The sequence below is a fragment of the Curtobacterium sp. RM9 genome (assembly GCF_054956955.1).
Map to the genome: position 1 here is coordinate 1,418,331 of NZ_CM143271.1, position 108,851 is coordinate 1,527,181.

At 72.7% G+C, this 108,851-nt stretch carries 118 protein-coding genes and 3 tRNA genes (2 of these 121 cut by a window edge); 76 read left to right on the top strand and 45 right to left on the bottom strand.

Going from position 1 to position 108,851, the window contains the following annotated elements; genetic code table 11:
• Together recO and ACY3FI_RS06655 are read left to right on the top strand one after the other, a co-directional pair.
• On the top strand, window positions 1–459 hold the 3' portion of the coding sequence (gene recO / locus ACY3FI_RS06650; RefSeq protein ID WP_462549997.1) for a DNA repair protein RecO. It extends 435 nt beyond the left edge of the window; only the last 459 of its 894 coding nucleotides appear in the window; the start codon falls outside the window, past its left edge; it ends in the stop codon at window positions 457–459.
• The gene (locus ACY3FI_RS06655; protein ID WP_462549998.1) at window positions 456–1,253 is read left to right on the top strand and encodes an isoprenyl transferase; all 798 of its coding nucleotides are present in this window, start codon (window positions 456–458) and stop codon (window positions 1,251–1,253) included. Before recO ends, ACY3FI_RS06655 begins: the two co-directional genes overlap by 4 nt.
• A gap of 96 nt (window positions 1,254–1,349) precedes the next feature.
• Here the strand turns inward: ACY3FI_RS06655 and ACY3FI_RS06660 are convergent, their stop codons facing one another.
• On the bottom strand, window positions 1,350–2,276 hold the full coding sequence (locus tag ACY3FI_RS06660) for a LysR family transcriptional regulator (protein ID WP_462549999.1): 927 nt from the start codon (window positions 2,274–2,276) through the stop codon (window positions 1,350–1,352).
• Window positions 2,277–2,346: 70 nt separating this feature from the next.
• On the opposite strand from ACY3FI_RS06660, the gene ACY3FI_RS06665 reads away from it, so the two are divergent.
• Window positions 2,347–3,396, top strand: coding sequence for an aminotransferase class V-fold PLP-dependent enzyme (locus ACY3FI_RS06665; protein ID WP_462550000.1), 1,050 nt, complete (start codon window positions 2,347–2,349; stop codon window positions 3,394–3,396).
• A gap of 20 nt (window positions 3,397–3,416) precedes the next feature.
• On the opposite strand, the gene ACY3FI_RS06670 is transcribed toward ACY3FI_RS06665, so the two are convergent.
• Genes ACY3FI_RS06670 through ACY3FI_RS06680 form a run of 3 tightly spaced genes read right to left on the bottom strand, consistent with a single transcriptional unit; the run spans window position 3,417 to window position 6,578 of the window.
• Complete coding sequence (locus ACY3FI_RS06670; RefSeq protein WP_462550002.1) at window positions 3,417–4,103, bottom strand: ABC transporter ATP-binding protein; 687 nt, start codon at window positions 4,101–4,103, stop codon at window positions 3,417–3,419.
• Window positions 4,100–6,139, bottom strand: a complete 2,040-nt coding sequence (locus ACY3FI_RS06675) for a bacteriocin-associated integral membrane family protein (protein ID WP_462550003.1) — start codon at window positions 6,137–6,139, stop codon at window positions 4,100–4,102. Before ACY3FI_RS06675 ends, ACY3FI_RS06670 begins: the two co-directional genes overlap by 4 nt.
• Window positions 6,140–6,197: 58 nt before the next feature.
• A complete protein-coding gene (locus ACY3FI_RS06680) occupies window positions 6,198–6,578 on the bottom strand; it encodes a lactococcin 972 family bacteriocin (RefSeq protein WP_462550004.1) in 381 nt (126 codons plus the stop codon).
• Between the two features lie 166 nt (window positions 6,579–6,744).
• On the opposite strand from ACY3FI_RS06680, the gene ACY3FI_RS06685 reads away from it, so the two are divergent.
• The 3 genes from ACY3FI_RS06685 to ACY3FI_RS06695 all read left to right on the top strand — a co-directional run bounded on the left by ACY3FI_RS06685 (window position 6,745) and on the right by ACY3FI_RS06695 (window position 9,108).
• Window positions 6,745–8,130, top strand: coding sequence for a glycine--tRNA ligase (locus ACY3FI_RS06685; RefSeq protein ID WP_462550005.1), 1,386 nt, complete (start codon window positions 6,745–6,747; stop codon window positions 8,128–8,130).
• Between the two features lie 73 nt (window positions 8,131–8,203).
• Window positions 8,204–8,938, top strand: a complete 735-nt coding sequence (locus tag ACY3FI_RS06690; protein ID WP_462550006.1) for a DsbA family oxidoreductase — start codon at window positions 8,204–8,206, stop codon at window positions 8,936–8,938.
• Window positions 8,935–9,108, top strand: coding sequence for a hypothetical protein (locus ACY3FI_RS06695; protein WP_462550007.1), 174 nt, complete (start codon window positions 8,935–8,937; stop codon window positions 9,106–9,108). The genes ACY3FI_RS06690 and ACY3FI_RS06695 overlap by 4 nt, the downstream gene beginning before the upstream one ends.
• A gap of 8 nt (window positions 9,109–9,116) precedes the next feature.
• Here the strand turns inward: ACY3FI_RS06695 and ACY3FI_RS06700 are convergent, their stop codons facing one another.
• On the bottom strand, window positions 9,117–9,599 hold the full coding sequence (locus tag ACY3FI_RS06700; protein ID WP_462550008.1) for an aminoacyl-tRNA deacylase: 483 nt from the start codon (window positions 9,597–9,599) through the stop codon (window positions 9,117–9,119).
• 47 nt (window positions 9,600–9,646) lie between these two features.
• Here ACY3FI_RS06700 and dusB point away from each other — a divergent pair, with 47 nt between their 5' ends.
• The 13 genes from dusB to ACY3FI_RS06765 all read left to right on the top strand — a co-directional run bounded on the left by dusB (window position 9,647) and on the right by ACY3FI_RS06765 (window position 23,579).
• The gene (dusB, locus tag ACY3FI_RS06705) at window positions 9,647–10,819 is read left to right on the top strand and encodes a tRNA dihydrouridine synthase DusB (protein ID WP_462550009.1); all 1,173 of its coding nucleotides are present in this window, start codon (window positions 9,647–9,649) and stop codon (window positions 10,817–10,819) included.
• Window positions 10,816–12,096, top strand: a complete 1,281-nt coding sequence (locus ACY3FI_RS06710) for a deoxyguanosinetriphosphate triphosphohydrolase (protein WP_462550010.1) — start codon at window positions 10,816–10,818, stop codon at window positions 12,094–12,096. Before dusB ends, ACY3FI_RS06710 begins: the two co-directional genes overlap by 4 nt.
• 40 nt (window positions 12,097–12,136) lie before the next feature.
• The gene (gene dnaG, locus ACY3FI_RS06715; RefSeq protein ID WP_462550011.1) at window positions 12,137–14,074 is read left to right on the top strand and encodes a DNA primase; all 1,938 of its coding nucleotides are present in this window, start codon (window positions 12,137–12,139) and stop codon (window positions 14,072–14,074) included.
• Window positions 14,075–14,554: 480 nt separating this feature from the next.
• Entirely contained in the window at window positions 14,555–16,171 is a 1,617-nt protein-coding gene (locus tag ACY3FI_RS06720) for an ABC transporter substrate-binding protein (protein WP_462550012.1), read from the top strand.
• A 71-nt stretch (window positions 16,172–16,242) separates the two neighbouring features.
• Complete coding sequence (locus ACY3FI_RS06725) at window positions 16,243–17,340, top strand: ABC transporter permease (RefSeq protein WP_462550013.1); 1,098 nt, start codon at window positions 16,243–16,245, stop codon at window positions 17,338–17,340.
• A gap of 2 nt (window positions 17,341–17,342) precedes the next feature.
• Complete coding sequence (locus ACY3FI_RS06730) at window positions 17,343–18,338, top strand: ABC transporter permease (RefSeq protein ID WP_462550014.1); 996 nt, start codon at window positions 17,343–17,345, stop codon at window positions 18,336–18,338.
• Window positions 18,335–20,005 (top strand): ABC transporter ATP-binding protein, encoded by a 1,671-nt coding sequence (locus ACY3FI_RS06735; RefSeq protein ID WP_462550015.1) that lies wholly within the window; start codon window positions 18,335–18,337, stop codon window positions 20,003–20,005. The genes ACY3FI_RS06730 and ACY3FI_RS06735 overlap by 4 nt, the downstream gene beginning before the upstream one ends.
• 146 nt (window positions 20,006–20,151) lie before the next feature.
• Window positions 20,152–21,123 (top strand): ATP-binding cassette domain-containing protein, encoded by a 972-nt coding sequence (locus ACY3FI_RS06740; protein ID WP_462550017.1) that lies wholly within the window; start codon window positions 20,152–20,154, stop codon window positions 21,121–21,123.
• The gene (locus ACY3FI_RS06745) at window positions 21,120–22,136 is read left to right on the top strand and encodes a D-isomer specific 2-hydroxyacid dehydrogenase family protein (RefSeq protein WP_462550018.1); all 1,017 of its coding nucleotides are present in this window, start codon (window positions 21,120–21,122) and stop codon (window positions 22,134–22,136) included. The genes ACY3FI_RS06740 and ACY3FI_RS06745 overlap by 4 nt, the downstream gene beginning before the upstream one ends.
• A gap of 102 nt (window positions 22,137–22,238) precedes the next feature.
• Window positions 22,239–22,311 (top strand) — tRNA-Asn (locus ACY3FI_RS06750).
• A 132-nt stretch (window positions 22,312–22,443) separates the two neighbouring features.
• The gene (locus tag ACY3FI_RS06755; protein WP_462550019.1) at window positions 22,444–22,608 is read left to right on the top strand and encodes a hypothetical protein; all 165 of its coding nucleotides are present in this window, start codon (window positions 22,444–22,446) and stop codon (window positions 22,606–22,608) included.
• A gap of 67 nt (window positions 22,609–22,675) precedes the next feature.
• A complete protein-coding gene (locus ACY3FI_RS06760; RefSeq protein ID WP_462550020.1) occupies window positions 22,676–23,032 on the top strand; it encodes a hypothetical protein in 357 nt (118 codons plus the stop codon).
• 58 nt (window positions 23,033–23,090) lie between these two features.
• Entirely contained in the window at window positions 23,091–23,579 is a 489-nt protein-coding gene (locus tag ACY3FI_RS06765) for a hypothetical protein (RefSeq protein WP_462550021.1), read from the top strand.
• 77 nt (window positions 23,580–23,656) lie between these two features.
• On the opposite strand, the gene def is transcribed toward ACY3FI_RS06765, so the two are convergent.
• Complete coding sequence (gene def / locus ACY3FI_RS06770) at window positions 23,657–24,232, bottom strand: peptide deformylase (protein WP_462550022.1); 576 nt, start codon at window positions 24,230–24,232, stop codon at window positions 23,657–23,659.
• Between the two features lie 39 nt (window positions 24,233–24,271).
• Between def and ACY3FI_RS06775 the strand changes: the two genes are divergently transcribed.
• From ACY3FI_RS06775 to ACY3FI_RS06800, 6 genes are all read left to right on the top strand, one after another.
• On the top strand, window positions 24,272–25,183 hold the full coding sequence (locus tag ACY3FI_RS06775) for a DMT family transporter (RefSeq protein ID WP_462550023.1): 912 nt from the start codon (window positions 24,272–24,274) through the stop codon (window positions 25,181–25,183).
• A gap of 208 nt (window positions 25,184–25,391) precedes the next feature.
• Window positions 25,392–26,603 (top strand): glycosyltransferase, encoded by a 1,212-nt coding sequence (locus ACY3FI_RS06780; protein WP_462550024.1) that lies wholly within the window; start codon window positions 25,392–25,394, stop codon window positions 26,601–26,603.
• A 13-nt stretch (window positions 26,604–26,616) separates the two neighbouring features.
• Window positions 26,617–26,691: transfer RNA gene (locus tag ACY3FI_RS06785), tRNA-Ile, on the top strand.
• Between the two features lie 97 nt (window positions 26,692–26,788).
• Window positions 26,789–27,823 carry an AI-2E family transporter gene (locus ACY3FI_RS06790; protein WP_462550025.1) on the top strand — a complete coding sequence of 345 codons (1,035 nt, stop codon included), beginning with the start codon at window positions 26,789–26,791 and terminating at the stop codon, window positions 27,821–27,823.
• Window positions 27,820–28,635, top strand: coding sequence for a DUF1684 domain-containing protein (locus ACY3FI_RS06795; protein ID WP_462550026.1), 816 nt, complete (start codon window positions 27,820–27,822; stop codon window positions 28,633–28,635). Before ACY3FI_RS06790 ends, ACY3FI_RS06795 begins: the two co-directional genes overlap by 4 nt.
• A gap of 141 nt (window positions 28,636–28,776) precedes the next feature.
• Window positions 28,777–29,280 (top strand): DUF3145 domain-containing protein, encoded by a 504-nt coding sequence (locus ACY3FI_RS06800; RefSeq protein WP_462550322.1) that lies wholly within the window; start codon window positions 28,777–28,779, stop codon window positions 29,278–29,280.
• A 444-nt stretch (window positions 29,281–29,724) separates the two neighbouring features.
• Here ACY3FI_RS06800 and ACY3FI_RS06805 read toward each other — a convergent pair whose 3' ends face one another.
• The 6 genes from ACY3FI_RS06805 to aceE all read right to left on the bottom strand — a co-directional run bounded on the left by ACY3FI_RS06805 (window position 29,725) and on the right by aceE (window position 37,520).
• Window positions 29,725–30,969, bottom strand: a complete 1,245-nt coding sequence (locus ACY3FI_RS06805) for a beta-ketoacyl-[acyl-carrier-protein] synthase family protein (RefSeq protein WP_462550027.1) — start codon at window positions 30,967–30,969, stop codon at window positions 29,725–29,727.
• Window positions 30,970–31,082: 113 nt separating this feature from the next.
• Window positions 31,083–31,331 carry an acyl carrier protein gene (locus ACY3FI_RS06810; protein ID WP_022903951.1) on the bottom strand — a complete coding sequence of 83 codons (249 nt, stop codon included), beginning with the start codon at window positions 31,329–31,331 and terminating at the stop codon, window positions 31,083–31,085.
• Between the two features lie 83 nt (window positions 31,332–31,414).
• Complete coding sequence (locus ACY3FI_RS06815; protein ID WP_462550028.1) at window positions 31,415–32,470, bottom strand: beta-ketoacyl-ACP synthase III; 1,056 nt, start codon at window positions 32,468–32,470, stop codon at window positions 31,415–31,417.
• On the bottom strand, window positions 32,467–33,420 hold the full coding sequence (locus ACY3FI_RS06820) for an ACP S-malonyltransferase (RefSeq protein WP_462550029.1): 954 nt from the start codon (window positions 33,418–33,420) through the stop codon (window positions 32,467–32,469). The genes ACY3FI_RS06815 and ACY3FI_RS06820 overlap by 4 nt, the downstream gene beginning before the upstream one ends.
• A gap of 121 nt (window positions 33,421–33,541) precedes the next feature.
• On the bottom strand, window positions 33,542–34,768 hold the full coding sequence (locus ACY3FI_RS06825) for a PucR family transcriptional regulator (RefSeq protein ID WP_462550030.1): 1,227 nt from the start codon (window positions 34,766–34,768) through the stop codon (window positions 33,542–33,544).
• A 7-nt stretch (window positions 34,769–34,775) separates the two neighbouring features.
• A complete protein-coding gene (aceE, locus tag ACY3FI_RS06830; RefSeq protein WP_462550031.1) occupies window positions 34,776–37,520 on the bottom strand; it encodes a pyruvate dehydrogenase (acetyl-transferring), homodimeric type in 2,745 nt (914 codons plus the stop codon).
• 245 nt (window positions 37,521–37,765) lie between these two features.
• On the opposite strand from aceE, the gene ACY3FI_RS06835 reads away from it, so the two are divergent.
• Both ACY3FI_RS06835 and ACY3FI_RS06840 read left to right on the top strand, forming a co-directional pair.
• Complete coding sequence (locus ACY3FI_RS06835) at window positions 37,766–38,254, top strand: peroxiredoxin (protein WP_462550032.1); 489 nt, start codon at window positions 37,766–37,768, stop codon at window positions 38,252–38,254.
• Between the two features lie 60 nt (window positions 38,255–38,314).
• A complete protein-coding gene (locus tag ACY3FI_RS06840; protein ID WP_462550033.1) occupies window positions 38,315–39,244 on the top strand; it encodes an alpha/beta fold hydrolase in 930 nt (309 codons plus the stop codon).
• 13 nt (window positions 39,245–39,257) lie between these two features.
• Here ACY3FI_RS06840 and ACY3FI_RS06845 read toward each other — a convergent pair whose 3' ends face one another.
• On the bottom strand, window positions 39,258–39,923 hold the full coding sequence (locus ACY3FI_RS06845) for a hypothetical protein (RefSeq protein WP_462550034.1): 666 nt from the start codon (window positions 39,921–39,923) through the stop codon (window positions 39,258–39,260).
• Window positions 39,924–40,120: 197 nt separating this feature from the next.
• On the opposite strand from ACY3FI_RS06845, the gene ACY3FI_RS06850 reads away from it, so the two are divergent.
• Genes ACY3FI_RS06850 through ACY3FI_RS06860 form a run of 3 tightly spaced genes read left to right on the top strand, consistent with a single transcriptional unit; the run spans window position 40,121 to window position 42,575 of the window.
• The gene (locus ACY3FI_RS06850; RefSeq protein WP_462550035.1) at window positions 40,121–40,618 is read left to right on the top strand and encodes a hypothetical protein; all 498 of its coding nucleotides are present in this window, start codon (window positions 40,121–40,123) and stop codon (window positions 40,616–40,618) included.
• Window positions 40,615–41,325: a response regulator transcription factor gene (locus ACY3FI_RS06855; RefSeq protein ID WP_462550036.1), complete on the top strand. Its 711-nt coding sequence runs from the start codon at window positions 40,615–40,617 to the stop codon at window positions 41,323–41,325. The genes ACY3FI_RS06850 and ACY3FI_RS06855 overlap by 4 nt, the downstream gene beginning before the upstream one ends.
• Window positions 41,322–42,575, top strand: a complete 1,254-nt coding sequence (locus tag ACY3FI_RS06860) for a sensor histidine kinase (protein WP_462550037.1) — start codon at window positions 41,322–41,324, stop codon at window positions 42,573–42,575. Before ACY3FI_RS06855 ends, ACY3FI_RS06860 begins: the two co-directional genes overlap by 4 nt.
• A gap of 45 nt (window positions 42,576–42,620) precedes the next feature.
• Here the strand turns inward: ACY3FI_RS06860 and ACY3FI_RS06865 are convergent, their stop codons facing one another.
• The 4 genes from ACY3FI_RS06865 to ACY3FI_RS06880 all read right to left on the bottom strand — a co-directional run bounded on the left by ACY3FI_RS06865 (window position 42,621) and on the right by ACY3FI_RS06880 (window position 45,207).
• Entirely contained in the window at window positions 42,621–42,761 is a 141-nt protein-coding gene (locus tag ACY3FI_RS06865; protein WP_462550038.1) for a hypothetical protein, read from the bottom strand.
• 142 nt (window positions 42,762–42,903) lie between these two features.
• A complete protein-coding gene (locus ACY3FI_RS06870; protein ID WP_462550039.1) occupies window positions 42,904–43,536 on the bottom strand; it encodes a hypothetical protein in 633 nt (210 codons plus the stop codon).
• A complete protein-coding gene (locus tag ACY3FI_RS06875; protein WP_462550040.1) occupies window positions 43,533–44,513 on the bottom strand; it encodes an aldo/keto reductase in 981 nt (326 codons plus the stop codon). The genes ACY3FI_RS06870 and ACY3FI_RS06875 overlap by 4 nt, the downstream gene beginning before the upstream one ends.
• A gap of 166 nt (window positions 44,514–44,679) precedes the next feature.
• Entirely contained in the window at window positions 44,680–45,207 is a 528-nt protein-coding gene (locus ACY3FI_RS06880) for a hypothetical protein (RefSeq protein ID WP_462550041.1), read from the bottom strand.
• A gap of 41 nt (window positions 45,208–45,248) precedes the next feature.
• On the opposite strand from ACY3FI_RS06880, the gene ACY3FI_RS06885 reads away from it, so the two are divergent.
• From ACY3FI_RS06885 to ACY3FI_RS06905, 5 genes are all read left to right on the top strand, one after another.
• Window positions 45,249–45,324, top strand: a tRNA-Val gene (locus tag ACY3FI_RS06885).
• A gap of 8 nt (window positions 45,325–45,332) precedes the next feature.
• Window positions 45,333–45,470 (top strand): hypothetical protein, encoded by a 138-nt coding sequence (locus ACY3FI_RS06890; RefSeq protein ID WP_462550042.1) that lies wholly within the window; start codon window positions 45,333–45,335, stop codon window positions 45,468–45,470.
• A 95-nt stretch (window positions 45,471–45,565) separates the two neighbouring features.
• Complete coding sequence (locus ACY3FI_RS06895) at window positions 45,566–45,817, top strand: hypothetical protein (RefSeq protein WP_462550043.1); 252 nt, start codon at window positions 45,566–45,568, stop codon at window positions 45,815–45,817.
• A gap of 144 nt (window positions 45,818–45,961) precedes the next feature.
• Entirely contained in the window at window positions 45,962–47,032 is a 1,071-nt protein-coding gene (locus ACY3FI_RS06900) for a VanZ family protein (protein ID WP_462550044.1), read from the top strand.
• A 99-nt stretch (window positions 47,033–47,131) separates the two neighbouring features.
• Window positions 47,132–47,830, top strand: a complete 699-nt coding sequence (locus tag ACY3FI_RS06905) for a DUF1361 domain-containing protein (RefSeq protein WP_462550045.1) — start codon at window positions 47,132–47,134, stop codon at window positions 47,828–47,830.
• A gap of 420 nt (window positions 47,831–48,250) precedes the next feature.
• Here ACY3FI_RS06905 and ACY3FI_RS06910 read toward each other — a convergent pair whose 3' ends face one another.
• Window positions 48,251–48,709 (bottom strand): Lrp/AsnC family transcriptional regulator, encoded by a 459-nt coding sequence (locus tag ACY3FI_RS06910; RefSeq protein WP_462550046.1) that lies wholly within the window; start codon window positions 48,707–48,709, stop codon window positions 48,251–48,253.
• Between the two features lie 94 nt (window positions 48,710–48,803).
• Here ACY3FI_RS06910 and ACY3FI_RS06915 point away from each other — a divergent pair, with 94 nt between their 5' ends.
• Together ACY3FI_RS06915 and ACY3FI_RS06920 are read left to right on the top strand one after the other, a co-directional pair.
• On the top strand, window positions 48,804–49,250 hold the full coding sequence (locus ACY3FI_RS06915) for a rhodanese-like domain-containing protein (RefSeq protein ID WP_462550047.1): 447 nt from the start codon (window positions 48,804–48,806) through the stop codon (window positions 49,248–49,250).
• A 67-nt stretch (window positions 49,251–49,317) separates the two neighbouring features.
• Window positions 49,318–49,686, top strand: a complete 369-nt coding sequence (locus tag ACY3FI_RS06920) for a hypothetical protein (protein ID WP_462550048.1) — start codon at window positions 49,318–49,320, stop codon at window positions 49,684–49,686.
• A 39-nt stretch (window positions 49,687–49,725) separates the two neighbouring features.
• On the opposite strand, the gene arr is transcribed toward ACY3FI_RS06920, so the two are convergent.
• Window positions 49,726–50,148 carry an NAD(+)--rifampin ADP-ribosyltransferase gene (gene arr / locus ACY3FI_RS06925; RefSeq protein WP_462550049.1) on the bottom strand — a complete coding sequence of 141 codons (423 nt, stop codon included), beginning with the start codon at window positions 50,146–50,148 and terminating at the stop codon, window positions 49,726–49,728.
• A gap of 41 nt (window positions 50,149–50,189) precedes the next feature.
• Here arr and ACY3FI_RS06930 point away from each other — a divergent pair, with 41 nt between their 5' ends.
• From ACY3FI_RS06930 to ACY3FI_RS06950, 5 genes are all read left to right on the top strand, one after another.
• Window positions 50,190–51,056 (top strand): hypothetical protein, encoded by an 867-nt coding sequence (locus ACY3FI_RS06930; protein WP_462550050.1) that lies wholly within the window; start codon window positions 50,190–50,192, stop codon window positions 51,054–51,056.
• Between the two features lie 156 nt (window positions 51,057–51,212).
• On the top strand, window positions 51,213–51,425 hold the full coding sequence (locus ACY3FI_RS06935; protein ID WP_462550051.1) for a hypothetical protein: 213 nt from the start codon (window positions 51,213–51,215) through the stop codon (window positions 51,423–51,425).
• Between the two features lie 81 nt (window positions 51,426–51,506).
• Window positions 51,507–51,680, top strand: a complete 174-nt coding sequence (locus ACY3FI_RS06940; protein ID WP_462550052.1) for a hypothetical protein — start codon at window positions 51,507–51,509, stop codon at window positions 51,678–51,680.
• Window positions 51,681–51,867: 187 nt separating this feature from the next.
• Window positions 51,868–52,473 (top strand): TetR/AcrR family transcriptional regulator, encoded by a 606-nt coding sequence (locus tag ACY3FI_RS06945; protein WP_462550053.1) that lies wholly within the window; start codon window positions 51,868–51,870, stop codon window positions 52,471–52,473.
• Between the two features lie 63 nt (window positions 52,474–52,536).
• Window positions 52,537–53,490, top strand: coding sequence for an AraC family transcriptional regulator (locus tag ACY3FI_RS06950; protein ID WP_462550054.1), 954 nt, complete (start codon window positions 52,537–52,539; stop codon window positions 53,488–53,490).
• Window positions 53,491–53,620: 130 nt separating this feature from the next.
• On the opposite strand, the gene ACY3FI_RS06955 is transcribed toward ACY3FI_RS06950, so the two are convergent.
• The 5 genes from ACY3FI_RS06955 to ACY3FI_RS06975 all read right to left on the bottom strand — a co-directional run bounded on the left by ACY3FI_RS06955 (window position 53,621) and on the right by ACY3FI_RS06975 (window position 57,885).
• Window positions 53,621–54,823, bottom strand: coding sequence for an MFS transporter (locus ACY3FI_RS06955; RefSeq protein WP_462550055.1), 1,203 nt, complete (start codon window positions 54,821–54,823; stop codon window positions 53,621–53,623).
• The gene (locus tag ACY3FI_RS06960) at window positions 54,820–55,341 is read right to left on the bottom strand and encodes a DUF2127 domain-containing protein (RefSeq protein ID WP_462550056.1); all 522 of its coding nucleotides are present in this window, start codon (window positions 55,339–55,341) and stop codon (window positions 54,820–54,822) included. The genes ACY3FI_RS06955 and ACY3FI_RS06960 overlap by 4 nt, the downstream gene beginning before the upstream one ends.
• 80 nt (window positions 55,342–55,421) lie before the next feature.
• Complete coding sequence (locus tag ACY3FI_RS06965; RefSeq protein WP_462550057.1) at window positions 55,422–56,087, bottom strand: response regulator transcription factor; 666 nt, start codon at window positions 56,085–56,087, stop codon at window positions 55,422–55,424.
• On the bottom strand, window positions 56,084–57,148 hold the full coding sequence (locus ACY3FI_RS06970; RefSeq protein WP_462550058.1) for a sensor histidine kinase: 1,065 nt from the start codon (window positions 57,146–57,148) through the stop codon (window positions 56,084–56,086). Before ACY3FI_RS06970 ends, ACY3FI_RS06965 begins: the two co-directional genes overlap by 4 nt.
• The gene (locus ACY3FI_RS06975; RefSeq protein ID WP_462550059.1) at window positions 57,148–57,885 is read right to left on the bottom strand and encodes a phosphatase PAP2 family protein; all 738 of its coding nucleotides are present in this window, start codon (window positions 57,883–57,885) and stop codon (window positions 57,148–57,150) included. Before ACY3FI_RS06975 ends, ACY3FI_RS06970 begins: the two co-directional genes overlap by 1 nt.
• A 96-nt stretch (window positions 57,886–57,981) precedes the next feature.
• Between ACY3FI_RS06975 and ACY3FI_RS06980 the strand changes: the two genes are divergently transcribed.
• The 5 genes from ACY3FI_RS06980 to ACY3FI_RS07000 all read left to right on the top strand — a co-directional run bounded on the left by ACY3FI_RS06980 (window position 57,982) and on the right by ACY3FI_RS07000 (window position 60,915).
• Window positions 57,982–58,728 carry an ABC transporter permease gene (locus ACY3FI_RS06980; protein WP_462550060.1) on the top strand — a complete coding sequence of 249 codons (747 nt, stop codon included), beginning with the start codon at window positions 57,982–57,984 and terminating at the stop codon, window positions 58,726–58,728.
• A gap of 125 nt (window positions 58,729–58,853) precedes the next feature.
• A complete protein-coding gene (locus ACY3FI_RS06985; protein ID WP_462550061.1) occupies window positions 58,854–59,144 on the top strand; it encodes a COG4705 family protein in 291 nt (96 codons plus the stop codon).
• 62 nt (window positions 59,145–59,206) lie between these two features.
• Entirely contained in the window at window positions 59,207–59,461 is a 255-nt protein-coding gene (locus ACY3FI_RS06990) for a COG4705 family protein (RefSeq protein ID WP_462550323.1), read from the top strand.
• 39 nt (window positions 59,462–59,500) lie between these two features.
• On the top strand, window positions 59,501–60,169 hold the full coding sequence (locus ACY3FI_RS06995) for a DedA family protein (RefSeq protein WP_462550062.1): 669 nt from the start codon (window positions 59,501–59,503) through the stop codon (window positions 60,167–60,169).
• A gap of 323 nt (window positions 60,170–60,492) precedes the next feature.
• Entirely contained in the window at window positions 60,493–60,915 is a 423-nt protein-coding gene (locus ACY3FI_RS07000; protein ID WP_462550063.1) for a hypothetical protein, read from the top strand.
• Between the two features lie 37 nt (window positions 60,916–60,952).
• Here ACY3FI_RS07000 and ACY3FI_RS07005 read toward each other — a convergent pair whose 3' ends face one another.
• From ACY3FI_RS07005 to ACY3FI_RS07020, 4 genes are all read right to left on the bottom strand, one after another.
• Window positions 60,953–61,444 carry a LuxR C-terminal-related transcriptional regulator gene (locus ACY3FI_RS07005; protein WP_462550064.1) on the bottom strand — a complete coding sequence of 164 codons (492 nt, stop codon included), beginning with the start codon at window positions 61,442–61,444 and terminating at the stop codon, window positions 60,953–60,955.
• Between the two features lie 111 nt (window positions 61,445–61,555).
• The gene (locus tag ACY3FI_RS07010; RefSeq protein WP_462550065.1) at window positions 61,556–62,113 is read right to left on the bottom strand and encodes a sensor histidine kinase; all 558 of its coding nucleotides are present in this window, start codon (window positions 62,111–62,113) and stop codon (window positions 61,556–61,558) included.
• Between the two features lie 85 nt (window positions 62,114–62,198).
• The gene (locus ACY3FI_RS07015; protein WP_462550066.1) at window positions 62,199–63,089 is read right to left on the bottom strand and encodes a family 16 glycosylhydrolase; all 891 of its coding nucleotides are present in this window, start codon (window positions 63,087–63,089) and stop codon (window positions 62,199–62,201) included.
• Between the two features lie 165 nt (window positions 63,090–63,254).
• Window positions 63,255–63,953, bottom strand: coding sequence for a Type 1 glutamine amidotransferase-like domain-containing protein (locus tag ACY3FI_RS07020; RefSeq protein WP_462550067.1), 699 nt, complete (start codon window positions 63,951–63,953; stop codon window positions 63,255–63,257).
• Window positions 63,954–64,150: 197 nt separating this feature from the next.
• Here ACY3FI_RS07020 and ACY3FI_RS07025 point away from each other — a divergent pair, with 197 nt between their 5' ends.
• The 3 genes from ACY3FI_RS07025 (at window position 64,151) to ACY3FI_RS07035 (ending at window position 68,342) form a co-directional block, all read left to right on the top strand.
• Window positions 64,151–66,016 (top strand): pectate lyase-like domain-containing protein, encoded by a 1,866-nt coding sequence (locus tag ACY3FI_RS07025; RefSeq protein ID WP_462550068.1) that lies wholly within the window; start codon window positions 64,151–64,153, stop codon window positions 66,014–66,016.
• A 75-nt stretch (window positions 66,017–66,091) separates the two neighbouring features.
• Window positions 66,092–67,864, top strand: a complete 1,773-nt coding sequence (locus ACY3FI_RS07030) for an endo-1,4-beta-xylanase (RefSeq protein ID WP_462550069.1) — start codon at window positions 66,092–66,094, stop codon at window positions 67,862–67,864.
• Between the two features lie 49 nt (window positions 67,865–67,913).
• The gene (locus ACY3FI_RS07035; protein WP_462550070.1) at window positions 67,914–68,342 is read left to right on the top strand and encodes an RNA polymerase sigma factor; all 429 of its coding nucleotides are present in this window, start codon (window positions 67,914–67,916) and stop codon (window positions 68,340–68,342) included.
• Between the two features lie 107 nt (window positions 68,343–68,449).
• On the opposite strand, the gene ACY3FI_RS07040 is transcribed toward ACY3FI_RS07035, so the two are convergent.
• Window positions 68,450–68,902, bottom strand: coding sequence for a VOC family protein (locus ACY3FI_RS07040; RefSeq protein ID WP_462550071.1), 453 nt, complete (start codon window positions 68,900–68,902; stop codon window positions 68,450–68,452).
• A gap of 109 nt (window positions 68,903–69,011) precedes the next feature.
• On the opposite strand from ACY3FI_RS07040, the gene ACY3FI_RS07045 reads away from it, so the two are divergent.
• Entirely contained in the window at window positions 69,012–69,995 is a 984-nt protein-coding gene (locus tag ACY3FI_RS07045) for a helix-turn-helix transcriptional regulator (RefSeq protein ID WP_462550072.1), read from the top strand.
• Window positions 69,996–70,040: 45 nt separating this feature from the next.
• On the opposite strand, the gene ACY3FI_RS07050 is transcribed toward ACY3FI_RS07045, so the two are convergent.
• A complete protein-coding gene (locus ACY3FI_RS07050; RefSeq protein ID WP_462550073.1) occupies window positions 70,041–70,790 on the bottom strand; it encodes a hypothetical protein in 750 nt (249 codons plus the stop codon).
• 47 nt (window positions 70,791–70,837) lie between these two features.
• Here ACY3FI_RS07050 and ACY3FI_RS07055 point away from each other — a divergent pair, with 47 nt between their 5' ends.
• Together ACY3FI_RS07055 and ACY3FI_RS07060 are read left to right on the top strand one after the other, a co-directional pair.
• The gene (locus ACY3FI_RS07055) at window positions 70,838–71,404 is read left to right on the top strand and encodes a TetR/AcrR family transcriptional regulator (protein WP_462550074.1); all 567 of its coding nucleotides are present in this window, start codon (window positions 70,838–70,840) and stop codon (window positions 71,402–71,404) included.
• Between the two features lie 130 nt (window positions 71,405–71,534).
• Window positions 71,535–71,723 (top strand): hypothetical protein, encoded by a 189-nt coding sequence (locus tag ACY3FI_RS07060; RefSeq protein WP_462550075.1) that lies wholly within the window; start codon window positions 71,535–71,537, stop codon window positions 71,721–71,723.
• A 45-nt stretch (window positions 71,724–71,768) separates the two neighbouring features.
• Here the strand turns inward: ACY3FI_RS07060 and ACY3FI_RS07065 are convergent, their stop codons facing one another.
• Window positions 71,769–72,422: a DUF1345 domain-containing protein gene (locus ACY3FI_RS07065; protein ID WP_462550076.1), complete on the bottom strand. Its 654-nt coding sequence runs from the start codon at window positions 72,420–72,422 to the stop codon at window positions 71,769–71,771.
• Between the two features lie 152 nt (window positions 72,423–72,574).
• Window positions 72,575–76,354, bottom strand: a complete 3,780-nt coding sequence (locus ACY3FI_RS07070) for a TIM-barrel domain-containing protein (protein ID WP_462550077.1) — start codon at window positions 76,352–76,354, stop codon at window positions 72,575–72,577.
• Between the two features lie 240 nt (window positions 76,355–76,594).
• Between ACY3FI_RS07070 and ACY3FI_RS07075 the strand changes: the two genes are divergently transcribed.
• Together ACY3FI_RS07075 and ACY3FI_RS07080 are read left to right on the top strand one after the other, a co-directional pair.
• Complete coding sequence (locus tag ACY3FI_RS07075; RefSeq protein WP_462550078.1) at window positions 76,595–77,143, top strand: MOSC domain-containing protein; 549 nt, start codon at window positions 76,595–76,597, stop codon at window positions 77,141–77,143.
• A gap of 89 nt (window positions 77,144–77,232) precedes the next feature.
• Window positions 77,233–77,649, top strand: coding sequence for a VOC family protein (locus ACY3FI_RS07080; protein WP_462550324.1), 417 nt, complete (start codon window positions 77,233–77,235; stop codon window positions 77,647–77,649).
• On the opposite strand, the gene ACY3FI_RS07085 is transcribed toward ACY3FI_RS07080, so the two are convergent.
• The 4 genes from ACY3FI_RS07085 to ACY3FI_RS07100 form a co-directional block, all read right to left on the bottom strand.
• Complete coding sequence (locus ACY3FI_RS07085) at window positions 77,630–78,592, bottom strand: methyltransferase family protein (protein WP_462550079.1); 963 nt, start codon at window positions 78,590–78,592, stop codon at window positions 77,630–77,632. The two genes, ACY3FI_RS07080 and ACY3FI_RS07085, sit on opposite strands and share 20 nt — an antisense overlap.
• A gap of 114 nt (window positions 78,593–78,706) precedes the next feature.
• Window positions 78,707–78,844 (bottom strand): hypothetical protein, encoded by a 138-nt coding sequence (locus tag ACY3FI_RS07090; RefSeq protein WP_462550080.1) that lies wholly within the window; start codon window positions 78,842–78,844, stop codon window positions 78,707–78,709.
• A 70-nt stretch (window positions 78,845–78,914) separates the two neighbouring features.
• Entirely contained in the window at window positions 78,915–79,823 is a 909-nt protein-coding gene (locus ACY3FI_RS07095; RefSeq protein WP_462550081.1) for an SDR family oxidoreductase, read from the bottom strand.
• Complete coding sequence (locus ACY3FI_RS07100; protein ID WP_462550082.1) at window positions 79,820–81,043, bottom strand: alcohol dehydrogenase catalytic domain-containing protein; 1,224 nt, start codon at window positions 81,041–81,043, stop codon at window positions 79,820–79,822. Before ACY3FI_RS07100 ends, ACY3FI_RS07095 begins: the two co-directional genes overlap by 4 nt.
• 159 nt (window positions 81,044–81,202) lie before the next feature.
• Between ACY3FI_RS07100 and ACY3FI_RS07105 the strand changes: the two genes are divergently transcribed.
• Together ACY3FI_RS07105 and ACY3FI_RS07110 are read left to right on the top strand one after the other, a co-directional pair.
• On the top strand, window positions 81,203–81,547 hold the full coding sequence (locus tag ACY3FI_RS07105) for a DUF3140 domain-containing protein (protein ID WP_462550083.1): 345 nt from the start codon (window positions 81,203–81,205) through the stop codon (window positions 81,545–81,547).
• Between the two features lie 61 nt (window positions 81,548–81,608).
• Entirely contained in the window at window positions 81,609–81,827 is a 219-nt protein-coding gene (locus ACY3FI_RS07110; RefSeq protein ID WP_462550084.1) for a hypothetical protein, read from the top strand.
• An 87-nt stretch (window positions 81,828–81,914) separates the two neighbouring features.
• Here the strand turns inward: ACY3FI_RS07110 and ACY3FI_RS07115 are convergent, their stop codons facing one another.
• The 3 genes from ACY3FI_RS07115 to ACY3FI_RS07125 form a co-directional block, all read right to left on the bottom strand.
• Complete coding sequence (locus tag ACY3FI_RS07115; RefSeq protein WP_462550085.1) at window positions 81,915–82,760, bottom strand: glycoside hydrolase family 16 protein; 846 nt, start codon at window positions 82,758–82,760, stop codon at window positions 81,915–81,917.
• A 100-nt stretch (window positions 82,761–82,860) separates the two neighbouring features.
• Window positions 82,861–84,171: a PP2C family protein-serine/threonine phosphatase gene (locus ACY3FI_RS07120; protein ID WP_462550086.1), complete on the bottom strand. Its 1,311-nt coding sequence runs from the start codon at window positions 84,169–84,171 to the stop codon at window positions 82,861–82,863.
• A gap of 114 nt (window positions 84,172–84,285) precedes the next feature.
• Window positions 84,286–84,549, bottom strand: coding sequence for a hypothetical protein (locus tag ACY3FI_RS07125; RefSeq protein WP_462550087.1), 264 nt, complete (start codon window positions 84,547–84,549; stop codon window positions 84,286–84,288).
• A 101-nt stretch (window positions 84,550–84,650) separates the two neighbouring features.
• On the opposite strand from ACY3FI_RS07125, the gene ACY3FI_RS07130 reads away from it, so the two are divergent.
• The 3 genes from ACY3FI_RS07130 to ACY3FI_RS07140 all read left to right on the top strand — a co-directional run bounded on the left by ACY3FI_RS07130 (window position 84,651) and on the right by ACY3FI_RS07140 (window position 87,692).
• Window positions 84,651–85,613 (top strand): SDR family NAD(P)-dependent oxidoreductase, encoded by a 963-nt coding sequence (locus ACY3FI_RS07130; protein ID WP_462550088.1) that lies wholly within the window; start codon window positions 84,651–84,653, stop codon window positions 85,611–85,613.
• Window positions 85,614–85,839: 226 nt separating this feature from the next.
• Window positions 85,840–86,646: a DUF1684 domain-containing protein gene (locus tag ACY3FI_RS07135; protein ID WP_462550089.1), complete on the top strand. Its 807-nt coding sequence runs from the start codon at window positions 85,840–85,842 to the stop codon at window positions 86,644–86,646.
• Between the two features lie 23 nt (window positions 86,647–86,669).
• Window positions 86,670–87,692, top strand: coding sequence for an SLAC1 family transporter (locus ACY3FI_RS07140; RefSeq protein ID WP_462550090.1), 1,023 nt, complete (start codon window positions 86,670–86,672; stop codon window positions 87,690–87,692).
• A gap of 80 nt (window positions 87,693–87,772) precedes the next feature.
• On the opposite strand, the gene ACY3FI_RS07145 is transcribed toward ACY3FI_RS07140, so the two are convergent.
• The gene (locus ACY3FI_RS07145; protein ID WP_462550091.1) at window positions 87,773–88,333 is read right to left on the bottom strand and encodes a histidine phosphatase family protein; all 561 of its coding nucleotides are present in this window, start codon (window positions 88,331–88,333) and stop codon (window positions 87,773–87,775) included.
• Window positions 88,334–88,438: 105 nt separating this feature from the next.
• On the opposite strand from ACY3FI_RS07145, the gene ACY3FI_RS07150 reads away from it, so the two are divergent.
• The 4 genes from ACY3FI_RS07150 to ACY3FI_RS07165 are packed head-to-tail and all read left to right on the top strand — an operon-like array spanning window position 88,439 to window position 92,682.
• Window positions 88,439–88,957 carry a carboxymuconolactone decarboxylase family protein gene (locus ACY3FI_RS07150; protein WP_462550092.1) on the top strand — a complete coding sequence of 173 codons (519 nt, stop codon included), beginning with the start codon at window positions 88,439–88,441 and terminating at the stop codon, window positions 88,955–88,957.
• A gap of 31 nt (window positions 88,958–88,988) precedes the next feature.
• Entirely contained in the window at window positions 88,989–90,185 is a 1,197-nt protein-coding gene (locus ACY3FI_RS07155) for an LLM class flavin-dependent oxidoreductase (protein ID WP_462550093.1), read from the top strand.
• Window positions 90,182–91,546: an NtaA/DmoA family FMN-dependent monooxygenase gene (locus ACY3FI_RS07160; protein WP_462550094.1), complete on the top strand. Its 1,365-nt coding sequence runs from the start codon at window positions 90,182–90,184 to the stop codon at window positions 91,544–91,546. Before ACY3FI_RS07155 ends, ACY3FI_RS07160 begins: the two co-directional genes overlap by 4 nt.
• Window positions 91,543–92,682 carry an LLM class flavin-dependent oxidoreductase gene (locus ACY3FI_RS07165; protein ID WP_462550095.1) on the top strand — a complete coding sequence of 380 codons (1,140 nt, stop codon included), beginning with the start codon at window positions 91,543–91,545 and terminating at the stop codon, window positions 92,680–92,682. The genes ACY3FI_RS07160 and ACY3FI_RS07165 overlap by 4 nt, the downstream gene beginning before the upstream one ends.
• A 197-nt stretch (window positions 92,683–92,879) precedes the next feature.
• On the opposite strand, the gene ACY3FI_RS07170 is transcribed toward ACY3FI_RS07165, so the two are convergent.
• From ACY3FI_RS07170 to ACY3FI_RS07180, 3 genes are all read right to left on the bottom strand, one after another.
• On the bottom strand, window positions 92,880–93,899 hold the full coding sequence (locus ACY3FI_RS07170) for an ABC transporter substrate-binding protein (protein ID WP_462550096.1): 1,020 nt from the start codon (window positions 93,897–93,899) through the stop codon (window positions 92,880–92,882).
• A 63-nt stretch (window positions 93,900–93,962) separates the two neighbouring features.
• Window positions 93,963–94,736: an amino acid ABC transporter ATP-binding protein gene (locus ACY3FI_RS07175; RefSeq protein ID WP_462550097.1), complete on the bottom strand. Its 774-nt coding sequence runs from the start codon at window positions 94,734–94,736 to the stop codon at window positions 93,963–93,965.
• Window positions 94,736–95,863: an amino acid ABC transporter permease gene (locus ACY3FI_RS07180; protein WP_462550098.1), complete on the bottom strand. Its 1,128-nt coding sequence runs from the start codon at window positions 95,861–95,863 to the stop codon at window positions 94,736–94,738. Before ACY3FI_RS07180 ends, ACY3FI_RS07175 begins: the two co-directional genes overlap by 1 nt.
• A 98-nt stretch (window positions 95,864–95,961) precedes the next feature.
• Between ACY3FI_RS07180 and ACY3FI_RS07185 the strand changes: the two genes are divergently transcribed.
• From ACY3FI_RS07185 to ACY3FI_RS07200, 4 genes are all read left to right on the top strand, one after another.
• Window positions 95,962–96,216, top strand: coding sequence for a DUF4287 domain-containing protein (locus ACY3FI_RS07185; protein ID WP_462550099.1), 255 nt, complete (start codon window positions 95,962–95,964; stop codon window positions 96,214–96,216).
• 62 nt (window positions 96,217–96,278) lie between these two features.
• The gene (locus ACY3FI_RS07190; protein ID WP_462550100.1) at window positions 96,279–96,881 is read left to right on the top strand and encodes a hypothetical protein; all 603 of its coding nucleotides are present in this window, start codon (window positions 96,279–96,281) and stop codon (window positions 96,879–96,881) included.
• Window positions 96,878–97,546 carry an RES family NAD+ phosphorylase gene (locus tag ACY3FI_RS07195; protein ID WP_462550101.1) on the top strand — a complete coding sequence of 223 codons (669 nt, stop codon included), beginning with the start codon at window positions 96,878–96,880 and terminating at the stop codon, window positions 97,544–97,546. Before ACY3FI_RS07190 ends, ACY3FI_RS07195 begins: the two co-directional genes overlap by 4 nt.
• Before the next feature lie 66 nt (window positions 97,547–97,612).
• A complete protein-coding gene (locus ACY3FI_RS07200; RefSeq protein ID WP_462550102.1) occupies window positions 97,613–98,644 on the top strand; it encodes a putative endonuclease domain-containing protein in 1,032 nt (343 codons plus the stop codon).
• Window positions 98,645–98,831: 187 nt separating this feature from the next.
• Here the strand turns inward: ACY3FI_RS07200 and ACY3FI_RS07205 are convergent, their stop codons facing one another.
• Together ACY3FI_RS07205 and ACY3FI_RS07210 are read right to left on the bottom strand one after the other, a co-directional pair.
• On the bottom strand, window positions 98,832–99,401 hold the full coding sequence (locus ACY3FI_RS07205; RefSeq protein WP_462550103.1) for a GIY-YIG nuclease family protein: 570 nt from the start codon (window positions 99,399–99,401) through the stop codon (window positions 98,832–98,834).
• Window positions 99,402–99,506: 105 nt separating this feature from the next.
• Window positions 99,507–100,349, bottom strand: coding sequence for a siderophore-interacting protein (locus ACY3FI_RS07210; protein ID WP_462550104.1), 843 nt, complete (start codon window positions 100,347–100,349; stop codon window positions 99,507–99,509).
• Window positions 100,350–100,416: 67 nt separating this feature from the next.
• On the opposite strand from ACY3FI_RS07210, the gene ACY3FI_RS07215 reads away from it, so the two are divergent.
• From ACY3FI_RS07215 to ACY3FI_RS07250, 8 genes are all read left to right on the top strand, one after another.
• The gene (locus tag ACY3FI_RS07215) at window positions 100,417–101,079 is read left to right on the top strand and encodes a biliverdin-producing heme oxygenase (protein WP_462550105.1); all 663 of its coding nucleotides are present in this window, start codon (window positions 100,417–100,419) and stop codon (window positions 101,077–101,079) included.
• A 117-nt stretch (window positions 101,080–101,196) separates the two neighbouring features.
• Window positions 101,197–103,854 carry a phosphoenolpyruvate carboxylase gene (locus tag ACY3FI_RS07220; protein ID WP_462550106.1) on the top strand — a complete coding sequence of 886 codons (2,658 nt, stop codon included), beginning with the start codon at window positions 101,197–101,199 and terminating at the stop codon, window positions 103,852–103,854.
• A 190-nt stretch (window positions 103,855–104,044) separates the two neighbouring features.
• Window positions 104,045–105,259 carry a multidrug effflux MFS transporter gene (locus tag ACY3FI_RS07225; RefSeq protein ID WP_462550107.1) on the top strand — a complete coding sequence of 405 codons (1,215 nt, stop codon included), beginning with the start codon at window positions 104,045–104,047 and terminating at the stop codon, window positions 105,257–105,259.
• Between the two features lie 70 nt (window positions 105,260–105,329).
• Window positions 105,330–105,668, top strand: a complete 339-nt coding sequence (locus ACY3FI_RS07230) for an STAS domain-containing protein (protein ID WP_462550108.1) — start codon at window positions 105,330–105,332, stop codon at window positions 105,666–105,668.
• Window positions 105,665–106,087, top strand: a complete 423-nt coding sequence (locus tag ACY3FI_RS07235; RefSeq protein ID WP_462550109.1) for an ATP-binding protein — start codon at window positions 105,665–105,667, stop codon at window positions 106,085–106,087. Before ACY3FI_RS07230 ends, ACY3FI_RS07235 begins: the two co-directional genes overlap by 4 nt.
• A 122-nt stretch (window positions 106,088–106,209) precedes the next feature.
• Window positions 106,210–107,169 carry a helix-turn-helix transcriptional regulator gene (locus tag ACY3FI_RS07240; RefSeq protein ID WP_462550110.1) on the top strand — a complete coding sequence of 320 codons (960 nt, stop codon included), beginning with the start codon at window positions 106,210–106,212 and terminating at the stop codon, window positions 107,167–107,169.
• A gap of 50 nt (window positions 107,170–107,219) precedes the next feature.
• Entirely contained in the window at window positions 107,220–107,777 is a 558-nt protein-coding gene (locus ACY3FI_RS07245) for an RBBP9/YdeN family alpha/beta hydrolase (RefSeq protein WP_462550111.1), read from the top strand.
• 104 nt (window positions 107,778–107,881) lie between these two features.
• Window positions 107,882–108,851: the 5' portion of a hypothetical protein gene (locus tag ACY3FI_RS07250; RefSeq protein ID WP_462550112.1), read on the top strand. The gene runs 161 nt beyond the window's last position; the window shows 970 of its 1,131 coding nt (coding positions 1–970); its start codon is at window positions 107,882–107,884; its stop codon lies off the right edge, out of view.

Below are 108,851 nucleotides of genomic sequence, written 5' to 3' on the forward strand. Positions count from 1 at the left end.
GGGTGGGCGCCCTCCTTCCGGGACTGCGCGGTGACCGGGGAGCCGGGGCCGCACTCCGCCTTCGTCGTGCAGCTCGGCGGGGTCGTGGCCGACCATGCAGCGCCTCCCGGGACGCCGCGGCTCGACGTCGACACGCTGCGGCTGCTCGGGTCCCTGCTCGCGGGGGACTGGGCGGTGGTGGACGCCGCGGACGAGCGCACGCGCTCCCGGGCGTCCGGCGTCGTCGCGGCGTACGCGCAGTGGCACCTCGACCGGTCGTTGCGGTCCCTGCCGCACGTCGACCGCACCGAGCAGCCCGCGCCCGTCACGCCAGCACCCGGGGGTGTCCCCGCCGCCGTGGCCGCGACGCCCGCTCCGCCGGTGCCCGACCCCGACGCGCCGAGCACCGCCGGCCCGGCCGAGCCCGGCACCCCGACCACACCGTCCGCCGCTGACGCCCCTGGAGGAACGCCCGCATGAGCCCCCGCCGGTACGCCGAGCCCGAGCCGCTGAAGCCCCTCGACTGGACGGGCGAGCAGCCGCCGGCGATCCCGAAGCAGTTCGTGCCGAAGCACGTCGCGATCGTCATGGACGGCAACGGCCGGTGGGCGAACCAGCGTGGCCTGACGCGGGTCGAAGGGCACAAGGCGGGCGAGGCCTCCCTGCTCGACGTCGTCGCCGGTGCCGTGCAGATCGGGGTCGAGCACGTCTCGGCCTACGCCTTCTCGACCGAGAACTGGAAGCGCTCGCCCGACGAGGTGCGGTTCCTGATGGGCTTCAACCGCGAGGTGCTGCACCGACGACGCGACCAGCTGAACGCCTGGGGTGTGCGGATCCGGTGGGCCGGTCGTCGTCCGCGGCTCTGGCGCAGCGTGATCGACGAGCTCCAGACCGCCGAGCGGATGACCGCCGGCAACGACGTCTGCACGCTGACGATGTGTGTGAACTACGGCGGTCGGAACGAGATCGTCGACGCGGTGCACGGGATCGCCGAGGACGTCGCCGCCGGACGTCTCAAGCCGGGTCAGGTCACGGAGAAGACCCTGGCGAAGCGGCTGTACGTGCCGGAGCTGCCCGACGTCGACCTGTTCCTCCGGAGCTCGGGGGAGCAGCGCACGTCGAACTTCATGCTCTGGCAGTCGGCGTACGCCGAGATGGTGTTCCTCGACCGGCTCTGGCCGGACTTCCGGCGCACCGACCTGTGGGGAGCGATCGAGGAGTACGCGCGCCGCGACCGACGGTACGGCGGAGCGGTGGACGCACCCACGGCCTGATCGAGGCAGCGGGGCGGGAGCGCACCGCGCCTCCAGCCCGGGAGCCCGGAGCGGGAGCCCGGGCTCAGCCGATCGCCTGCCGAGTCGGTCGATCGCTCAGCCGAGCAGGGACGTCACCCCGCGGACCGCGTCGAGTGCGGCCCGGACACTCGGCACCCGGTCCGCGCCGCGTGCGACGACGACCTCGACCCGACGGGCGAGCGCGTCGTCGGCCGGCGTGACCTCGACGTCCGGCGGCACGACGGTCGTGCTGAGTGCGAGCCGGGGGAGCAGCGCGACGCCGAGTCCCGCGGCCACCAGCCCGACGACGGCTGCGGCGTTGTCGGTCTCGAGGACGATCTCCGGCGTGAAGCCCGAGGCGGCGCAGGACGCCAACAGGTGCCCGCGGCAGCGTGGACACCCGCCGATCCAGCGGGCGTCGCGGTGGGCGGCGAGGTCCGCAACCGGATCGTCGGTCGCGGTCGCGGTCGCCGCTCCCGCGGTCGGGGTCACGAGCGCCAGCGGGTCGCGGCCGAGCGCCCGGGTCGTCAGGGTCGGGTCGTCCGCGGTGTCGTCCTGGGTGAAGGCGTGCGAGAACGTCAGCGCGACGTCGACCGCACCGCGTCGGACGAGCTCGATCGCCTCGGGCGGCTCGGCCTCGACGTACGAGGTGACGACGCCCGGGCTGCTGGCGGCCATCGCGGCGAGCACCGGTGGCACGAGGGTGGACGACGCACTCGGGAACCCGGCGAAGCGCACCCGCCCGCGTGCGAGGCCCCCGACGGCCTCGAGGTCCTCCGCTGCCGCGGCGAGGGCGGCCTCGACGTGCAGGGCGTGGTCCGCGAGCACCCGCCCGGACTCGGTGAGCGTCGCGCCGCGGCCGCCACGCAGCACGAGGTCGTGACCGAGCCGCTGTTCCGCCCGGGCGAGCAGCTGGCTGACTGCGGGCTGGCTGTACCCGAGTGCGGTCGCCGCGCGGCTGATCGAGCCGGAGTCCCGCACGGCGAGCAGGACCCGGAGCAGCTGCGGTTCGATCGTGCCCACAACGCCATGTTATGGGACCCCGAAGGAACCTGCCCTGTCGTGATGGAGGTTGCGCCGTGATCCTGGACGCATGGACTCCTTCGTCGACGGCTCCGGTTACCTGGCCGCCTGCACCGCGGGCCTGCCGACGCACGGCGCCCTCGCGGCGCAGCGTGCAGACCTCGACGCGTGGGCGCGCGCCGAGACCTCTCCGACCGGGTACGGCGCGCTGGTGGAGGAGGGACGAACGCTCTTCGCCGGCATCGTCGGCGTCGATCCCGCTCGGGTCGCCACCGGGTCGCAGACCTCGGCCATGGTGGCCGTCGTCGCCGCCTCCCTGCGGGACGGCGCCGAGGTCGTCGTCCCCGACGGCGACTTCAGCTCCGTCGTCTTCCCCTTCCTCGCGCAGGCCCACCGCGGCGTGACCGTGCGGAGCGTCCCGCTCGACCGGCTCGCCGACGCCGTCCGCCCGGACACCGACCTCGTCGCCTGGTCGGCGGTGCAGTCCGCGACGGGCGCCGTCACCGACCCCGCCGACGTCCTCGACGCCGCCCGCGGCGCTGGTGCGACGACCCTGTGCGACCTCACGCAGGCCGCCGGCGTGCTGCCCGTGTCGGCGGCACCCTTCGACGTCACGGTCACCCACGCCTACAAGTGGCTCTGCGCGCCCCGCGGGGTCGCGTTCGCCACCTTCTCGGACACCGCCCTCGAACGGCTCCGCCCCGTGCAGGCCGGCTGGTACGCGGGCGAGGACGTCTGGGCATCCTGTTACGGCCCCGTCATGCAGCTCGCCGCGGACGCCAGGCGGTTCGACGTCTCGCCCGCGTGGCCGGCCTGGCCCGGTGCGGTCGCCGCGCTGCGGCACCTCGCGTCCGTCGACGCGGCTTCGGCCTGGAGGCACGCCACAGGTCTCACGGACCGGCTCGCGGACGCGCTCGGGTCGCCTCGGAGCGGGCAGGCGATCACCACGTTCCCGGACCCCGACGGCGCGGCGCTGCGCGCGCTCGGCGCCGCAGGCGTGACCGCCAGCGGTCGCGCCGGTCGGCTGCGCCTGGCGTTCCACCTCTGGAACGACGAGGGCGACGTGGCTCGGGTCGTCGACGTGCTGCACGAGGTGGACGGCTTCCGTCCGGTGGGGTGACCGACCGAGCGTTCCACATGTCACTTCTCGTGTCCTCGGTCCGCGCCCGTCGCGACAGCGCCGAGCCGGACGACGTGGTCGCACGCTGCACGCACCGTCGGCGAGTGCGTCGCGACCATCACCGTCGAGCCGTCCTCGGCGAGCGCGCGGAGGAGCACGATCACCTGCCGCTCGTGCTCGACGTCGAGCGACGCCGTCGGCTCGTCCGCGAGCACGACCGCCGGACGCTTGACGATCAGGCGGGCGACTGCGAGTCGCTGCCGTTCGCCACCGCTCAGCGCGTGCACCGGTTCGTGCTGGCGCCCGGCGAGACCGACCGAGCCGAGCGCCTCGTCGATCCGGGACCTGCGCGCACGCCGGAGCCGTCGACCCGGTGACACCAGGTCGAGGTTGTCGAGCACGGTGGTGTCCTCGATCAGGCCCCCGTCCTGGAAGAGGTAGCCGATGCGGTCGCGGCGCAGGAGCCGTCGTTCACGAGACCGTGCCTGTGCGGTCGGTCGGCCACAGACCCACAGCTCGCCGGAGTCCGGCCGGTCGAGCTGGCCGATGCACTGCAGCAGCGTCGACTTCCCGGCGCCGCTCGGGCCGGTGACCGCCGTCATCGTTCCCGGCGCAGCGTCGAGATCGAGCTCCGACCAGAGCGGTCGGCCACCGCGTGTGGCCGAGACGCGGCGTAGACGGATGCCGTCAGGAGGGATCGCGGTCACGAGCATTCCTCTCGGGCCCGGGACGGGATGCGGCGGAACGCGACCCACTCCACGAGGATCGGCACCGCCGCGAGTCCGATCACCGCGGCCACGGCTGCCGCGCAGGCCGCATCCGCGCTCGCGACGACGGGGTCGAGATCCAGGTTCAGGCCCGTGACGTCCGGCGCGAGTTGTTGGCGGGCAGACCACGCTGCCCCACAACCGACCAGCGCGAGCAGGGTCTCCGTGCCGATCATCCGTCGACGGGTGTCCCAGAAGGACCAGCCGTGCGCGGCTCGGAGCACCGACCGGCGCCTATGCCTCCGGATCCGCGTGGTCGCGCTGACCCATGCCGCACCGGACGCCACGACCGCCGCGAGCGCCGCACCCCCGAGGCCGACCGTGCGCTCGAGCGCCAGCCGCCGTTCGGCATCCGCGGCCGCCTGGGCCACGAGCTGCACCGACAGCACGGCGTCCGTCAGGTGCGCGGCTTCGAGCGACGCGCGAGCCCAGGAGTCGTCAGCGAGCACGACGTCTCCGGTCGACATCCACGACGCCAGAGCAGTGCGGTTCTGCGGGCGCAGGAGCTCGGCGTCGGCGACGACGACGAGGACCGCACCGTCGAGCCACACCGGGACCGCGCGACCCGGGGTCGCGTAGGTGTACAGCCGTTCCGGCACGGCCCCGCGCCGCACCGACGTCGATCCCGGCGTGAGCCCGAGCTTGAGCGCGAGGCCGTCGGCGACGTCGCGCAGCACCTGGTCGTCCTCGATCGCCAGTCCGCGCGGTACGACGATCGACGCTCCCGATTCCGGTGCGACCACACCCTCGACGGACTGCGCACGCAGGTACCCCTCGTCGACGAGCAGGACCGGGGCGTCGGCGGCCGGAGACCGGCTCAGCTCACGGAGTCCGAACGCCGCGGTGAGGATCATCTCCTGGTCGCGTCGCGCTCCCTGCAGCCACGCGCCGAACCGCTCCCAGACCGAACCGCCGCCATCGCGGAGGTCCGCTTCGCCGAGACTCCCGCTGATCCCGACGGCCACCGCTCGGCCCGCAGCCGCACGAGTCTCGGCAGAGGTCTGGTGCGACGCGTACCGTGCGTCAGAAGCCACCGCCGTTCCGAGAGCGGCCACGACGAGCAACACGGCCGGGACCCGCACGGCACCGACGCACCGCGCGGACCACCCCGACGGACGGCGGCCCCGCACGGCGTCCGCGAGCGGTTCGCCGAAGCCGACCGCCGTCGCCGTGAGCGCCGCGGAACAGAAGACGAGTGCGCCCACGGCCGCGAACGCCGTCGCGAGTTGCACGAAGACTCCCCACTGCGGCCAGCCGCGGAGCGCGAACGCCAGCGCCGCGATCGCCCACGCGATCGGCGCCACCGCGAAGGCCTTCCGTGCGCCTCGCACGTCGCGCACCAGCACGTCGCGCACGCTGAGTCCGTGCAGCCGCGCGACCGCCCGGGCCCGGCCCTGCAGGACCGGTCCCGCGGTGCCCAGTGCCGCCAGGCCGAGCGTGGCGACGAGCATCACCCCGGCCGTCGTGTCCGGGAGGACCTCCGGGAGGAACCTGAGGGGCGCGTGCTGCTCGATCACGATGCCGCTCAGGCCGAGGCGACCGAAGGACCGCTCGAGTGCGAGCGCCGCCTCGGGCGGCCCGAACACGTAGTAGTACCCCCTGGGATCCGCGGTCCGCAGCGCGCTCAGCGGGGCCACCGTGGTCCTGACCTGTCCACTGAAGTCCGGGTACCCGGACGTCGTCCACCGCGCACGTGCGCCGTCCCGGTCGCCGAGGGCCAGGTAGAGGTGTCGGAGCGTCTCCGGCGACCGGACGTCGACCACCTCGCGAGCGACGTCGAAAGCTCCTCGCTCGGCCTCGTCGGCAACGGATCGGAACACCTCGTCCGCGCTCGTCGTGCCCTCGTTCTCGGTGATCTTCACGACCGCGCTGGCGCCCGCGTACGTCTGCGTCTCGAGTGACACCATCGCGAGCGCCGCGAGCACCAGTGGTGCGATCGACACCGCGATGATCCCCGTTGCCATCCACCGCTTCATGTCGCTCCCCTCCCAGCTCCGCGCGGTGCGCTCGTCGAGGGCACCGCACGCTCCCGCGTCAGCAGTTGTGGTAGTACGCCTTGTTCCCGCTGGCGGCCGACGGCACCTCAGCCTTCGCGTACCGGCCGCCCGGGACGCCGGTGACCCGCTTCGTCCCCTTGCCGACGGCCGTCGCGCCGTGGCAGCTGCGCTCGCGGAAGTAGTGCGAGAACGTCTTGCCCCCGATGCCGCCGGAGCCCCAGGTCCAGTACGCCCCGTCCGAGAGGCGCCCGTCACCCGTCAGCTCCATCGACTGCGTCACGCTGGTCGCGACGGCCCCGCCGTGGTCCTGCCAGTGGCCGAGTTCGTCGGACGTCTCAGCGGACGCCACTGCGGCGGTCCCCAACACGGCGGACGCCGCCAGGATCCCCGCCAACACGGTCATCGTCGACTTCTCCATGATGTTCATCCTCGTTCTGCACGCCCCCCGTGGAGCGGTCTCCCGAGCGTTCCAGCACCGACGTGGAATGTCAAATGTGAGTACCACTTGGCGTCGCTCCCGACCGGTAGACTTCCCGGGTCCGTCACCGAACCGAGCACCCAGCTCGGCGATCTAGGAGCACCTCTTGGCACAGCCCTCCCGTCTCGACAGCGTCATCGCCCTGGCCAAGGGCCGCGGCTTCGTGTTCCAGTCGGGCGAGATCTACGGCGGATCCCGCTCCGCGTGGGACTACGGGCCCCTCGGTGTCGAGCTCAAGGAGAACATCAAGCGGCAGTGGTGGCAGCGGTTCGTCCGCGGCCGCGGTGACATGGTCGGGCTCGACTCGGCCGTCATCCTGCCGCGCAAGGTGTGGGAGGCCTCGGGCCACGTCGCGACCTTCACCGACCCGCTCGTCGAGTGCCTGCACTGCCACCACCGCTTCCGCGAGGACCACCTGATCGAGGCGTTCGTCGCCAAGAAGGGCCGCGACCCCGAGGGCGGCATGGCCGAGATCGCGTGCCCGAACTGCGGCACCCGCGGCGAGTGGACCGAGCCGCGCGAGTTCTCCGGCATGCTCAAGACCTACCTCGGCCCGGTCGAGTCGGAGGAGGGCCTGAACTTCCTCCGCCCGGAGACCGCGCAGGGCATCTTCGTCGACTTCGCGCAGGTCGTCACGACGAGCCGCCAGAAGCCGCCGTTCGGCATCGGCCAGGTCGGCAAGGCGTTCCGCAACGAGATCACGCCCGGCAACTTCATCTTCCGCACCCGCGAGTTCGAGCAGATGGAGATCGAGTACTTCGTGCCCCCGGCCGACGCCGAGACCCACTACGAGCAGTGGATCGCCGACTCGGTCGCGTTCTACACCGACCTCGGCATCGACCCGGAGAACCTCCGCCGCTTCGACGTGCCGGACGGCGAGCGGGCGCACTACTCGGACGCCACCGCCGACATCGAGTACCGCTTCGGGTTCCAGGGGTCCGAGTGGGGCGAGCTCATGGGTGTCGCGAACCGCACCGACTTCGACCTGAAGAACCACATCGAGGCGTCCGGCAAGGACCTCCGCTACTTCGACCAGGCCGCCAACGAGAAGTACGTGCCGTACGTCATCGAGCCGTCCTTCGGTCTGACCCGTGCGCTCATGGCGTTCCTCATCGACGCCTACCACGAGGACGAGGCCCCGAACGCGAAGGGCGGCGTCGACAAGCGCACCGTCCTGCGCCTCGACCCGCGGCTCGCCCCGGTCAAGGCCGCCGTGCTGCCGCTGTCCCGGAACGAGCAGCTCTCGCCGGTGGCCCGCGGGCTCGCGGACGACCTGCGCAAGCACTGGAACGTCGACTTCGACGACGCCGGTGCGATCGGCCGTCGCTACCGTCGCCACGACGAGATCGGCACGCCGTTCTGCATCACGGTCGACTTCGACACCCTCGAGGACAAGGCCGTGACGGTGCGTGAGCGCGACACCATGTCGCAGGAGCGTGTTTCGCTCGACCAGCTGCAGGGGTACCTCGCGCAGCGTCTCCTCGGCGCGTAGCCACAGGCGGCAGCCGCCGACACACGCGGCCGTGGTCCGGGAATGCCCGGTCCATGGCCGCGTTGTCGTCAGCGTGAACGACTCCGTGAAGGTCGATGTCTGGTCGGACATCGCATGCCCCTGGTGCTACATCGGCAAGCGCAAGTTCGAGGCGGGGGTGGCTGCCTTCGGCGCCGGTCCGGACGCCCGCCCGGTCGAGGTCGAGTACCACTCCTTCGAGCTCAGCCCCGACACCCCGGTCGACTTCGAGGGCAGCGAGGCCGAGTTCCTCTCGCAGCACAAGGGCCTGCCCGTCGAGCAGGCGCAGCAGATGATCGACCAGGTCGCGGGCATCGCGGCGTCGGTCGACCTGCACTACGACTACGACGCACTCCGCCACACGAACACCGTGAAGGCGCACCAGGTCATCCACCTCGCGAAGCAGCACGGCAAGCAGCTCGAGATGGTCGAACGCCTGTTCACCGCCTACTTCGAGCGCGGCGAGCATGTCGGCCAGGACGGGTCGCTGGCCGACCTCGGTGCGTCGATCGGCTTGGACCGCGACGAGGTCCTCGCGACCCTCCGCGACGACGCTCAGCTCGACGCGGTGCGCGCGGACCAGCAGCAGGCGCAGGCCTACGGCATCAACGGGGTCCCGTTCTTCGTCATCGACGGCAAGTACGGGGTGTCCGGGGCGCAGGACCCGGCGGCGTTCGAGCAGGTGCTCCGCCAGGTGGTCGCGCTGCGCGGCACCACTCCGGACGAGGTCGCGGCGGACGAGCAGCGGGCAGCTGACGACTCGGCAGCGGACGCGGCGGTGACCCGATGACGGACGTCCGCCTCGCCGGGCCGGCCGAGCCGCGCCTCCAGTCCGACACCAGCCTGGAGGCGCGACCCGCCCTGCTGACGCTCGTCCCGTCCGGCGGTGCGCCGGTCTGCGAGGGAGACTCGTGCTTCGTGCCGGGCGCGGAGGGCGACTGGACCGAGGTCCCGGACTGAGCCGCTCGCTAGCGGACGGGCTGCTCGTCGGTGATGTCGGCGACGGTCGCGCCGTAGGCGGCCACCAGGGCGTCGCCGTCGACGAAGGCACTCGCACCGTGGCGTCCGGCGCCGAGGGCGATGCGGCGACCGAGGACGCGCTCGTCGGCGTAGACGGGCAGGTCGCCGGTCGCGCCGATCGGCGTGATGGTGCCGCGCTCGTAGCCGGAGGCCTCGAGTGCGGTGGTGGCGTCGGGCATCGAGAGCTTGTTGACGCCGACCACGGTGCGGAGCTTCTTCCACGCGATGCTGCGACCACCGGGCACGAGCGCGAGCAGGAAGTCGCCGTCGTGGCGCTTCACGACGAGGGTCTTCACGATGTCGCCGGGGTCGATGCCGAGCAGGGCCGCCGCGCCCTCGAGCGAGTCGGCAGCGGGGCGTTCGACCACCTCCACCGCGAGGCCGCGGCGAGCGGCGTCAGCGTCGAACCGGGCGATCGCGGTGTCCGTCATGTGGAGAACGCTACCGGCGCGGACCGACGTGGGAGAATGGACGACGTATGACGATCACTGACGCGCCCCGCACGGCGACCCGCCCGGCGAAGCCCCTGCGCATCGGCCCCATCGAGGTCGACGTGCCGGTCGTGCTCGCCCCGATGGCCGGCATCACGAACATGGCCTACCGCCGGCTCTGCCGCGAGTACGGCGCCGGCCTCTACGTCTGCGAGATGATCACCTCGCGGGCGCTCGTCGAACGCACCCCGGTGTCGATGCAGCTCATCCAGCACCACGAGTCGGAGACCCCGCGGTCGATCCAGCTCTACGGCGTCGAGCCGAACACCGTGGCCGAGGCTGCGACGATCCTGGTGGGCGAGGACCGCGCCGACCACATCGACCTCAACTTTGGGTGCCCGGTGCCCAAGGTCACGCGGAAGGGCGGGGGAGCGGCCCTGCCGTGGAAGCTCGATCTCTTCCGCGACCTCGTGACGAAGACGGTGCGGGCCGCGGGCGACGTCCCGGTGACGGTGAAGATGCGGAAGGGCATCGACGCCGACCACCTCACCTACCTCGACGCCGCGCGCATCGCCCGTGACGCCGGCGTCGCCGCGATCTCGCTGCACGCCCGCACCGCGAACGAGCACTACTCGGGACACGCCGACTGGTCGGCGATCGCCACCCTCAAGGAGACCATCACCGACATCCCGGTGCTCGGCAACGGCGACATCTGGTCGGCGGCGGACGCGCTGCGCATGGTCGACGAGACCGGCTGCGACGGTGTCGTCGTCGGGCGCGGGTGCCTCGGGCGGCCGTGGTTGTTCGGTGACCTCGCGGCGGCGTTCCGCGGCGAGGGCCTGCGCTACATGCCCTCCCTCGGCGAGGTCGCGGACGGCTTCCGTCGGCACGCCGAGCTGCTCGTCGAGTTCTTCGGCTCCGAGGACCAGGGCTGCCGCGACATCCGCAAGCACGTCGCCTGGTACTTCAAGGGGTACCCGATCGGCGGCGACGTCCGGTCCGGGCTCTCGATGGCGTCCACGCTGCAGGAGATCGACGACCTGCTCGGTCAGCTCGACCACGACGCGCCGTACCCGGGCGCCGACGCCGAGGGGCCGCGCGGTCGCGCCGGCCACCCGAAGCGCACGGCGTTGCCGGACCGCTGGCTCGAGTCGCGCGACGTCGACGCCGAGTTCCGCAAGGTCCTCGCGGCCGCCGAACTGCACCACAGCGGCGGATGAGCGCCACGAGTTCGTACGGGCCCGCCGACGCCGAGCGCTGGCTGCCCGAGACCCACGGCAACCGCCGTTCCGACTTCGCCCGCGACCGCGCACGCCTCCTGCACTCGAGTGCGCTGCGGCGGCTGGCGGCCAAGACGCAGGTCCTCAGCCCGACGACCGGCCTCGACTTCGCCCGTAATCGGCTGACGCACTCGCTCGAGGTCGCGCAGGTCGGGCGGGAGCTCGCCGACTCGCTCGGCCTCGACCCGGACGTCGTCGACACCGCGTGCCTGGCGCACGACATCGGCCACCCGCCGTTCGGGCACAACGGCGAGACCGCCGTGAACGCCTGGGCCGAGGGCATCGGCGGGTTCGAGGGCAACGCGCAGACGCTGCGTCTGCTCACCCGGCTCGAGCCGAAGGTCTACGGGTCGGACGACCGGCCGTACGGGCTCAACCTCACGCGGGCCTCGCTCGACGCGTCGTGCAAGTACCCGTGGCCGGCGGCGCAGGGCGTCTCCGAGGCCTCCTCCGGGCGCACCAAGTTCGGCTTCTACGACGACGACCACGACGCGTTCGAGTGGCTCCGTGCGGGTGCACCGCGGCGGCAGCGATGCATCGAGGCGCAGGTCATGGACCTCTCCGACGACATCGCCTACTCCGTGCACGACTTCGAGGACGCCGTCGTCGCGGGCTTCATCGACGTCGCGGCGCTGGGTGACCGCGTCGGCGAGAACGACATCGTCACCGCGATGCACGCGTGGGTCGGCGACGACCTCAGCCGCGACGAACTGCTCGAGGCGTTCGACCGGCTGCGCTCGCTGCCGCTCTGGATGACGTCGTACGACGGCTCGCGGCAGGACCTCGCACGCCTCAAGAACCTGACGTCGCAGCTCATCGGCCGCTTCGCGCGCACGGCGACCGCGGCGACCCGGGCGTCCTACGCCTCGGGTTCCCTCGTGCGGTTCGCGGCGTCGGTCGTCACCCCGCCCGAGATCATCGGGGAGATCGCGGTGCTCAAGGGCATCGTCGCCGCCTTCGTGATGACGCACGGCGACCGGCAGCCCGTGTACGAGGAGCAGCGTCACGTGCTGACCGAACTCCTCGACGTGCTCGCCGAGCGGGGTGCGGACGCGCTCGACCCGGGCTTCGCGGCGGACTGGCGTGCCGGAGCAGACGACGCCGGACGGCTCCGGGCCGTGGTCGACCAGGTCGCGAGCCTGACGGACCAGGGCGCGCTCGCGTGGCACCGTCGGTTGGTCGTGGGGGAGCGGGAGACCGTCCACATCCCGGTCTGATCCGTCAGCCGGGGCCAGCTGCACGAACTAGGATCGAGGGGTGGCTGGCAGGATCGCGCGGAACGACATCGACGAGGTCCGCTCGCGTGTCAACATCGCCGACGTCGTCGGCGACCACGTCACGCTGAAGTCGGCGGGCGTCGGGTCGCTGAAGGGGCTCTGCCCGTTCCACGACGAGCGCTCCCCGTCCTTCCACGTGCGACCACAGGTGGGTCGGTACCACTGCTTCGGCTGCGGCGAGGACGGCGACGTCTTCGAGTTCATCATCAAGATGGACCACACCACGTTCCAGGAAGCCGTCGAGCGGATGGCCGCGAAGATCGGCTTCACGCTCCACTACGAAGAGGGCGACGGCCCCCGCACCGACTACAACCAGCGCGCGCGGTTGATCGCCGCGAACGAGGCCGCGCTGCAGTTCTTCCAGTCGCAGCTCACCACGGCCGCCGCCGAACCCGCACGCCGCTTCCTCGGGGAGCGCGGGTTCGACCCGGCGGCGGCGCAGCACTTCGGCGTCGGCTTCGCCCCGCAGTCGTACGACGCCACCCGGGAGCACCTGCGCAGCCGCGGCTTCTCGGTGGACGAGATCCTGGCGGCCGGCCTCGCCGGACAGGGCGAGCGGTCGCCCTACGACCGCTTCCGCGGCCGGCTGATCTGGCCGATCCGCGACGTCACCGGTGCCACGATCGGGTTCGGTGCGCGCCGTCTGCTCGACGACGACAAGGGCCCGAAGTACCTCAACACCCCCGAGACGCCGATCTACCACAAGAGCCAGGTGCTCTACGGGCTCGACCTCGCCCGCCGGGACATCGCCAAGGGCAAGCAGGTCGTCATCGTCGAGGGCTACACCGACGTCATGGCGTGCCACCTCGCCGGCGTGACGACCGCGGTCGCGACCTGTGGCACGTCGTTCGGCGTCGACCACATCAAGGTGCTGCGCCCGATGCTCGGCGACGTCAGCGGCGCCGACCCCAACGCCAACGGCGAGGTCGTCTTCACCTTCGACCCGGACGAGGCCGGTCAGCGTGCCGCGTCGCGGGCGTTCGCCGAGGAGCAGCGCTTCGCCGCGCAGACCTACGTCGCCGTGGCCCCCGGCGGGCTCGACCCGTGCGACCTCCGGCTGCAGCGCGGCGACGACGCGATCCGCCGCCTCGTCACGAACAAGCGTCCGATGTTCGAGTTCATGATCCGCCGGACGCTCGACGGCCACGACCTCGAGACCGTCGAGGGCCGGGTCAGCGCCCTCCGCGCCGCCGCCCCGGTGCTCGCCGGCATCCGCGACCGCTCGCTCACGCAGGGGTACGTCCGCGAGCTCGCCGGCTGGCTCGGCATGGAGATCCCCGAGGTCCGTCGCGCGGTCGAGAACGCCCGGCAGCGCGCGGGTGCGTCCGCGGGCGGTCGCCCCGGCGAGCGGACGGGAGGCACGGTGCCGGTCGGTCAGGCCGGTCCCGGCGGCGAGCTGGTCACCCCTCCTGAGGAGCCCGTGGCCGGGCTGCGCCTGCTGCCGAACGACCCGATCACCCGGATGGAGCGCGACGCCGTGATGGCGATGGTGCAGCAACCGGGGTACGTCGGGCTGCCGTTGCTCGGTCTCGCGGCCGCCGCGACGTTCTCGGCACCGATGCTCTCGGTCGTGCGGGACGCCGTGGTCGCCAACGCGGACGCCGTCGGCGCGGGGGACTGGCTCGGACGCCTGCTGCAGGACGTGCCGGCGCCGTTCCGGGGGCTCGTGCAGGAGCTCGCGCTCGCGCCGATCCCCGCCCGGACCGACGAGGACCTCGCGCTCTACTGCCGGAGCATCGTCGTGGCCCTGGTCGAGCGGGACCTCCTCGCCCGGAAGGCCTCGTTGCTCGGCCAGCTGCAGCGGGCGGACCCGACCGAGCAGGCCGACCGGCGCGCGGAGATCCAGCGGCAGCTCGTCGACATCGACGGGCAGCGGATGCGGTTGCGCGCCGACGCCGAGGCGGCAGCACAGGCGTAGGCGCCGAGTCGGCTCGTCCGCTGGAGCGGCTGCGCCGGCTCCGGTGGCTCGACGCGCCGTCTGCGGCGCTCCGGTCGTACGGCTCGCCGTACTCGGGCGTGCGGTCCGCCCGACTCGCCCCGCACCGAACGAGCAGGACATGCCGCGCGCGTGTCGTTCCGCGGACGGAAGTCGTCGGTCGGCCGTGCCGCGCGTGACAGAAACGGCCCGCTCGACGAGCCGGGGCGAGCCGAACCGGGCCGGGCCCGAGCACTCCTCACCGAGTTGCACCACGCAACAATCCTGCGCGACACGCCGCCACAGCACGCGCGCATCATGCGCCACGCGGCGCCCTCGTGCATTACAAGGGTGTAAACAATTCGCCCTCGACGCGAGAAGTTCCGTGACAGGGTGATAGCAATGAGCGTTCCCGGCCGGACTCACAGCGCAGTACCGCCGGCCGAGGAGCCTTGCGAACCATCACCAAGAGAGGCATCGGACATGGCATCCGTGACCAAGTGGGGCAAGCGCGGCATCGCGCTCGGCGCCGGGGCAGCAGCGGCAGCGCTCGTGCTCACCGGCTGCGCGAGCAGCAGCGTGAGCGACACCGCCCTGAGCGGCATCAGCATCGGGACGACCGACAAGATCACGTCGCTCGACCCGGCGGGCTCGTACGACAACGGCTCGTTCGCCGTGCAGAACCAGGTGTTCCCCTTCCTGATGAACACCCCGGTCGGCAGCCCGGACGTCAAGCCGGACATCGCCGAGAGCGGTGAGTTCACGAACGACACCACGTACACGGTGAAGCTCAAGAGCGGGCTGAAGTTCGCGAACGGGCACGACCTGACGTCGAGCGACGTGAAGTTCTCGTTCGACCGTGAGCTCAAGATCAACAACGAGAACGGCCCGCAGTCGCTGCTCGCCAACCTCAAGAGCATCGACACGCCGGACGACACCACGGTCGTGTTCAACCTCGACCACGCCGACCAGACCTGGCCGCAGGTGCTCTCCAGCCCGGCCGGTCCGATCGTCGACGAGCAGGTCTTCTCGGCCGACAAGCTCACCCCCGCGGCGGACATCGTCAAGGGCAAGGCGTTCGCCGGGCAGTACGAGATCACCTCGTACAAGGAGAACGACACGATCCAGTACAAGGCGAACAAGAACTACGACGGACTCCTCGGCAAGGCGAAGACCGACGAGGTCACCGCCAGCTACTACACCAAGGAGACCGACCTCAAGCTCGCCGTGCAGAAGGGCGACGTCGACGTGGCGTACCGCTCGCTCACGCCGACCGACATCTCGGACCTCCGCAAGGACGACTCCGTGAAGGTGTACGACGGCCCCGGTGGCGAGATCCGCTACCTGGTCTTCAACTTCAACACGCAGCCGTTCGGCGCCAAGCAGTCCGACGCCGACGAGGCGAAGGCCCTCGCGGTGCGCGAGGCCGTGGCCGACGTGGTCGACCGCTCGAAGATCGCCAAGGACGTCTACAACAACACGTACTCGCCGCTCTACTCGATGGTGCCGGACGGCCTGACGGGTGCCGCGAAGCCGTTCGAGAAGCTCTACGGCGACGGCGACGGCGGCCCGGACGTGGACAAGGCGAAGGAGACGCTGTCGAAGGCGGGCGTCAGCGGCAAGGTCCAGCTCGACATCCAGTACGCGCCGGACCACTACGGTTCGACGTCGGACGACGAGTACGCCGAGCTCAAGACGCAGCTCGAGAACTCGGGCCTGTTCACCGTGAACATCCAGTCGACGGTCTACACGACCTACGCCCAGGAGCGCACGAAGGACGCCTACCCGGTCTACCAGCTCGGCTGGTTCCCGGACTTCTCCGACGCCGACAACTACCTGTCGCCGTTCTTCACGAAGGACAACTTCGTGCAGAACCACTACGACGACTCGACGATCCAGGGCCTCATCGCCCAGGAGCAGCAGGAGTCCGACAAGGACAAGCGCGCCGACCTGATCGAGCAGGCCCAGGAGCGTGAGGCCACCCAGATCTCCACGCTGCCGCTGCTCCAGGGCAAGTCGGTCGCGGTCGCCTCGAAGGACGTCAAGGGCCTGACCCTCGACTCCTCGTACAAGTTCCGCTACGCCACGCTCAGCAAGTAACACCCACCGGACACCAGGGGGCGTTCCCACGAGGAACGCCCCCTGGTCACGTCCCGAAAGGCATCATCCCCGTGACCCTCACCACTCCGGAGGCGATCGAGTCCGAGCCCACGAAACCCCAGGCACAGCGACGTGCCGGGGGCGGCGGTGGCGGACTCGGCCGGTACATCCTCGTCCGGTTCCTCCTCATCTTTCCGACGGTGTTCATCCTGGTGACGCTCGTCTTCTTCCTGATGCGCGTGATCGGCAACCCGATCACCGCATCGGTCGGCGGTCGTCTCACGCCCGCCCAGCTCCAGGAACGCCTGCACGCCGCCGGCTACGACCGGCCCGTGTTCGTGCAGTACCTCGAGTACCTCGGCAACATCGTCCGCGGCGACTTCGGCACGACGTCGACCGACAACCGGCCGATCACCGAGGTCATCGTCACGTACGGCGGCGCGACGGCCGAGCTCGTGTTCTACGCGCTCATCGTCGCCCTGCTGCTCGGCATCCCGCTCGGCATGCTCGCCGCCTACATGCGCGACAAGTGGCCGGACGTGCTGTTCCGCGCGCTGGCGATCCTCACCTACGCGACGCCGGTCTTCTTCGGTGGCCTGCTCCTCAAGCTCGTCTTCTCCGTCTGGCTCGGCGTGCTGCCGCTCGGCGACCGGGCGTCGACGCGGGTGAGCCTCGTGCTCGACAACATCCCGGGCGCGACGGGGATCTACCTCATCGACGCCCTCCGCACCGGCAACGGGCAGATCATCGGCGACGTGCTGCAGCACGCGGTCCTGCCCGCGCTGACGCTCGGGCTCCTCACCGCCGGCATCTTCCTGCGCCTGGTGCGCGCGAACATGATCGGCTCGCTCGGTTCCGAGTACGTCGACGCGGCCCGCTCGCGCGGCGTCCGTGAGGCCCGTCTCGTCCGCACGCACGCGTTCCGTCCGGCGCTGGTCCCGATCATCACCGTGATGGGTCTGCAGATCGCCATGCTGCTGGGTGGCTCGGTGCTGACCGAGACCACCTTCGGCTGGCGCGGGCTCGGTTTCGAGCTCAACCAGTACCTGTCGGCCCGCGACTTCGTCGCGGTGCAGGGCATCGTCGCGATGCTCGCGGTCATCGTCGCGGTGACGAACTTCATCGTCGACGTCGTCGCGGCCCTCATCGACCCGAGAGTGAGGTTCTGAGGATGGCTGACACCTCCCTCGTCGACCGCCACGAGCCGCTGTGGAAGCGGCTGCCCGTGGTCGTCCAGCTCCGCAAGAGCACCGGCTGGCAGCGCGCCATGCTCATCACGGGCGTGGTCATCTGCGCCCTGTACCTGATCGTCGCGGTCGCCGCGCCGCTCATCGCCCCGTACGGCTTCGGCCAGCTGCAGGGCGCCGACGGCCAGGGCTTCCCGCGCACCGCGGCACCGAGCCCCGAGCACATCTGGGGCACGACCGTCGGCGGGTTCGACGTGTTCAGCCGCGTCGTGTTCGGCGCCCGCACCGCGGTGCTCGTGGTGATCGTCGCCGTCATCGTGTCGATCATCGTCGGCGTGATCCTCGGCATGCTGTCCGGCTACATCGGTGGCTGGCTCGACCGGATCCTCGTCGTGGTCGCGGACGCGATCTACGCGTTCCCGTCGCTGCTGCTCGCCATCGTCGTGTCGATCGTCATCTCGGGCGGCAACTCGAGCTACGCCGGCGGCATCATCGCTGCGGCCATCTCGATCACGGTCGTGTACGTCCCGCAGTACTTCCGGGTCGTCCGCGCCGAGGCCGTCCGCCTGAAGAACGAGGCCTTCGTCGAGTCCGCCCGCGTGATGGGCACGCACCCGTGGCGCATCATGACGCGCCACGTGCTCCGGAACTCCACCCGGAGCCTGCCGCTCATCCTGACGCTCAACGCCTCCGACGCGATCCTGACCCTCGCCGGCCTCGGCTTCCTCGGGTTCGGCATCGGCCCGACGAGCGGCGCCGAGTGGGGCTACGACCTCAGCCGCGCGCTGTCCGACGTGGCGAGCGGCGTTTGGTGGACCGGCGTCTTCCCGGGTGTCGCGATCGTGGTGCTCGTGCTCGGTGTGACCTTCATCGGCGAGAGCCTCAACGACATCTCGGACCCGCGTCTGCGTGCCCGTCGCCGGCTGAAGCAGCTGGTGTCGCGCAAGCAGGCCGCCAGCACGGAAGGGGCGACGGCATGACCGACGCAACCCAGCCGGTCGCCGTCGTCGACGACCTGACCGTCACCTTCGCGACCGACGGCGGCGCCGTCGACGCGGTCAAGGGCGTCTCGCTCGACGTCCGCCCGGGCGAGGTCCTCGCCCTCGTCGGCGAGTCCGGCTCCGGCAAGTCGGTCACGGCGCGCAGCATGCTGCGGCTCATGCCCGAGACCGCGACCCTCGGCGGTGCGGTGTACCTCGACGGCACGGACGTCATCAGCGTCGGGTCCGCCAAGCTGCGCGAGCTCCGCGGCACCGCCGGTGCGATGGTGTTCCAGGAGCCCTCGACGGCGCTCAACCCGGTCTTCACCGTCGGGTGGCAGATCGCCGAGGGGCTCCGCGCCCACGGCGGCGTCTCGAAGAAGGACGCCCGCGCGAAGGCGATCGACTACCTGCGCCGCGTCGGCATCCCCGACCCGGAGACCCGCGTCGACCACTACCCGCACCAGTTCTCCGGCGGGCAGAAGCAGCGCGTCGTCATCGCGAGCGCCCTCGCGCTCGAGCCGAGCGTCATCATCGCCGACGAGCCGACCACGGCCCTCGACGTGACGGTGCAGGCCGAGATCCTCGACCTGCTCCGGCGGTGCCGCGACGAGTTCGGTGCGGCGATCGTCATCATCACGCACAACATGGGTGTGGTGGCCGACCTCGCCGACCGTGTCGCCGTGATGTACCAGGGCGAAGTCGTCGAAGAGGCCCCGGTCGCGCAGCTGTTCGCCGCGCCCCAGGCCGACTACACGAAGCGCCTGCTCGCTGCCGTGCCCCGGCTCGAGGCCTCGACGGGCACTGCCCGGCGCGCCGCGATCAGCACGGACGTCGCGCCGCTCGTCAGCGCGAAGGGCCTCGAGATCGAGTACCCCGGACGGCTCGGCGCACACGCGTTCAAGGCGGTCAAGGGCGTCGACCTCGACATCCGTCCCGGCGAGGTCCTCGGCCTGGTAGGGGAGTCCGGTTCGGGCAAGACCACCATCGGCCGGGCGATCGCCGGACTCACGCGGATCACCGGCGGTTCGCTCAGCGTGCTCGGCACGGAGATGCTCGGCTACCGCGAGCGGGACTTCAAGCGCCACCGGAAGGACATCGGGTTCGTCTTCCAGGACCCGGCGACCTCGTTCAACCCGCTGCTCACGATCGCCGAGTGCGTCGCCGAGCCGCTCGTCGTGCACGGCGAGGTCCGCAGCCCGCGCGCCGCGCGGCAGCGCGTCGGAGAACTGCTCGAGATGGTACAGCTGCCCGCGGCGTACGGCGACCGGTACCCGCACGAGCTCTCCGGCGGGCAGCGGCAGCGCGCCTCGCTCGCCCGGTCGATCGCGCTCCGGCCGAAGCTGCTCATCGCGGACGAGCCGACGAGCGCGCTCGACGTGTCGGTGCAGGCGCGCGTGCTCGAGCTGTTCCTCGAGCTGCAGCAGGACCTCGGGTTCGCCTCGCTGTTCATCAGTCACGACCTCGCCGTCGTGGGCGCCCTCTCCGACCGGATCGCCGTGCTGTACCGCGGCGACCTGGTCGAGACGGGCACGACCGCCGAGGTCCTCGGGGCACCGCAGCACCCCTACACGCAGCGCCTGCTGGCCTCCCTGCCGGTCCCGGACCCGGCGGAGCAGGCAGAGCGACGGCGTACGCTGGTGGAACTGGAGCGCGCCGGGTCCTGACCCAGCGCGACCGGCCTGGAGGCGCGACCCGCGTCGTCGACGCGTGTCGCGCCTCCAGGCCGTCGCTCCACCGCAGTACGCACGACGGTCCCGCTGGTCGCGGTCCGTCGTACACCGTCGCCAGGGGGCGACGTGGAAGGGGACCCATGATCGCGGTCAACGGTCCGGCGGTCGTCGCGGACGACGTGTCGATCGAGTACCGAGCGGGACGCGGGACGGACGCGATCCGCGCCGTGGACGGCGTCAGCCTGACGGTCCGGCAGGGGGAGATCCTCGCGGTGCTCGGCGAGTCCGGCTCGGGCAAGTCGACGTTCGCCGCGGCCCTCGCCGGGCAGCTCGGCGCGACCGGCGAGGGCGACGGGGCCCACCGTCGGCACATCGTCGGCGGTGAGCTGACCGTGCTCGGCCAGAAGACCCGCGGCCTCCGCGCGACCTCGCGCAAGCTGGAGCGCCTGAGCGGTCGCATCGGGTACCTGCCGCAGGACGGCGCGGACCGGCTCAGCCCCGACCTGACCGTCGGCGAGGCCGTCGCCGAACCGATCTACGCACGTGACCGTCGGTTCGACCGCAAGGAGGCCGGGCTCATCGTGGCGCGGCTCCTCGACGCCGTGCACCTGCCGCTCGGGTCGATGCGGCTCAACACGTGGGAGCTGTCGAGCGGGCAGCGGCAGCGTGTCGCCCTCGCCCGGGCGCTCGTCCTCGAACCGCAGCTCCTCGTCGCGGACGAACCGGCCCGCGGTGTCGACGTCCTCGTGCGGCAGTCCGTGCTCGAGGCGCTCGCGACCCTGCAGCGGAACCGCCACTTCTCGGCTGTGGTCGTGTCCAGTGACCTCCGCGAGGCGCGCGCGCTCGCCGACCGCGTCGCCGTGATGGCCGACGGGCGACTCGTCGGCCTCGGCACCTTCGACGAGGTGCTCGACAACCCGGTCGACCCGTACGTGAAGACCCTCGCGGCGACCGCCGCCCGCCCGGTCAAGCGCCGACCGAGCACGACCGCAGCAGCTGGCGGGCCGCGGCGCTCGTCGGCGCCGCGTCGCCCCGTCGGTCCCGCCGCCGTGGGTGCCGGGGCCGTCGCCACCGGCTCCGCGCTCCGTGCGGAACGGCAGGAGCAGGCGTGAGTGCGGTCGACGCGCCGGCCGGTGCCCGTGGGCACCGAGCGGTCGTGACCGATGCGGGCGCACCGCTGCCCGTCGCACCACCTGCCGCCGGCCCCGTCGCGGTCCTGCCCTCCGAGGCCGACCTGCACGTCGCAGCGGTGACGGACGCGGGCGGGACGGTCGGTCCGCTCGGCGACGACACCCGGGGGATCGTCTGGCTCGACGCCCGTGACCCCGACGGCCTCGCGGCGGCGCTCGACCGCGCTCCCGGAGTGGGCTGGGTGCAGCTGCCGTTCGCCGGCGTCGACGCGTTCGCGCACCTCATCGAGGAGCACGGCGACGGCGTCCTCTTCACCTCGGCGAAGGGGGCCTACGCGGAGCCCGTCGCCGAGCACGCCCTCGCCCTGACGCTCGCGACCCTCCGCGTGCTGCCGAAGCGCTCCCGTGCGACCACGTGGGCGACCGAGCCCGAGGGTGTCTCGCTCTACGGGCGGAACGTCGTCGTGATCGGCGCCGGCGGGATCGCACTCGAGTACCTCCGGCTCCTCGCGCCGTTCGAGGTGTCGGTCACGGTGGTGCGCCGCTCGTCCGACCCGGTACCGGGTGCCGACCGGACGGTCACCACCGACCAGCTCGACGCCGTGCTGCCGGACGCCGACGTGGTGATGATCGCCGCGGCCATGACCTCGGGCACCGCGAAGCTCCTCGGCGCCGAGCAGTTCGGGCGCATGAAGCCGTCCGCCCGGGTCGTCAACATCGCCCGCGGCGGACTCGTCGACACCGACGCCCTCGTCGAGGCGCTGCGCTCGGGCGCGATCGCGGGCGCGGGGCTCGACGTCACCGACCCCGAACCGCTCCCGGACGGGCACCCGCTGTGGGAGACCCCTGGCGTCGTGATCACCCCGCACCAGGCGGACACACCGGACATGGTCGCGCCGCTGCTCGCCGAGCGGGTGCGTGCCAACACGGCGGCGTTCCTCGGGGGAGCCGGCGAGGGATTCGTCGGCGTCGTGGACCCGGCCGCGGGCTACTGAACCCGCGGCACGCCCGGGATGTGCAGCCGATGCGCGGTGTCGGGGACAGGTGCTGCTATGCTGTTACCCGTTGTTCAGACGATGCCAAGTGCTGAGCAGTGATCCTCGATAGCTCAATTGGCAGAGCAGCCGGCTGTTAACCGGCAGGTTGTTGGTTCGAGTCCAACTCGGGGAGCGTCAGGCCCTCACCCTCCGGGTGGGGGCCTTCTGCGTTGTACGACGCCTGCTCCTGTCCGAGAACCGTCATCACCGCCCGCGCTGCCGCGGTCTCGACAGACTGGTCTCAGGGGAATCGAGAGGATCAGTCATGGCAGAGTCGACCTACCAGGGACAGCCCGGCGTCGCGCCGGTTCAGGTCCGGACCCTGCGATCGCTCCGGCTGCGGGCGAAGCGGGGCCAGTTCGAGTCGTTCGAGGAGTCGTCCTGGGCGGACTGCTTCCCGGAGCAGCCGGGGTCGTCGGTCCGCGCATGACCGGCGCCGTACCCCGATGCGCGGTCCGGGCTGGACGCCGGTGCGGCGCGACGTGTTCGGTGGATGCATGAAGTACGTCATCTACGGAGACCACCGGGTCATGACCGGCGACGCGATCGCCGAAGCGGTCCTGGACTACGCCGCCGCGCTCGGGGAGAACGGGACGACGGACATCGTCGAGATCCCGACGGCCGACGAGCACGGTTTCGGGGTCACCGCCGAGGTGCTCCTCGGACCGGCGTCGCAGGTCATGAGCGAGCCGGCTCCGGAGGACGAGCTCGAGCCCGAGGACGACGCCCTCGTGAACGAACTCCGCCGCCGCACCGAGGCCGTCGGCGGCGCGCGGTTCGTCGACCCGGCGTCCTCGCACTCGGACGACCCCGCAGCCAAGCGACTCCGGACGGACCCGCCGCAGCCGCACTGAGGCAGCCGTTCCCGGCTGCTCACAGCCGCGCGGCGCGGTCGGCTGTTAGCGTTCTCAGGTGACCACCGCACGCCGAGCACTCGCCGCAGGGCTCGGCGTCGTGGTCTGCGCGGTGCTCGCCGGGTGCACGACGGACCAGGGCGCCGAGCCCGAGGAACGCTCGGACGACGTCGCGGGCGTCACCGCCGAGGCGTCCGGCACCTCGCCCGTCGTCTTCGCGTTCGTCTGCCGCGGGGGTGTCTCCGACCGGACGGAGACCTACACGACCTACTCGGCGGTGTGGGACGACGAGCGGACGGACTGCTCGGCCGAGCGGATCACCGGCACCGAGATGTCCTCGCAGCAGCGGTCCGCGGTGGCCGCGGCCGAGGGTGACGCGACGCTCGAGCAGCTGGCCGCGACGTGTGCGCTCCGGGGGACCGGACCGTGGGTCGACGCAGTCGACTCCGCGGCCGCGGCGCACCGGGGCGAGGGCCTGCTGCGGTACTGCCCCGGGCATCCCGAGACCGGCCACCTGCGCGAGGCGATCGACGCCTGGCGGGGGTGAGGCGCGCCTCCAGGTCGGCGTCGGGTCGTCACCGTGGCGTCGGGGGTCTCGCGCCGTGCTCGCGCCGTCGGTGCGGGTCAGCCCTCGGGGTGGTCGCGACCGGGCAGCCACGACTGCCCGGGGCCGCCCCAGCTGTTCTTCCGGATCGCCTTCGCCACCTGCTTGGCGTACGGGTGGACGAGACGATCGGCGTAGAGGTAGCCGTCGAGGTGGTCGTACTCGTGCTGGAACACCCGGGCCAGCCAGCCGTGCGCCTCGACCTCGAACGGCTCGCCGTGCTCGTCGACCGCGCGGAGCAGGACACCCTCGGCGCGACGGAGCGGGAAGCGCTCGCCCGGAACCGAGAGGCAGCCCTCGGACTCCTCGTCCTCGTCGAGCTCCTCCACGGACTCGGGGACCGGGGGAGTCGTCCACAGGACGGGGTTCACCGCGACACCACGGTGCAGGACGTCGTCATCATCGGTCCATGAGTAGACGAAGAGCCGCTTGCCGACGCCGACCTGCGGGCCCGCGAGCCCGACCCCGGGCGCGAGGTCCATCGTCTCGTACATGTCCGCCACCAGGGAGCGGAGGTCGTCGTCGAACTCGGTGACCTCGGCCGCACGCTCGTGCAGGACGGGTTCGCCGGTGATGCGGATCGGGAGAACGGCCATTCACCCAGGTTATCCGGCGGGGACCGGTAGCCTCGACGCGTGACGACGGACCTGCAGTTGCCCGACGCGGTGAACCTCACCCCGTTCCAGGCGCTCATGATCCCGGTCGCACTCATCGGCGCCGTGTTCCTGTCGCTCGGCGCGCAGTTCCAGAGCCGTGGCGTCCAGCGGGTCGAGGCCCGGCTCGGACGGCAGTCGAAGGGCCTCAGCGTCCGGCACGTGCTCGGGCTGCTCGGCAGCGGATGGTGGGTGCTCGGCACGCTCATGCTCGGACTCGCCGTCGTGCTGCAGCTCATCAGCATCACGAACGCGCCGCTCATCGTCGTGCAGCCGCTCGGGGCCGTCGCCCTCGTCATCACGACGTGGTTCTCGTCGCGCTCGTCCGGCGTCCCGCTCGGGCGGCAGGCACGACGGGCGGTGTGGACGTGCATCATCGGCGTCGGGATCTTCGTCGCCATCGCGGCGTTCGTCGGCCGCGAGAGCGCCATCACGCACCCACAGCTCATCACGATCCTGGTCATCCTGGCGGTCGTGCTCGCCCTCGTGCTGGTCTCGTTCCGGTACGCCGCCAAGCGGGCCAGCGCGCTCTACTACATCGTGGGCGCCGGCGTCCTCTACGGCTTCGTCGCGACGCTGGCGAAGGTCGTGCTCAATCGCTTCACCCACGGCACGTTCGACGTCCTGACCGCCGTCGCGATCGTCGGCGTCGTCGTGGCTGCCGCGCTCGGCGGGTACTTCGTGCAGAACGCCTACTCGAGCGGTTCGGCGGACCTCGTCATCGCCGGACTGACCGTGATCGACCCGATCGTGGCGGTCGGGATCGGCGTCATCGTGCTCGGCGAGGCGGACGGGGCGCCGTGGGGCGCGGTGGCCGGGTTCGTCGTGGCGGCGGCGATCGCCATCACCGGCGTGTTCCTGCTCGCGAAGCACCACCCGGAGGGGCGCGGCTGACGGGACGCCCGCGGCGCGGCTGACGGGAGGCCGTGGCGCGGCGGCTGCGGCCCGGCGTCAGCACTGTGTCGGTGGCGCACGCTGTGACCGCTCCGGCCGACCCCGTGGGTGCACGCCGGGTCCACCGCGAGGCGGACGCGCCCGCCGGAGGCCGTGCGGTACCGTCGATGACCGACCGACATCCGCTCACGAGAGGACGACGACCGCCGTGTCAGATGACGCCACCACCGCCACCGCCGAGCCGACGGGTGCGACGGGCGGTCACCGACCGCTGCGCGTCCTCATCGCCGCCGACACCTTCCCGCCGGACGTGAACGGCGCGGCCACCTTCGCCGAGCAGCTCGCCGTCGGGCTCGCCGAGCGCGGACACGAGGTCCACGTCGTCGCCCCCGCATCGAGCAGCCACCACGGCACGTTCGACGAGGAGCACCGCGGTGTGACCCTCGTGGTGCACCGGCTGAAGTCGTACAAGTGGCCCCTGCACCCGTGGCTGCGCTTCGTGTGGCCGTGGAGCGTGCGGAAGTGGACCGCCCCCATCCTCGATGCGGTGCGGCCCGACGTCCTGCACATCCAGTCCCACGTCGTGGTGGGACGCGGGATCGTGCACGAGGCGAAGGCCCGCGGGATCCGGGTGATCGCGACCAACCACTTCATGCCCGAGAACCTGCTCGAGTACACGCCGTTCGGCAAGTGGACGCTGCCCATCGCGCTGAAGATCGCGTGGAACGACGCCGCGAAGACCTACCGGCAGGCCGACGCGATCACGACGCCGACGAACCTCGCCGCCGACTACCTGCGTCGCGCGATCGCCGGGCAGCCGGTGCTGGCGATCTCGTGCGGCATCGACGCCGCTCGGTACCTCGCCCGTGCGGGTCGCCCGGCGAACAACGACGTGGTCTTCGTCGGCCGGGTCGCTCCGGAGAAGAACCTCGACGTGCTCGTCCGGGCCCTGGCGATCATGCCCGCCGAGCTCGAGACCACCCTGACCATCGTCGGTGACGGGGAGATGATCCCCAAGCTCACCGCGCTGGCGAAGGAGCTCGGCCTCGCCGACCGGGTCCGTTTCCTCGGGTTCGTGTCCGACGAAGCCAAGCGTCAGGCCCTCACGAACGCCACGGTGTTCGCGATGCCGTCGACGGCCGAACTGCAGAGCATCTCGTCGCTCGAAGGCATGGCGTCCGGGCTGCCGGTCGTCGCGGCGGACTCGATGGCGCTGCCGCACCTGATCGACGGCAACGGCTACCTGTTCACCCCGGGGGACGAGCACGACCTCGCGGCGAAGCTCACCGCGGTGTTGACGGCTTCCGATGCGGACTACGTCGCCATGCGGGAGCGGTCGTTGGCCATGATCGAGGCCCACGACATCAACCGCACGCTCGCCACGTTCGAGTCGCTGTATCGTGGGGAGCGGGTGGCCTGAGGGTCTCCTGCGAGGGGCGGTAGCCAAGCTGGTCAAGGCAGTCGGCTCATAACCGAACGATCCGCGGGTTCAAGTCCCGCCCGCCCTACGTGCATTTGCCAAGGAAGCGCGAAGTCCCACCCGACGACCACGCCCCGACCCCGAACGTGACGTTCGAGGTGACCCGTGGGGGCACCGGTGTGCGCGTGAACGCGTTCCGCATCGGGTTCATGGGTGCCATCGGCGTGCTCGTCGCGCTCGTCGCCGGCTCCGTCGTCCAGCAGCTCAGCACCGTCCTGGTCTACATCGGGGTGGCGCTGTTCCTCGCGCTCGGCATCGACCCGCTCGTGTCGTTCCTCGAGCGGTACATCCCGCGGTGGACCGCCATCACCGCGGTCGTCGTCGGTGTGCTGGCGGCCTTCGCGGGCGTCGTGTTCGCGGTGGTCCCGATCCTGGTGCAGCAGGCGACGAACCTCATCCAGAACTTCCCGGACATCGTGCAGGACCTGTCCCGGCAGCAGTGGGTGCAGGACCTCTCCGAGCAGTTCTCCGGGTCGTTCGACATCGACCACGCGCTGCAGTCCGTGCAGTCGTTCGTCGAGAACCCGGGCAACCTGCTCAGCCTGGGTGGCGGGATCCTCGCCGTCGGCAGCGGGATCCTTTCCGGGCTGACCGGTGCCGTCATCGTGATCATCCTCATGCTGTACTTCCTCGCGTCGATGCGCGGGATGAAGTCGATGACCTACCGGTTCGTGCCTGCCTCCCGCCGCAGCAACTTCATCGACGTCAGCGAGCAGATCACCCAGGCCGTCGGTCGCTACGTCGTCGGGCAGATCTCCCAGGCCCTCATCAACGGCATCCTGAGCTTCTTCTTCCTGCTCATCATCGGCGCCCCGCTGCCCGTGCTCCTGGCGTCGTTCGCGTTCATCGGGTCGCTCATCCCACTCGTCGGCACCCTCGCCGCGGCGATCGTCATCTCGCTGCTCTGCTTCTTCGCCTCGCCCGCGACGGCACTCGCCGCCGCGATCTACTACCTCGTGTACATGCAGGTCGAGGCCTACGTCATCTCGCCCCGGATCATGTCCCGCGCGGTCCAGGTCCCCGGCGCGCTCGTCGTCATCGCGGCGGTCGCGGGCGGCACCATCGGCGGTGTGCTCGGCGCGCTCGTCGCCCTGCCGGTCGCCGCGTCGGTGATCATCATCGTGCAGAAGGTCATCTACCCCCGCCAGGAGCAGACGTGACCGACGCCCGGACGGACCGTGCGGCGCACGCGGTCGAGCGGGACCGTTGGGCACGGAGCGCGCGCGGCCCCCTCGCGCTCGTCAACACCGAGCGGGTGGAGCAGCCGCAGCAGGTCTGGCCGGCGCCGGGCACGTGGGCCCCGGCTCCCGGCGGGCTGACGGTCACCGCGGTCGCGGCGGACGGCGTGGTCGTCGACGGCGTGCCGGCGGACGGCACGGTCCTGGTCGCCGGCGACGAGGCCGTCGTCCCGTCCACCGTCGCCTTCCCGGACGGCCGGGGCGGCACCGTCTCGCGCGGGTCCCTCCGCGTCTGGGACCCCGCAGCCGACGGCGTCGCCCGCTTCGCGCGCATCGACCGCTTCGCGGACTCCGACGCGTGGGTCACGACCGGCAGGTACGAACCCGTCGACGGTCTGGAGGAACGGGGCAGCGTCGTCGACGCCGCCGGCGATCCGCTCCCGGTCGCCGGGCACATCCGGACGGCCTTCGGCAGCACCGACGTCCGGTTCGTCGTCGTGCGGTCCGCGCCCTTCCGGGGGACCGCGCGACTGCAGCTGATCGTGCAGGACGGCACGAGCGCGCTCCCCGAGGACGACCCCGGCAGCAGCTACTCGATGGGACGCTTCCTGTACCTCGACGACCCCGGCGCCGCGGCGGACGTCGAACTCGACTGGAACCTGCTCGTCCTGCCGCCGTGCGCGTTCTCGTACCTCTACGCCTGCCCGATCCCACCCGCGGAGAACCGCGTCACGATGCGGATCGAGGCGGGGGAGCGACACCCGGTGGACGCCGACGGGCACGTCCTGCACTGATCTGCTCAGGTGCCTGGCGTTCCCAGCGCCCAGGCTGCATAATGGGCGTGTCCGCTGGACATCACAATCGCATATCGATGGTTCCGATCCGCAGCCTCCGGATCAGGTCGATGGGGAAGTCGCACCTGACGAATCGGAGGAATCGTGACCGGAACGACCACCGGGGTGCTCTACGTGCACTCCGCCCCACGCGCGCTCTGCCCACACATCGAGTGGGCAGCAGGTGGCGCCATGAACCGTGCCGTGAACTTCTCGTGGCTCGATCAGCCCGCGCAGGACGGCGCGCGCCGGACCGAGTTCACCTGGACGGGGTCCGTCGGGACCGGCGCGGCGATCGCCTCTGCCCTGCGTGGCTGGGAGCACCTCCGCTACGAGGTCACCGAGGAGCCGACCTCGGCCTCCGACGGTGGGCGCTGGATGCACACGCCAGACCTCGGCGTGTTCTACGCGCAGACCGACGTCACGGGCAACATGGTCGTGCCCGAGGACCGCGTGCGCTACGCCATGGAGGTCGCGGGCAGCAACGCGCTCGAACTGCACCGGGAGCTCCGGCTGGCGCTCGGGCAGGCCTGGGACGACGAACTCGAGCCCTTCCGGCACGCCGCCGAGGGCAATCCCGTCGTCTGGCTCCACCGCGTCGGCTGACCCCAGCCCGCCGGACCCCTCCGATCCAACGAACGCCGCCCGCCCGGGCGGCGTTCGTCGTCTCCGGTGCCGCCCCCTCCGCCTCCGCCTCCGAGCGTGCAAGATCTGTCACGCTCGACGTCGCCGGTCGACGAATGCTGCCCGTACGGCGAACGCGAGCGGCATGTCGTGCACACTCGGAGTCCGGCGATCGCGGCGCTTCGACGGAGTCGGCCGGCCCCGACACTCCCGGCGTCGTGCGGCCCGCGTGCAAGATAAGTCACGCTCGACGTCGCCGTTCGACGACTTCTGCCCGCGCGACGAACGCGAGCGGCATGTCATGCGCGCTCGACCCCTCGCGACGCACCGCACCGCACCGCGCCGCGACCGGGCACGACGGAGGCCCGCCTTGCGGACGCAGGACGGGCCTCCAGGCCGGCGCAGCCGACAGTTGGTCCAGCCGGATCAGGCGGTGCGGAACGCCACCACGGCGTTGTGCCCACCGAAGCCGAACGAGTTGCTCACCGCGAGCAGGTCGCCCGCGGGCAGCTCGCGCGGCGAGGTCGCGACGTCCATCACGATCTCCGGGTCCTGCTGGGTGAGGTTGATCGTCGGCGGGGCGACGCGCTCGTGCAGGGCCAGCACCGTGAACGCGGCCTCGATCGCACCGGCGCCGCCGAGCAGGTGACCGGTCGACGCCTTGGTCGCCGAGACGACCACGTTGTCGAGGTGGTCCCCGAACACACGACGCATCGCGTGGTACTCGGCGACGTCGCCCACCGGGGTGGAGGTGGCGTGCGCGTTGACGTGCACGACGTCCTCACGCGAGGCACCGGCGTGCTCGAGCGCGGTGATGACGGCGCGGGCGGCGGCGCTGCCCTCGGGATCCGGCGCGGTGATGTGGAAGGCGTCCGAGGTGATGCCGGCACCTGCTACCTCGGCGTAGATCTTCGCACCGCGGGCCTCGGCGTGCTCCTTCGTCTCGAGGATGAGCGCCGCGGCGCCGTCACCGAGCACGAAGCCATCGCGCGTCACGTCGTACGGACGCGAGGCGGTCTCGGGGGAGTCGTTGCGACGCGACAGGGCCTGCATCGCGGCGAACGCGGCGAGCGGCAGCGGGTGCAGCGCGGCTTCAGCACCACCGGTGATGACGATGTCGGCGTCGCCGTCCGCGATGTGCCGGTAGGCCTCGGCGAGGGACTCGGTCGAGGAGGCACAGGCGGAGAGGTAGGTGCGGGCACCGCCGCGGGCGCCGAACTCCATCTCGATGGCGGCGGCGGGACCGTTCGCCATGAGCATCGGGACCGTCATCGGCAGGACGCGACGCGGACCCTTCTCGCGCAGGGTGTCCCAGGCGTCGAGCAGCGTGTTGACGCCGCCGATGCCGGTCGCCCAGTCGACGATGAGGCGCTCGGGGACGACGGTCTCGGGGTCGATCCCGGCGTCGGCCCATGCTTCACGCGCGGCGACGAGCGAGAGCTGCGACGACGGGTCGAGGCGCTTCGACTCGGGACGGGTGAGCTGGTCGGTGAGGAAGCGGCGCGCCTGGCCCGCGAACTCGACGGGGATCTCGAGCGACGAGTAGCGCTCGTCCTCGATGCGGGTGATGCCGGACTCGCCGGCGAGCAGCGCGGCCCACGTCTCCGGGGCGGTCGCGGCGAGGGGTGTGATCGCACCGATCCCGGTGACGACGACGGTCTTCTTGGTCATGGACGACGGTTCTTTCGTGTGGACGAGCCAGCGGGACGGTCGCCGCTGCGGTGAACGAGACGAGCGCCGCGGACCGCGGTGTGACCGCGGCCGCGGCGCTCAGGAAGCTCGCGTCAGGCCTGGGCCTTGACGATGTAGTCGACGGCGTCGCCCACGGTCTTGAGGTTCTTGACCTCTTCGTCCGGGATCTTCACGTCGAACTTCTCCTCGGCGTTCACGACGATGGTCATCATCGAGATCGAGTCGATGTCGAGGTCGTCGGTGAACGACTTGTCGGCGGCGACGGTGTCGGTCGCGATGCCGGTCTCGTCGTTGATCAGCTCGGCCAGGCCGGCGAGGACTTCTTCGTTGGACAGGGCCATGAGTGTTCTCCTTGAGGGGGGTGTCGTGTGACCGTGGACCAGCCTAGGGCACGGGCCGTACCCGTGCCCGTCAGGCGCGGGGACTAGGGGAGGACGACGACCTGCGCGCCGAACACGAGACCGGCTCCGAAGCCGATCTGCAGCGCGAGGCCGCCGGACAGCTCCGGGTGCTCGTCGAGCAGCCGGTGCGTGGCGAGCGGGATGCTCGCGGCGGAGGTGTTGCCGGTCGTCGTGATGTCGCGGGCGATCACGACGGACTCGGGGAGGCCGAGCTGCTTGGCGAACTCGTCGATGATGCGGATGTTCGCCTGGTGCGGCACGAACGCGGCGAGGTCGCCCGGCTGGACGCCGGCGGCCTCGAGGGCCTGGCGCGCGACCTTGACCATCTCCCACACCGCCCAGCGGAACACCGTCTGACCGGCCTGCCGCATCGTCGGGCGGGGTGCGCCGGCGGCCCACTCGTTGTAGGTCGCGGTCATGCCGATCGCGTCCCACTTCGAGCCGTCCGAGCCCCAGATCGACGGGCCGATGCCCGGATGGTCGCTCGGCCCGATGACCGCGGCACCGGCGCCGTCGCCGAGCAGGAACGAGATGGACCGGTCGGTCGGGTCGACGACGTCGCTGAGCTTCTCGGCACCGACGACGAGCACGTGGTCGGCCAGGCCGGACTTGATGAACGAGTCCGCCTGCGCGATGCCGTAGGCGTACCCGGCGCACGCGGCGCTGATGTCGTAGGCGGCCGCCGGGGTCGCCCCGATGCGCTCGGCGAGCAGGGACGCCATCGAGGGCGTCGCCACGGTGTGCGTCACGGTGCTGACGAGCACGACGCCGATCTGTGACGGCTCGATGCCGGCCTTCTCGATGGCCTCGCGCGCGGCGGCCTCGGCGAGGTCGACCGCCTCGACGTCGGCGCCGGCCCGCTTGCGGGTCACGATGCCGGTGCGCTGCCGGATCCACTCGTCGGACGAGTCGATCGGGCCGACCAGGTCGTCGTTCGGGACGACGTTCTCGCCGCGTGCCGCGCCGAAGGCGAGGATGCGGGTGAACTCGTGGCCGCGACGCTGCTGCAGCAGCGGACGGGAGGCGCGGGGCGCTGCCGCCTCGTCGGCTGCGGTGGTCGGGGTGGTGCTGTCGGTCATGCGGTTGCGTCTGCTTCCTGGCCTGCGGTCTCGCGGTCGCGCTCCAGGAGCTCGATCGCGGCGGGCAGGTCCTCGGGGGTCTTGATGGCGACGGTCGGCGTCCCGCGCAGGCCGCGCTTGGCGAGGCCGACGAGGGCGCCGGCGGGCGCGAGCTCGATGATGCCCGTGACACCGGCGGCCGCGAACGACTCCATCACGGCGTCCCAGTGCACGGGGTTCGCGATCTGCTGCACCATGAGGTCGACGAAGCGACGTCCGTCCTCGACGCGGGAGCCGTCGGCGTTCGTCCAGAGCGGCAGGGTCGGGTCCTGCGTGGCGACCGCGGCGGCCGCGGGGGCGACGCGCTCGACCGCGGGTGCCATGAAGCGGGTGTGGAACGCGCCGGCCACCGCGAGCGGGACGACCCGGGCCTTCGCGGGCGGTTCGGCCGCGAGGGCGGCGATGCCGTCGGCCGGCCCGGCGACGACGGTCTGGCCGCCGCCGTTGTGGTTCGCCGGCACGAGGCCGTGCCGGGCGAGCGCCTCGGCGACCTCGTCGGCGTCGCCACCGAGGACGGCCGCCATCGACGTGGGCTCGAGCGCGGCCGCGTCGGCCATCGCACGGCCGCGGGCGGCGACGAGGGACACGGCGTCGCTGGCCTCGAGGACCCCGGCGACCCCCGCGGCGGTGAACTCGCCGACCGAGTGTCCGGCGACGCCGCCGACGAGCGCGCGGCGGCCGTCTGCGAGCAGGGCGTCCGCGGTGACCAGCCCCGCGGCGACGATGAGCGGCTGCGCGAGGGCGGTGTCCTTGATGGTGTCCGCGTCGGACTCGGTGCCGTGGCGGACCAGGTCGACGCCGATCGCCTCGGACCACGCACCGACGCGGTCACGGACGGCGGCGTCCTCGAGCCAGGGGGCGAGGAAGCCGGGGGTCTGGGAGCCCTGTCCGGGCGCGACGACGACGATCACCGGACAATCCTCCCGGCCACGCCGCGCCGGACCCGTGTGGACATCCCACACAGATGTCGCGCGGACGTTGTGCGGTTCCCACCGGACAGGACGGATCGCAGCCGCGGCGGCACGAGCTGGCTCAGCGCCGGTGCGGCAGACGGCGACGCCCGGCCGACGACTCGGACATCGCGCCGAGGATGAGCGCCGACTGCACGATGAGGGCGTCACGGGCGTGCGTGGCGTCCCAGCCGATGATGTCCGCGACGCGGCGCAGTCGGTACCGCACGGTGTTCGGGTGCACGAAGAGCTCACGCGCCGTGGCCTCGAGGGACCGGCCGGTGTCGAGGTAGCACCAGAGTGTCTGGAGCAGCTCGGTGGACTGGTCCTTCAGCGGTACGTAGATGCGCTGCACCAGGGCCGACCGGGCGAGCGGGTCGCCGGCGAGGGCCCGCTCCGGCAGCAGGTCGTCCGCCAGGGCCGGACGGGGCGCGCCGCGCCAGGCCCGTGCGACGGCGAACCCGGCGAGGGCGCCCTTCGCGCTGGTCGAGGCGTCGACGACCCCGGGGACCTCGTTGCCGAGGACCAGGTGCCCCTCGCCGAAGGACGGTTCGAGCGCCTGCGCGATCGCCGTGAACGAGACCGGCTCCTCGCCCTCCGGGACGTCGTCGCGCGGGGTGGCGCGTCCGATGACGACCACGAGCCGGGAGCCCTGCACGCCGATGAGCACGTCGGCGTCCATGTGCCGGGCGGTCCGGCGGATCTGGTCGACCTCGAGCTGCTTCGGCGCGTTGCCGACCAGGACGGAGACCTCGCCGTGCCCGTGCCACCCGAGGGCCGCGATGCGCGAGGGCAGTTCGTCGTCGTACTCGCCGGAGAGGATCGAGTCGACGACCAGTGCCTCGAGCCGAGCGTCCCACAGCCCGCGGGCCTCGGCGGCTCGGGCGTAGACGTCGGCGGCGGCGAAGGCGATGTCCCGCGAGTACTTGAGGATCGCCTCCTGCAGCATCTCGTCGTCCTTCGCCCGCTCCTCGACCACGGTGACGACCACCCGGATGAGCTGCAGCGTCTGCTGGAGGCTCACGGAGCGGAGGAGTTCCCGCGGTGCTGAGCCGAAGACGTCGGCGGCCGCGATCCACGGGGTGGACGCGGTGCCTTCGAGCCAGGAGATGAACGAGGTGATGCCCGCCTGCGCGACGAGCCCGACGGCGGAGCGCCGGCCCGGCGGCATCTCGCTGTACCAGGGGAGCGTGTCCTCGAGCCGCTTGATGGTGGCGGTGGAGAGTTCACCGGAGACCTGACGGAGCCAGGAGAGTGCGCGTTCCCGCGCAGCCTCCTGGCTCCCGGCGTCCGGTCGGACGGTCGTCACGTGTGACTCAGGACTCGCCGCCGGCGCTGCCGGTGGTGCCCGCGGTCACGTCGTGCAGGCGGTACTTGTCGATCGCCTGCTGGACGAGCGCGTGGTCGACCTTGCCCTGCTTCGCGAGCTGCTGCAGCGTCCGCACGACGACCGAGGGGCCGTCGATGTGGAAGTAGCGGCGGGCCGCCGGACGGGTGTCCGAGAAGCCGAAGCCGTCGGCGCCGAGCGTGGCGTAGTCGGTCGGCACGAACGGGCGGATCTGCTCCTGCACGGCGTGCATGAAGTCGCTCACCGCCACGACCGGGCCCTCGGTGCCGAGCAGGCGCTCGGTGACGTAGGCCGTCCGGGGCTGCTCGTTCGGGTTGAGGAACGCGTGCTGCTCCGCGTCGAGACCGTCGCGGTACAGCTCACCCCAGCTCGTCACGCTCCAGACGTCGGCGGACACGCCCCAGTCCTCGGCAAGGAGCTGCTGCGCCTCGAGGATCCACGGCACGGCGACGCCGGACGCCAGGAGCTGCGCCTTCGGTCCGTCGTGCTCGCTGCGCTTGAGCAGGTACATGCCCTTGACGATGCCCTCGGCGTCGACGTCCTCCGGCTCGGCCGGCTGCACGAGCGGCTCGTTGTAGACCGTGAGGTAGTACATGACGTTCGGGTCGCTGTGCTTCGGCGAGCCGTCCTCGTTCGTGCCGTACATGCGCTCGAGGCCGGCCTTGACGATGTGGCCGATCTCGTACCCGTAGGCCGGGTCGTAGGACACGACCGCCGGGTTCGTCGTCGCGAGGAGCAGCGAGTGGCCGTCGGCGTGCTGCAGGCCCTCGCCCGTGAGCGTCGTGCGGCCTGCGGTGGCGCCGATCATGAAGCCGCGCGTCATCTGGTCGCCGGCGGCCCAGATGGCGTCGCCGGTGCGCTGGAAGCCGAACATCGAGTAGAAGACGTAGACCGGGATGAGCGGCTCGCCCTGCGTCGAGTACGACGTGCCGACCGCGGTGAACGCCGCGAGGGCACCCGCCTCGTTGATGCCGACGTGGATGATCTGGCCCTGCGGGCTCTCCTTGTACGCCAAGAGGAGCTCGCGGTCGACCGACGTGTAGTGCTGGCCGTTCGGGTTGTAGATCTTCGCGGTCGGGAAGTAGGCGTCCATGCCGAACGTGCGGGCTTCGTCCGGGATGATCGGCACGACGCGGTCGCCGAAGTCGGGGGAGCGCAGCAGGTCCTTGAGCAGGCGCGCGAACGCCATGGTCGTGGCGACCTCCTGCTTGCCGGAGCCCTTCTTGACGACCTGGTACTTCGAGTCGTCCGGCAGGGTGACCTGCGTGTACTTCGTCCGGCGCTCGGGCACGTAACCGCCGAGCTCCCGGCGACGCTCGTGCATGTACTGGATCGCCTCGTCGTCGTTGCCCGGGTGGTAGTACGGCGGCGTGTAGGGGTTCTCCTCGAGCTGCGCGTCCGTGATCGGGATCCGCATCTCGTCGCGGAACTGCTTGAGGTTGTCGAGCGTCAGCTTCTTCATCTGGTGGGTCGCGTTGCGGCCTTCGAAGCTCGGGCCGAGGCCGTAGCCCTTGACCGTCTTCGCCAGGATGACCGTCGGCTGGCCCTTGTGCTCGGTCGCCGCCTTGAACGCCGCGTAGACCTTGCGGTAGTCGTGGCCGCCGCGCTTGAGGTTCCAGATCTGGTCGTCGGTGTAGTCCTGCACGAGCTCGAGCGCCTTCGGGTCGCGCCCGAAGAAGTTCTCGCGCACGTAGGCACCGTTCTCGGCCTTGTACGTCTGGTAGTCGCCGTCCGGCGTGGCGTTCATAAGGTTGAGGAGCGCGCCCTCGGTGTCGCGGGCGAGCAGGTCGTCCCACTCGCGGCCCCAGACGACCTTGATGACGTTCCAGCCCGCACCGCGGAAGAACGCCTCGAGCTCCTGGATGATCTTGCCGTTGCCGCGCACCGGGCCGTCGAGGCGCTGCAGGTTGCAGTTGATCACGAAGTTGAGGTTGTCGAGGCCGTCGTTCGCGGCGACCTGGAGCTGACCGCGGGACTCGACCTCGTCCATCTCGCCGTCGCCGAGGAACGCCCAGACCTGCTGGTCGGAGGCGTCCTTGATGCCACGGTTCGACAGGTACTTGGCCTGCTGCGCCTGGTAGATCGCGTTGATCGGGCCGATGCCCATCGACACGGTCGGGAACTGCCAGAAGTGCGGCATGAGGCGCGGGTGCGGGTAGGACGAGAGTCCGCCGCCGGCGTGCGAGTGCTCCTGACGGAAGCCGTCGAGCTGGTCCTCGCTCAGACGCCCTTCCATGTAGGCGCGGGCGTACATGCCGGGGGAGGCGTGGCCCTGGAAGAAGACCTGGTCGCCGCCGGACGCGTGGTCCTGCGCGCGGAAGAAGTGGTTGTAGCCGACCTCGTACATGGCGGCGCTCGACGCGTAGGTCGAGATGTGGCCGCCGACGGCGATGCCCGGGCGCTGCGCGCGGTGCACCGTGATCGCGGCGTTCCAGCGGATCCACCGGCGGTAGCGGCGCTCGAGTTCCTCGTCGCCGGGGAACTCCGGCTCGTCCTCGGGCGCGATCGTGTTCACGTAGTCGGTCGTCGGGACCATCGGCACGCCGAGGTGCAGCTCGTTCGAGCGCTTCAGCAGGCTCTGCATGATCTCGCGGGCCCGCTGGTGGCCGTGCGTCGCGACGAGACCGTCGAGCGACTCACGCCACTCTGCGGTCTCCTCCGGGTCCTGGTCGGTCCCTGCGGTGCTGCGCGGGTCCTGGTCGTTCACCGTCACCCTTGACCTCGTTCGTTCTCGTGGTGGTGGACATGGCGACCCCCGCTCGGTCGGATCACGACCGGGGCGGGGACCGCCACCACTCTAGGCCCCACGACCGACCGGCAGCCTGATGGTGACGTGCACGTGGACAGGTGCTTGCATTCGGGGGTCGTCGGCGTACGATTGCCGATCGTGCACGCGCGACCTGCCCGTGCACACGCGACACGGGCACACCCCACAGCCCGGGGAAGAAGCAACGCCAGATGGCCCTGGAGATCGGCTCACTCGCGCCGGACTTCGAACTCCCGAACCAGTTCGGTGAGCACGTCCGCCTCAGCGACTTCCGCGGCATCCGCCCGGTCGCACTCGTCTTCTTCCCCCTCGCGTTCTCCTCGGGCTGCACGAACGAGCTCTGCACGCTGCAGGACAACATCGCGATGTTCGAGGACCAGCGCGTCGAGCTGATCGGCATCTCCGTCGACTCGAAGGCCACGCTCCGGTCGTTCGCCGAGCAGCACGGCTACGACTTCGAGCTCCTCGCCGACTTCTGGCCGCACGGCGCGGTCTCGAAGGAGTACGGCGTCTTCCTCGACAAGAAGGGCTTCGCCACCCGCGCGACCTTCGTCATCGACGTGCAGGGCCGCATCAAGGCGTCGATCATCACCGAGCCCGGTCTGCAGCGCGACGTCGCCGAGTACCGGGCGGCCCTCGACCGGCTCGCCGCCTGCGCGACGCCCGTCGCCGTCGGCTAGCGCTCCGAACGTCTCGTGCGGTGACGCGTCCGCGTCACCAGGAGACGCCCTGGAGGCACGGTGCACGCAACGCAGGCCGACGCGCGTGCGGCGGGGCGCGCCTCCAGTGCGTACGCACCGTTCGCGGTCGTCGCCGACCCCGACCGGTGGGCTCTCACCACCACCGTCGTGGCGACGGCGGGCGGCCCGACGGTCGTGCAGCACCGACCGGGGCCCGACCCGCTGCTCCTGCTGCACGGCGTCGCCGGGTCGTGGACGACATGGACGCCGCTGCTGCGCGCCGCGGACGGCGTCGCAGGACGCGGACTCGTGCTCGTCGACCTGCCGGGCTGGGGCTCCTCGCCCGCTCCGGAGACGCCCCTGGACACCGACGGCGCCGTCCGCGTGCTCGACACGGTGCTCGACGCACTGGGCGTCGACGCCGTCGACGTCGTCGGCCACTCGATGGGCGCGTTCGTCGGGCTGCACCTCGCGACGCTCCGCCCGGAGCGGGTGCGGTCGCTCGCGCTCGTCAGCGGCACCACCGTCGCCACCGCCGACGCCGCGCGGCACCCGCTCCGTGCGCTGCGGACGCTGCCGGCCTTCACGCTGCTGCGTGCCGGACTCGCCGTGACGCGCGGCGCGGCGGTGCCGCTGCTCCGCGGGGCAGCGCGGATCGGCCTGCTGCCGGTGCTCGCCGCGCCGGTGTTCGCGCACGTCCGCCGGCTCGACCGGAGCGTCCTCGACGCGTTCGTCGACGAGTTCCGACCGCGGGCGTTCCTCGGCGCGGCGCGCTCGGCCGCCCGTCACGACGTCGCGCGGTGGCGGGACGTGCGGTGCGCCGTGACGGCGGTCGCCGGGCGGGGCGACGTGTTCGCGCGGGTACGGGACCTCGACGACCTGACACAGCTGCTGCCCGACGTGCGGACGGTGCTGCTCGACGACTGCGGGCACTTCGCGCACGTCGAACACCCGGAGGCGGTCGCGCGGGCGCTCGGGCTCGTCCCCTGACCGTCGCGCCGGTTCAGTGGAAGCGCTGCACCAGGCCGGGCACGGCGCCGTCGGGGGTGAGCCGCACGAGTCGGTACGACGCGCCGCCGTCGTACGCGAGGACCACGGTGTGCCCCTCCCACAGGTACGGGTAGGCGCTCGGCACCGGTCGGTTCGCGGTGAACTCCGACAGCACCGCGCTGCGTTCGATCGACGAACCGTGGATGTCGTACACGGCGACCTCGTCGGGAGAGCTGCCCGTGGCGAGCCGGCACGTCGTGTCCACGAGGTACTGCCTCCCACCGTTCCCACGGAGGTCTCCGGAGGCGGTCACGAGCGTGGCGAGGTCGCCGGCGCAGATCTGGAGACCAGGGTGCTGCGTGGCGGCGACGGCCGCCGTGAGCCCGGGCACGGTGTCGGAGCCGGGGTAGCCGTCCTGCCGACCCGGTCGCGGCGGCTGCCCCTGCGGGAACGTCGCGGCCGGGGTCGCGGTGACGGTCGGCGTCGCCGTCGGGGCGCTCGTGCCGTCCGTCGGGTCGCCGGTGGGGCCCGTGCTGGTCGACGCCGTCGTGTCGGTGCCGGCCGTCGCGGCGGCGGACGGCGCCTCGGTCGTCGCGGCCGTCGTGACGCCGGCGGCCGCGCAGCCCGAGAGCAGGACCGCGGTGACCGCGGCGAGGAGGAGCGGAGTGGTGCGCTGCATGGTGTGGTGTCCCTTCCGACGGGCCGGTGCCCGCGTCGGGACCGACGGTAGGCACGACGCGTCTCGCTCCCGTGACGACCCACCCTGCCGGACCCCGCCCGGCGCGGACGCATCCGCGCCGCGACGTGCGAGCATCTGTGTCGGAACTGACACATCCCTGCACCACGGCGGACACCGAGAGGAGCCAGGCTCGCACCGTGACCCCCTCCGCCCGCCTCCGCACCCTCGGCCTGACCGCGACCGCCGTCGCCGTGGCCGGCGTCCTCGCCGTCTCGGTCGGCGCGATGGCCGCGCCGCTCGACCACGACCGAGCGCCCCGCACCGCCGTCCTCGACCTCGCCGACGCCTACTACGCCGGATGTGGCGAGCAGGCGGCCACCGAGCCGGCGTCCGTGCCGATCTGGTGCGCCTCCGCCGACCAGCGGCTCGAGAACCTCGTCTGGTCGTCGTGGGGCGGACGGGACGCCCTGGCGACCGGGATGCTCACCGACAACCCGTGCGACTGCGCCGACGGCACCGTGACCGCCTACCCGGTGGCCGTGCGGTTCGACGGGGTCACGACGGTCGGCGAGGTCCGGCGGTACGAGCGGCTCAGCATCACGTTCGCCGCAGCTCGTCCGACCTGGGCGACGCGCGCCACCATGCACTTCCTCTGGGGCGACCTCGGGTTCGTCAGCGACCAGGAGCGACCGTGAACGCCGCGCCGCCGACCGGTGCGCTCGTCGGGACCGCCGACGGGCGCTCCCCGCTCGTGCTCCTGGCGGAGGACGACCCCGACGTCCGCGAGACCACCCAGCTCCTGCTGCTCCGCCGCGGGTGGCGCGTCACGGCGACGGTCGACGGCGTCGACGCGCTCGCCGCCGTCGGGGTCGAGACGCCGGACGTCGCCGTCGTCGACGTCGCGATGCCGCGGATGAACGGGCTCGACCTGACCGCACGGCTCACCGAGGCCGGCATCCCGGTGGTGCTGCTCACCGCCCGCAGCCTGCCGGTCGACGAGGTGCACGGGCTCTCGGCGGGGGCCGACGACTACGTCACGAAGCCGTTCGACGCGGACGTGCTCTCCGCTCGGCTGCAGGCCGTCCTGCGCCGTCGGCGGGGGCCCGTGGGCGCGGTCGCCGTCGTCGGCGACGTCCGGATCGACGTCGGTGGGCGTCGGGTCGAGCGCGCCGGCACGCCCGTCCCGCTCAGCGCCGTCGAGTTCCGCGTGCTCGAGGCGCTGCTCCGCAACCGCGGTGCCGTCCTCAGCCGCGAGCAGGTGGTCGCGATGGCGTGGGACAGCACCTGGCAGGACCCGCGCATCGTCGACACGAACGTGCAGCGCCTCCGTCGGAAGCTCGGGCCGGACCTCATCGAGACGGTCCGCGGCTTCGGCTACCGCATCGAGGTCGCCGCCCCGTGACGTGGTCCTCCGGCGACGCGACCGTCCGACGGCCCGCCCCGCCCGCCGTGCACGTGCCGTGGTGGCGGTCCCTCCGTGCCCGGACCGCCGTCGCCATGACGGTCCTCGCGACGACGCTCGTCGTGGCCGCTGGAGCGGTGTTCGCGCACACCGCCCTCGACGACGCGACCGACCAGCTCCGCCAGCAGGCGCTCACGCAGCTCGACGAGACGATCGCCACGCAGTCCTTCGGCGGGGCGCTGCCCCCGCGCGCGACCGACGACCGCTCGGTGCTCCCGGCACCGCTGCGCTCCGCGGTGGCCGACGGGGTCACCGCGACGTACGACGACGGCACGTGGATGTGGGCGGCCCGCGAGCAGGCGTCCGGGTTGATCGCGATCCGCGTCGACAACGAGGCGCTCCGGGCCCAGTGGGCGAACCTGCAACGCACCTTCGTGCTCGCCGCGGTGCTCGCGGCCGTGCTCGCTGCCGCGGGGTCGTGGATCGCGGCCGGGCGCCTCACCGGCCGTCTCCGTCGCGCCGCCCGAGCCGTCGACGACACCGTCGCCGGTCGTGCCGCCGCCGAGGTCCGCGGGGACGACGAGGTCGCCGTGCTGTCCCGCGGGCTCGCCGAGACCGCGGCGGCGCTCGCCCGGAGCCTCGACCACGAGCGGGCGATCAGCGCCGAGGTGGCCCACGACCTCCGCACGCCCGTGACGGCGCTCGTCGGGGCGGCGGAGCTCCTGCCGGACGGTCCGGATGCCGAGCGGGTGCGGCGGGTGGCGGCCCGGCTCCGACAGCTCCTCGACGACCTCCTCCACCTGTCCCGTGCCGCGCACGAGGTCGGCGACGTCCGGGCGGTACCGGCCGACCTCGGTGCGACCGTGGCGCAGGTGCTCGACGACGAGGGACTCCGCGACCGGGTGCGTCTCGAACGGCTGCGGTCGGAGCGGGTCCTGGTCGACGCCGGTCACCTGGCTCGGGCGCTCGCGAACCTCGTGGCCAACGCCGAGCGGCACGGCGCGCAGCCCGTCACGGTCGTCGTGGACGGCGCGGTCGTGTCCGTGCGCGACGCCGGGCCCGGCTTCCCGCCGGACGTCCTGCGGGACGGCCCGCGTCGGTTCGGCGCGCTCGGGTCGCACGGCGGGTCGGGGATCGGGCTCGCCATCGTGCTGCAGCACCTCGCGGCGTTCGGGGCCGTGCTCCGGCTGGCGAACACCGACCACGGCGCGGTCGCCTCGGTCGAGCTGCGTCCCGCGCGCGGACGCTGACCGGACAGCACGCCGCGCCGCGCATCACGGCTCAGGCCGTCGCGGTCACTGCATCCAGAGCAGCGCGAGACCGATGACGGCGGCGAAGGTCACGCCGATCGCCACCTCGAGCACGAGGACCACGAGGTCGTCGCGCTCCGGCACGTCGTCGAGGTCGGTGGGGCGGTGGGTCGCACGGGTTCGCATGCCCGCACGCTAGGACCGTCGTGTGGCAGCCCGACGGCACCGACCAGGGACGACGGCCGCCTCCCGCGCCGCGATCGGCGCGGGACCGCGGCGCGGCTCGTCACCGAACTGACACACGGCCGCCGCGACGGACGGGGAGGCATCAGCGGTACTGCGGTGGCCAGTCGAACGGTGCGGGCAGCCGGGGGACCTCGCCCGCGGTGGTGACGGCGAGGACGATCTGCCGACGGTCCTCCAACGCGATGTCCCGCGGGTTGCCGAACCACCGCCGGCCGTCGACCCACACCGTCAGGTCGCCGTGCAGACCGCCCACCCGCCACGCGTCGAGTCGGACGCCCCACTCGTCGAAGAACTGCCCGAGCCGGAAGGTCTCGCGGGTCGGCGATTCCACGTGCAGGATCCCGGAGGTGTCGTGCGTGTGCAGCTGTGCGGCGAAGTCCTGCGCGTCGGAGTGCCCGACGTTCGCCGGCACCGTCACGGAACGGTCCCCGTCGAGGATCGTCAGGTGCGTGTGCACGTGCTCCGCGAGCCGTTCACCCCACACGTTCTGCAGCCCGGCGGCCTGGGCCCGCGCCGTCAGGTCGGTCGGCGCCGCCCACGGGGGAGCGGCCGTCGACGTCCCCGCGCCCGGCACGGCGCAACCGGTCACCAGCACGAGCACGACCGCGGCCGTCGCGGTGACGGCTGCGGCGCGTCGGCCACCACGACTGCGCGCCGGAACCGGCCCGCGGTCGCGGCTCGGCGCGCGGACGTGGCCCGGCCCGGGTCCGGTCACCAGCGCTCGTGCACCGCGGCGCGGAACCACTCGTCGTAGAGCTCGTGCACCGTCTCGTCGAGCCCCGGCACCTCGGCCAGCGACCCGGCCCCGGCGTTCGACACGGCCTGCTGCGGGTTCCGCGCGCCGGGGATCGCGGCTGTGACGCCGTCCTGCGCGACGACCCACGCGAGGGCTGCCTGCGGCACCGAGACGGCGTCGGGCAGCGACGCCGCGAAGGCCTGCGCCGCCTGCACGCCGTCCTCGAAGTCGACGCCGCTGAAGGTCTCGCCCTGGTCGAAGGCCTCGCCGTGGCGGTTGTAGTTGCGGTGGTCCTGCTCCGGGAACGCGGTGTCCACGGTGTACTTGCCGGACAGCAGCCCGGACGCGAGGGGCACGCGGGCGAGGATGCCGACGCCGGCCTCGCGCGCGGCGGGCAACACCCGGTCGAGCGGCTTCAACCGGAAGGCGTTCAGGATGATCTGCACCGACGCCACCCCCGGTCGCGCGATCGCGGTCAGGGCCTGGTCGGCGGTCTCCACGCTCATGCCGTACGCCGCGATCGAGCCGTCCTGCACGAGCGCGTCGAGGGCGTCGTAGACGGCGGCGTCCTCGAACACGGCGGTCGGCGGGCAGTGCAGCTGCACGAGGTCGAGCGTGTCCTGCCGCAGGTTGGTCCGCGACCGGTCCACCCACTCGCGGAAGTGCTCCGCCACGTAGTTCGACGGCACCTGCTCCGCCCGACGACCCATCTTCGTGGCGACCGTCAGCGGCACGTCGGGGTTCGTCGCGCGCCACGAGCCGATGAGCTGCTCGCTCCGCCCGTCCCCGTAGACGTCGGCGGTGTCGAAGAGGGTGACGCCGGCCTCGGCGGACGCGTCCATCACGGCGTGCGCGTCCGAGTCGGTGACGGGACCCCAGTCCCCGCCGAACTGCCAGGTGCCGAGGCCGACGACGGACACGGTGCGGCCGGTACGGCCGAGGGTGCGACTCTGCATGCGATCGAGCGTAGTCACCGCGTGCGGTGCACGCGCTCGGTTCGTCCGCTGGCGGGCGGGTCACGGCGTGCCGTGGACGGGACCACCCACCGGTCTGGAGGCACGGTGCCGGCCCGCACCGCGCCTCCAGACCTGTGGGCGGGACGGCAGACGGCGGTGCGGCCGCTCAGCCGGCCGTCGCGACGCCGTTGCGGAGCAGGGCGCGCGCGGCGCGCGCCCGCGGGATGACCCACGCTGCGCTCCACAGACCGTAGGCAGCCCAGAAGCAGAGGAGCATCGTCGAGACGACGGCGCCGTTCTGGTCGCGGAGGGACCACGTCATCGCGGACCAGAAGGTGCAGAGGACGATCTTGCCCCAGCCGGCTGCCTCGTGGTCGGCCTGCGCCTGGACGAGCGGGATCCACTCGGCGGCGGGCACGTTCGACGGGACGTTGCCGTCGACGATCCAGTCGCGGACCTCCACCGAGCGGCGGTACCCACCCTCCGCCCGCCAGGAGCGGAGCTGCAGGACGACACCGGCCGCAGCGCCGACGGCCGCCGCCGGGATGCCGACCGAGACGAGGGTCGTCGTGGTGGCGCCGGTGAACGACGAGACGAGGAGGACGGCGAGGACGACGGCGAACGCGGCGCCCGCGATGCCGGTGCCGAGGAGGCGCAGCCGCCCGGCTTCGTCGAGCAGGCCGACTCCGTTCACGATGGGTCAGCGTACCCGGCGGTCCCGTAGAATCGAGGTGAGGGCCTTTAGCTCAGCTGGTAGAGCGCCACGTTTACACCGTGGATGTCGTCGGTTCGATCCCGGCAGGGCCCACCAGCGCTGCCGTGCTGCTGCTTGTCCTGGGGCTCCTCAACCTGATCATCAACACCGGCCGGATCGGTTCGTGGTTGCCGCTGGTCGTGATCATGCCCTGGTCGCTGTACCTCGGTGTGTGGAGTCTCCGCAACCAGGACGATCGCTGACCCATGACGAGTACAAGTGCTCGTCTGAGAGTCGATCGATCAGCGGGCGAGAACGACCACGACCCGTATCGCAGGATCAGAGGAGGCACGCCGTCATGGATCATCCCGAGCTCGTCACCGTCGCTGACCGCCGCATCATGATCGGCGTCCTCGCGAACCTCGCTGCAGCCTTCCTCGGCGCGGTCGACCACCCTCGCGCTGCCGGCCCACTCATGCGACACATGACCGACAGGTTCCGCAGCGACCTCGGACGTGATCTGGGGCACCCTCCGACCGACCAGGAGTGCTCCGAAGCCCTCGAAGCGCAGATCGACCGCCTCCGACACTCCGTGGGCGAGTACGACTGATCGCGTCCGACAGTCGATCCGGAACGGGCAGGCACGTGGTCCGATCCTCGCGCCGCGCAGGCGGGATCGGCTCCCGTCAGCCTCTGGTCAAGCGTTGGGGCACACCTCTCATCACTTGCTGGTGTTGATCGCTACGTTCTCATCATGGGGAACGTCGTACCGGGAGTGATCGCGTTCGCGGCCGGGGTCCTGCTCGCGGTGGCTGCGCTCGTGCCGTGGACGGCACGCGAGTACCACCGCAGAGGCCGGCTCAGCCTGCGCCGCGCGCTGGTGGCGTTCGGCACGCTCGTCTACGCGCTGGCGCTGGTCACGTACACGTTGCTCCCGCTGCCCGACGACGTCACGACGATGTGTCGGTCGGTGATGGTGCCGCAGGGTCGCCCGTTCGCATTCGTCGGCGACATCGCGCGGGAGGGCGGACTCGGCGGACCACGCGCGGTCCTGACGAACCCCGCGGCTGCGCAGGTGGTGTTCAACGTGCTGTTGTTCGTGCCACTCGGTGCGCTCGTACGGGCCGCGTTCGCGCGGCGGCGGCCGATCCTCGGGTTGGTCGTCGGACTCGTGGCGGGCCTCGTGGTCTCGCTGGTCATCGAGACCACGCAGCTCACCGGGGACTGGTTCCTCTACCCGTGCGCCTACCGCCTGTTCGACGTCGACGACCTCATCGCGAACACCTCCGGGGCCGTCCTCGGCACGCTCCTCGCTCCGGTGGTCGGACTCCTCGTCCGCCCTCGGGACGACGCGCCGGCAGAGCAGCCCCGGCCGGTGACCGCGGGCCGGCGCCTGTTCGGCATGCTCGCGGACGCGCTGGCGACCTGGCTCACCACCGCCGGGGTGAGTGTCGGGATCGCGCTCGTGTGGGCCCTCGCCGGCGGGAGCCCCGACGACCGCGGTCGAGCGGTGTCGATCGCCGTCGCTGCGTTCGTCGCGCCGGCGGTGCAGCTCGGCATCGTCCTCACCTCCGGCCGTACGCTCGGAGAGCATGTCGTCCGACTCCGACCCGCTCCCGTGCCCAACGTGGGGAAACGGGCGGTGCGCTGGGCGCTCGGGTCGGGCGGGTGGGGCGTCCTGCTCGCGGTCGACGCTCCCGCGGCCGGGCTCGTCGCGTTCCTGCTCGCGGTCCTCTCGGTCGTCGCCGTGTGGACAACTCGCGACCGTCGCGGTCTCGCGCTGGCGTGCATCGGTGCCGGGATCGAGGACGACCGAGCACCGTGACAGACCTGGCTCCCGACGAGTGCGCTCTGTGGTGGGCGCTGCCACTGTGGAGCGAACGATGGTCGACGGCGTGCAGTGCCGCCGGTGAGGGGAGACGTCATGGTCGGGATCCTGCTCATCGCGGCCGGCATCGTGCTGCTGAACGCCTACGCCCTCACGTTGGTGCTTCTCCGGAGTCCGGTGTTCCGGACGCGGGTGTACCGGCCGATGGTGCTGAACGTCGGCTTGTCGCTCGCGCCCGCGGTGGTGTTGCTCGCGACGCTGGTCGCCCTGGTACTGGTCGTGACGCTCGCCCCGTCCCGCGTGACGGTCGTCGCCGTCGTGGTGATCGGCGGGCTGCTCTGGCTCGCGCTGCTGCCGAACGCCGCCTACCTGGTGACGGAACTGAACCTGTCGCACCGTCGAGCATCTGACCCGGTGCCGCTCTGGTTCGACATCGTCCTGGTCCTCACGCTCGCGCTGTCTGGTGTGTTCAACACCCTCGCCAACGTCCTCCTCGCGCAGCTCACCTACGTGCTGATCGTGCACGTCGACAATGCAGAACCGTACGCGTTCCCGGACTCGTGGATCATCGCGTTCGTCGTGCTGCTGCTGGTGTCGGTCGGCATCTACCTCGGCCGGTACATCCGCTTCAACAGCTGGGACCTGCTCCACCCCCGGTTCTTCGCGGGCAAGCTGACCGGCCACTTCGAGGAGCCGGGCAGGCTTCGTACGGCGCTGGGTTTCTGCGTCGTCCACACCCTGCTGCTCGCGCTGGTGTACCTGGTTGTCATCGCACCGGTACTCACGCTCGTCTGATCCGCCAGGACACACGTCAGCAAGGAACCGCGCAGGACCAGCTCACGCGGTTCGACAGGCGATCCGCTGCCCTCGCAGCCGACACGTCCGCCGGACGCCCGATGTGTGGCGAACTCGGCTGTGGAGAAGATCACGAGCACACCGCCGAGGATGCTCAGACTGACGAATGATGCAAGCCGTCGCTCCCGACGACGCACTCTGGCCCAGTTTGTCCCCGATGCAAGCGCGCCGACCGTGATGAGCGGGTGGCAGACGAGCACCACGGGCGTGTCTGGTAGTTGCAGTTGACCGCGTCCGTGGCGCACCCCGCCGTGATCAGTGCGTATTGCTGGCTGGACGATGAAGAACTGGGAGATCGACGATGGGCGCACGAACGCGGTGACGGCTCACGCGCTGATCGCCGGCCCGACGAAGACCCGTCTAGGCCGGGGTGACGTGCCTGGCGGGGACCGGACTCGAGTAGACGACGTTCGTCGTGATGCCACCGAGCGACGCGAGGCGCCCAGTGATCCGTTCGAGGTCGCGCATGGACCGGGCGAGGACCTTGATGATGAAGCAGTCGGCACCGGTGACGTGGTGCGCTTCGATCACTTCGGGCATGTCCGCGACCAGGTCGTGGAAGGGCTTGTAGTTGCCCGTCGGGTAGGCGAGTCGGACGAAGGCCGTGACGGTGTAGCCGAGCGCTTCGGGGTCGACGGTGATCGACCAGCCCGTGATCACCCCGCTGTCCGTCAGACGGCGGACCCGTTCGGCCGTCGCGCTGGCGGAGAGGTTGACCGCACGGGCGAGCTGCGCGACGCTCGTCCGCCCGTCGCGCTGCAACTCGGCGATGATGTCGTGGTCGGTTCGGTCGAGGACCGGCTGTGGATTCGACGGCACGAGGACGAATGTACCGTCGGTTCCGCTCCTGGTCGGGTCGTCTGCCGTTGGTTCGGTCTTCCCGTGGGGCAGGGTCACGCGGTTCGATCGAGGGGTGCAGACGACACTGACCGCGGCGGACTTCTTCGCCGCCAAGCTGGCCTACGAGACCGACCCCTCCGACCTCGCCGCGGCGCGAGCAGCGGGGACCTCCCCGATCGTGCTCGACGTCCGGAACGCCGTCGCTTGGGCGCAGGGACGGATCCCCGGCGCGGTGCACGTGCCGACCGCTGAACTCGCCGATCGTGTCCCCGGGATCGTGCCGGACCGCGACGCGGCCGTGGTCGTGTACTGCTGGGGGCCCGGGTGCAACGGCAGCACCCGTGCCGCGCTCGCCCTCACCCAGCTGGGCTACACCGACGTCCGGGAACTCATCGGCGGGTTCGAGTACTGGGCGCGCGAAGGCCTCGCCGTCGTGTCGGACGCCGGCCGGTCTCGTCGGGCACCGGACCCGCTGACTGCACCCGCGTCCACGTCGACGTCGGCGTCCGCGTCGGCGTGATCGTCGCCGTCCGCCGGACCCCGGCTACGATGCGGAGTCCTGACGACCAGACGAAGGGGGACGGCTCATGACGGAACGGCTTCCACGTCCGCTGCGCGACGCCGTGGTGCCCCGGTGGCACCTCGTCGTCATCTGGCTGCTGACCGTCGTCAGCGTCGCCGTCTGGCTGGTCGCCGACCTGCTCGTCCTCGATCAGAACCTCCGCTCCTACGCGACCTGCTACACCGCGTCGCGGAACGGCTGCTCTGACGCCGGCTGGTACAGCAGCATGGGTCTGACGTTCTTCGGCGGCCTCGCCATCGTCGTCGTCGCCGGCGCACTCGGCGCAGACCGGCACCGGGCGGGACGGGACGGCACCTGGGTACCGCTCGCCGGCATCGCCGCGGTCCTCGCGGTGGCAGGCGTCGGCCTCGGCCTCCTCAGGGTGCTCACGTAGGCCGGTCCCCGCGACGACGTCGCTGTGCGCGGCGACCAGTCAGTTGATGATCTCGCCCCGCTCTCCGGGCGGCAGGGACGTCAGCCGTTCCCGCCACTGCTGGAGTGCTTCGGGCGTGAGCCTGGTCCAGTCGGTGACCTCGGCGACGACGCGGAGCGGACTCGCGCTGCGGTACGAGCGGGTGGGGTTGCCGGGGAACTTCTTGTCGGTGACGTTGGGGTCGTCCTCGTACTCGCCGGTGGGTTCGACGAGGTAGACGCGTGGTGAACGGTCGTCGGGCGCGAGCTCGGCGGCCAGTTCAGCTGCGAGCCCGGCACCGTCCCGGAGCGCCGTGAAGTAGATGTGCCGCATGACGACGTCTGGTCGGTAGTTGGAACGGAACCCGGGGGAGAGCAGGTCGCCAGCCCGGAGGTCCGCGGTGGTGCCGTGCCAGAAGGGTCCGTCGTCGGTCGCAGGGAGCACGGTGGCAGCGTACTGCGGACGGGTCGCGCTACTGTGCAGCGGTGGGGCTCGTCTCGGACACCGGTCGCGGTGACTGGCTGCGCGCTCGCGCCGGCGACTGGGCGACGGTCGGCGGCGTCGCCGGCGCGGGGTTCGAGGCGTACGCCCGGATCCTGCACCCCCTGCCCGGCTACCGAGTGGACCTGAGCGCATCCGACGGGTGGGGCGGGCACCCGATCGTCGAGGATCGTCCGTGGACGTGGGCGGACGTGGCAGCTCGGACCGGTCGGATCGCGCATCCGCTCGTGCAGTGGGTCCGCCTGTCCGGTCAGGAGCCGCCGCGGGCGGTCGAGTTCGACGACGGGTGGAGGGTCGGGCCGCCCGAGGAGGGGCAGCTCGACGCATCGGTCCTCGCGACGCTCACGGAGCACCTCGGGCGAGCGACGACGACCCCGTCGGACCTGCTCGCCGCAGTGTGGGACGGCTGGGGCGACCTCAACGGCGGGTCCGCGGTGGGGTCGTTCTCCGTCGGGGAGCCGACCGAGGAGCAGATCCGGGAGGTCCAGGAACAGGTGCTCCTGCGACAGCGGCAGCAGGACGCCGTCGCGGACGCGCTGGCGGGCCCGACCTTCGAGTGGCCGGGTCGTGCGTTCCACCTCATGACCGCTTCCCTCGCGCTGTTCGCCGCCCCGGACTGGCTCGCAACCGCCGACGTCGACGTCTGGCCGGCGGCCGGTCACACCCCGCAGATGCTCTGGCCGGAGGACCACGCGTGGGTCCTCGCCACCGAGATCGACTGGGACTCCACGATCGTCGCGGGCAGCCGAGACCTGGTCGCGCGCGTGCTCGACGACCCCCGTCTCGAGGCGCACGCCGTGACCGGCGGCGACGACCTGACGTGGTCGGGCGACCGGCTGAACCACACCTGACCCGGCGCGGCGCGAGCACTGCCGCTCGGGGTGCTGTCCAGGTTTCGCTGTCCTCTCCGGATCGTTCGAGATGTGAACCGTTTCCTCCCTATGGTCATCTCATCCGAACGTCTCGGATCAGACCGAGCCGGGAACGGCTCAGAGATGGAGGGCACCGTGACCACGTTCACCGCCCCCGACACCGTGCTCCCCTCGACCGCGCACACCGCGCTCGCCCGCCGCGCTCGCCAGGCCTCGATGCGCAGCCCCCTCTCGGAGGTCCGCGAACAGGCCCGACAGCGTGCGCTGATGATGGCGGCCACCGCGACCGGGATCGTCTCGGTCACCGTCGCCGCGTCCGCCGCGATCGTCATCGGACTCTCCGCATGACCGCCGCCGCCGCGCCGCTCGACCTCGCGCTGACCCAGCCGATCGACGTCCTCGACCTCATCGCAGAACAGGACCGCGCCGATGCGTGACCAGATCGACCTCGACGTCCTCCGCCGCCACGCCAGCGAGTGGCACCGGCGCGGCATGAACTCCCCGGCCGAGATCGCCCGGATGGTCGCCGTCCGCCTCGATGCGTCGAGCCGCGTGTCCACGCCGGCGGACCCGTCCTACGCCGACTTCTTCGCCATCGCGTGAGCGTCCTGCTCCGCCCGTTCCGTCCTCCGGAGCTGACCACGCGTCACGAAGACGTGTGGCGACGCCTGCAGCGCCTCCACGACGTGCTCGGTGGCGCGTCCTGCGTCGACGTGGCCCCCGGCGCGGCCCGCGTCACCGGCGCGGACGACGCCTAGGCTCTGCACGACGCCTGTCGTCCTATCCTCTCATGACTGTTCCCGCGCTCCTCGCCGCCCCTCCCGTCCGCTCCGCGGACGAGGAGGCGATCGTCGCGACCGCGGACGCCCTGTTCACGGTCGAGGGTGTGGGGCCGGTGTCGATGGCCCGGATCGCCGAGGGTGCCCACGTCACGCCCGCAGCGCTCCGTTCGGTGTTCCCGTCGAAGCGGAAGCTGCTCGTGGCCGCCCTGCGGAACCGGCACCAGGGCTGGATGGGCGGACTCGTCGCCGCTGAACAGGCGACCGAAAGCCCGCGGGACCGCCTCCTGGCGGTGTTCACGTACCTCGGGGACTGTTTTGCGGAGACCTCGTACCGCGGTTGTGCGTTCATCAACGGCTACGGGGAACTCGGTCGGCGCGACCCGGTGGTCCGGCAGCTCGCCGAGGACCACCTCCGGCAGATCGAGCAGCACATCGCGGTGCTCTGTGACCTGGCGGCGCTGCCGGCGCACCTCGCGCCGGCCCTGACGCTGTTGCTGCAGGGCGCGCAGGTCGAGGCCGCCATCCACGGTTCGGTGCAGCCGGCCCGCAGCGCCCGCACGGCGGCGGCGATGCTGATCGCGGTGTACGACGTCGACTCCACGTCCCTGTTCTGACGGCGGATTGCGGACAGGCGTTCCGGCGGACCGGGGCGATGTGTGACGCTTCTGCTCAGCACGATGACCGAGCAGCCTCCCTCCCCGATCCGCATCGACGAACGCGGCGACGACATCGCCGACGCGCGTCAGACCCTGGCGGCCGCCTACGCCGGCATCGCCTGGGAAGCGGACACGACCGAGTCGGACTTCTCCTACCGCTACGCCTCCGCCGGGGACGCGACGATGACGCTCCGCGCGGTCCAGTTCGCCGGGCGCCTGACCGGTGAGATGCCCGCCGGCGACGACTTCGTGGTGCAGTGGATCACCCGCGGGACCGGGGTCCTCGACGTCGGCCGGGAGGAGATCCGCCTCGAACCGGGACGGCCGCAGATGTGGCCGGGGGAGGCGTTCGAGTTCGCGTTCGAGGACTACGACCAGCGGCTCGTGCAGGTCAACCGTGCTGCGGTCGACGAGATCGCCGCCGAGCGTGGCCTCGTCGTCAGCCGCACCGACTTCGACCACAACGCCCGACCTGACGGCGACGCCATGCGGCGGTGGCGGCAGACGGTGCGCCTGGTCTCCGCGACGACGATGGACCGGGACGCGTCCCCGCTCCTGCAGGCCGAGATGGGTCGTCTGGCCGCCGTGTCGTTGCTCGAGCTGTACCCGCAGGCGACGGCGGACCTGCCTGCGGCGCTGCTGCTGCCCGGGAACGCCCGACTGAAGCACGTCGCCGAGTACGTCCACGAGCACGCGCACCTGCCCATCACGAGCACCGACCTCGCGACCCTCGCCAACCTGAGCCTCCGGGCGCTCCAGACCGCGTTCGGCCGGGTGCTCGGCATGTCCCCGAACGCGTACATCCGTCAGGTGCGGCTCGACCGCATCCGCACCGAACTGCTGCACGCCGACCCGACGACCACGAACGTCGCCGAGGTGGCGCGGTACTGGGGCTTCGCGCACCCGGGCAGGTTCTCCGCCACCTACGCGGCCCGGTACGGCGAGTACCCGAGCGACACGCTCCGCAGGCCCTGACCACCTCGGTCGCCTGCCGACCGACGCGCGTCGGCGAGGCGTCGTCGTGACGCCGCACAGCGCACCGGCGCCACCAGACGTCGGACGGGAGGCGCGTGGCGGCCGGGCCCCGCGCCTCCCGTCCGACGCGTCACGGCTCCTCGACCCGCGACCGGCTGGTCTCGCTGCGTCCCCGACCGAGACCTGCCCAGCTGACGAGCGCGGCGCCCGCGGTCGTCGCGGCGAGGACCCCGAGCGCCGCCGGGAGCGTCCAGGCGGCGGCGAGCGCGCCCACGAGGAGCGGGCCGCCGGCATCCCCGGCCTCCCGTCCGAGCTCGGCGTTGCCCATCGTGCGACCCATCCGTTCCTCCGGCGTCACGGCCGCCAGGTGGGCGAACGCGAGCGGAGTGGTGACGCCGATCATCACGCCGAACGCCAGGGCCGCGACGAACAGCGTGACCACGGTCGGAGCGACCGCGAGGACGACCAGTGCGACGGCCGCGACGACGAGGCCGGCTGCGCTGCCGGTCCGGGTGTCGACCCGGCCGGCGTCGCGGAGCCGACCGACCCGCGGCTGGACGACCGTCGAGACGAGTGCGAGCACGGCGATGGCAGCGGCACCGACGATCGCGGGGAGGTCGAGCCGGGTCGCGAGCAGCGGCAGGAAGCCGACGGCGACGCCGAGGACCGCCGTGCTCGACGCCAGGAGCAGCGTCGGGAGCAGGAAGTCCCGGTCGGTGGTCTGGCGGACGAGGTCGACGACGGTGTACCGAGGGCGCGGCTGCACGGGCAGCGCCGGCATCGACACCCCGGCCCACACCGCCGCGACGGCGGCGAGGAGCGCGAGGGCGAGGTACAGCGCCCGGATGTCGGAGCTCTGGACGAGGACGATCCCGAGGAGCGGGCCGAGGACGTAGCCGAGGCTCTTCCACGCCCCGTACCGGCCGAAGTACCGGCCGAGCCGCTGCTTCCCGGCGATCCGCGCGACCGCCGCCGACGACGCGGGGCTGAACGCGGACGCGGCTGCGCCCTGGCCGAGGCGGGCGAGGGCCAGGACGAGGACGGTGGGGACGACGACCGCCAGCAGGGACGCGGCGACGAACGCGACGAGGCCGCCGATGACGACCGGTTTCGCGCCGATGCGGTCGCTGAGTGCTCCGAACAGTGGCTTCAGGATCACCTCGGCGATGTCGTAGAGCGCCAGGACGGCGCCGAGGCCGAGGAGGCTCAGGCCGATGTCGTCGGTCTCGGCGCCGAGGACACTGGCGACGCCGTGGGCGCCGAAGGCGGTGGTGAAGCCGGCGAGGTAGAGCGGGGCGAGGTGTCGTGCGGGCGGCTGCGGAGTCGTCGTCACGCCTCCAGTCTGGCGGACACGCTGCGGACGGCATCGCCGAGGCTCCGGTGGTGCCGCCACTCCCGGACGGCGAGCAGGACGATCACCGTGTCGAACAGTGTGAGCAGCGCCAGTCCGACGCCGGGGTGCAGGACGAACTCGGCGGCCTGCCAGACGACGAACCCGCCGAGCGCCACGATCGCCCACGGGTAGAGGCGGCGGGAGCCGCGGAAGATCGCGGCGACGATGCCGAGCTTCACCAGCCCGTGCACGATCAGGTACGCGGCGGCGAACAGCGTCGCGTCGGCGCTCAGGCTCGCGACACCGTGCCTGATCAGGTGCGCGAGGAGGTCGTCGGGATCCTCCTGCAGCTCACCGGCGGTGACCACCCGCGCAGCTGCTTCGACCTGTGCGGGCCGGAGGACGAGCAGCGGGATCCCGGCGGCGAGCTCGACGATCCCGTCGATCGCCTTGAGCGCGAAGCCGACCAGGAAGACGAGGTCGAACCACCGCTCCCGTGTCCACCGTGCGTACCGCATGGAGACAGCATCCGACGACGACGCTCAGGAACGACCAAGACGGCAGGAGTCCGTCGTCGCGCTGGCCGAGCCGCACCCGGTCAGGCCGGCGTCCCGAGCCGGTACCCGCGTCCGCGGACGGTCGCGATCAGGTCGCGTTCGGTCTTGCGCCGGATGTAGTGCACGTAGGTGTCGACCGTCCCGAGTTGCTCGCCGCGTTCGAACACCGTGGACAACAACTGCTCACGGCTGAACACACGGTCGGGTTCGGCGGCGAGGACCGCGAGCAGCGCGGACTCGCGGTCGGTCAGTGCGACGCGGCCGCTGTACGGGGAGTGGACGGTCTGGTCCTCCGGGTGGAACGACCATCCCCCGATCTCGACGACGCGGCCGAGGGCGTCGACGTCGCGCGTCAGGACGCGGAGCCGAGCGTTCAGCTCGTCGAAGTCGAACGGCTTGACCAGGTAGTCGTTCGCGCCGGCGTCGAGACCGGACACCCGGTCGTGCACCTCGGCGAGCGCCGTCAGCATCAGCACAGGTGTGCCCACCCGGAACCGGCGGAGCTCTCGGACGACGTCCAGGCCGTCGCCGTCCGGCAGCCGTCTGTCGACGACCAGCGCGTCGAAGAGCCGGTGCAGGACCGCCTCGAGTGCCTCGACACGGGTGGTGACGAGTTCGACGTCCCACGACGCGGACAGGACGTCGCGGACGATCGGTCCGAGCCGCGGGTCGTCCTCGACGACGAGGACCCGAGCGCGGGCGGTCACGTCCGTGCCCTCCGTCCGGCCCACTGCCGTCCGTGCGGCGATCCGACGCGGACGATCGGCAAGGTGAGGGCGAACACCGTCCCGGTCCGTCCGGTGCGCTCCACGACGACGTCGCCACCAGCGCGGACCGCGATGTCCCGGACCAGGGCCAGACCGATCCCGTTGCTCGTCCGCGTCGGTTCCCCGGTGGCGGAGGGGGTGCCGTGCGCGAAGCGGTCGAAGACCCGACGGGGAGCGATGCCGGTGATGCCCGTCCCTTCGTCCCGCACGCGGATGACGACGCGGTCCCCGACGGGTTCGTTCTCCACGGACACGGCGCCACCGGCGGGACTGTGTCCGATCGCGTTGTCGACGAGTGCCACGAGGCACCGTCGCAACTGGGTCGGGCTCACCCGGACCAGCGCGTCGCCTGGTGCCACGACGAGGTGTAGGCCCCGGTCGCGGGCGAGGACGGCGAGGTCGGCCGCGACCGCGGTCAGCGCGTCGTCGAGGGCTGCTTCCGCGCGGTCGTCACCGCGTCCGGCCGCCGTCGCGAGGAGGTCCTCGACCACGTCGACCATCGCCTGGACGTCGTCGCGGAGGGCATCAGCGACGACGCGCTCCCGCGAGGGCACCGGGAGCATCGCCTGCAGCTGTTGGACCCGAGCACTCAGCACCGTCAGGGGCGTCCGGAGTTCGTGACCTGCATCGGCGACGAACGTCCGCTGTGACCGGTAGGCCTCGGCGAGGGGGCGGACCGCGCGACCGGCGATCAGCCAGGTCGCGACGCCGGCGAGGACGACGGCGACGCCGCCCACCACGAGCACGGCGACGAGCAGGTCCACCGTGTCGAGGGAGATCTGGACGTCCTCCGGGCCGTGCCGTTCGAGCTGCTGCGCCGGCGTCAGCTGCCACACCACGTAGGCGACGGCCAAAACGATCACGGCGAACACCAGTGCCGCCGACACGATCGCGACGCGCAGTCCGATCCGCAGGGCCGAGCGCCGGTACGCGCGTCGGTCCGGGTCGTGGTCGGCGACGCCCTCGGTGGCGGCCGAGCGCCACCGTTCCCAGAGCTGCATCACGAGTCCTCTCCGTGTCGCCGACGGCTCGGGTCCGTGCGGTGCCGACCAGTCTGCTCCAGGCGCTGGAGCACCCGGCGCAGGACCGCGTCCGTCCAGAGCAGTCGAGCGGCGGGGGCGACGGCCACCGACCAGAGGACCGAGGCGGCCACGTCCGCCGGCCAGTGCACACCGTCGATGCAGAGCGCGGTCGCGACCGCCAGGACGCCCATCGAACCGAGCACCGCCGCCAGGAGACGGCGGCGCCGGTCGGCGACGAGCATGAGCAGCGCGATGAGCAGCGCCGTCACGAAGACGACGTGTCCGCTCGGGAACGATGCGTCGGGCTGCGCGGGGGTGAACGGGTGTGGCAGCACCGTGCTGTCGGGGCGCGGACGTCCGACGAGGGCCTTGAGGGCAGCGGACGGGATCCACGTCACCGCCACCACACCTGCGAAGGCCGCCGCGATGCGCACCTGTCGTGTCCGCGCCCAGACGACGCCGGTGAGGGCCACCGTCAGCAGGATCGCCGGCAGTGGTTCGAGCACGGTGTACACGGCGGAGCAGACCGTTCCGAGCGCACCGACGTGCAGGGCGTCGAGGCTCCGGGCCAGTCCGGCGTCGACCGGGACCGAGCGGACCACGAAGCCGAGCACCGCGAGGAGGCCGACGACGACCACTGCGCGTTCGACGGGGACTCGCCAGCGTGGCGGGCGGGCGGAGATCGGCAGCGGTCGAGACGCCTGGGGAGTGGTCACCTCGTCAGTCCAGGACGTGGTCTCCAAGAAACCACGAAGACCGATGTCGGTGCGGCGCGTGGCATACAGTGCAGACCGTGGCGATGCGGAACGTGCGTGACTGACCAGTTGTCGCACGCCGTCCTCGGCGTCGCCCTGCTCGTCGGCGTTGCTTCCGCGGTCCTGCTCCTCGCCCGCGCAGACGCACCCTGGGCCCCTGCGCTGGCGATCCTGCGGGGCGCTGCGCAGCTCGCCGTGATCAGCCTCGTCCTCAGCGGGATCATCCGGTCACCGGTCCTCATCAGCGCCGCGCTCCTCGTGATGTTCTCCGTGGCGGTCCTGACCGCGGCTCGTCGGCTGGGCGGGGTCCGTGCGACGGGGTTGCCGGTCGCGGCGTCGATGGGCGCCGGCAGCGTCGTCACCGGGTGCATCGTCTTCGGTACCGGGGCGATCGAGTTCAGTCCGCGGTACGCCCTCGCGGTCGGCGGCATCGTGATCGGCAACGCGATGACGATCGCGACGATCAGCGGTCGACGGTTCCGCGAGCTCGTCTCGGACCGGTGGGACGAGGTCGAGGGGTGGCTCGCGCTCGGGGCGACGCCCCGCCGGGCGACCGAGCGGCTCGTCCGACAGGCGGTGAGTGCAGCGCTCGTCCCGACGGTGGACCAGACCAAGACGACCGGGCTGGTCACGCTGCCCGGAGCCTTCGTGGGAGCGGTGTTCGGCGGCCTGTCGCCGCTGGACGCCGGTCGGTTCCAGATCGTCGTCCTCGCTGCGATCACCGCCGCCGGGGCGTGCACTGCAGTCTCCCTCACGCGGTGGCTGGCGCCGGTCACGGTCCGTCCGGACGTGGTCGATCGCTGACGACTCCGGCTGGAGGGGGGGGTACCGGATCGTTTCTTGGCGGGTTCTTGTGCCGCGGTCCCTACCGTCGTCACGTCGCCCGGCTCGGAGTCCGGTCGCGCCGACCGTCCGACGAGGAGGACGCCATGTCCCACACGCCTGTGCCAGCCAGCTCACGTCTGAACAAGGTGCCAGGACCGACCGCGTCGTTCTGGGTCGTCAAGGTCCCCAAAACGACCGTCGGCGAGACCGCCGCCGACCTCATCAGCGACACCGTCGGGCCCGGCCTGCCGGTGACGACGCTGATCATGGCGGTCGCACAGGCGGTGTTCCTGGTCCGGCAGTTCCGGTCCCGCGCCTACCGGCCGCCGCTCCACTGGATCACCGTGGTGCTGATCAGCATCGTCGGGACCTGCGTCACGGACGAGGCGATCTGATCGCCGAGCAGACCGGCCTCGGGTACTTCCCGTCCCTGCTGCTCTTCGCCGGCGCCATCGCCCTGACCGCTGCTGTCTGGTTCACCGGCCGACGCGGCCCGGTCCTCTGCTTCTGGACCGCCTACGTCCTCACCCGACCGCTCGGAGCCTCCGCCGGTGACCTGCTGTCCGCACCGAGCCAGGACGGCGGACGGGGGATCGGCACGATCACCACGAGCGCCGTGTTCCTCGTCGTCATCGCCGCGATCGTCAGCTTCCTCGTGATCCGCCTCCGCCGCGGCGACGAACCCGCGCAGCGCAGCCGCGTGACCGCCTGACACACACCCGTCTCGACCCCGCATCCGGAAGGACCTCCCGTGCTCTCCACCGTCCCCCTCGCCGTGAACCTGTTCGACGCGGCTTCGGTACTCCACGCCTTCGGGCCGTCCGTCCTCGCCGGGGTCGCGCTGCTGATCTTCATCGAGTCCGGGGTGCTGTTCCCGTTCCTGCCCGGTGACTCGCTCCTGGTCACCGCGGCGATCATCAGCAGCACGTTGGGGGTCACACCGTGGCAGGTCGCGGCCGTCGCTTCCGTCGCCGCGGTCGCTGGCGACCAGGTCGGGTACTGGATCGGGAAACGCCACGGACGCCGCCTGTTCAAGGAGGACGCACGAATCCTCACCACGGCCCGCCTCGAAGAAGCCGAGGCGTTCTTCACGAGGTGGGGAGGACTCAGCCTGGTCCTCGGACGGTTCGTCCCGGTCGTCCGGACGTACGTGCCCCTCGCCGCAGGGACCGCGCAGATGCACTACCGACGGTTCCTGCTGTGCAACGTCGTCGGCGCGGTCTCGTGGGCCTGCGGTCTCACCGTCGTCGGCGTGCTCCTCGGCGGGATCCCGTTCGTCGCCCACAACATCGACGCACTGATGATCGCGATCGTCCTGGTGTCCGTCCTGCCGATCGTCGTCGGCGCGCTCCGCCGCCGACACGTCGTCCGGAAGCACGGCACCGCGGCAGCGACGCGGTCGACTGCCGGTGATCGCTGAGCAGCAGGCCGTCGACGTCGCAGCGATGCGGTCGTCTGCGTGGACCACGCGGGCCCGTTGCTGGTTCCCGCAAAGTCGTCGTGGGACCGTCGCGGTCGCCGCGGCGCCCGCAGTACCGTCCGGGGACAGCCGCACCCGAGGCTGTGAGCAGCCGACCCGGAGGCGTCCCGATGCACGACCACCAGCCCCAGCTCCGCGGCGCTGAGCCGTTCGGTCGCCGGCTCCGAGGAGTGCTGACCGGCCGGCGGGCGAGCGTCTCCTCGTCGTCGCGCACGGGGTGGGCGAGCCCGCGACCAGATGCACCGGCAGCGACGACGACCGCGGTGACGACCAGGCTCTGGTACGTCGCGGACGGGACGAAGGCGCCCGTCGCGACGGTCACCCAAACGGGCCAGGCGGGCCAGGCGGCCCCTGTGGTCGTCCACGCGGACGCGGGCGCCGCTCCGGACGCGTCCGTCGAGGTCGTCTGCGCCGCGTCAGCGCGGCGGGCCGCCGAGGCGCTGGTGACGGCCGTGTCGACGGTGTTCGGCCTCGACTCGGAGGCCTTCCCGGAGGACACGATCGTCGTGCCGGTCGTCGGTGACCGGGTGTTCTACGGGCAGGGCTCCGGGTACCTCGTCGGGCTCGAGGGCGTGGTCGTCCGCGACGACGACGAGCCCGATCTGCCGTCGGGGCTGCGGTGGGTGCAGTTCGACGGCGAGGAGTGGCCGAACGTCGTCCCCGTGACGTCGCTCCACCGCCTGTAGGCGCCCCTCGGAACGGACCCGGTGCGGCCCGACCCGGTCACGCCGCGAGGAAGCGCAGCACGGCGAGCACCCGGCGGTGGTCGCTCGGCGCCGCCTCGAGCCCGAGCTTCGCGAACACCGCCCTGACGTGCTTCTCGACGGTGCCGCCGGACAGGAACAGCGCATCCGCGATCGCCCCGTTCGACCGGCCCTCGGCCATGAGCCGCAGGACCTCCGACTCCCGTGCGGTCAGGGTGTCGAGCCGGTCGCGGATCGGACGGGGCGCCTGCACGAGCGCGGCGGCGACCTCGGGATCGAGGACGACGTTGCCCGCAGCCACCTGCTGGAGCGACTCGATGAAGGTCGAGACCTCGGCGACGCGGTCCTTCAGCAGGTACCCGACGCCGACCGTCGCCACGTCGAGGAGCGTGCGCGCCCACTGCACCTCGGCGTACTGCGAGAACAGCAGCACGCCGACGTCGGGGTGCGCCGCCTTGACCCGGACGGCGGTCTGCACCCCCTCGGGGGTCGCGTCGAGGGCGGGGAGCACGCCGTCGCCGTCGCCGTCGCCGACGGTCGCGACGACGTCGTGCCCCCCGCCCCCGCAGGAGCGAGGCGAGTCCTTCGCGGACGATCGTGTTGTCGTCCGCGATCACGACCCTCATGTGGCGGCGCCCGTCAGTACGACCAGCTGGATCGTGGTCGGTCCGCCGGCCGGGCTGTCGACGTGCAGCGAGCCGTCGACCGCACGGAGGCGTTCGAGCAGCCCGGACAGCCCGGTGCCGTGGCCGTCGACCCCGGCGAGCGCGACGTGGGCTCCGCCGACGCCGTCGTCCTCGACGGTGGCGACGAGGTCCCCGCCGCGGATCGCGACGTCGACCACGGCGGACGTCGCGCGGGCGTGCTTCGACACGTTCGTCAGCAGTTCGAGCACCCCGAAGTACGCGACGCCCTCGACCACGGGCGTGGGGCGGACCGGCAGGTCGGTGCGGAGCTGCACCGGGAACGGCGCGCGGGCGCAGGCGGAGGCGAGTGCTGCGTCCAGGCCGGCGTCCAGGACGGGCGGGTGGATGCCGCGCGCCGGTGCCCGCAACTCGACCAGGGCCTCCTTCGTCGCGGCGTGTGCCTGGCCGACGAGGGCCTCGACGTCCTCGCCACGCTGCCCGTGCTGCAGCCGGTGTAGTGGTCCCTCGAGCCTCGCGACCTGGTGTCCCCGCATGTACCCGGCAGTCCCTCCGGTCAGGTGGGGACAACTCCCGTGCGCGGTCGCAGGTCGGCAACACCGCCACGCCGCCCACCGCGTCTCACGGGTTGATCGACACCCAGTCGATGAGGACGTGCCCCGGCTTGCCCGTGTTGCCGATCTGGAACGTGTACCGGTGCGGCGTCGTCGGCACGTCGGTGGTGAAGGTCTGGAGCAGCGCGCCGTCGAGGTAGTAGCTCACCGACTTCCCGGGGACCCACACGGTCGTGTACGTGTGCCACTCGTACCAGGACGCCTGCGTCTTCACGTGCTGCGCCGAGGACGCCGACCCGGGCGTCATCGAGTGGTGGAACACCTCGGGGCGGGCGGAGAACGACCCCTCCGGGAAGTCCAGCTCGCCCTCGTCGGCGTCGTTCGACGTCGGCCAGAGCATGATCGCGGTGCCGTTGCCCTCGCCGCCGGTCACGCGGACGCGGATGCTGAACGTGCCGCCGGTCCGTGCCCAGGCCGTCTCTGCCGGGCCGAACACGCCCGCGGCGCCCTGCGTCCCGTTCATCGCGACGTCCATGACGCCGTCGTGCGCGCTGACCAGCGGTCCGGAGAAGTACTTGCCGCCGGTGCCGTCCACGTAGGGCTGCCACGCCTGCGCGTAGGTCGACGCGAAGGGCCCGCCGCTGGACGCGGGGGTGTCGAAGTCCTCGAAGAACGCCGCTGCCGGTCCGGTGACCGGCGCCGGCTGCCGCGGGGCAGGGGCGGGTGTCGGTGTCGGCGTCGGTGTGGCGGTGGCGGTCGGGAGCGGCCGGCGCGACGGCGACGTGGAGGTCGACGGCACGGGGATGCTCTCGCTCCCGGCGACCGGCGGGACGACGAAGGCCAACATCGCGTAGACGGTCGAACCGGCGGTGAGCAGCAGTGCGACGTTGCGGACGGACCTGCGCAGGGTCCTGTTCCTGCTCGCGCGGCGCTGCGCGTGCTGATGGTGCGGTGTCACGGGGTGCTCCTGTCTCCTGGAGCAAGCCTCGCCGGGGAAGCCCGCCAGCGCAGGGCCGCGGCACCACCCGAGCGGGAACCCGCATCGACTTGCGGCTTCTGTCCGCGCACGTGACCGTCGACGGTCTGGAGGCGCGTGGCGGGCCCGCCACGCGCCTCCAGACCGTCATCCGGCAGCGAGGAGGGCGCCGTCGGCGCCGAAGCGCCGCCAGTGGCCGCCGCCGACGACGACCGGCTCGGACGCCGGGTCGCGGACGAGCAGCGCGCAGTCGTCGTCGACGAACCACACCTCCTGCCCGGACCGTGCGGCGCCCCGAGCGAAGCGGTCCTCGGCGTCGGCGGGCATCCAGTCGGCGCCGAGGTGACCGGCGAAGAACCAGTCGAAGAGGGGGACGGCGGGTGGGACGCTCGTGAGGCCGAAGAGGTCGAGTTCCTCCTGGTCGTCGAAGGCCGACGCCCACCGGTCGAGCTCGCGGGCGAACACCATCGAGCCGGCACTCCACCCGACGTACACCCGCTCGTCGAGGAGCTCGGCGAGCACCGGCGCGAGACCGCTCGCGTGCCAGGTGTGCGCCGCCCACAGGTTGCTCCCGCCGTAGCCGAGGACCACGTCGGCCGCGCGCAGCCGCGATGCGACGAGTGCCGGGGGACCGGCGAGGAGCGAGGCCACGTCGAACTCCGACCAGCCCATCGAGCGGATGCGGTCGAGGTGGTCGACCAGCGTCGAGCTGTCGCCGGGGAAGGGGAGGATCGCGTCGATCACCACGACGACGCGGGACTCGCTGACGGGCTTGCCGAGCAGCCGGACGAGGGCGTCGTGGAGGGCGTCGTTCGTGATGCCGTTCGACGTGAGGAGCATCCGCATGGGCCGAGGGTAGGCCACCCGGCGCACCCGGCACGAGGGGTGCGCGTCGCGTTCTCCGTCCAGCGCTCGGCGGCGTGCCAGCCAGGGGCTACGCTGCTCGCACTCCAACTCTGGCGGCCGCCGACCAGGCCCCGAGGACGTCGCAGTCCTCCCGGCCGCGCGCGGGCGGCCTCGTATCTGCAAGGAAGCAGGTCACGGTGAACTCCTCAGCACCATCGCCCACGCACCGGGCTCGGACCGGCAGGCGTGTGCTCGGCATCGCGGCGGTCCTCGGCGCCGCCGCACTCGGCGTCGTCGGCACCACCCAGACCGCCGTGGCCGCGCCGCCCGCGCCACCGACGTCGGACCTCGGCCCGAACGTGCTCGTCTTCTCGCCCGACATGCCCCAGGCCGACGTGCAGGCGAAGATCGACGCGGTCTACGACCAGCAGGTCGACAACGAGATGGGCACCGCCCGGTACGCGCTGCTGTTCAAGCCCGGCACGTACGGCTCGGCGACGAACCCACTCGACGTCCGGGTCGGCTACTCCACCGAGGTCGACGGTCTCGGACAGGACCCCTCCGGTGTCACGATCAACGGCGGGGTCACCGCCACCGGCCGCAACGGCAGCGGGTCGCTCGACACCTTCTGGCGGTCGGTGTCGAACCTGACGATCCACGTCGTGCCGACCGCGGACGCGTGCCACACCGGCAACGAGATGTGGGCGGTGTCCCAGGCCGCACCGATGCGACGCGTGCACGTGCAGGACTACACGACCTTCATGCCGTACTGCGAGAGCCCGAACTACGCCAGCGGCGGCTTCGTCGCGGACTCGGAGCTCGACGGCGGGGCGCTGAACGGCTCCCAGCAGCAGTTCTACGTCCGCAACACCGACCTCGGCGCCGGGTGGTCGAACGGCGTCTGGAACCAGGTGTTCTCGGGCGACCTGAACGCGCCCGCGCAGTCGTTCCCGCAGCCGCCGTACACGACCCTGACGGCGACGCCGGTCTCGCGCGAGAAGCCCTACCTGTACGTCGACGACTCCGGCAAGTACCGCGTCTTCGTGCCGAGCGCGCAGACGGACTCGGTCGGCACGAGCTGGGCGAAGGGCCACACCCCGGGCACCTCGCTCCCGTTGAGCGCCTTCTTCGTCGCACACCCCGGTGACTCGGTCGCCACGATCAACTCCGCGCTGGCGCAGGGCAAGCACCTGCTCATGACACCCGGCGTGTACGACGTGGCGCAGAGCATCGCGGTGAAGCGAGCGGCCACGGTCGTCCTCGGGCTCGGCCTCGCGACCCTCACGGCGCAGGACGGCGCCGTGCCGATGACGGTCGCCGACGTCCGCGGCGTCGACATCGCCGGGCTGACCTTCGACGCCGGCCCCGTGAACTCGCCGACGCTGCTCCGGATCGGGACCGGGCACGACAAGGGCGGACCGCACGTGGCGAGTGCCGCCGACCCGACCGCGCTGCAGGACGTCTTCTTCCGCATCGGGGGTCCGCACGTCGGCAAGGCGACGACCAGCCTCGAGGTGAACAGCGACCACACGATCCTCGACGACATCTGGGCCTGGCGCGCCGACCACGGCGTCGCGGGCTCGGTCGGCTGGACGGTCAACACCGCCGCCACCGGCGTGGTCGTGAACGGCGACGACGTCACCGCGACCGGCCTGTTCGTCGAGCACTACCAGCAGTACAACGTGGTGTGGAACGGCGAGCGCGGCCGGACGGTGTTCTTCCAGAACGAGCTGCCGTACGACGCACCGGACCAGGCGGCATGGCGCCACGGCGCTCTGAACGGGTGGGCGGCGTACAAGGTCGCCGACTCGGTGCGGACGCACGAGGCCTGGGGACTCGGCAGCTACATCTACACGAACGTGGACCCGAGCCTGCACGCGACGCAGTCGTTCGAGGTGCCGGACCGTCCGGGTGTGGTGCTGCACGACATGACCACCGTCGCGCTCAACACGAACGCCGGGACGATCGACCACGTGGTCGACGGACAGGGCAGCGCGGCGACGGGCGCCGTGTCCGGGCAGCCGCAGACCGTGACCACCTACTCGAACGGCGTCGCCCGGTAGGGCGCGCGCGGAGCGACGGCCCCCGGTGTGCTGCCGGGGGCCGTCCGTCGTCGGGGGACTCGGTAGCGTTGCCGCATGGCATCGAGCCCGAGGGGACGTCGCACGATGACCTCCGTCACCGCCGTGACCGTCGGCCTCCTCCTCGGCCTCACGGGCTGCACCGCGGCCGAGGTGCCGGACCACCCGGTCGTCGTGGACCTCGTCGCACAGGACTGGCGCCACGTGCCCGGGGTCGACCGGGACGGCGACGCCCTGCGGGTGGCATCGACGGGTCGGCGGATCGTGCGTCAGGACGGCAGCGGCGGCCAGGACGACCCGCCCGTGGACCTCGCGGGCACGCACCTGTCGGTCGACGGGGACGTCACGCTCAGCGTGTCCTTCGCGGACGTGCACGGTGACGCCACCCTCGCCGTGTCCGACACGCCGCCGATCGTCGCCGACGAGTTCCGGATCGAGCCGGCGGGCGTCCGGCTCACCCTCCGCGGCGACGATCTGCAGCTCGCGGTGTACCAGGACGCCCGCGAGCGAGCGGCCGACCACGACGACGGCGACGACGACGGCGCCGACGAAACGGCGAACCTCGACGTCGCCGACCCGCAGCCCGTCCGCGACGACCACGTGACCCTCGACGACCCCGAGGCGACGATCTCCCTGCACCGCGCCGGCGACCGGCTCACGGTGCGCAGCGGCGACGACACCGTGGCCACCCTGCCCCTCGGCGACGTCCTGGGCTCCGGCGACCTCTGGCTCGGCCTGTCGAGCGCGGAGGGCTCGTTCACGGTCGGGGAGCTGACCGCCACCGCACCCGCTGCCGCCCGACTGACCGCCGAGGGTCCTGTCGCCGCCGATGCCGAGCGTGACGACGACGGGCTGCAGGCGCTCGCCGCACGCGCCCGTCCGGACTTCCGGATCGGCGCGGCGGTCGCCCTCGGGCCACTCGCGTCGGACACCGAGTACGCGCGCCACCTCGTGGGCGACTTCGGCGCGATCACCCCGGAGAACGCGATGAAGGCGCAGGCCCTCGCACCACGACAGGGGGAGTACCGGTTCGAGGAGGCCGACGCCCTCCTCGCCCTGGCCGAGCGGAAGGGGATGGCGGTGCACGGGCACACCATCGCCTTCACCGAGGCGATGCCCCGCTGGATGCGCGACCTGCCGAGCCGGACCGAGCCGGAACGTCGCGCCAGCGCCGACGCCCTCCTCGACTTCCTGACCACCGTCGTCACGCACTTCCGCGGCCGGCTCGACTCCCTCGACGTCGTCAACGAACCGTTCGACGTCGACCAGGGCACCGACCTGCAGCAGAACACCTGGTACCGCGTGTTCGGCCCGGACTACCCGGTGGTCGTGTCGGAGGCCGTGTACGACGCCGACCCGGACGTGCGCCAGTTCGTCAACGAGAACGGCGCCGACGTGCCGGGCCCCCGGCAGGACGCCCTGCTCCGGCTCGTCCAGGACACGAACGCGCGCGGCGGGCACATCGACGGCGTCGGGCTGCAGGCCCACGTGTACGACCTCGGCACGGATGCGATCTCGGCCGACGACCTGCGGTCGACCCTCGCCACCTTCGGGGACGCCGGACTCGTCGTGCGGATCTCCGAGAACGACGTCACCGACGCCGAGGGGCAGGACGCCCAGGCGGAGCAGTACGCCACGGTCCTCGGGACGTGCTTCCGCTCGGCGACGTGCGTCTCGTACACGACGTGGGGCGTCGACGACCGCTACGACTGGTACACGGACGAGGGCGGCGGCCTGCACCAGGGCCACGACCTGCTGTTCGACGACGGCGACCCGACACCGGGGTACGACGCCGTGCGCGAGGCGCTCGCCGAGGGCGCGACACGCTGACCACCAGACGAAGACGGAACGCTCCCGCCGGGATCGGGCAAGAGCGATCGTGACCACCAGTCAGCCACCGCCAGGGGCCGCCGAGCTCGGCCGTCAGTTCGATGAGCACGGCCGCCGCATCCTGCTCTACCTCGCACGCCGCACCGATCTGTCGAGCGCCGAGGACATCGTCGGCGAGACGTTCGTGACGGCACTCGTCCGCTGGGACTCCTTCGACCCGGACCGGCAGGACCCGTTGCCGTGGTTGTTCGGCATCGCGTCGAACCTGCTGCACCGGCACTGGCGTGCACGACGTCGGGCAGCGCGGGCGATGTCCCGCGGGGACGGGCGAGGAGCGGCGGGAGATCGTCGTCGACCGGACCGACGGCACCTCCCTGAGGGAGCGGACGCTGAAGACCGAGCGGATGGGCAGCATCCCGGCCGGCGCCCTGATCGACTCCGTGGCCGTGCGGGTGACGGCGGTCACGACCAGCCGTGAGGTGACGCGGTCCGGGGACGTGGTGCGGGCCCGACGGGTCGGGCCCGCACCACGGCGGGTCGCTGCGGACAGGACCGCACCGCGGTCAGGACCGCGCCACGGCGAGGTCAGGGCGTGACGCTGACGCTCCAGGTGACGCCGAACCGGTCGGTGAGCATGCCGAAGCCGGCGCTCCACGCGGAGGCGGCCAACGGTTCGACCACCTCGGCGTCGACGGCGAGCGCGTCCCAGTGGCCCTGGAGCTCCGCCAGGCTCTCGGACCCGATCGACACGAACAGCGCCTGGTCGGTGATCGTCGTGCCGTGCTCGCGCCGGGTCGAGCCGCCACCGACGACCGGCCCCTCGGTCTCGCCGGGGACGTCGTAGCCCATGATGCGGAAGCCGTTCTCCGCGGTGACGAGGCCGAACACGACCCTGTCCGAGCCGGGCACCTCGGCCGGCATCCCGAAGTCCGCGTAGGTGTTCACGACGAGCTGCCCGCCGAAGACGGAACGGTAGAACTCGAGCGCCGCACGGGCGTCGCCACGGAAGTTGAGGTGCGTGGTGGTCTGGATGGTCATCGCTGCTCCTTGGTGCTGGCGGTGGTGTCCGGGTCCGGATGACCCGCTGCGGCGACTCTCGCAGCCGAGTAGGACGGTTCGTGTCCTCCACTCGACGTAGGCTCGCCACATGACGACGACCGCACGGTTGCTCGACCTCCTCTCGCTCCTGCAGACCCGGCGCGACTGGCCGGGCCCCGTCCTGGCGGCACGACTCGGGACCACCGGCCGCACCGTGCGGCGCGACGTCGAACGGCTCCGCGGGATGGGCTACAGCATCCGCGCCACGATGGGCCCGGACGGCGGGTACCGGCTCGACGCGGGCAGTGAGCTGCCGCCGCTGCTCTTCGACGACGACCAGGCGGTCGCGATCGCCGTCGCTCTCCGCTCCGCGCCGGCCGCCGGCGCGGAGCTCGCCGACGCCGCGGTGCGCGCGCTCGCCACCGTCCGGCAGGTGATGCCGTCCCGGCTCCGACACCGCCTCGACGCCCTCGAGGTGACCACGGTCGGTCGTCCCGGTGACGCACCGAGGCAGGACGTCCGGATCGACGTGCTGACCGCGCTCGCCGAGGCCGTGCGTGCACGGGAGGTCCTCCGGTTCGACCTCCTCCGCCGGGGCGCCACGGAGGACGAGGTGCCGCTCGCGCTGCCGCGACGCACCGAACCCGTGCGCCTCGTCGTGTCGCACGGCCGGTGGTACCTGCTCGGGTGGGACCTCGACCGTGCGGACTGGCGGCTCTACGGCGTCGAGCGGATCCGGCCGCGGACGCCGAACGGCCCCCGGTTCACGCCGCGCGCCGTGCCCGGCGGGGACGTCGACGCCTTCGTCTCGGCGCGGTTCAAGGGCTCCGACGTGGACGAGTGGCCGTGCCGGGGGACCGTCGTCCTCGACCTCCCCGTGCAGGACGTCCTGCCGTTCGCCGGGGACGGGACGGTCACCGCGGTCGGCGAGGACCGGTGCGCGCTCGAGGCCGGGTCGTGGTCGTGGGGCTCGCTCGCGGCCTCGTACGGCCGGTTCGATGCCCGGATGGAGGTCGTCGGTCCGCCCGAGCTCGCCGCCGCGTTCGCGACGCTCGCCGAGCGCTACCGCGCCACGGTCTCCGGCGGCGGGTGACCGCCGTCCCTCCGGCCGTCGGGCCCTTCCCGAGCCTCGGGGTGATCAGGCCCTCCGGTCGCTCGTCCGGTCGGCGAGCCACGCCGAGAACCCCGGGCCGACCACCTCGGCCTCCGCGCTCGGCAGCAGCGCACCGCCGCGGAACGCGCGCCCCGTGCGACCGGGCACGGGTACCGGCACGGGGGTGACGCCGGCGGGGGAGAGGGCCCGCGTCATGTCCCACAGCGAGGTCGTCCCCGGCCCGGCGACCTCGACCACGGGCTCCGAGCGATCACCGAGGGCCACCGCGGCGATGGTGTCCGCCACGGCGTCGAGCGCCACGGGCGCGATCGTCATCCCGGGGACGAGGGCGAACGGCCCGATCCGGAGCCGGTCGACGTTCTGCTGCGCGAACTCGTGCCACTGGGTCGACCGCACGACGGTGAGGCGTGGACTCGACGCGCGGGCGAGCGCCTCCTGCGCGGTCTTGCCGGCGAAGTAGCCGTAGCCCTGCACCTCGGGCAACGTGCACCCCACGATCGAGAGCAGGACGTGGTGTGCGCCGACCTGGGCCGCAGCGGCGCTCACCGCGCGCGTGGACCCCTCGAAGAACGCAACGGCCCGGCGGCGGCTCGTCGTGAACCGGCCCGTCGCCTCCACGACCACGTCCGCATCGGCGAGTGCCGCCGCGGCGTCGTCCCGCAGGACGTCGAACCCGGTCGAGCGCGACAGCTGCGTCACCGAGCACCCCCTCGACGTCAACGCCCGGGCGATGGCCGCCCCGGACATCCCGCCGCCCACCACTGCTGCGCGCATCCCGTCCCCGTTCCTCTACAGGTGTAGAGACTACTACCATGAGGCCGATGGGACGGCGCGAGGACGTGGCGGACGCGGGTGTCCGGTTGATCGCGCGGGACGGCATGCGGGCGCTGACGCACCGCGCCGTCGACGGCGAGGCGGCCCTCCCGGTCGGTTCGACGTCGTACTACGCCCGGACCCGCCGCGAGCTCATCCGTCTGGTCGTGACGCGCATCACCGACCAGCTCGCCGAGGACCTGCGCGAGCTGGTGCTCCCGCCCGTCGAGGCGGACGCCGACGCGGTCGCCGTCGCTGCGTCGTTCCTGGACCGGATCGCCCTCCGGACGGATGCGCAGACGGCCCGGTCCGCCCTGCTCCTCGAACTGCGCGGTGATGACGACCTACGGGCCTCGCTGACCGCTGCGGACCCGGTCCGGGCGGCGTTGGTGGACACGGCGCACGGGATCCTCGACGCGATCGGGGTCGTCCGCCCCGAGCAGGTTGCGGTCGACCTCGTCGGACTCCTGGACGCCCTCCTGCTCTACCGCACGGCGGACGCCGGGCCCCTCGACGGTCCGCGCGTGCTGGCCGCGTACCTCGCGGGGTTGGAGCGGCGGAGCGCAGTGGACTGACACCGGTGGCGGACCCGAGGCGCGGTGCCGGCCTGCGACACGCCTCCCGTGGGCTTCGGCGAGCGCCACCGTAGGATCGGCTCCGGGGGACGTCGGACGGACGGCTCCCGCGTCGACGGACGGAGTGACCGTGCAGCATCCCGAGGACGACCGGCCGTACGGTGACGACGGCTTCACCGACCCCCGACGCCGGCACTGGGCGACGACGGCCGCGATCGCGGTGTTCCGCGCGGTCGCCGCGGTCGTCGGTGCGTCCCGCGGCCAGCAGTTCCCGACGCAGCGGCCGCTCGACGCGCCGCCGCGCGACCACCGGCCGTAGGGGGCGCCAGCCGCGCCGTGCCGCGGGGGTGCGAGCCGGACGGCGCTAGAGCCCGGCGACGAGGTTCACCACGCTCGCGATGACGAGCGTGCCGAAGAAGTACGACAGCAGCGCGTGCCGGAGGGTCGTCGCCCGGATGCTGCTCGCACCGATGGTCGTGTCGGACACCTGGTAGGTCATGCCGACCGTCACCGCGAAGTAGGCGAAGTCGGAGTAGGTCGGCCGCTCCGGCTGGTTGAAGTCGATCCCACCCGGGGTGCCGCTGTAGTACAGCTCGGCGTATCGCAGCGTGAAGAGCGTCTGCACGAGCAACCACGACAGCAGCACGCTGACGACCCCGAGCGCGGCGACGAGGTCCTGGCTCGCGCCGTGCAGCGACTTCGCCCCGACGAGGTCGACGAACAGGGCGATCACGCTCGCACCGGCGGCCCCGACGAGCAGGAGGTCCGAGACCGTCCGGCGCGGATCCTCGCGCACCGCGGTCCGTGCGGTGCGCTCCGCGTCGGCCCGGAGGAGCGGGGCCGCCGTCGCCACGTAGACGGCACAGGCGACGGCCCATCCGACCGAAGCCGCCCATCGAGGCCCGATCGTCACGGCGGTCAGGGCGGCGACGACCACCCCGGCCGACGCCATCGCGACCAGTCGCACGCGGTAGCGGCGCGGCCGGGTGCCGAGGGGGACGAGGTCCTGGGGGTCCATGGACCAGGACTACTGCGAGCGAGGCTCGCCTGACCGGTTGCTCCGCGCCTTCTCATCAGCCGCGGCCTCGGCGGCACGAGCGTGCGCGCCGGGTCCCGCCGGAGGACCGGGCGTCAGGGTGAGCCGGTCCAGCCGGCCCACCCGGACGCCGATCAGCGCACTCGACGGCGGTGGCGTCGCACCAGCAGGGTCCCGCCGACGGCGAGGAGCGCCGCGGCCGCCAGACCGAGTGGGAGCAGGTCGGCACCCGTGAAGGCGAGCTGGCCGCCGGTGGCACCGGGGTCGCCCCCGGCGCCCGCCGCGTCCGCACCGGACGGGACGACGCCAGCGCCACCCGGCCCCGCGCCTCCCGGGCCACCCGGAGCGCCGCCACCCGGTCCGCCGGACGCGCCACCGCTGGGAGCTGCCGTGACGGTGAAGGCCGCGCGGGCGAGCACCGTGCCGCCGACCGAGGCGGTCACCGTGACCCGACCGGACGCACCGGCCGGGACGGCGAGGCGGGCCGAGAACGACCCGTCCGCACCGGTCCGGACGGTGGCGCCGCCGATGCCCGGCGTGGTGGCGAGCGCCACCGAGGCGTTCGCCGGGAACCCGCTGCCGTTCACCGTCTGCGTGCCGCCCGCTGCGACCGTCGGACGGCCGACGCCGAGGGCGGGCGTCGCTGCCGCGACCGTGGACCACTGCACCGTGGTCCGCTGCGTGACGGCACGACGGTCGACGGTGACGGTCAGGGTGCGGGTCGCCTGGTCGTAGGACCAGTCGGCCGCGGGGATCGGGCGCCCGTCGACGGTCACGGTGGCGGGACGGTCCGCGTTCGTGACGGTGACCGTCCACGTCCGGTCCTGCACCTGCCCGGGGAAGGAACCGACGACCGGGGCGATCGCCAGCGTGCCGCCGGTGCGCTGCTGCGTGGAGCGGACCGCCGTGGTGGCCGAACCCGAGGCAGCGGCTGCGGCGCGGGCACCTGCCGCCGGGGCCGTGCCGTCCGCGTCCTCGTACAGGTCGAACGATCCGTCCGCGCCGCTCGCGACCGTCAGCGTGACGGCGTCGAGCGGACCGGCCCCGTCGTTCGCCACGTGGTGGGTGCGCGTCGGCACGATGCCACCGCTCCGGACGAACACCGGCATGGCGTCGAGCCCTGTGGTGACCGAGGCGGTCGTGCCGCCGCGGTACGTCTTCCCGGTGAACCAGTCCGTCCAGTCGCTGCCGGCGGGGAACCAGACCGAGGTCGAAGCAGTCGTCCCGGCGGTGGTGACCGGTGCCACGAGGACGTCCTTGCCGTACAGGTACTCCTGGCCGGCGTGCGCGTACGACTCCTGCGCGCTCGGGTACTGCAGGTAGAGCGGCTGCAGGATCGGGGTGCCCGTCGCCGACGCCTGCGCTGCGAGCGTGTAGGTCAGCGGGAGGAGGTCCTCGCGGAGGTTCAGGAACTGCTTCGCCGACGCGTTCGCCGCGGCCGGGTACTGCCACGGCAGCCGGTCGCTGTGGTTGCTGTGCAGCCGGTCGATCGGCTGGAAGGTGCCGAGCTGCACCCATCGGGCGTAGAGGTCCGCCGGCAGCTGCGTCGTGCCGGGCTCCGCCCCCTCGATGCCGTACTGGGCGCCGTTGTGCCCGCCGATGTCGTGGCTGATCGCCGCGAGGCCGGTCGCCGCGGACTCACCCGGGGTGTACCCGACCTCTGCCTCGAGCATGGCCCAGCTCGAGGTCGTGTCGCCGGTGAAGTGCAGCGTCGTCCGCTTGTCCGCCCACGGCCCGGTCGGCACCGCCTGCGGGTTGCCGTAGCCGCCCGCCGTCAACGAGCCGTACGCCCGCGAGAACGCCAGGCCGCGCCCGCCCAGCGCCGCGTCCGTGTACTGCGCGTACTGCTGGTTGATGAACGCGTCCGGGGTGACGCCGTTGGCGGAGTACTTCGAGTTCTCGCTGCAGCACCAGTCCAGCCACCACATGTCGACACCGTCCTGCTGGATCGAGTCGTGCAGGTCGAGGTAGGCCTGCAGCTGGTCCGGGTCCGACCAGTCGAAGAGCCAGTTGTCCCCGCTGCCCTTCGTCAGCTTGCCCTTCGCCGTGGCCTGCGCCTGCGCGAACTCCGGGTCGCTGCCGGAGATGGTCGGGTGGATGTTGAGGGTGTTGTGGATGCCCTGGTCGTGCCAGTCCGCGAGGAGCGCCCGCAGGTCGGGGATCCGCTCCGGGTCGACCTCCCAGCCGTTCCACTTGCTGCCGGCCTTGTAGTCGGTGTCGATCGCCATCACGTCGACCGGCACCCCCTCGGTGCGGAACCGCTCCGCGATCGCCTCGTAGTCGGCCTGCGACCGGTCGTAGTACTCCGAGTACCAGACGCCGTACGCCCACCGGGGCAGCAGCTTCGTCGGACCGGTCAGCGTCGCGAGGTCGCGGAGCGCCGTCGTGTACCGGTCGCCGTACCCGAACACGTAGCCGTCGGAGTAGGGAGCGCCGCCGTGGTCGCCACGCGGTGTCACCCGCTCGGTGGCCGGGTCGTACAGTGCCGACGCGGTGTCGTCGAGCAACGACCACCCGTCCTGGTACAGCAGCCCCGGGTTGGTCTTCACGGAACCGTTCGCGGTGTCGAGGTCACGCCGGTACCCACCGAGCGGCGCGTGCGGCGCCAGCAGCGGCCCGTCCGACGCGACGACGGCCACGGTGTCGACGTTCACGTTGCAGTTCGACGCCTCGGTCGGGCACCCGAGCGTCACGTCGTCCGAGCCTTCCGCCAGCCGCACCGGCACGCTCACCGTGTTCCACGAGTCCCAGTCGCTCGTCGGCGGCAGCGCCACCGTCCCGACGGCTGCGCCACCGGTCGTCGCGGTGAGGGTCGGCGACGCCGTCCCGCCGTTCGCGTAGCGGACCTGGAGGCGGTACTCGCCGTCCGCAGGCACGTCCGTCAGATGGGTGGTCAGGGCAGCCCCCGTGCTCCACAGCCCCGCAGCGAACGCCCCGCCGGACGCGCCGTTGTGGTCGCTCGCCTGCTGCGCGGTGCCGGTCCGCCCGGCGTCCTCCGCCTCGCAGACCGTGCCGAACGCGCAGTCCGCGCCCGACGCCGACGTCGCCGGAGCAGGGAGGGCGGCACCCGGCGCCACGAGCGCCAGGCTGTCCACGTTCACCTGCCCCGAGTCCGACGCGGCGCGCTCGACCCGCACGGTGTGCTCACCGGCAGGGAGGTCGACGGAGGCCCGAGCGGTACGCCAGTCGTCCCAGCTCGACCCGGCCGGCAGGGACAGTGCCGTCGGGGCACCGCCGTCCACGACGACGCTCAGCGACCGCGTCGTGACCTGCCCGTCGCCGCCCTGCGCGTTCGCGTACCGCAGCACGAGGTCACGCGGCCCGGCCGTCTCCGCCGTCGTCGTGAAGGACAGCGCGTTGCCCACCGACTCGTACCCCGCCGCGAACCCCGTCCCGGTGAACCCGGTGTGGTCCGTCGCGGGGGAGAGCCCGGTCAGCCCGAGCGACTCCGCCTCGCACAGGGCACCGATCGTGCACGTCGGCTGCTCCGGCGTCGTCCACGGGGAGCCCTCGACGTGCTGCCCGGACCCTGTGGTCAGGTCCACGTGCAGGTTCCGCTCCGTGAACGTCCCCGAGCCGACGCGGTACTTGACCGCCATCGAACCGGTGTCGATCGTCAGCCAGCCGTCCGCCTCCGTCCGGGTGAAGCGGGTCGGCGCGAAGTCGTCCCGACCCACCACGTTGAACGTGCCCGCGTCGACGAACCGCCCGTCGCCGGCGTACTCCGTCCGGATCAGCGTCGGGGAGAGCACCTCGAACCGGGCGTCGCCGGACACCACGGTCCGGTCGGTGGGGGCGGCGCTCGCCGCGGGGGCGGTGACACCGAAGGCGGCCAGGGCGCCGAGCGCGAGGGTCCCGGTGAGGGCTGCGGCGACGAGTCGCCGTCGCCGTGGTCGCATGGTGGATCGTGGCACGTCGGTTCTCCTCGGGACATCGTCGTCCGGCCGGGCGGTCGGCTCCGGCACACGGGGCACCCCCTGGCACCCCGGCTGGCGGGGCACCGCGGCGCCCCGGCTTACAACGCTGTAAACGTAGCCCGGATCAGGCCTGGGCGGAAGCACCGTCCACCGGTCGTCCGCTGCGCGACGCACCGTCGGGGCCACCGGTGTCCCCGGCCACTCGACACCGTCGAGCGGCCGGGCCAGGATGAGCACGTGAGCACCGATCCCACCGTCCTCGCCGTCGCCCGCGACGACACCCACCGCTTCAGCAAGCCCCTCGTCGACGAGATCGTGCTCGTCGCCGGCTGGGGCATCGAGGGGGACACCCACGCCGGCACCACGGTCCAGCATCGTTCCCGGGTGGCCCGAGACCCGTCGCAGCCGAACCTCCGGCAGGTGCACCTCCTGCACGCCGAGCTGTTCGACGAGGTCGCCGCAGAGGGGTTCGGCGTCGCCGCGGGCGAGATGGGCGAGAACGTGACGACGCGGGGCGTCGACCTGCTCGCCCTCCCGCAGGACACCCTGCTGCACCTCGGCGACGAGGCCTGCGTCCGCGTCACGGGCCTCCGGAACCCGTGCCAGCAGATCAACGGCTTCGAGCCCGGCCTGCTGCGCGCGGTGCTCGGCAAGGACGAGGACGGCACGGTGGTCCGGAAGGGTGGCGTGATGTCCGTCGTGGTGACCGGCGGCACGGTCCGTCCCGGTGACCTGATCCGCGTCGAGCTGCCAGCCGGCGCGCGGGAGCCACTGCAGCCGGTCTGATCCACCGTCGGCGCTTCCCGTCGCGTCGACCCTCTGCCACGATGGACGCGAACGCGGGCGACGACGCCCGCCCGGCAGAGGAGACCATGATGCCCGTCCGTCTCAACCCGTACCTCGGCTTCCGGTCCGAGGCCCGCGACGCCCTGGGGTTCTACCACGCGGTGTTCGGCGGGGACCTGAGCATCGGCACGTTCGGCGAGTCCGGCATGCCCCACGACCCGGCCGACGCCGACAAGGTCCTGCACGGGCAGCTCGAGGGTGAGAACGGCCTGGTCCTGATGGGCTCCGACTCGCCCTCCGGCATGCGGGTCACGCAGGGCAGCAACATCTCGATCTCGTTGAGCGGCGACGACGACGCGGCGCTCCGTCGGTACTGGGACGGTCTGTCCGAGGGGGCGACGGTCATCGAACCGCTGACCACGGCACCGTGGGGCGACACCTTCGGCATGCTCACGGACCGCTACGGCATCACGTGGCTCGTGAACATCAGCGGCTCGGGCGCCTGACGCCCACCGTCGCCTCGTCGTCGCCGGGAACGCCAGCGGGGACCGGCCACCGCGGGACCCAACAGCGGACCACGGCCGCGTAGCGCCGGAAGTCGTCGCCGAACCGCGCCACGAGGTCCGCTTCCTCCAGTGGTCGCACGACGCAGTTCCACACGATCGACCCGGCCACCGCGTACACGACGACGGTCCACGAGCCGAGGACCAGGCCGACGGCGGCGCCCTGCGTGATCCCCGCGAGCGCCATCGGGTTCCGCACGCTCCGGTACGGGCCGGCGACGACGAGCCGGTTCGCCGACGCGGACGGCAGGGGCGTGCCGTCGCCCTTCGTCGACATGGCGACAGCGGACGCGATGCCGAGGGCGCTCGCGAGGAGGAGCACCACCCCACCGACGACGGCCACGACGGCACGGAGGTCGGCGGGGAGCGCGGCGCGGAGCCGCCAGCGGTCCTCCAGCGCGGCGAGGACGAGCGGGATCACCACGAGGAACAGGCCCCAGAACACCACGATCTGCAGTCCTGTCGCGACCACGTGCCGCCGTCGTCCGGCCGCGGCGTCAGCGGTGCGGAAGCCGAGCGGACCGACGGTGACCCACTCGGTGGGCACGCGGCCGAGCAGGACGACCGCGAGTGCCAGGAACGACCCGACCGAGGCCCCGGCCATCACGAGGACGCCCCACCCCGCCTCGCGGGTGACGGTCGCCCACACCGCGAGCCCGACGGTCACGAGCACGGTCCAGGCGGTGGCGACGACCGCGGCCCAGCGGATGCCGACGGCGGCGAGGGCCGACGCGACGACGAACAGCGGCACGTCGAGGACGGCGACGAGGACCGGGTCGAGTGACCCGAGGGTGAGCAGGCGTACCGGCGGGGCAGAGAAGACGGCGAGCCACCAGGCCAGGCCGCCGGCGGCCTGCGCCGCGAAGTACAGGCGGCCCCGGTTCACGGAGCCGACGCTAGCAGTGGACGGGACCCCTCGGACGGACGGGAGGCGCGGTGCCAGCAGGCACCGCGCCTCCCGTGCGGGACGTGGGGACGTCCAGATCGGCGAGACCGCCGGTCAGCTGTGTCCGTTGATCTGGCCGAGCCACCGTCCGAAGGACGGTGCGTGGTCGTCGTGCAGGATCGAGAGGGCGGGCTTCGTCGTACGGCTGCGCTCGTCGTCGACCGCGGCGCTCTCGTGGAGGTCGAGGCTCATGGTGTGCTCCTTCGCGTTCGGTGATGGGTTCGACAGCGGACGGGGCCGTTCCATTCCCGCCCTGTCCGGATCACGGCGTGACCATGCCGCCGTTGACGTTGAGGGTCTCGCCAGCGACGAAGCTCGACTCCTGCGAGGCGAGGAAGACGTAGGCGGGCGCGAGCTCGGCCGGCTGTGCGGCGCGCCCCATCGGGGACTCGCTGCTGCCGAACTCGGGCAGCGACTCCGGGTCGACGCCGCCACTCGGCTGCAGCACGGTCCACGTCGGCCCCGGTGCCACGATGTTGACGCGGATCCCGCGCTCCACGAGCAGCTGCGAGAGCCCCTTCGAGAAGTTGTTGACCGCGCCCTTGGAAGCGGCGTAGTCGAGCCGATCGGGTGCGGGGGCGTACGCCTCCATCGAGGCCGTCGTCGTGATCGTGGCACCGGGCTGCAGGTGGGGCAGCGCCGCCTTGACGAGCCGGAAGAGCCCGAACACGTTGACGTCGAACGTCGCCTCGAACTGGTCGTCGGTGATGTCGAGCAGGTCCGGCTGCCACCGCTGCTTGCCGGCGACGCTGACGAGCGCGTCGATGCCACCGAGCTCGGCGACGGCGCGCTCGACGAGCTGCCCGGCGTACGCCCTGTCCCGGAGGTCGCCGGGCACCGCGACGGCCTTCCGTCCGGCCGCCTCGATCTGCTCGATGACGTGGTCGGCGTCGGACTGCTCCTCGGGGAGGTAGGCGAGCACGACGTCGGCACCCTCGCGGGCGAAGGCGATCGCGACGGCCGCGCCGATGCCGGAGTCGGCGCCGGTGATGACGGCCTTGCGGCCCTCGAGTCGTCCGGTGCCGCGGTAGCTCGACTCGCCGAGGTCGGGGACGGGCGTCATCTCGGACTGCAGGCCGGGCTCGTCCTGGGTCTGCGGCTCCGGGGAGACGTCGGGGTAGCGGGTGCGCGGGTCGCCGAAGGCGTACTGGTCGGTGGGGGAGTCGCTCATCGGGCGGCCTCCAGCTCGACCTTGACCCAGCCGGGCTCGCGGCGGTCGAAGGCCTCGTACGCCGCGATCGCGTCGCCGATCGGCTCGTGCTCGGTGATGAGCGCCGTCGGGTCGAACAGCCCCGACGCCACGAGGTCGATGAGTGGCGGCGTCACCGAGTGGTGGTCGCAGTTGCCCATCCGGATCGTCAGGTTCTTGTTCATCGCCTGACCGATCGGGTAGTGCTCGGCGGTCGGCCCGTACACGCCGATGATGCCGATGCGGCCGTACTTCGCCACCGTCTCCACGGCCCACCGGGCGACCTGCGACGGGCCGTCGCCGGGCTTCCACTGCTGCTGGTCGCCGAACCCGTCCGGCGAGGCGTCCGGGGCGACCTGCTGCACCTCGGCGTCGAACTGCTGGGCCTGCTCGTCCGACACCGCTGCTGGACCGCGCTTCGGGCGCTCGGCGTCGACCCCCACGGCGTCGATCACGGCGTCCGCGCCGATGCCGTTCGTCAGGTCCAGGATCGCCTGCACCGGGTCCTCGCGGTTGTAGTCGACGACCTCGCAGTGCTGCGCGAGCGCCGCTGCGAGCCGGGTCTCCTCGCCGTCGACGACGATCACGCGGGCCGCGCCGAGCTTGTACGCCGAGGCCGCGGCGAACTGGCCGACGATGGCGGCGCCGAACACGACGACGACGTCACCGCGGGACACCCCGGCGAGCTGGGCGCCGAACCAGCCGGTCGGGAAGATGTCGGACAGCAGGATCGCCTGCTCGTCGCTGACGTTCTCGGGCAGCGGGTGCATGGTGTTGCGGGCGTACGGCACGCGGACGAACTCGGCTTGCAGGCCGTTCACCGGGCCCGTCGACTGCGGACCGCCGAAGAAGCTCGTGCCGGCCTGCGGACCGTTCGGGTTCGCGACGTCGCACTGCGCGGTCTTGCCCATCCGGCAGTAGCGGCAGGCACCGCACGAGATCGTCGAGTTGATCACGACACGGTCACCGGCGCTGAAGCCACGCACGGCGTCGCCGACCTGGGTGACGACGCCGACGGCCTCGTGCCCGAGGATCGTGCCCTCCTCCATCGGGGCCATGGTGCCGCGGACGAAGTGCAGGTCGGTCCCGCAGATCGCGCTCCGGGTGATCCGGACGATCGCGTCCTCGGGGTGCTGGATGGTGGGCTCGGGCACCTCGTCGAGACGGATGTCCCCGATGCCGTGCCAGACAACTGCGCGCATGTCGCTCTCGCTTCCTGTGGTGGGGGTTCGGGGGACACACAACTCGTCGCGTGCTGAGCGGTTCCGGGGCGGTGATCCGGACTGCGCAACCGACCGGGGGACAACCGCGACGGGGTCCGGCTGCGACCATGCACAGGCGCGGCGCGTTCGCTGGCGGGCATGAGCCACGACCAGCACGACGAGAAGCAGACCCGTGACGACTTCGCCGACGCCGTCAACATGACCGCCTCCGAGCTGAAGCGCTGGCTCGGCACGGACGAGTCGGAGGCGGTCGGGCAGAAGTCCTCCGAGGGCAGTGAGTCGACCGGACACGAGAGCGGACGGCACATCGTCCGGATCCTCGAGAAGAAGCAGGGCGAGTACACGGACGACGACTACGCGCACATGCGGAAGGTCGTCGGGTACGTCGCGCGGCACTCGGCGCAGGAGCCGGAGGGCGACGTGCACGACTCGAAGTGGCGGTACTCGCTGATGAACTGGGGCCACGACCCCGAGAAGCACTGACGGCGGCGGTCCCGCGGCCGTCCGTACCTCGGGACCTCGGGACCTCGGGCAGGATGGGTGCATGAACGAGACGGGCATGCCACGCTTCCGCCGCATCTGGTCCACGGTCCAGGTCGGGGTGCTGGCGGTCGCCGTCGTGTTCTGCGTCGTGATGCTCGTGATCGGGCAGGGCAAGCTCGACCGCGTCTACGCCGTGGGTGCGGTGTTCTTCGGGCTCGCACTCGTCGGGCACGCCACGTACCTGTGGCTCCTCGCCCGCCAGCGCCGCGACGGACGCTGACCGTCAGGGACCTCCGTCAGCGACCCGCGTCGTACCCCTGCGGATCGGCGCGCCGTCGTGGATCCGCGGCGCCGCGCCACGCTGCGGTCAGCCGTTCTGCCAGACCCGGAGCCAGTCCACCGTCATCTGCTGCGGGAACCGCGTCGTCGCGTCCGGGCTGCCCGGCCATCCGCCGCCGACCGCGACGTTGAGCACCACGAAGAACGGCTTGTCGAACACCCACGCGTTCGCGCCGACGTCAGCGCGCGTCACGGTCCGGAGCGGGGTGCCGTCCACGGTCCAGGTGATCGACCCGGGCTTCCAGTCGACGCCGTAGACGTGGAAGTCGTCGGCGAAGGGCGCACCGGTCGGGTTCGTGTACGCCGCCGTCAGGCCCTGCGCTCCCGAGTACCCGGGGCCGTGCACTGTCCCGTGCACGATCGTGGGTTCCTTGCCGACGTTCTCCATCACGTCGATCTCGCCGCACGCCGGCCAGCCGACCTGTCCGATGTCGGCGCCGAGCATCCAGAACGCCGGCCAGATGCCCTGCCCCCGGGGGATCCGGATGCGGGCCTCGATGCGACCGTACTGGGCGGTGTAGGTGCCCTCCGACTTCAACCGGGCCGAGGTGTACGAGCCGTCGGCCTCACGTCGGGCGGTGATGACGAGGTTGCCGGCACCGTCGAGCGCGGAGTTGCGGCGGGTGTCCGTGTACGTCTGCAGTTCGCCGTTGCCCCAGCCACCGGCACCGAGGTCGTAGCGCCAGATGCCCCCGTTCGGCGCGGAGCCGGCCGGCCCGTCGAACTCGTCGGCGGCGAGCAGCACCGGGCTGGTCGCGGCGCGCGCGGGCGCGGGGGTCAGGGCCGCGGTGGCCGCTGCTGCGGTCGCGGCACTGCCGGCGAGCCCCAGGGCGATGAAGCGGCGGCGGTCGAGGGCGTGCGGGTCGTGCGACATGGCGGTCCTGGGGTCGACGGGTGTGGGGACGGACGATCTTCACCCGTGCTCGCGCTGCTGCACCAGTCCCCACTTCGCAGGACGGGGAGCTCGCCGCCGGTCAGGGACGGTAGGCGACGCAGAGCACCGTGACGTCGTCCGGGTGCTCGCCGTGGACCGCGAGCCCGGCGATGCCGTCCACGATGTCCTGCGGGTCGGCGCGCTCGGCCACCCAGGCCTCGAAGCGGTCGAGCGAGTCGAGGTCCCCGCCGAACAGGTCGAGCACGCCGTCGCTCACCGCGACGACGACGTCGCCCGGGGCGAGCCGTGTGCGCTCGGCCGACCACTCGGTCCCGACGCCGATCGGCAGGTGGCCGGACCGCAGCGGGCGCGTGGTCCCGTCGGCCGCGCGGAGGACGGTGAGCCCGTGGCCCGCGTCGACCCAGCGCGCCTCGCCGTCGCGGTCGACCCGCAGGTGGAAGCAGGTGGTGAACTGCCCGCTGGTGAGGTCGGAGGAGCCGGTCGCCAGGCCGGTCGCGGCACGGCGCACGGCCACCGCCGGGTCGGTCTCCTCGACGGTGCTCCGGATCAGCGAGCGGACGGCGGCGGCGATCATGCCCGCGCCGACGCCCTTGCCCATCACGTCGCCGAGCGTGAACGCCGCTCCCTGGGGTGTCGGGAACCAGTCGTAGAAGTCGCCGCCGACGCTGCGCGCGGGCAGACAGACCCCGACCGCGCGGAGCTCGGGCGGCAGGTCCGCGGCGGTCGTCGGGAGCAGCGACTGCTGGACGAGGGCCGCGCGGCCGATCTCGCCCTCGGCCACCCGGCGGCGCCGCTGTACGTCCGCGAGTTGTCGGCCGGCCTGGCGCGCCAGCTCGTTCGTGACGACCGCGGTGGTGCCGAACACGAAGACCACGATGACGAGTCGGACGAGTTCGCTCGGCTGCGGCTGGTTCGGCGCGATGAGGTAGGAGAGCAGCAGCGTGCCCGTGGTGCCGAGGACCGGCCAGACGACGTGCCGTCGCCCCGGGTTCGCCGCCACCCAGATGACGGGCAGGACGACGATGGCGGTGAACACGGACTTGGCGTCGCCCGTGCCGAACCGGAGGAGGCCCACGGCGAGGAAGTCGAACGCGGGCACGAGCAGTTCGACGCGCATCGCCCCCGGCCACCGCGCCATGACGGCCGCGAAGGCGAGGCAGAGCACGGCGACGACCACGCCCGACCACATGACCGGGGCATCGCTGACGTCGAGCCAGGGCGACAGTGCGCTGAGCACCGCGGCGGCGACGATGAGGGCCGCGATGACGGCCTGCTTCGCCAGCGGTTCCCACGACGTCCGCAGGCCGGTCAACACGATCGGCCCGGTGTCGTCCCGCACGCTCGTCGTCCACGTCCGGATGGGCGTCGGCCGGTCGGCGGTGCTCGTCACGCGTCCGAGTCAACTCGTACCGACCCGGGTGGGCAACCCGCGATCGGTTCCGGGCGTGTTGAGTGACCGTCACCAGGGTCGTCGACCGGCGGATCCGCCGAGTCGTCGGCACGGTCAGAGGCCGAGCCGGAACGCCAGGGGGACGAGCAGCCCGGCCACCCAGACGAGCACCATCACGAGGGCCCCGACCGCCAGGAGCCGACGGCGTCGTCGGAGCCGAGGGCTGCGCTCCTCGCCCCACATCTGCGCCCGGACGAGCACCCGGTTCGCCTGCTCGACGACCTTCCGCACCTCGGGGTCGTCGAGGGGGAGCGACCCGGACGCGGCGTGCTCGGTGATGGCCGTGGCCTCCTCGACCGTGAGCTCGTCCTTCGACATGCCTCATCGTCCCACGGCCGCCGCAGACCTGACCAGGGCCGGCGCGGCGGGGTACGGGGGCCTGGACGACGACGGAGTCGGGTCCGGGTAGCAACGACCCCATGAGCCAACGCTTCCGCGGGAAGATCGTCGTCGTCACCGGAGCCTCGAGCGGCATCGGTCGAGCAGCTGCCCACGAGTTCGCCCGGCAGGGTGCCACCCTCGTGCTCGCCGCCCGCGGGCAGGAGAGCCTCGAGGCCGCCGCTGCGGAGTGCCGGAAGCTCGGCGCCGAGGCGACCGCCGTCCACACCGACGTGGCCGACCCGCATGCCGTCGACGACCTCGTCGCGACCACCACGAGCCGCTACGGACGCATCGACGTGTTCGTCGGCAACGCGGCCCTCTTCGTCTACGGCCTGTTCGACCAGACCCCCGTCGAGGCCTTCCGCCGCGTCGTCGACACGAACCTCTACGGCCACGTCAACGCGGTCAAGGCGCTCTTGCCGCACTGGAAGCAGCGCGGCAAGGGAACCTACGTCCTCGTCGGGTCGATCCAGTCGCTGCTCTCCGCGCCGTACCAGTCGGCGTACGTCACGAGCAAGCACGCGGCGCTCGGCCTCGTCGACGTGCTCGGAGACGAGTTCGCCGGCACCGGCATCCGCTTCACCTCACTGTTGCCCTCGACGATCGACACCCCGATCTACCAGAACGGCGCCAACTACACCGGCAAGACCTCGCACCCGCTGCCGCCGACCGTCTCCGTCGAGCGCGCCGGCAAGGCCGTCGTCCAGGCCGCCCTGCACCCGAAGCGCTACCGGTTCGTCGGCCGGATCCAGGCGTCGCTCGTCCCGCTGCAGTACCTGTTCCCGGGTCTGTTCCACAAGATCACGAAGCCGATGGTCGAGACCTTCGCACTCCGGGGGAAGGGCGTGCCGAGCGACGGCAACCTCTACGAACCCGCCGACGCGCACAACGCGACGGACGGCGGGTGGGTCGCGAAGCGACGGCGCGTGACGCGTCCGCTCGTCTGGGCGGGCGTCGCCGCGGTGGTCGGGACGGTCCTGCTCGGCCGCTCGCGTCGCTGACGCGACCACCCGCCGGACGGGAGGCGCGGTGCCAGCCCGCACCGCGCCTCCCGTTCGTCGTCCCCGCGCCCTCGGCCCGCCCCTGAGTGGGCAACATCCGTCACCTCCGGCGGGCGCGGGCGACGGGTTCCGCCCGCTCGGCGTCCCACGCGCGGCAGGTCCTGCCCGGTCGTCACGGAGCGAAACGACGCTGCGCGGCCACGCAGGTCGGACGTACGGTCGACACATGAGCACGACGACCACCGACACCGCGTTCGCCACCGACTGGGCCACCTGGCACGAGGCACACGAGCGCGCCCGGGCGTCCGAGCACGGGTTCCTCGCGATCACGAGCATCCGGTGGCTGACCCCGACGCCGGAGCGGTTCGACGACGCCCCTGGAGCGTGGTCGACGTCGGCGGACGGTCCGGTCGTCGAGCTCGACGAGGGCCAGACGATCGAGGTCGACGGGCAGCAGGTCACCGGCACGCACCGGTTCGGGCCGCTCGCCGAGCGTTCCGGGACGTCCGTCCGGTGGCAGGACGGTGACGAGACCGTCGTGGTCGAGGTGGCCCGCCGAGGCGGCAGCGATGTCGTCCGCCCGCGCCGTCCGTCCGCGCCGAACCGCGTCTCGTACACGGGCACGCCGACGTACGACCCGTCCGAACGGTTCGTCGTGGACGCGCACTTCGACCCGTTCGACGCCCCGCGGTCGGTCACGGTCGGCTCGGTCGTGGACGGGCTCCAGCACGTCTACGAGGCGCCCGGTGTCCTGACGTTCGACCTGGACGGGCCGCGATCGCTGCTCGCGTTCAACGGGCACGACGGCGGCTTGCTCGTGCTGTTCACCGACCGGACGAGCGGCGTGACGACCTACGCGGCGAACCGGGCGCTCGACGTGACGGCGCCCGACACCTCCGGCTCCACCCGGATCGACTTCAACCGGGCGACGAACCTGCCGTGCGCGTACACCGAGCACGCGACGTGCCCGCTGCCACCCGCCGAGAACCGCCTCGACGTCGCCGTCGAGGCGGGAGAGCGCCTCCCCGCCTGAGCCTCGAGGAGAATGGGTCCGCCATGCCACGCCCCACCTCGCGCATCCCCCTCAACACGTTCGCCGTTTCGTTCGGCCTCGCCGGTCTCGCGGAGGCGTGGACCGTCGCAGCCCCGGTCCTGCACGTGCCGACGCTCGTGCCCCAGGCGCTGTGGGCGGTCGCCGCGCTCGCCTGGCTCTGGCTCCTCGGCGCACACCTCGTCCGCGGCGCCCGCGTCCGGGAGCGCCTCGTGGACCAGCTCCGGCACCCGGCGCAGGGTCCGCTCGCGGCGCTCGTGCCCGCGAGTGCGATGCTGCTCGGCGTCGACCTGGCCCGGTACGCGCCGCTCGCCGGCGAGGTCGCCGTGCTCGCGGCGGTCGCGGTCGCGGCGGGCTTCGCCGGCTGGCTCCTCAGCACGTGGTTCGAGGGCCGACTCGCACTCGAGTCCGTGCACGGCGGCTACCTCCTGCCCACGGTGGCCGCAGCGCTCGTCGCCGCGGTGGCCACGCACGAGGTCGGCGTCGGTTGGCTGTCCTGGGCGTGCTTCGGCGTCGGCGTGTTCTTCTGGGGCGTGATGACCGGGCTCCTGCTCATCCGGCTCGCGTTCCGCCCGGCGCTCCCCGGCCCCCTCGTGCCGACGATGACGATCCTCGTCGCGCCCCCGGCCGTGGCGACGGTGGCGCTCTTCGCCCTGACCGACGACGCCGTCACGCTGCCGGTGCAGGCGGTGGCGGGCCTCGGCGTGCTGATGGCCCTGGTGCAGCTGGCGCTGCTCCCCAGGTACGTCCGGCTGCGGTTCTCGCTCGGCTTCTGGTCGTTCGTGTTCCCGGCGGCTGCGGTCGTCACGGCCGTCGTCGAGTGGGTCCGCGTCCTCGACCTGCCCGGGGCCTGGATCCCGGTCGCCGCGGTCCTCACCCTGCTGAGCGTGCTCGTCGCGGCGGTCGGCACGCGGTCGATCGGGCTCGCCGTGCACCAGCTGCTCGGCCAGGCCGAGGAGGTCCTGCACGTCGCGGACGACGAGGACGCCGCTCCGGGCCCCGTGACGGGCGCGACCCGCGTCGTCTGAGGACCCCGCGGGCGGGAGCCGCGCCGTGACGAGCCGCGTCGACTGGCGGTCGTGCCCCGTGCCTCCAGGCCGACGCTCCGTCAGGAGGCGGGGAGCCGCGTCCAGTGGCTCCTCGCCGTCCACGAGACGGGGTCGAACGTGAACACGCTGCCCATGCCGGGCTGGTCGAGCGCCCGCGAGACCGGGACACCGTGCAGCGACGCGAGGAGCAACGCCCCGACCGCCCCGTGCGACACGATCGTGACGTCACCGGCAGTGGCGCAGCGGCGGACCGCGCGGACGATGCGCTCCTGGGCGTCGACTGCGCGCTCCCATCCGCGCACCGACGTGGCGGGCTCGGCGAAGAAACGGTCGACGACGGTCTCGAACTCGTCGAGCGGCAGGTAGCCGGTCGCGCTCCGGTCGATCTCGCCGAGCTCCGAGTCGGTCGTGGGGGTGACACCGACCGCTGCCGCGAGCACCTCGGCCGTGTCGATCGCCTTCCGCTCGGTGCTCGACACGATGCGTCGCGGGCCGGGGCCCCAGGCGACCGCCGCTGCCGTGGCGGCACGGGACCGTCCGGCGGGGGAGAGCGTCCACGACTCGATCGGTGCGCCGGGGTCGACGACGACCTCGGCGTGGGTGAGGAACGCGGACGGCACGGGGCGATCCTGGCAGAGGTGTCGTCCGGCGTCACGTGGCGCAACACCCGGTCACGCTTCGCAACACCCGCGGCGGTGCCCGGAAACGGTCCTAGCGTCGGTGCCATGACCGACTACCTGGACCGCGAGCAGGACAAGACCTGGACGAAGGTCTACAAGCAGCGGACGCCGGACATCCTCGAGGCGTTCGTGCAGTTCGACGCCGCCGTGTTCCAGCCGGAGGACCGGGCGATCCCGCTGAAGTACCGGGAGCTCATCGCCCTGGCGGTCGGCATCACCACGCAGTGCGTGTACTGCATCGACGGGCACAGCCAGCGAGCGGTCGCCGCGGGTGCGGACGAGGCGGAGCTCGCCGAGGCCGCCTGGGTCGCGACCGCCATCCGGGCCGGGGGCGGGTTCGCCCACGGCCGCCTCGGGTTCAAGTTCGGCGCGGACGCGGCGAACGTGGCCCGGCACCCCGCGGATGCGGCGGCGAACCCGGCCCGGCACCCCGCGGATGCGGCGGCGAACCCGGCCGGCGCCGGGCACCCCGCGGATGCGGCGGCGAATCCGGCCGACGCCGCGCACCCTGCGGATCCGGCGCACCCCGCTGACGCGTCCCCGGCCGCGCCCCACGCCCACTGACCCGAACCACCACCCCGACGGGAGCGCACCCATGCCCGACCGCACCACCCTCGTCACGGCCCTCCGCGGTGCCGGCTGGCACCCCGCCGCCTGGCGCGTCGCCGGCCCCGCCGCGCGACGCCTGAGCAGCCTCCGCCGCTGGCGCGACGTCATCGTGGAGCAGGACCGCCTCGGGATCGACGCCGTCACCCTCGAGGACTCCTTCACCGCCGGGCCCGTCGACGCCGGCGGCGACCTCGACACGAGGACGGTCGTCGGCCAGCTCGACGCCCTCCTGGTCGCCAGCGCGGTCGCTCCCGCGACGCGTGCCGTCGGGCTGGTGCCGACCGTCTCGGTGACGCACACCGAGCCCTTCCACGTCGCCACGGGCCTCCAGACCCTCGACCACGTCTCGCTCGGGCGGGCCGGGTGGCGGATCCAGGTGAGTCCGACGACCCGCGAGGCCGCGCTCTTCGGCCGCCGGCCCGGCGGTGACGACGCGGCGACGCTGTTCGCGGAGGGGCGCGAGGTCGCCGAGGTCGTCGCGCGACTCTGGGACAGCTGGGACGACGACGCGATCATCCGCGACGTCACGACCGGCCGTTTCATCGACCGGGACCGGATCCACAACGCGGAGTTCGTCGGTTCGCACGTCTCGGTGCACGGCGCGTCGATCGTGCCGCGGTCGCCGCAGGGCCGTCCGCCGGTCTTCGCGCTGGCGCACCGCGCGGACGCGGCCGCCTTCGCCGTCGACACCGCGGACGTCGTGCTCGTCACGCCCGGGTTCGACGGACTGGAGGCGCGGAGCACCCTGGCACTCGTCCGTGACGCCGAACAGGCGGCCGGCTCCGACGTCCGTCGTCCGGTCCTCGCGGACCTCGCGGTCCTCATCGGGTCGTCGGCGGACGAGGCCGCCGACACGCTCGCTGCGCTCGACGCCGCCGCGGGGACGCCCTATGCCGTCGGCTCGGGTTCCGACACCACGGTGCTCGCCACGACCGCCGCCGACCTCGTCGAGCGGATCGCGGACCTCCGGGCGCTCGGGTACGCCGGGGTGCGGCTCCGACCGCTGCGGATCCCGATCGACTCGACGGCGATCGCCCGGCAGCTCGTCCCCGCACTCGTGGCGGCCGGTCTGCGGGCCGACGTCGCATCCCGTCCCACCGCCGACCTGCGCACGCGGCTCGGCATCGCCCCGGCGGTCAGCCGGTACGCGTCCGACCGGTCTCACCAGGGGGTCTCCGCATGACCAGCAAGCGCCAGGTCCACCTCGCCGCCCACTTCCCGGGCGTCAACAACACCACCGTGTGGAGCGACGAGCGGGCCGAGAGCCAGATCGCGTTCTCGTCGTTCGAGCACTTCGCCCGGAACGCCGAGCGCGGGTACTTCGACTTCCTGTTCCTCGCCGAGGGGCTGCGACTCCGCGAGCAGAAGGGCCGGATCCACGACCTCGACGTGGTCGGACGGCCGAACACGCTCGCGATCCTGGCTGCCCTCGCCGGGGTCACCGACCACATCGGCCTCGTCGGCACCCTGCAGACGACGTTCAACGAGCCGCTCGAGCTCGCGAAGCAGCTCGCCACGCTCGACCACCTCAGCGACGGCCGGGCCGGCTGGAACGTCGTGACGAGCTCGGACGCGTTCCACGGCGCGAACTTCCGCCGCGGCGGCTTCCTCGACCACGCCGACCGGTACACGCGGGCGGCGGAGTTCGTCGAGCTGGCGCGGGAGCTGTGGGACTCGTGGCAGCCGGACGCCGTCGGCAGCGGTCTCGCCGCCGGGGCCTTCGCCGACCGTTCCCGCATCCGCGACGTCGACCACCACGGCCCGCAGCTCGACGTGACCGGCACCTTCCCCGTCCCGCGCAGCCCGCAGCGGCACCCGGTCGTCGTGCAGGCCGGCGACTCCGACGAGGGCCGCGACCTCGCCGCCCGGCACGCCGAGGTGATCTTCTCGCTGCACACGGAGTTCGACGACGCGCGCACCTTCTACGGCGACGTCACCGACCGACTGGAGCGGGTGGGACGGAGCAAGGACGAACTGCTGATCCTGCCCGGAGCGACCTTCACCCTCGGCGACACGCAGGCCGACGCCGAGGAGCGCTCCCGGGCGGTCCGTCGCGCGCAGGTCAGCCCGGCCACCGCGATCGCCTTCCTCGAGCAGGTGTGGAACCGCGACCTGTCGTCGTACGACGTCGACGGACCGCTGCCCGACGTCGAACCGGACGTCGAAGCCGAGACGATCACCCGTGGCCGCGTGCGGCACGTGCGCGACCCCCGCGCCCTCGTGCAGGGCTGGCGTGACCGAGCGGCAGCCGAGCACCTGTCGATCCGGGACCTCGTGATCGAGGTCTCCACCCGCGGCGGCTTCATCGGCACACCGTCGTCGATCGCCGCGGAGATCGACCGGTACGTGCAGGAGGGCGCCTCGGACGGCTTCGTCGTCGTCCCGCACACGAACCCGTACGGCCTCGACGACTTCGTCGACCGGGTCGTGCCGCTGCTGCAGGAGCGCGGCGTGTACCGGTCCTCGTACGAGGAGGGTGCGACCCTCCGCCGGACGCTCGGGCTCCCCGGGCACGTCCTCGATCGTCAGCAGGTGCCCGCATGACCGCCGTCCCGCTCGCCGTCCTCGATCTCGTGCCGGTGTCGTCGGGTTCGACGCCCGCACAGGCGCTGCGGAACACGGTCGACCTGGCCGCCGCCGCTGAGCGCGCCGGGTACGCCCGCTACTGGCTCGCCGAGCACCACCTCAACCCCGGTGTGGCGGGCAGTGCGCCGAACATCGTGATGGGCGCCGTCGCCGCGGCGACCTCGACGATCCGGGTCGGGAGCGCGGCGACCCTCGTCGGCAACGTCCGGGCGCTGCAGATCGCCGAGGCGTTCGGCACGCTCACCGGGCTGTACGGCCCGCGGTTCGACCTCGGACTCGGTCGCTCCGGCGCTCCCGCTCCCGGTGCCCCGAGTCCGCCGGCGCTCGAGCCCCGCGACGACGAGGTCGTCGACGGCCTCCTCGTCCCGTCGCCGTTCACGTTCCGGGTCGCCCCGGGCAGCCGGTTCGCGCTGCAGGGCGAGCTGCTCGGCCGGGTGCCCGGCGACGTCGAGCGGTTCGACGACGAGCTCGGGCTCGTCCGGGCGTTCCTCGCCGGCACGTACGAGCGCGACGGCGAGGTCGTCGACGCGACGCCCGCCGCGGGCAGCGCCGTCGAACTCTGGATCCACGGGTCGACCGGCGGCGCGAGCGCCCGGGCGGCCGGCGCCCTCGGTCTGCCGTACGGCGCGAACTACCACACGTCGCCGGGCACGGTCCTCGACTCGGTCCGCGCCTACCGCGAGGCGTTCCGCCCCGGCGTGCTCGACGCCCCGCACGTCATCGTGTCCGCGGACGTCGTCGCTGCCGCGACCGCCGCCGAGGCGTCGGAGCTCGCGCTCGGGTACGACCGCTGGGTGCACTCGATCCGCTCGGGCGTGGGGGCGGTCCCGTACCCGACCCCGGCATGGGCCCGCGAGCACCCCGTCGACCCGACCGTCGCCGCCGCCGTGGCCGACCGGGTGGCGACGCGCTTCGTGGGCGACGCCGCGCACGTGGCCGACCGGCTCGAGGTGCTGCAGCGCGTCACGGGCGCGGACGAGCTCCTCGTGACGACGATCACGCACGACCACGCCGCGCGGGTCCGGTCCTACGAGCTGCTCGCGGCGGAGTGGGCGGCGCGCGCGGCGCGCCCCGTGGCCGTCGGGGTCGCCTGACGCGGGTCCGTCAGGACCACCCCCGACGGGAGGCGCGGTGCCAGCGGGCACCGCGCCTCCCGTCGTTCCGGGCGCCGCTCCCGCGCCGGCGGCGCGTCCTGCGACCGGAGCACCCGCGCGGGCCCGGCGTGTGCGCAACGCACGACATCCCCGCCGTCGTGTGACGGCGGGGATGTCGTTCCGGGTGGCCCGGCAGCTCAGCTGTTGTCGAGCGGCAGGCCCTCGGGGTTCACCTCGGAGTGCTCCACGGCCTCGTTCGACAGGTTGTAGGCCGTGAGCCACTTGCCGTACGTGCCGTCCGCGATGAGCTCGTCGATGGCCGAGGCGATCGGCTTCGCGAGCCCGCTGCCCTTCTTCGTCGTCGCCGCGATGAGCCCCTGCAACGAGGACCCGGCGCCGGAGTACGTCCCCGCGGTCTTCGTCTCGTGGGCACTCCCGGCGCTCTGCTTGTTCGCGTACGCGATCGTCGGGTTCGGGCCGAAGTAGCCGTCGATCTTGCCCGAGTCGAGCGCGAGCTTCACCGCGTTGCCGTCCGGGTAGTACTTGACGTCGATGGTCCCGCCGGTCTTCTCGAGGTCGGCCTTCCACTCGAGCAGGATCTTCTCCTGGTTCGTGCCGGAGCTCACGGCGATGGTCTTGCCGGCGAGCACGGACGGGTCGCCGTCGAACGAGAGCGAGCTGTCGGCGGGCACCTGCAGCGCGAGGTTGTCCTGCCGGTACGAGGCGAAGTCGTACTTCTCCTTGCGCTGCTCGGTGACGGTGATGTTCGAGAAGCCGGCGTCCACCTTCCCGCCGTCGATGCCGACGAACAGGTTGTCCCACGTGGCGTTCTGCACCTCGGCCTCGAGCCCGAGCTTCGCGGCGACGAGGCGGCCGAGGTCGGGCTCCGAGCCGGTCAGGGTCTTCTGGTCGTCGCCGGTGAAGGCGAGCGGCGGGAACCCGGACGGCAACGCGCCGATCCCGATGGTGAGCTTGCCGGAGGACTTCACGTCGGCGGGGAGGGCGTCGTGCAGCTTCTGGTCCTCCTCGACGGTGACCTTCGTCTCGGTCGCGGCGCCGTTCGACGCGGCACCGATGGTCACCGTCCCGTCGGACGAGCCGGCACCGGCGTCGGCGTTCGCGTTCGCGGCGCACCCGGCCAGGGTGACGACGACGCCGGCGGCGAGGACGAGGGCCCCGGCGCGGTGACGCCAGCGGGCAGGGGTGATCGTGGACATGGTGCTCCTGAGGGTCGGGATCGGTGGGAGGACGTGCGGGAGAGCAGGTGGCGGACGACCGCCTCAGCGCACCCGGGAGAGGAAGTCGCGCGTGCGGGCGTGCTGCGGTGCGTCGATGACCTGCGCGGGCGGGCCCTGTTCGACGACGCGCCCGTGGTCGAGGAACACGACGTGGTCGGCGACCTCGCGGGCGAACGCGACCTCGTGCGTGACGATGACGAGCGTCGTGCCGGACGCGGCGAGGGACCGGATGACGCCGAGCACCTCGCCGACGAGCTCCGGGTCGAGCGCCGAGGTCGGCTCGTCGAGCAGGACCACGGACGGGTCGAGGGCCAGCGCGCGGGCGATCGCCACGCGCTGCTGCTGCCCACCGGAGAGCTGTCGAGGCCGGGTCGCGGCGCGGTCGCCGAGTCCCACGCGCTCGAGCAGCTCCTGGGCGCGGGCCTTCGCGGTCGCAGCGGGGACACCCGCGGCGATCGGACCCTCCGCCACGTTCTCGAGCGCGGTGAGGTGCGGGAACAGGTTGAAGTGCTGGAACACGAAGCCGATCCGGGAGCGCTGCCGCAGGATCAGGCGCTCGGGGAGCTCCTTGTAGCGCGGGACGCCGCGGCGGCCGGTCCGCACCCTGACGCCGATGGTCTCGCCACCGACCGTGACGACGCCGCGGTCGAGTGGTTCGAGGTGGTTGATGGCCCGGAGGAGCGTGGACTTGCCGGACCCGGACGGACCGAGGACCGCGGTGACGCTCCCGGACGGCAGGGTGAGGTCGACGCCGTCGATGACCACCTGGTCGCCGAACGCCTTGACGGCGCCGTGGATGCCGATCGCTGCACTCATCAGTTGGCCCTGTCGTCGATCGGAGCGGAAGGGGCGGCGGGCGCCGACCCCGTGGCGGAGCCGGTGCCGACGTCGACGCGGCGGTCCGCGCCTCCAGTCCGGCCGGAAGGCCCGCCGGGACCCCCGCCGGCAGACCGGCCGCCACCCCGCCGGACCGCAGCCCGCACGCGCTGCCACGGCGTGGGCGGCAGCGTGCGGACGGACCCGCGGGCCGTCCACCGCTCCACGTAGAACTGCACGACCGACACCGCGCTCGTGAGCGCCAGGTACCAGATCGTCGCGACGACGAGCAGCGGGATGATGTCCGTCGGGTAGGTGCTCGACAGGTTCTGCACGACGCCGAACAGGTCGAGCAGCGAGACGTAGAACAGCAGTGACGACGCCTTGAGCAGTCCGACGACCTGGTTCACGAACGCCGGCACGATCGACCGGAGCGCCTGCGGGAGGACGACCCGGACGAACTGCCGACGGCGGGGGAGGCCGAGCGCCTGCGCGGCCTCGAGTTGCCCGTGGTCGACCGCGAGGACCCCGGCCCGGACGATCTCGGACGCGTACGCGATCTCGCTGAGACTGAGCGCCAGGACGCCGATCGCCAGGTCGCTCAGGACGTTCGCGGTCGGTACCTGGAACTGCGGCCCGAACGGGACCCCGACGCCGATCGACGGGTACAGCGACCCGAGGTTGTAGAGGAAGACGAGCACGAGGATCAGCGGCACCGACCGGAAGAGCCAGACGTACCCCCAGGCGAGACCGGACAGCACCGGGTTGCGGGAGAGTCGCGCGAGTGCCACGACGACGCCGCCGGCGAAGCTGATCACCGCGCTGAGGGCGGTCGCGACGAGCGTGAGCTGCAGGCCGGTCAGGATCGCCGGGCTGAACAGCCACTTCCCGACCGCGGGCCAGCCCCACGACTCGTTGGTGAAGAGGGTCTCGACGAAGTTCAGCAGCACCACGAGCACGATGCCGGCGGCGATCCACCGCACCGGGTGGCGCAGCGGCACGACGGGCCGGTCGAGCGCGGCACGTGCGGCCACGTCGATGGTCAGGTCGGCGGGCGCTGTCGCGCCGTCCGGTCTGGAGGCACGGTGCGCGTCCGGTCCGCGCCGCACGTCGGTCGTCTGGGTCATGTCGCGACCGTACGAGCGGTCCGGCGGGCCCACAATGGTGCGCGAAACACACCGGCACACGGCGGAACACGACGTAACCTCCGGGCTATCGTGACGCCATGAGCGCACACCGCGTGACCGTGCCCGAGCCGCCTGCGGACGGCAGCGCGCCGAAGGGGCCGGCGTCCTACTTCCCGAGCATCGAGAAGACCTACGGCCGCCCCGTGCAGGAGTGGCTGGACCTCGTGGCGGACCGGCTCGACGACCACCGGCACATGCAGGTGGTCGCGTGGCTGAAGGCCGAGCACGGCATGGGTCACGGGCACGCGAACGCGCTCGTCGGGTTCGTGCGGAGGGCGCTCGGGGACGGTTGACACGGTTGTCAGTGGTGCGCGATGATGGGTTGACACGGTTGACGCTCGATCGGAGGCTCGACATGGCGACCACGCAGCACGCACGGCGCACCGACCCGACGCGGGGCGCGGCGCACGGCCGGCCGCGGCAGGGACCGGTGACGGGCGGCGACGCGCTGAGCCCGGTCGAGGAAGCCCTGATGGTCGAGCTCCGGCAGCGGCTCGTCCTCGGGCGGTACGACGCCGTGCTCGACGACGACGCCGACGTCGAGGCACTGGCGGACCGCATGGTGGCGGCCCTGCCGACCGTCAAGCACGAGGCCGACGCGCTGATCGGCCCCTTCTACGACACGCCGACCCTCGCGGCCTGGCGCGGCGTCACGCGGCAGGCCCTCAGCAAGGCGACCGCCAAGCGCGACCTGATCGGACTGAAGATCGGGGACGGCTCACTCGTGTTCCCGTCGTTCCAGTTCGGCGCGACCGGGGCACCGCTGCCGCACCTGCGCCAGGTGCTCGCCCTCGTCGACCCGGACCGCATCGACCCGTGGGGCAGTGCGCTGTGGCTGAACACCGCGGCAGACGAGTTCGACGGCACGACGGCGGCGGTGGCACTGCGTGACGGGCGCGAGGAGCAGGTGCTCGCCGCTGCCCGCCGCGCCGCGCACGCCTGGGCAGCGGACGCGTGACGCCGAGCCGGAACGAGGTCGCCCAGCGCCCACCGCGTGACGACCTCGACCTGTCGACGTTCCCGGCGGAGGAGTCCCGCGGCACCACCTTCTACCGTGCGAAGCGGCACGACCGCGGTGCCTGGTGGTTCGCGAGCACCGAGCCGGACGCCGACGGCGTGGACGGCGGACGCTTCGACCTCGCCGTGCCCCGCGGTACCTGCTACTGGGCGGACTCGGTCGAGGTCGCGGTGCGCGAGCGTCTGGCGCACCACGTCCTCACGACGAACACGGTGTTCGCGGCGCGGGCGCGCGAGATGGTCGTCGTCGCCGCACGGGCATCGCGGGGCCGGCGGTTCGCCGACGTGACCCACCCGGCGGCCGTGCGGTCGGGCGTCGGGGCGGAGCTGCAGACGATGGGCGACTACCGTGTGCCGCAGGCCTGGGCGCGAGCCTTCGACGCGGCGGGGTTCGCCGGCGTCCGGTACAGCACCCGGTTCACGAGCGCGTCGGCGGCGAACGCGTGGGCGGTGTTCGGCGCGGCGGGGATCCCCAGGCGACCCCGGCCGGAGCGGGTGCACCGTGACGGGGTGGCCGCGTGCCGCGAGTCCGGCATCCGGGTGCTCGACGACGGCTCGGAGTCCGGGCCCGAGCGGTTCACGTTCGCGACCCCGCCCACCGGGTGAGCCGTCGCAGGCCGGTGCCCGGGCGGTGTCGCTGCCGCTGTCGGTGGCCGGCCCTACCGTGACGGCGTGGCCGAACCCGTCGACGCATGGTGGCGCCGCCGACAGTGGTCGCGCGGTGTCCCGGTGCCCTACGCCGTGGGCGAGTTCCGCGCCGAGTGGGCCTCGTACCCGGTGCTCATCCGGCAGTACCACCCCGACTGGAACCACGGCGTCGTCCTGAGCCAGGTCCCGCCGGCGGCCGAGGTCCTGCTGACGTGGGAGTGCGACGTCGGCCACGTCTTCGTCGCGACGCCCGCCGAGCAGCGCTCCCGTCCCGGGCGCGAACGCCGCCGGTCGGTGTGGTGCCCGGAGTGCGCCGTGCAGGCCCAGCCGCAGCGGTGGCCGGTGCTCCCCGAGGACTGGCCGGGCTCGGTGCCGGTGCCCCAGCGCGCCGTTTGCGCCGTCGGTCGACAGACCCTCCCCGCAGCGCCGGCGCGCGGCGTCCCCTCCCGCGCGGCTCTCGCTCCCGCGGCCGCCGGTGTGCCCGGCGGGATGCCCGCCGGGGCGGTCGCCTCGTCGCGTGCACGTCCGGGTCGCGCCGTCGGACGCGGTGCCGGACGGAGCGTCGGCCGTGCTCGCCAGGACGTCCCGCGCTCGATCTGCCCGAAGACCCCGAGGCTACCGTCGGGGGAGTCCTTCACGAGCGTCTGCGCGCCGGCGACGGCCTCCGCGGTCGAGGCCGAGCTCCGCGCAGCCCTGTCGGAGCGCTTCGCGTTCACGTTCGACCACACCGCGATCCGTCTCGACCGGCCGTTCTTCGACCACGTCGAGGTCTGGCCGGACGTGATCCTGCCGGAGCTCCGCGTCGCGATCGAGTACGACTCCACCGGCCGTCACGGGCTCGAGCACGTCGGACCTCGGCTCGAGACCGACCGCCGGAAGGACCGCGCCGTCCGGGCCGTCGGGTGGGAGGTCGTCCGCATCCGGACCGGACGGCTGCAGTCGCTGGGGCCGTACGACCTCGAGGTGTCCGGCGTCTCCGGCCGGACCGTCGAGCGCCTGGTCGACACCCTGCGCGAGATCCGCGGCGCCCTGTTCGTCGACGCCTACGCGCGCTGACGCCCGCGCCTGCCCGAGCCCGCGCCTGCCCGAGCGCGCGCCTGTCCGTGCGCGGCGGCTGCCCGCGCACGACTCTTCGCGCTGAGCGACACTTCACGCCGCGACCCCGCCGTGACGTGTCGCTCAGCGCGCAAAGTCCCCGGCGAGGTCGAGGCAACCCGCGCCGCACAGCCCCGAGCGCGCCGCGTCAGCCGCGGAGCGCCAGCGCCGCGCTGCGCCAGCGCGTCCACAGCGCCCACGGGTCGGACACGCCCGCCGCCACGACCTCGACGTGCGCGAGCAACTCCGGCGTCACCCGGAACCACTCCGTCCCCGGGTACCGCGCGCCGGCGAACTGCGCGTGCCGTCGCCGCTCGAGCCCACGGTCGCCCCGCTCGAACCCGAGGAGGTCCTGGTGCGGGATCGCCGCCAACCGCTGCCGGGGGTTCGTCGTCGTCCCGATCTTGATGCGGTCGCCGAAGTCGTCGCGCATCCGGAGGTAGTACACGACGTCGACCCGCGGGGGAGCGAGGTCGCCGTCCGGCACGTCGCCCCACCGCCACTCGCACGTGGCGCACACGCTGCCGGACGGGAAGCGCACCCCGACGCGCGAGCCGCACACCGGGCACGGGCCGGGCAGCACGTCCTCGACGCCGGCGTGCTCCGCGGCGGCCTCGAGCACGAGTGCGAGGTGTCCGTGGCAGAGCGGCACGCCGGACACCCCCGTGCCGTCCGCCGCCGACGCCGGGCAGCCGGGAGCGCAGCACGAGGTGACCATGCTCAGGACGCTAACCGGACCCACCGACCCCGCGCCTCCAGACAGGGACGCGATCCGGGCCGGAACGCGACCCGGCAGGGACGCGACCCGGTCCGGACGCCCGCGTCAGTCGAAGATGACGCCCACCGGCTCGCGCTTCTCCTCCTGGAACCGGTCCTCCGCCCGCCCGAGCGCCCAGTACGCCGACAGCGACAGCTCCGCCTTCTCGAGCCCCCAGTCGTCCTGCAGCACCCGTCGGATCGCCTTGATCGCGGTCCGCTCGCCGTGTGCGAAGACCTGCACCGGCCGGGAGGCGCGCTCCAGCCCGCGGACCGCCCCCAGCAGGAGCGTGCCCGGCTCGGCGCCGGTGGCGTCGCGGTGCAGCCACCGCAGGTCGACCCCGGCCGGGTGGACGAGCGGCAGCTCGTCGGCGGGACCGGCCACCTCGACCAGGGCGACGCCCGTGGCCTCGGCGGGCATCGCCTCCAGTGCGGCGCCGATCGCCGGGAGGGCGCTGTCGTCGCCGAGCAGCACGTGCGTGACGGCCGGGTCGTCGGAGGGGGCGTACCCGCCACCGGGGCCGGAGAGGGCGAGCAGGTCGCCCGGCTGCGCGCCGGCGGCCCAGGGGCCGGCGAGGCCCTCGTCGCCGTGCACGACGAAGTCGACGGCGATGGTCCGGGCGTCGAGGTCGATCGCGCGGACGGTGTACGTGCGGCGCGCCGGACGGTCCTCCTTCGGCAGCGTGGCGCGGAGGGCGTCGAGGTCGTAGGGCGGCGTGAGGCCGAGCGACGGCTTCGCGAGGAGGAGCTTCACGTACGTGTCCGTGGCCCCGAGGCGCTCCGGGTCGGCGGCCGACAGGAAGTCCTCGAACGCGGGGCCGCCGAGGTGGACGCGGACCATGTGCGGCGAGAGCCGCTCGGTGCGGTCGACGACGAAGACGTGCTGGGGGCGCTGGGGCTTCTCGGACATCGGGCGGTGGTCCTCTCGCTGGGAGTCCGGTGCTTGACCGGAGCGCTACTGAGGCTAGCCTTACCTCATGTCCGCCACCGTCGTCCCGTTCTCGGAACTGCTGCGGACCCGTGCGCGTCGAGCGGACGGGCTGCCGACGGGGAACGGGTTCGTCGACGACCTGCAGCGCGGCACCTGTGACGTGGCCGACTACGCCGACCTGCTCGGGCAGTACGCCTTCGTGTACGACGCCCTGGAGCGCGCGGCGGAGCGGCTCGCCGACGACCCGGTCGTGTCCCGCTTCGTCACGCCCCAGCTGACGCGGATGCCCGCGATCCGTGCCGACCTCGAGTACCTCGTCGGGCCGGACTGGTCCGAGCTCGTGTGCCCGATGCCGGCGACCCGGGCGTACGTCCGACGGTTGAACGAGGTCGCCGCCGAGTGGCCGGCGGGCTTCGTCGCGCACCACTACGTGCGGTACCTCGGCGACCTCGGCGACTGCGCCACGATGGGCCGGTTGCTCGAGGAGCGCTTCGGGTTCGAGACGAACGGCGTGCTGCTCTGGATCTTCGACCAGGTCGCCGACCCCGCCGCGTTCGAGGACACCTACCGGGCGCAGCTCGACGCGGCGCCCTGGTCCGCCGCCGAACGGGCCCGGGTGTCGGCGGAGGTCGACCTCGCTGCGACGCTCGACGCGGCCCTGCTCGCGGCGCTGGACGCCCGGCGCCCCGGCGTGTTCGACATCGCCTGACGACGTCCGCTGCGGGCGGTGCGCGGTCCGTCCGGACGGTTGTCGTCACCCGGTCCGACGGGCCGATACGCTGCTCGGGAACCGGGACGAGCCTCCCGACGGACCTGGAAGGACCACATGACGGCGATCGACGGATCGACGCGCCACGGGCGCGCACGTGACGACGTCAGCGGCGCGGTCGACAGCGACCTGCGCGCGGACGTGCGGTACCTCGGCAACCTGCTCGGGCGGGTGCTGCGCGAGACCGGCGGCGACGACCTCCTGCGTGACGTGGAGGACCTCCGGGCTGCGGTGATCGACGCGTTCGAGGGTGCCGAGGCCGAGGGCGCCGCCCGGGCCGAGGCGATCGTCGCGGGGATGTCCGCCGAGCGGGCCGAGGCGGTCGCGCAGGCGTTCACGACCTACTTCCACCTCGCGAACCTCGCCGAGGAGCACCACCGTGTCCGTGTGCTCCGGCAGCGCGGCGACGACGGCGGACTCGCGGGCGACTCGTTCCCCGCCACGTACGCGTCCCTCGTCGAGCAGGTCGGCGCGGACGCAGCCGCCGCGCGGCTCGGGGCGCTCCGGTTCCACCCGGTCCTCACCGCGCACCCGACCGAGGCTCGCCGCCGCGCGGTGACCACGGCGGTGCGTCGCATCACCGACCTCATCGACGAGCGCGACCGCGCGAAGAACGGCACCGCGCGCGCCGAGAACGAGCGTCGCCTGCTCGAGGAGATCACGACCCTCCTCCGCACCTCGCCGCTCCGCACGACCCGGCCGACCCCGCTCGACGAGGTCCGGACGGCGATGAGCGTGTTCGACCAGACGCTCTTCGAGATCGTCCCGCAGGTGTACCGCCTGCTCGACGACCGGCTGCTCGGGGACGACGCCGGCCGCGTGCCGGTGACCGCGCCCGCCTTCGTCCGGTTCGGCACGTGGATCGGCGGCGACCGTGACGGCAACCCGCACGTCACCGCCGATGTCACCCGCCAGGCCGCCGAGATCGCGGCCGAGCACATCCTGCTCGGCCTCGCCCGCGCCGCCACCCGCATCGGCTCCGCGCTGACCCTCGACGCGGCGGACACCCCGGCCGACCCGGGTCTGCAGGCGCTCGTCGCGGCGCAGGAGGCGCTCGACCCCGCCATCGCCGAGCGCATCGGCGTCCGCGCCCCGAACGAGACCCACCGCCGGGCCCTGCTCTTCGTGGCCGCTCGCATCCGGGCGACCCGCCGCGGCCAGGACGGCATCGCGTACGGCGGCCCCGAGGAACTGCTCGAGGACCTCCGGGTCATCCAGGCGTCGCTCGTCGCCGCCGGGGCCGTCCGCACCGCGAACGGCGAGCTGCAGAACCTCGTGTGGCAGGTCGAGACGTTCGGCTTCCACCTCGCGGAGCTCGAGGTCCGCCAGCACTCGCAGGTGCACCGGACCGCGCTGGCCGAGATCCGGGCCGGCGGCGAACTGAGCGAGACCACCGAAGAGGTCCTGTCCGTCTTCCGGACCATCGCGCACCTGCAGCGCCGCTACGGCGTCCGCGCGGCGCACCGCTACATCGTGTCGTTCACCCAGTCGGCGGCCGACCTGGCGAACGTGCACGAGCTCGCCGTCGCGGCGCTCGGTTCGGCCGAGGCGGCGCCCGTGCTCGACGTCATCCCGCTGTTCGAGACCTTCGCCGACCTGCACGCCAGCGTCGACATCCTCGACGAGGCCGTCCGCACCGAGGCCTTCCAGCGACGTCTGGCAGCGACCGGGCGTCGGCTCGAGGTCATGCTCGGCTACTCGGACTCGTCGAAGGACGTCGGCCCGGTGTCGGCGAACCTGGCGCTGTACGACGCACAGGCGCGCATCGCCACCTGGGCCGCCGAGCACGACGTCGAGCTCACGCTGTTCCACGGCCGCGGCGGCTCGCTCGGCCGTGGCGGCGGTCCTGCGAACGAGGCCGTGCTCGCGCAGCCGCCGGGGTCGATCGACGGCCGGCTCAAGCTCACCGAGCAGGGCGAGGTCATCTTCGCCCAGTACGGCGACCAGGACATCGCCGCGCGGCACCTCGAGCAGATGGCCTCGGCCACGCTGTTCGCGTCGTCGCCGTCGAACGAGGCACGGACTGCTGCCGCGGCGGACCGGTTCGCGGACCTCGCGGCGCAGCTCGACGAGGTCTCCCGGCACACCTTCTACGACCTGGTGAAGGCCGACGGCTTCGCGCCGTGGTTCGCCCGGGTCACCCCGATGGAGGAGATCGGTCTCCTGCCGCTCGGCTCCCGTCCGGCCCGTCGTGGCCTGAGCGTCGAGTCCCTCGAGGACCTCCGTGCGATCCCGTGGGTGTTCTCGTGGACGCAGGCGCGGATCAACCTCGCCGGCTGGTACGGCCTCGGCTCGGCGCTCGAGGCGGTCGGCGACGTCGACCTGCTCCGCACCGCCTACGCCGAGTGGCCGCTCTTCGGCGCGATGATCAAGAACGTCGCGATGTCGCTCGCCAAGACCGACGAGCACATCGCCCGCCGGTACCTGGAGCTGGCCGACCGCGACGACCTCGCGGCGAAGGTGCTCGACGAGATGGCCCGCACCCGATCGTGGGTGCTCCGGGTCTCCGGCGGTGCCGAGGTGCTCGAGGACCGCCCGGTCCTGGCCCGTGCCGTCCGGCTCCGCAGCCCGTACGTCGACGCGCTCTCGCACCTGCAGCTGCGGGCGCTGCGCGCGATCCGCACGTCCGGCAGCACCGACCCGACGGACGCCGACCACCGGCTCCTCCTGCTGACCGTCAACGGGGTGGCGGCCGGCCTGCAGAACACGGGCTGATCGCGTCGGACGCGACCCCGAGACCGACAGGAGGCGCGGTGCCAGTCGGCACCGCGCCTCCTGTGCAGGCTCGGTCGGCGCGCTCCGCGTCGCCGCTGAGCGGGGCGCGCCCGTCCGTCCTCGGGTCGCGGCCACCACCCGTGGCCAGGCCGGCCCTTGTCGAATCGATTCGGCGCGGCGTAGCGTGACCATGGTGACGACGGAGCGCGAGCAGACGAGGCCGACGACCGCCCGACCCGTACTGCCGCCGATCGTCCCGCTGGCGTTGATCGTCGGGGTGTCGCCGTTCGCGACGGACATGTACATCCCGGCGCTGCCGACCATCGCGCGCGACCTGGGCACGACCCCGTCGAGCGTGCAGCTCTCGCTCACCGCGTTCCTGGTGGCCTTCGCGGTCGGCCAGCTCCTCGCCGGGCCGGTGAGCGACGGCATCGGGCGGCGTCCGCTCCTGCTCGTCGGGACCGTGGCGTTCGCGGTGGCGTCCGTCGGCTGCGCGCTCGCCCCGGACGCCATGACGCTCGTCGTCGCCCGGGTGGTACAGGGCCTCGCCGGAGCAGCCGGGGCCGTGGCGGGGCGGGCGATGGTGTCCGACACGACGACGGGCCCCCGCACGGCGAAGGTCTTCGGCACGCTCGCAGCGATCAACGCGATCGGCCCCGTCGTCGCTCCGCTCGCCGGGGGAGCGGTGCTCACGATCGGGACCTGGCGGCTCATGTTCGTCGTCCTCGCGGTGTTCGGTGCGGTGTTCGCCGTCGCCGTGCTCGTGTCCTTCCGGGAGACCCTGCCGGCGGCTGCGCGCGGTGGCGTGACCCTCGGCGCGAACTGGCGACGGATCCGGGAGCTCCTCGCGATCCCGCGGTTCCGCGCCTACGTGCTCACCGGGGTCCTCTCGACGATCGGGTTCTTCGCGTACATCGCCACGAGCTCGTTCGTCTTCCAGTCCGAGTTCGGGTTCTCCGAGGGGCTGTACACGCTCGTGTTCGCGTCGAACGCCTCGATGATGATCATCACGACGCTCGTGTTCCGGCGGGTGGTCGGGCGGTTCTCGGAGGACGGCCTGCTCGCGTTCGGACTGGTCGTCGGGACGCTCGGAGCGTGCGGGGTGCTCGCGTCCGCCCTGCTCGGACTCGGACCCGTGCCGGTCTGGTGCTCGCTCGCGGTCGTCACCGCGGCGTGGGGCTTCGTCCTCCCGGCAGCGATGACGCGCACGCAGCACGTGGGGGGAGCGCACCCGGGGACAGCGGCGGCGCTGCAGGGCGGGCTGACCTTCGGACTCGGCGGCCTCGGCACGCCACTGGCCGGCGCGCTCGGCGGGACGGCGGTCGCGATGGGTGCGGTCATGGCGTCCCTGATGGCCGCCGCGGTCGTGGTGCAGCTCGTCGCCACGCGCCGCGCGCGCGGCTGAGGCGACGCGGGGCCCGCGACCCGGTAGGTTGCTGGGTGCACCCCGCACCGATCCTGAGGAGGCACCCCGCATGGACATCGTCGTACACGAGGCATCGGACGACACAGCGGTGCTGGAATGCAGCGGCCGCCTCAACATGGTGTCCGCCGGCGCCTTCCGCGAGACCGTGGCGAAGGTCGTCGACGGCGGCCGTTCGCGCCTCGTGGTCGAGCTCTCCGGTGTCGACTTCATGGACTCGTCCGGTCTCGGAGCCCTCGTCGGTTGCCTGAAGACGGCGCGACAGGCCGGCGGCGACCTCCGTCTGGCGGCTCCCTCGGAGCAGGTGCAGATGGTGCTGAAGCTCTCGAACATCGACAAGATCCTGCGGTCGTACCCGGACGGGGACGCCGCGGTGAGTGCCTGGGGATGACCACCGCCGCCACGGGTGGGCACCGACTCGACCTCGCGTGCCCGCCGGACGACGTGACCGCCGTGCACGAGTTCCTCGCCGCGGTGTGGGCTGCTGAGCCGTCGATCTCTGCCGAGGACCGCATGGCCCTCGAGCTGGCCCTCGTCGAGCTGACCTCGAACGTCATCGAGCACGGTGCCGACGGCCGCGGGGTCACCTGCTCCCTGCATCTCGACGTCGAGTCCGACGCGGTCCTCGCGGACCTCGTGGACGACGGCGTCCCGGTCGAGGTCGACCTGGCGGTCGCCTCGCTGCCGGACGCCCTCGCGGAGAGCGGTCGCGGGCTCGCCCTGGTGCAGATGGTCGTGGACGACCTGCACTACGAGCGCGTCGCCGACCGGAACCGGTGGAGCGTCCGCCGGGGCCGGCACGACGCCTGACGCGCCCCTCCAGGTGCAGACGCCCCCGGTCCGGGGGCCCCGGTCGTCCGTCGCACGCAGTGCGTGAGCCGATATCCGCAAAGCGCGCGCCGGGTGTCGTCCGGCGTGTGAGCATCCAGGTGATGACAGTCGCGCCCGACCCCAGGATCCGCTTCGAGACGTCCGGCGACGACCTCGCCGACGCCGTGCGGATGTACGAGGACGCCTACGAGGGCGCCGGTTTCCGCGCCGGCCGCACCGACCGGCCGTTCTCGTACCGGTTCCGCGTGGTCGGCGACGACGTGATGTCCTTCCGGTCGACGCGGTTCGACGCGCGGGTGGCCGGGACCGTGGAGACCGGCGACGAGTACGTCGTGACGTGGACCTCGGACGGCGGTGGTCAGGTCGACGTCGGCCGCGACGAGGTCGACCTCGCCCCGGGGCTGCCCGTGATGTTCCCCACCGGACGCGCCTTCACCTTCGACCTGCAGGACCTGCGGCAGAACCTCGTGCAGTTCGACCGGGCCTTCCTCGAGGGCGTCGCTGCCGAGGAGCACGGTGTCCAACCCGCGCCCCTCGTGTTCGACCACGCGCAGCCCCCGCGGCGCGAGGACCTGCGGTCGTGGAACGAGCAGGTGCACCGCGCCGCCGGCGTGGTGCTCGGAGCGGCGCCGGTGTCGCAGCTCGCCCTGACCGAGACCGCTCGCGAGACCGCGAGGGCGCTCCTGCGTACCTTCTCGCACACGGTGCTCGCGCCCGAGGTGCCCCTGCCGCAGGGCGCCACCGGTCGGGTCCGCGAGGCCGTGGAGTACATGCATGCCTACGCGCACACCCCGATCTCGACGACCGACGTCGCCGCACACGTGGGCCTGAGCGTCCGCGGGCTGCAGCAGGCGTTCCAGCGTCAGGTCGGCACCGCGCCGAACGCGATGCTGCGCGGCATCCGGCTCGACCGGGTCCGCGACGAGCTGCGCCAGGGCACGGTCGGCGCGGTGACGGTCGCCGAGGTCGCCGTGAAGTGGGGCTTCGCGCACCTCGGTCGGTTCTCCGGCGCGTACCTGACCCGGTTCGGCGAGTACCCGCGCGACACCCTGCACGCCTGATGCGCCTGATGCGCCGTCGGCCGCTCCGCGGCGCTCGGTAGGCTGCGCGGATGGGTGGACCGCGACCGTGGGTGATCGTGCCCGGGATCTGGAACTCGGACCCGGAGCACTGGCAGTCGATCTGGCAGGCCGAGCGGGGAGCGGACGCGGTGCGGATCATGCCGGCCTCGTGGTCGGACCCGGACCCGGACGACTGGGACGCAGCGATCACGCGCGCCGTCGCCGCCTTCCCCGAGCCGCCCGTGCTCGTCGCGCACAGCCTCGGCGTCCTCGCTGCGGCGTCGTGGCTCGCGCGCGCCGCCGTCGACCGTGAGCGGCCGGTCGTCGCGGGGGCGTTCCTCGTCGCGCCGCCGGACCCGGCGGCGCCGACCTTCCCCGCTGCTGCGCGGGGGTTCACCGCACCCAGCGCCGCCGCCGCCGTGCCGACGCAGCTCGTGGTGAGCGACGACGACCCGTACTGCTCGGCGGACCGCGCGGTCGCCTTCGCCGGGGTCCTCGGGGCCGAGGTCGTGCGGGTCGGTGCACGCGGCCACGTCAACGTCGCGAGCGGGGTCGGCGCGTGGCCGGAGGGGCGTGCGCTCCTCGACGCGTCCGCACGCGCACACTGACCGTCCACGACACGCCGGTCACGTTCCGCCCGATATGGCAGGGACTCCTGCGACACACCGCGGATGTCCACAGTTCTGCCTCCTGCGATATTTATCCTTCGGGCATGGAGACGCAGTCCGGAGCACGAACGCCCCTCGTCGACCCCTTCGGTCGCGAGTTGGAGGCGTGGCTGCGCGACGCCCCGGCGACCCGCTCGCCGTACCTCGCCGACCTCGTCGTCCCGCCGGTCACCGGTCCCGTGCAGCGCCCCGACGCGGTCGCCGTGCCCGAGTCTGAGGCAGCGGCAGAGCCCGTCGCGCCCGTCGCGCCCGTCGCGCCCGTCGCGCCCGTCGCCGAGGCAACGCCGGTCGTCGACGCCGAGCCTGCGCCGGCAGTGGCCTCCGACGACGCCGCGTTCCGCCGTCCCCGCGACCGCGCCCGGCACGTCGCCGCGTGCGCCCCGTCGTTCCCGGAGCCGCCGGAGCGCCTGGCCCTCCGCATCGAGGACCTCGCCGTCGAGGTGTCCGCCACGAGCGGCCGCACCACGATCGAGCGCATCGTGATCCTCGAGGACGAGGTCCGCCGCCGCGACGAGGACCTCGCCCGCCTCGCCGCGTGGGAGGCCACCGTCGCCGGTGTCGACGACCCCGAGGCCGAGGGTGCCCGCGCCTTCGCCCGCACGGTGTTCGCCGACCTGCTCGCCGACGCCGCGCTCGAAGCCGACCGCCGCGACCGTGCCGCCGCCCGCCGTGCAGCGACCGCACCCGTCGCCGTGGTCCACCGCTCCCCGGAACTCGCCGCCCCGCGCCCTGCCGCACCGCAGGCGTCCGCGCCGGCCCTCGTGCCCGCCACCGAGGCCGTCGACGCGATCGACGGCACCCCGGTCGCCGTCCCGTCGCTGACCGCGGCCGACGCGTCCGACAGCACCACGGCCCTGCGGCCGACCGCCCCCGGACGCGAGCTGCCCGTGCGGCCGATGCTGGGCCTCCAGGCCGTCACACCGGTGTCCGCGAACACGCGGCCCACCCCGCTCGTCCAGCCGGCGACCGGGCCGACCGTGATCGACCGCGCGGCCTTCGCCGCGGCGCTGACCG

What these genes read in the sequence shown, in the direction of transcription:
- ACY3FI_RS06920 (WP_462550048.1), top strand. Translation starts at nt 49,318, where the DNA reads ATGACGGAACGGCTTCCACGTCCGCTGCGCGACGCCGTGGTGCCCCGG.
- ACY3FI_RS07185 (WP_462550099.1), top strand. Translation starts at nt 95,962, where the DNA reads ATGAGCGCACACCGCGTGACCGTGCCCGAGCCGCCTGCGGACGGCAGC.
- ACY3FI_RS06970 (WP_462550058.1), bottom strand. Translation starts at nt 57,148, where the DNA reads ATGCAGCTCTGGGAACGGTGGCGCTCGGCCGCCACCGAGGGCGTCGCC.
- ACY3FI_RS06940 (WP_462550052.1), top strand. Translation starts at nt 51,507, where the DNA reads ATGCGTGACCAGATCGACCTCGACGTCCTCCGCCGCCACGCCAGCGAG.
- ACY3FI_RS07210 (WP_462550104.1), bottom strand. Translation starts at nt 100,349, where the DNA reads ATGTCCGAGAAGCCCCAGCGCCCCCAGCACGTCTTCGTCGTCGACCGC.
- ACY3FI_RS07135 (WP_462550089.1), top strand. Translation starts at nt 85,840, where the DNA reads ATGAGCACGACGACCACCGACACCGCGTTCGCCACCGACTGGGCCACC.
- ACY3FI_RS07165 (WP_462550095.1), top strand. Translation starts at nt 91,543, where the DNA reads ATGACCGCCGTCCCGCTCGCCGTCCTCGATCTCGTGCCGGTGTCGTCG.
- ACY3FI_RS06695 (WP_462550007.1), top strand. Translation starts at nt 8,935, where the DNA reads ATGACGGACGTCCGCCTCGCCGGGCCGGCCGAGCCGCGCCTCCAGTCC.
- ACY3FI_RS06945 (WP_462550053.1), top strand. Translation starts at nt 51,868, where the DNA reads ATGACTGTTCCCGCGCTCCTCGCCGCCCCTCCCGTCCGCTCCGCGGAC.
- ACY3FI_RS07215 (WP_462550105.1), top strand. Translation starts at nt 100,417, where the DNA reads ATGTCCGCCACCGTCGTCCCGTTCTCGGAACTGCTGCGGACCCGTGCG.
- ACY3FI_RS07150 (WP_462550092.1), top strand. Translation starts at nt 88,439, where the DNA reads ATGACCGACTACCTGGACCGCGAGCAGGACAAGACCTGGACGAAGGTC.
- ACY3FI_RS07125 (WP_462550087.1), bottom strand. Translation starts at nt 84,549, where the DNA reads ATGTCGAAGGACGAGCTCACGGTCGAGGAGGCCACGGCCATCACCGAG.
- dusB (WP_462550009.1), top strand. Translation starts at nt 9,647, where the DNA reads ATGACGATCACTGACGCGCCCCGCACGGCGACCCGCCCGGCGAAGCCC.
- ACY3FI_RS07010 (WP_462550065.1), bottom strand. Translation starts at nt 62,113, where the DNA reads ATGCGGGGACACCAGGTCGCGAGGCTCGAGGGACCACTACACCGGCTG.
- ACY3FI_RS07130 (WP_462550088.1), top strand. Translation starts at nt 84,651, where the DNA reads ATGAGCCAACGCTTCCGCGGGAAGATCGTCGTCGTCACCGGAGCCTCG.
- ACY3FI_RS07245 (WP_462550111.1), top strand. Translation starts at nt 107,220, where the DNA reads ATGGGTGGACCGCGACCGTGGGTGATCGTGCCCGGGATCTGGAACTCG.
- ACY3FI_RS06805 (WP_462550027.1), bottom strand. Translation starts at nt 30,969, where the DNA reads ATGACCAAGAAGACCGTCGTCGTCACCGGGATCGGTGCGATCACACCC.
- def (WP_462550022.1), bottom strand. Translation starts at nt 24,232, where the DNA reads ATGGCCGTTCTCCCGATCCGCATCACCGGCGAACCCGTCCTGCACGAG.
- ACY3FI_RS06865 (WP_462550038.1), bottom strand. Translation starts at nt 42,761, where the DNA reads ATGCGAACCCGTGCGACCCACCGCCCCACCGACCTCGACGACGTGCCG.
- ACY3FI_RS07190 (WP_462550100.1), top strand. Translation starts at nt 96,279, where the DNA reads ATGGCGACCACGCAGCACGCACGGCGCACCGACCCGACGCGGGGCGCG.
- ACY3FI_RS06895 (WP_462550043.1), top strand. Translation starts at nt 45,566, where the DNA reads ATGGATCATCCCGAGCTCGTCACCGTCGCTGACCGCCGCATCATGATC.
- ACY3FI_RS06740 (WP_462550017.1), top strand. Translation starts at nt 20,152, where the DNA reads ATGATCGCGGTCAACGGTCCGGCGGTCGTCGCGGACGACGTGTCGATC.
- ACY3FI_RS07240 (WP_462550110.1), top strand. Translation starts at nt 106,210, where the DNA reads ATGACAGTCGCGCCCGACCCCAGGATCCGCTTCGAGACGTCCGGCGAC.
- ACY3FI_RS06810 (WP_022903951.1), bottom strand. Translation starts at nt 31,331, where the DNA reads ATGGCCCTGTCCAACGAAGAAGTCCTCGCCGGCCTGGCCGAGCTGATC.
- ACY3FI_RS06730 (WP_462550014.1), top strand. Translation starts at nt 17,343, where the DNA reads ATGGCTGACACCTCCCTCGTCGACCGCCACGAGCCGCTGTGGAAGCGG.
- ACY3FI_RS07155 (WP_462550093.1), top strand. Translation starts at nt 88,989, where the DNA reads ATGCCCGACCGCACCACCCTCGTCACGGCCCTCCGCGGTGCCGGCTGG.
- ACY3FI_RS06720 (WP_462550012.1), top strand. Translation starts at nt 14,555, where the DNA reads ATGGCATCCGTGACCAAGTGGGGCAAGCGCGGCATCGCGCTCGGCGCC.
- ACY3FI_RS07095 (WP_462550081.1), bottom strand. Translation starts at nt 79,823, where the DNA reads ATGAGCGACTCCCCCACCGACCAGTACGCCTTCGGCGACCCGCGCACC.
- ACY3FI_RS06675 (WP_462550003.1), bottom strand. Translation starts at nt 6,139, where the DNA reads ATGAAGCGGTGGATGGCAACGGGGATCATCGCGGTGTCGATCGCACCA.
- ACY3FI_RS07170 (WP_462550096.1), bottom strand. Translation starts at nt 93,899, where the DNA reads ATGTCCACGATCACCCCTGCCCGCTGGCGTCACCGCGCCGGGGCCCTC.
- ACY3FI_RS06680 (WP_462550004.1), bottom strand. Translation starts at nt 6,578, where the DNA reads ATGGAGAAGTCGACGATGACCGTGTTGGCGGGGATCCTGGCGGCGTCC.
- ACY3FI_RS06985 (WP_462550061.1), top strand. Translation starts at nt 58,854, where the DNA reads ATGTCCCACACGCCTGTGCCAGCCAGCTCACGTCTGAACAAGGTGCCA.
- ACY3FI_RS06835 (WP_462550032.1), top strand. Translation starts at nt 37,766, where the DNA reads ATGGCCCTGGAGATCGGCTCACTCGCGCCGGACTTCGAACTCCCGAAC.
- ACY3FI_RS07065 (WP_462550076.1), bottom strand. Translation starts at nt 72,422, where the DNA reads ATGGACCCCCAGGACCTCGTCCCCCTCGGCACCCGGCCGCGCCGCTAC.
- ACY3FI_RS07050 (WP_462550073.1), bottom strand. Translation starts at nt 70,790, where the DNA reads ATGCGCGCAGCAGTGGTGGGCGGCGGGATGTCCGGGGCGGCCATCGCC.
- ACY3FI_RS07115 (WP_462550085.1), bottom strand. Translation starts at nt 82,760, where the DNA reads ATGTCGCACGACCCGCACGCCCTCGACCGCCGCCGCTTCATCGCCCTG.
- ACY3FI_RS07225 (WP_462550107.1), top strand. Translation starts at nt 104,045, where the DNA reads ATGGTGACGACGGAGCGCGAGCAGACGAGGCCGACGACCGCCCGACCC.
- ACY3FI_RS06950 (WP_462550054.1), top strand. Translation starts at nt 52,537, where the DNA reads ATGACCGAGCAGCCTCCCTCCCCGATCCGCATCGACGAACGCGGCGAC.
- ACY3FI_RS06815 (WP_462550028.1), bottom strand. Translation starts at nt 32,470, where the DNA reads ATGACCGACAGCACCACCCCGACCACCGCAGCCGACGAGGCGGCAGCG.
- ACY3FI_RS07080 (WP_462550324.1), top strand. Translation starts at nt 77,233, where the DNA reads ATGCCCGTCCGTCTCAACCCGTACCTCGGCTTCCGGTCCGAGGCCCGC.
- ACY3FI_RS06960 (WP_462550056.1), bottom strand. Translation starts at nt 55,341, where the DNA reads ATGCGGTACGCACGGTGGACACGGGAGCGGTGGTTCGACCTCGTCTTC.
- ACY3FI_RS07105 (WP_462550083.1), top strand. Translation starts at nt 81,203, where the DNA reads ATGAGCCACGACCAGCACGACGAGAAGCAGACCCGTGACGACTTCGCC.
- ACY3FI_RS07205 (WP_462550103.1), bottom strand. Translation starts at nt 99,401, where the DNA reads ATGGTCACCTCGTGCTGCGCTCCCGGCTGCCCGGCGTCGGCGGCGGAC.
- ACY3FI_RS06760 (WP_462550020.1), top strand. Translation starts at nt 22,676, where the DNA reads ATGAAGTACGTCATCTACGGAGACCACCGGGTCATGACCGGCGACGCG.
- ACY3FI_RS07160 (WP_462550094.1), top strand. Translation starts at nt 90,182, where the DNA reads ATGACCAGCAAGCGCCAGGTCCACCTCGCCGCCCACTTCCCGGGCGTC.
- ACY3FI_RS07040 (WP_462550071.1), bottom strand. Translation starts at nt 68,902, where the DNA reads ATGACCATCCAGACCACCACGCACCTCAACTTCCGTGGCGACGCCCGT.
- ACY3FI_RS07235 (WP_462550109.1), top strand. Translation starts at nt 105,665, where the DNA reads ATGACCACCGCCGCCACGGGTGGGCACCGACTCGACCTCGCGTGCCCG.
- ACY3FI_RS07055 (WP_462550074.1), top strand. Translation starts at nt 70,838, where the DNA reads ATGGGACGGCGCGAGGACGTGGCGGACGCGGGTGTCCGGTTGATCGCG.
- ACY3FI_RS07110 (WP_462550084.1), top strand. Translation starts at nt 81,609, where the DNA reads ATGAACGAGACGGGCATGCCACGCTTCCGCCGCATCTGGTCCACGGTC.
- ACY3FI_RS07175 (WP_462550097.1), bottom strand. Translation starts at nt 94,736, where the DNA reads ATGAGTGCAGCGATCGGCATCCACGGCGCCGTCAAGGCGTTCGGCGAC.
- ACY3FI_RS06845 (WP_462550034.1), bottom strand. Translation starts at nt 39,923, where the DNA reads ATGCAGCGCACCACTCCGCTCCTCCTCGCCGCGGTCACCGCGGTCCTG.
- ACY3FI_RS07220 (WP_462550106.1), top strand. Translation starts at nt 101,197, where the DNA reads ATGACGGCGATCGACGGATCGACGCGCCACGGGCGCGCACGTGACGAC.
- ACY3FI_RS07020 (WP_462550067.1), bottom strand. Translation starts at nt 63,953, where the DNA reads ATGCGGATGCTCCTCACGTCGAACGGCATCACGAACGACGCCCTCCAC.
- ACY3FI_RS07230 (WP_462550108.1), top strand. Translation starts at nt 105,330, where the DNA reads ATGGACATCGTCGTACACGAGGCATCGGACGACACAGCGGTGCTGGAA.
- ACY3FI_RS06735 (WP_462550015.1), top strand. Translation starts at nt 18,335, where the DNA reads ATGACCGACGCAACCCAGCCGGTCGCCGTCGTCGACGACCTGACCGTC.
- ACY3FI_RS07100 (WP_462550082.1), bottom strand. Translation starts at nt 81,043, where the DNA reads ATGCGCGCAGTTGTCTGGCACGGCATCGGGGACATCCGTCTCGACGAG.
- ACY3FI_RS06655 (WP_462549998.1), top strand. Translation starts at nt 456, where the DNA reads ATGAGCCCCCGCCGGTACGCCGAGCCCGAGCCGCTGAAGCCCCTCGAC.
- ACY3FI_RS07030 (WP_462550069.1), top strand. Translation starts at nt 66,092, where the DNA reads ATGGCATCGAGCCCGAGGGGACGTCGCACGATGACCTCCGTCACCGCC.
- ACY3FI_RS06875 (WP_462550040.1), bottom strand. Translation starts at nt 44,513, where the DNA reads ATGCAGAGTCGCACCCTCGGCCGTACCGGCCGCACCGTGTCCGTCGTC.
- ACY3FI_RS07090 (WP_462550080.1), bottom strand. Translation starts at nt 78,844, where the DNA reads ATGAGCCTCGACCTCCACGAGAGCGCCGCGGTCGACGACGAGCGCAGC.
- ACY3FI_RS07045 (WP_462550072.1), top strand. Translation starts at nt 69,012, where the DNA reads ATGACGACGACCGCACGGTTGCTCGACCTCCTCTCGCTCCTGCAGACC.
- ACY3FI_RS06700 (WP_462550008.1), bottom strand. Translation starts at nt 9,599, where the DNA reads ATGACGGACACCGCGATCGCCCGGTTCGACGCTGACGCCGCTCGCCGC.
- ACY3FI_RS07140 (WP_462550090.1), top strand. Translation starts at nt 86,670, where the DNA reads ATGCCACGCCCCACCTCGCGCATCCCCCTCAACACGTTCGCCGTTTCG.
- ACY3FI_RS06900 (WP_462550044.1), top strand. Translation starts at nt 45,962, where the DNA reads ATGGGGAACGTCGTACCGGGAGTGATCGCGTTCGCGGCCGGGGTCCTG.
- ACY3FI_RS06665 (WP_462550000.1), top strand. Translation starts at nt 2,347, where the DNA reads ATGGACTCCTTCGTCGACGGCTCCGGTTACCTGGCCGCCTGCACCGCG.
- ACY3FI_RS06905 (WP_462550045.1), top strand. Translation starts at nt 47,132, where the DNA reads ATGGTCGGGATCCTGCTCATCGCGGCCGGCATCGTGCTGCTGAACGCC.
- ACY3FI_RS06710 (WP_462550010.1), top strand. Translation starts at nt 10,816, where the DNA reads ATGAGCGCCACGAGTTCGTACGGGCCCGCCGACGCCGAGCGCTGGCTG.
- ACY3FI_RS06755 (WP_462550019.1), top strand. Translation starts at nt 22,444, where the DNA reads ATGGCAGAGTCGACCTACCAGGGACAGCCCGGCGTCGCGCCGGTTCAG.
- ACY3FI_RS07180 (WP_462550098.1), bottom strand. Translation starts at nt 95,863, where the DNA reads ATGACCCAGACGACCGACGTGCGGCGCGGACCGGACGCGCACCGTGCC.